Origin of the sequence: Psychrobacter fozii (assembly GCF_003217155.1) — a bacterium.
Classification (GTDB): domain Bacteria; phylum Pseudomonadota; class Gammaproteobacteria; order Pseudomonadales; family Moraxellaceae; genus Psychrobacter; species Psychrobacter fozii.
Genome location: NZ_QJSU01000005.1, coordinates 173,014 through 280,770 on the forward strand (window position 1 = coordinate 173,014; position 107,757 = coordinate 280,770).

At 42.3% G+C, this 107,757-nt stretch carries 98 protein-coding genes (1 of these 98 only partly in view); 35 read left to right on the top strand and 63 right to left on the bottom strand.

Going from position 1 to position 107,757, the window contains the following annotated elements; all coding sequences use genetic code 11:
- Window positions 1–220 carry the 5' portion of an XAC2610-related protein gene (locus DFP82_RS08195; protein ID WP_110923243.1) on the bottom strand. The gene continues 842 nt to the left of window position 1, outside the view, so the window shows 220 of its 1,062 coding nt (coding positions 1–220); the start codon lies at window positions 218–220; its stop codon lies off the left edge, out of view.
- Window positions 221–535: 315 nt separating this feature from the next.
- Here DFP82_RS08195 and DFP82_RS08200 point away from each other — a divergent pair, with 315 nt between their 5' ends.
- Window positions 536–748 carry a hypothetical protein gene (locus tag DFP82_RS08200; RefSeq protein ID WP_110923244.1) on the top strand — a complete coding sequence of 71 codons (213 nt, stop codon included), beginning with the start codon at window positions 536–538 and terminating at the stop codon, window positions 746–748.
- A gap of 45 nt (window positions 749–793) precedes the next feature.
- On the opposite strand, the gene DFP82_RS08205 is transcribed toward DFP82_RS08200, so the two are convergent.
- Entirely contained in the window at window positions 794–1,432 is a 639-nt protein-coding gene (locus tag DFP82_RS08205) for a GNAT family N-acetyltransferase (RefSeq protein WP_110923245.1), read from the bottom strand.
- Between the two features lie 261 nt (window positions 1,433–1,693).
- A complete protein-coding gene (locus DFP82_RS08210) occupies window positions 1,694–3,364 on the bottom strand; it encodes an FAD-dependent oxidoreductase (RefSeq protein WP_110923246.1) in 1,671 nt (556 codons plus the stop codon).
- A 514-nt stretch (window positions 3,365–3,878) separates the two neighbouring features.
- Between DFP82_RS08210 and truD the strand changes: the two genes are divergently transcribed.
- Complete coding sequence (gene truD, locus DFP82_RS08215; protein WP_425450601.1) at window positions 3,879–4,997, top strand: tRNA pseudouridine(13) synthase TruD; 1,119 nt, start codon at window positions 3,879–3,881, stop codon at window positions 4,995–4,997.
- Window positions 4,998–5,070: 73 nt separating this feature from the next.
- Here truD and DFP82_RS08220 read toward each other — a convergent pair whose 3' ends face one another.
- Together DFP82_RS08220 and DFP82_RS08225 are read right to left on the bottom strand one after the other, a co-directional pair.
- Complete coding sequence (locus tag DFP82_RS08220; RefSeq protein ID WP_110923248.1) at window positions 5,071–6,522, bottom strand: GGDEF domain-containing protein; 1,452 nt, start codon at window positions 6,520–6,522, stop codon at window positions 5,071–5,073.
- Window positions 6,523–6,797: 275 nt separating this feature from the next.
- The gene (locus DFP82_RS08225; RefSeq protein ID WP_110923249.1) at window positions 6,798–7,679 is read right to left on the bottom strand and encodes a PHP domain-containing protein; all 882 of its coding nucleotides are present in this window, start codon (window positions 7,677–7,679) and stop codon (window positions 6,798–6,800) included.
- A gap of 364 nt (window positions 7,680–8,043) precedes the next feature.
- On the opposite strand from DFP82_RS08225, the gene ispZ reads away from it, so the two are divergent.
- From ispZ to mnmC1, 4 genes are all read left to right on the top strand, one after another.
- A complete protein-coding gene (gene ispZ, locus DFP82_RS08230; RefSeq protein WP_110923250.1) occupies window positions 8,044–8,595 on the top strand; it encodes a septation protein IspZ in 552 nt (183 codons plus the stop codon).
- A 171-nt stretch (window positions 8,596–8,766) separates the two neighbouring features.
- Window positions 8,767–9,096, top strand: coding sequence for a YciI family protein (locus DFP82_RS08235; protein ID WP_110923251.1), 330 nt, complete (start codon window positions 8,767–8,769; stop codon window positions 9,094–9,096).
- Window positions 9,093–9,533, top strand: a complete 441-nt coding sequence (locus tag DFP82_RS08240; RefSeq protein WP_245905683.1) for an SH3 domain-containing protein — start codon at window positions 9,093–9,095, stop codon at window positions 9,531–9,533. Before DFP82_RS08235 ends, DFP82_RS08240 begins: the two co-directional genes overlap by 4 nt.
- 39 nt (window positions 9,534–9,572) lie before the next feature.
- The gene (gene mnmC1 / locus DFP82_RS08245) at window positions 9,573–11,657 is read left to right on the top strand and encodes an FAD-dependent 5-carboxymethylaminomethyl-2-thiouridine(34) oxidoreductase MnmC1 (protein ID WP_110923253.1); all 2,085 of its coding nucleotides are present in this window, start codon (window positions 9,573–9,575) and stop codon (window positions 11,655–11,657) included.
- A gap of 22 nt (window positions 11,658–11,679) precedes the next feature.
- Here the strand turns inward: mnmC1 and yiaA are convergent, their stop codons facing one another.
- Window positions 11,680–12,237 carry an inner membrane protein YiaA gene (yiaA, locus tag DFP82_RS08250; RefSeq protein WP_220034726.1) on the bottom strand — a complete coding sequence of 186 codons (558 nt, stop codon included), beginning with the start codon at window positions 12,235–12,237 and terminating at the stop codon, window positions 11,680–11,682.
- A 181-nt stretch (window positions 12,238–12,418) separates the two neighbouring features.
- Between yiaA and DFP82_RS08255 the strand changes: the two genes are divergently transcribed.
- Together DFP82_RS08255 and DFP82_RS08260 are read left to right on the top strand one after the other, a co-directional pair.
- Window positions 12,419–12,637 carry a YjbQ family protein gene (locus DFP82_RS08255; RefSeq protein ID WP_245905684.1) on the top strand — a complete coding sequence of 73 codons (219 nt, stop codon included), beginning with the start codon at window positions 12,419–12,421 and terminating at the stop codon, window positions 12,635–12,637.
- 63 nt (window positions 12,638–12,700) lie between these two features.
- Window positions 12,701–13,336 (top strand): hypothetical protein, encoded by a 636-nt coding sequence (locus DFP82_RS08260; RefSeq protein WP_110923255.1) that lies wholly within the window; start codon window positions 12,701–12,703, stop codon window positions 13,334–13,336.
- Between the two features lie 87 nt (window positions 13,337–13,423).
- Here DFP82_RS08260 and DFP82_RS08265 read toward each other — a convergent pair whose 3' ends face one another.
- From DFP82_RS08265 to ffh, 7 genes are all read right to left on the bottom strand, one after another.
- Window positions 13,424–14,092 (bottom strand): DUF4112 domain-containing protein, encoded by a 669-nt coding sequence (locus tag DFP82_RS08265; protein WP_110923256.1) that lies wholly within the window; start codon window positions 14,090–14,092, stop codon window positions 13,424–13,426.
- A complete protein-coding gene (gene ubiA, locus DFP82_RS08270; protein ID WP_110923257.1) occupies window positions 14,085–15,002 on the bottom strand; it encodes a 4-hydroxybenzoate octaprenyltransferase in 918 nt (305 codons plus the stop codon). The genes DFP82_RS08265 and ubiA overlap by 8 nt, the downstream gene beginning before the upstream one ends.
- Window positions 15,003–15,096: 94 nt before the next feature.
- Window positions 15,097–15,339, bottom strand: a complete 243-nt coding sequence (locus DFP82_RS08275; RefSeq protein WP_110923258.1) for a hypothetical protein — start codon at window positions 15,337–15,339, stop codon at window positions 15,097–15,099.
- Window positions 15,340–15,433: 94 nt separating this feature from the next.
- Window positions 15,434–16,333, bottom strand: coding sequence for a class I SAM-dependent methyltransferase (locus DFP82_RS08280; RefSeq protein WP_110923259.1), 900 nt, complete (start codon window positions 16,331–16,333; stop codon window positions 15,434–15,436).
- 49 nt (window positions 16,334–16,382) lie between these two features.
- Window positions 16,383–17,225 carry an undecaprenyl-diphosphate phosphatase gene (locus DFP82_RS08285; RefSeq protein WP_110923260.1) on the bottom strand — a complete coding sequence of 281 codons (843 nt, stop codon included), beginning with the start codon at window positions 17,223–17,225 and terminating at the stop codon, window positions 16,383–16,385.
- An 88-nt stretch (window positions 17,226–17,313) separates the two neighbouring features.
- Window positions 17,314–18,006 (bottom strand): tRNA (adenosine(37)-N6)-threonylcarbamoyltransferase complex dimerization subunit type 1 TsaB, encoded by a 693-nt coding sequence (gene tsaB / locus DFP82_RS08290; RefSeq protein WP_110923340.1) that lies wholly within the window; start codon window positions 18,004–18,006, stop codon window positions 17,314–17,316.
- A gap of 350 nt (window positions 18,007–18,356) precedes the next feature.
- Window positions 18,357–19,907: a signal recognition particle protein gene (gene ffh, locus DFP82_RS08295; RefSeq protein WP_110923261.1), complete on the bottom strand. Its 1,551-nt coding sequence runs from the start codon at window positions 19,905–19,907 to the stop codon at window positions 18,357–18,359.
- A 387-nt stretch (window positions 19,908–20,294) separates the two neighbouring features.
- On the opposite strand from ffh, the gene DFP82_RS08300 reads away from it, so the two are divergent.
- Window positions 20,295–21,086 carry a cytochrome C assembly family protein gene (locus DFP82_RS08300; RefSeq protein ID WP_413786940.1) on the top strand — a complete coding sequence of 264 codons (792 nt, stop codon included), beginning with the start codon at window positions 20,295–20,297 and terminating at the stop codon, window positions 21,084–21,086.
- A 91-nt stretch (window positions 21,087–21,177) separates the two neighbouring features.
- Here the strand turns inward: DFP82_RS08300 and purU are convergent, their stop codons facing one another.
- On the bottom strand, window positions 21,178–22,110 hold the full coding sequence (purU, locus tag DFP82_RS08305; RefSeq protein WP_245905685.1) for a formyltetrahydrofolate deformylase: 933 nt from the start codon (window positions 22,108–22,110) through the stop codon (window positions 21,178–21,180).
- Window positions 22,111–22,565: 455 nt separating this feature from the next.
- Here purU and rpmB point away from each other — a divergent pair, with 455 nt between their 5' ends.
- Together rpmB and rpmG are read left to right on the top strand one after the other, a co-directional pair.
- On the top strand, window positions 22,566–22,802 hold the full coding sequence (rpmB, locus tag DFP82_RS08310; RefSeq protein WP_010201401.1) for a 50S ribosomal protein L28: 237 nt from the start codon (window positions 22,566–22,568) through the stop codon (window positions 22,800–22,802).
- Window positions 22,803–22,935: 133 nt separating this feature from the next.
- Complete coding sequence (gene rpmG, locus DFP82_RS08315; protein WP_010201403.1) at window positions 22,936–23,091, top strand: 50S ribosomal protein L33; 156 nt, start codon at window positions 22,936–22,938, stop codon at window positions 23,089–23,091.
- Between the two features lie 110 nt (window positions 23,092–23,201).
- Here rpmG and DFP82_RS08320 read toward each other — a convergent pair whose 3' ends face one another.
- The 11 genes from DFP82_RS08320 to ispH form a co-directional block, all read right to left on the bottom strand.
- Window positions 23,202–23,513 carry a hypothetical protein gene (locus DFP82_RS08320; protein WP_110923263.1) on the bottom strand — a complete coding sequence of 104 codons (312 nt, stop codon included), beginning with the start codon at window positions 23,511–23,513 and terminating at the stop codon, window positions 23,202–23,204.
- Window positions 23,514–23,697: 184 nt separating this feature from the next.
- The gene (locus DFP82_RS08325) at window positions 23,698–24,009 is read right to left on the bottom strand and encodes a hypothetical protein (RefSeq protein ID WP_110923264.1); all 312 of its coding nucleotides are present in this window, start codon (window positions 24,007–24,009) and stop codon (window positions 23,698–23,700) included.
- Between the two features lie 120 nt (window positions 24,010–24,129).
- Entirely contained in the window at window positions 24,130–24,486 is a 357-nt protein-coding gene (locus DFP82_RS08330; protein ID WP_110923265.1) for a hypothetical protein, read from the bottom strand.
- A 150-nt stretch (window positions 24,487–24,636) separates the two neighbouring features.
- On the bottom strand, window positions 24,637–25,326 hold the full coding sequence (gene rpe, locus DFP82_RS08335; RefSeq protein WP_110923266.1) for a ribulose-phosphate 3-epimerase: 690 nt from the start codon (window positions 25,324–25,326) through the stop codon (window positions 24,637–24,639).
- A gap of 112 nt (window positions 25,327–25,438) precedes the next feature.
- Complete coding sequence (locus DFP82_RS14820; protein WP_227676205.1) at window positions 25,439–25,687, bottom strand: TIGR03643 family protein; 249 nt, start codon at window positions 25,685–25,687, stop codon at window positions 25,439–25,441.
- Window positions 25,688–25,984: 297 nt separating this feature from the next.
- Window positions 25,985–26,875 carry an S-formylglutathione hydrolase gene (gene fghA / locus DFP82_RS08345; protein WP_110923267.1) on the bottom strand — a complete coding sequence of 297 codons (891 nt, stop codon included), beginning with the start codon at window positions 26,873–26,875 and terminating at the stop codon, window positions 25,985–25,987.
- A gap of 39 nt (window positions 26,876–26,914) precedes the next feature.
- A complete protein-coding gene (locus DFP82_RS08350; protein WP_110923268.1) occupies window positions 26,915–28,393 on the bottom strand; it encodes a C13 family peptidase in 1,479 nt (492 codons plus the stop codon).
- A 421-nt stretch (window positions 28,394–28,814) separates the two neighbouring features.
- Window positions 28,815–30,776, bottom strand: a complete 1,962-nt coding sequence (gene htpG, locus DFP82_RS08355; protein ID WP_110923269.1) for a molecular chaperone HtpG — start codon at window positions 30,774–30,776, stop codon at window positions 28,815–28,817.
- A gap of 471 nt (window positions 30,777–31,247) precedes the next feature.
- Window positions 31,248–32,063: a thioesterase family protein gene (locus DFP82_RS08360; protein WP_110923270.1), complete on the bottom strand. Its 816-nt coding sequence runs from the start codon at window positions 32,061–32,063 to the stop codon at window positions 31,248–31,250.
- A gap of 27 nt (window positions 32,064–32,090) precedes the next feature.
- Window positions 32,091–32,336 carry a hypothetical protein gene (locus DFP82_RS08365; protein ID WP_110923271.1) on the bottom strand — a complete coding sequence of 82 codons (246 nt, stop codon included), beginning with the start codon at window positions 32,334–32,336 and terminating at the stop codon, window positions 32,091–32,093.
- Between the two features lie 59 nt (window positions 32,337–32,395).
- Window positions 32,396–33,352, bottom strand: coding sequence for a 4-hydroxy-3-methylbut-2-enyl diphosphate reductase (gene ispH, locus DFP82_RS08370; protein WP_110923272.1), 957 nt, complete (start codon window positions 33,350–33,352; stop codon window positions 32,396–32,398).
- Between the two features lie 323 nt (window positions 33,353–33,675).
- On the opposite strand from ispH, the gene gmk reads away from it, so the two are divergent.
- The 8 genes from gmk (at window position 33,676) to DFP82_RS08410 (ending at window position 44,586) form a co-directional block, all read left to right on the top strand.
- Window positions 33,676–34,302, top strand: a complete 627-nt coding sequence (gene gmk / locus DFP82_RS08375; RefSeq protein WP_110923273.1) for a guanylate kinase — start codon at window positions 33,676–33,678, stop codon at window positions 34,300–34,302.
- A gap of 187 nt (window positions 34,303–34,489) precedes the next feature.
- Window positions 34,490–34,750: a DNA-directed RNA polymerase subunit omega gene (gene rpoZ, locus DFP82_RS08380; RefSeq protein ID WP_110923274.1), complete on the top strand. Its 261-nt coding sequence runs from the start codon at window positions 34,490–34,492 to the stop codon at window positions 34,748–34,750.
- A gap of 333 nt (window positions 34,751–35,083) precedes the next feature.
- Window positions 35,084–37,282: a RelA/SpoT family protein gene (locus tag DFP82_RS08385; RefSeq protein ID WP_110923275.1), complete on the top strand. Its 2,199-nt coding sequence runs from the start codon at window positions 35,084–35,086 to the stop codon at window positions 37,280–37,282.
- A 363-nt stretch (window positions 37,283–37,645) separates the two neighbouring features.
- Window positions 37,646–38,026, top strand: coding sequence for a RidA family protein (locus DFP82_RS08390; protein ID WP_110923276.1), 381 nt, complete (start codon window positions 37,646–37,648; stop codon window positions 38,024–38,026).
- Between the two features lie 142 nt (window positions 38,027–38,168).
- Window positions 38,169–40,466: a primosomal protein N' gene (locus DFP82_RS08395; RefSeq protein WP_110923277.1), complete on the top strand. Its 2,298-nt coding sequence runs from the start codon at window positions 38,169–38,171 to the stop codon at window positions 40,464–40,466.
- 90 nt (window positions 40,467–40,556) lie between these two features.
- Window positions 40,557–41,708, top strand: coding sequence for a cation diffusion facilitator family transporter (locus DFP82_RS08400; RefSeq protein ID WP_110923278.1), 1,152 nt, complete (start codon window positions 40,557–40,559; stop codon window positions 41,706–41,708).
- A 209-nt stretch (window positions 41,709–41,917) separates the two neighbouring features.
- On the top strand, window positions 41,918–42,622 hold the full coding sequence (locus DFP82_RS08405) for a hypothetical protein (RefSeq protein ID WP_110923279.1): 705 nt from the start codon (window positions 41,918–41,920) through the stop codon (window positions 42,620–42,622).
- Between the two features lie 77 nt (window positions 42,623–42,699).
- Window positions 42,700–44,586 (top strand): monovalent cation:proton antiporter-2 (CPA2) family protein, encoded by a 1,887-nt coding sequence (locus DFP82_RS08410; protein WP_110923280.1) that lies wholly within the window; start codon window positions 42,700–42,702, stop codon window positions 44,584–44,586.
- A 12-nt stretch (window positions 44,587–44,598) separates the two neighbouring features.
- Here the strand turns inward: DFP82_RS08410 and DFP82_RS08415 are convergent, their stop codons facing one another.
- A complete protein-coding gene (locus DFP82_RS08415; protein WP_110923281.1) occupies window positions 44,599–45,528 on the bottom strand; it encodes a DUF2628 domain-containing protein in 930 nt (309 codons plus the stop codon).
- A gap of 329 nt (window positions 45,529–45,857) precedes the next feature.
- Between DFP82_RS08415 and trmB the strand changes: the two genes are divergently transcribed.
- The 3 genes from trmB to DFP82_RS08430 all read left to right on the top strand — a co-directional run bounded on the left by trmB (window position 45,858) and on the right by DFP82_RS08430 (window position 49,966).
- The gene (trmB, locus tag DFP82_RS08420) at window positions 45,858–46,679 is read left to right on the top strand and encodes a tRNA (guanosine(46)-N7)-methyltransferase TrmB (protein ID WP_425450602.1); all 822 of its coding nucleotides are present in this window, start codon (window positions 45,858–45,860) and stop codon (window positions 46,677–46,679) included.
- Window positions 46,680–47,715: 1,036 nt separating this feature from the next.
- Window positions 47,716–48,774: a recombinase RecA gene (gene recA, locus DFP82_RS08425; protein ID WP_110923283.1), complete on the top strand. Its 1,059-nt coding sequence runs from the start codon at window positions 47,716–47,718 to the stop codon at window positions 48,772–48,774.
- A gap of 40 nt (window positions 48,775–48,814) precedes the next feature.
- Window positions 48,815–49,966 (top strand): regulatory protein RecX, encoded by a 1,152-nt coding sequence (locus DFP82_RS08430; protein WP_110923284.1) that lies wholly within the window; start codon window positions 48,815–48,817, stop codon window positions 49,964–49,966.
- A gap of 501 nt (window positions 49,967–50,467) precedes the next feature.
- Here the strand turns inward: DFP82_RS08430 and DFP82_RS08435 are convergent.
- The 8 genes from DFP82_RS08435 to DFP82_RS08470 form a co-directional block, all read right to left on the bottom strand.
- A complete protein-coding gene (locus DFP82_RS08435; protein ID WP_110923285.1) occupies window positions 50,468–51,925 on the bottom strand; it encodes an anion permease in 1,458 nt (485 codons plus the stop codon).
- A gap of 338 nt (window positions 51,926–52,263) precedes the next feature.
- Complete coding sequence (locus tag DFP82_RS08440) at window positions 52,264–53,016, bottom strand: IS5 family transposase (RefSeq protein WP_110923286.1); 753 nt, start codon at window positions 53,014–53,016, stop codon at window positions 52,264–52,266.
- Between the two features lie 89 nt (window positions 53,017–53,105).
- Window positions 53,106–53,819, bottom strand: a complete 714-nt coding sequence (locus DFP82_RS08445; RefSeq protein WP_110923287.1) for a YidB family protein — start codon at window positions 53,817–53,819, stop codon at window positions 53,106–53,108.
- 259 nt (window positions 53,820–54,078) lie between these two features.
- Window positions 54,079–54,531 carry a hypothetical protein gene (locus DFP82_RS08450; RefSeq protein ID WP_227686680.1) on the bottom strand — a complete coding sequence of 151 codons (453 nt, stop codon included), beginning with the start codon at window positions 54,529–54,531 and terminating at the stop codon, window positions 54,079–54,081.
- A gap of 34 nt (window positions 54,532–54,565) precedes the next feature.
- A complete protein-coding gene (locus DFP82_RS08455; protein WP_110923289.1) occupies window positions 54,566–54,844 on the bottom strand; it encodes an FAD assembly factor SdhE in 279 nt (92 codons plus the stop codon).
- Window positions 54,845–54,977: 133 nt separating this feature from the next.
- The gene (folP, locus tag DFP82_RS08460; RefSeq protein ID WP_110923290.1) at window positions 54,978–55,874 is read right to left on the bottom strand and encodes a dihydropteroate synthase; all 897 of its coding nucleotides are present in this window, start codon (window positions 55,872–55,874) and stop codon (window positions 54,978–54,980) included.
- 156 nt (window positions 55,875–56,030) lie between these two features.
- Window positions 56,031–57,926, bottom strand: coding sequence for an ATP-dependent zinc metalloprotease FtsH (gene ftsH, locus DFP82_RS08465; protein WP_110923291.1), 1,896 nt, complete (start codon window positions 57,924–57,926; stop codon window positions 56,031–56,033).
- A gap of 386 nt (window positions 57,927–58,312) precedes the next feature.
- The gene (locus tag DFP82_RS08470) at window positions 58,313–58,945 is read right to left on the bottom strand and encodes an RlmE family RNA methyltransferase (protein ID WP_110923292.1); all 633 of its coding nucleotides are present in this window, start codon (window positions 58,943–58,945) and stop codon (window positions 58,313–58,315) included.
- Between the two features lie 323 nt (window positions 58,946–59,268).
- Between DFP82_RS08470 and DFP82_RS08475 the strand changes: the two genes are divergently transcribed.
- Both DFP82_RS08475 and DFP82_RS08480 read left to right on the top strand, forming a co-directional pair.
- Window positions 59,269–59,580, top strand: coding sequence for a YhbY family RNA-binding protein (locus DFP82_RS08475; RefSeq protein ID WP_110923293.1), 312 nt, complete (start codon window positions 59,269–59,271; stop codon window positions 59,578–59,580).
- 306 nt (window positions 59,581–59,886) lie between these two features.
- Window positions 59,887–60,618 carry a DOMON domain-containing protein gene (locus DFP82_RS08480; protein WP_245905686.1) on the top strand — a complete coding sequence of 244 codons (732 nt, stop codon included), beginning with the start codon at window positions 59,887–59,889 and terminating at the stop codon, window positions 60,616–60,618.
- Window positions 60,619–60,793: 175 nt separating this feature from the next.
- Here DFP82_RS08480 and DFP82_RS08485 read toward each other — a convergent pair whose 3' ends face one another.
- On the bottom strand, window positions 60,794–61,522 hold the full coding sequence (locus tag DFP82_RS08485) for a CHAP domain-containing protein (RefSeq protein WP_110923294.1): 729 nt from the start codon (window positions 61,520–61,522) through the stop codon (window positions 60,794–60,796).
- Window positions 61,523–61,771: 249 nt separating this feature from the next.
- Between DFP82_RS08485 and DFP82_RS08490 the strand changes: the two genes are divergently transcribed.
- A complete protein-coding gene (locus DFP82_RS08490) occupies window positions 61,772–62,287 on the top strand; it encodes a hypothetical protein (protein ID WP_110923295.1) in 516 nt (171 codons plus the stop codon).
- Between the two features lie 297 nt (window positions 62,288–62,584).
- Here the strand turns inward: DFP82_RS08490 and lpxC are convergent, their stop codons facing one another.
- The 12 genes from lpxC to DFP82_RS08550 all read right to left on the bottom strand — a co-directional run bounded on the left by lpxC (window position 62,585) and on the right by DFP82_RS08550 (window position 78,896).
- Window positions 62,585–63,502 carry a UDP-3-O-acyl-N-acetylglucosamine deacetylase gene (lpxC, locus tag DFP82_RS08495; protein ID WP_181416276.1) on the bottom strand — a complete coding sequence of 306 codons (918 nt, stop codon included), beginning with the start codon at window positions 63,500–63,502 and terminating at the stop codon, window positions 62,585–62,587.
- A gap of 476 nt (window positions 63,503–63,978) precedes the next feature.
- Window positions 63,979–65,184 carry a cell division protein FtsZ gene (gene ftsZ, locus DFP82_RS08500; RefSeq protein ID WP_110923297.1) on the bottom strand — a complete coding sequence of 402 codons (1,206 nt, stop codon included), beginning with the start codon at window positions 65,182–65,184 and terminating at the stop codon, window positions 63,979–63,981.
- A 249-nt stretch (window positions 65,185–65,433) separates the two neighbouring features.
- The gene (ftsA, locus tag DFP82_RS08505; RefSeq protein ID WP_220034727.1) at window positions 65,434–66,726 is read right to left on the bottom strand and encodes a cell division protein FtsA; all 1,293 of its coding nucleotides are present in this window, start codon (window positions 66,724–66,726) and stop codon (window positions 65,434–65,436) included.
- 178 nt (window positions 66,727–66,904) lie between these two features.
- A complete protein-coding gene (locus tag DFP82_RS08510; protein WP_110923299.1) occupies window positions 66,905–67,705 on the bottom strand; it encodes a cell division protein FtsQ/DivIB in 801 nt (266 codons plus the stop codon).
- Window positions 67,706–68,192: 487 nt separating this feature from the next.
- Window positions 68,193–69,161, bottom strand: a complete 969-nt coding sequence (locus DFP82_RS08515) for a D-alanine--D-alanine ligase (RefSeq protein ID WP_110923344.1) — start codon at window positions 69,159–69,161, stop codon at window positions 68,193–68,195.
- A 150-nt stretch (window positions 69,162–69,311) separates the two neighbouring features.
- The gene (gene murC / locus DFP82_RS08520) at window positions 69,312–70,751 is read right to left on the bottom strand and encodes a UDP-N-acetylmuramate--L-alanine ligase (RefSeq protein ID WP_110923300.1); all 1,440 of its coding nucleotides are present in this window, start codon (window positions 70,749–70,751) and stop codon (window positions 69,312–69,314) included.
- A gap of 84 nt (window positions 70,752–70,835) precedes the next feature.
- Entirely contained in the window at window positions 70,836–71,921 is a 1,086-nt protein-coding gene (gene murG, locus DFP82_RS08525; RefSeq protein WP_110923301.1) for an undecaprenyldiphospho-muramoylpentapeptide beta-N-acetylglucosaminyltransferase, read from the bottom strand.
- 417 nt (window positions 71,922–72,338) lie between these two features.
- The gene (gene gshB, locus DFP82_RS08530; RefSeq protein WP_110923302.1) at window positions 72,339–73,310 is read right to left on the bottom strand and encodes a glutathione synthase; all 972 of its coding nucleotides are present in this window, start codon (window positions 73,308–73,310) and stop codon (window positions 72,339–72,341) included.
- Between the two features lie 216 nt (window positions 73,311–73,526).
- On the bottom strand, window positions 73,527–74,249 hold the full coding sequence (gene pyrE / locus DFP82_RS08535; RefSeq protein ID WP_110923303.1) for an orotate phosphoribosyltransferase: 723 nt from the start codon (window positions 74,247–74,249) through the stop codon (window positions 73,527–73,529).
- Window positions 74,250–74,310: 61 nt separating this feature from the next.
- Window positions 74,311–75,351 carry a hypothetical protein gene (locus tag DFP82_RS08540; protein ID WP_110923304.1) on the bottom strand — a complete coding sequence of 347 codons (1,041 nt, stop codon included), beginning with the start codon at window positions 75,349–75,351 and terminating at the stop codon, window positions 74,311–74,313.
- 339 nt (window positions 75,352–75,690) lie between these two features.
- On the bottom strand, window positions 75,691–76,530 hold the full coding sequence (locus DFP82_RS08545) for an SDR family oxidoreductase (RefSeq protein WP_110923305.1): 840 nt from the start codon (window positions 76,528–76,530) through the stop codon (window positions 75,691–75,693).
- Between the two features lie 164 nt (window positions 76,531–76,694).
- Window positions 76,695–78,896, bottom strand: a complete 2,202-nt coding sequence (locus tag DFP82_RS08550) for an Lnb N-terminal periplasmic domain-containing protein (protein WP_110923306.1) — start codon at window positions 78,894–78,896, stop codon at window positions 76,695–76,697.
- A 164-nt stretch (window positions 78,897–79,060) separates the two neighbouring features.
- Here DFP82_RS08550 and ampD point away from each other — a divergent pair, with 164 nt between their 5' ends.
- The gene (gene ampD, locus DFP82_RS08555) at window positions 79,061–79,651 is read left to right on the top strand and encodes a 1,6-anhydro-N-acetylmuramyl-L-alanine amidase AmpD (protein ID WP_110923307.1); all 591 of its coding nucleotides are present in this window, start codon (window positions 79,061–79,063) and stop codon (window positions 79,649–79,651) included.
- Here ampD and DFP82_RS08560 read toward each other — a convergent pair.
- Window positions 79,641–80,300, bottom strand: a complete 660-nt coding sequence (locus DFP82_RS08560; protein WP_110923308.1) for a hypothetical protein — start codon at window positions 80,298–80,300, stop codon at window positions 79,641–79,643. The genes ampD and DFP82_RS08560 overlap by 11 nt on opposite strands.
- Before the next feature lie 199 nt (window positions 80,301–80,499).
- Here DFP82_RS08560 and murJ point away from each other — a divergent pair, with 199 nt between their 5' ends.
- Together murJ and DFP82_RS08570 are read left to right on the top strand one after the other, a co-directional pair.
- The gene (gene murJ / locus DFP82_RS08565; RefSeq protein WP_110923309.1) at window positions 80,500–82,050 is read left to right on the top strand and encodes a murein biosynthesis integral membrane protein MurJ; all 1,551 of its coding nucleotides are present in this window, start codon (window positions 80,500–80,502) and stop codon (window positions 82,048–82,050) included.
- Between the two features lie 120 nt (window positions 82,051–82,170).
- Window positions 82,171–82,710 carry a hypothetical protein gene (locus tag DFP82_RS08570; RefSeq protein ID WP_110923310.1) on the top strand — a complete coding sequence of 180 codons (540 nt, stop codon included), beginning with the start codon at window positions 82,171–82,173 and terminating at the stop codon, window positions 82,708–82,710.
- Between the two features lie 227 nt (window positions 82,711–82,937).
- Here the strand turns inward: DFP82_RS08570 and DFP82_RS08575 are convergent, their stop codons facing one another.
- Entirely contained in the window at window positions 82,938–83,537 is a 600-nt protein-coding gene (locus tag DFP82_RS08575) for a GNAT family N-acetyltransferase (protein WP_110923311.1), read from the bottom strand.
- A gap of 371 nt (window positions 83,538–83,908) precedes the next feature.
- On the opposite strand from DFP82_RS08575, the gene ribF reads away from it, so the two are divergent.
- Entirely contained in the window at window positions 83,909–84,943 is a 1,035-nt protein-coding gene (ribF, locus tag DFP82_RS08580) for a riboflavin biosynthesis protein RibF (RefSeq protein ID WP_110923312.1), read from the top strand.
- A gap of 96 nt (window positions 84,944–85,039) precedes the next feature.
- On the opposite strand, the gene DFP82_RS08585 is transcribed toward ribF, so the two are convergent.
- The 4 genes from DFP82_RS08585 to DFP82_RS08600 form a co-directional block, all read right to left on the bottom strand.
- A complete protein-coding gene (locus DFP82_RS08585; RefSeq protein ID WP_110923313.1) occupies window positions 85,040–85,279 on the bottom strand; it encodes a DUF2789 domain-containing protein in 240 nt (79 codons plus the stop codon).
- A gap of 336 nt (window positions 85,280–85,615) precedes the next feature.
- Complete coding sequence (locus DFP82_RS08590; RefSeq protein WP_181416277.1) at window positions 85,616–86,605, bottom strand: malate dehydrogenase; 990 nt, start codon at window positions 86,603–86,605, stop codon at window positions 85,616–85,618.
- A 400-nt stretch (window positions 86,606–87,005) separates the two neighbouring features.
- Window positions 87,006–87,638, bottom strand: coding sequence for a T2 family ribonuclease (locus tag DFP82_RS08595; protein ID WP_245905687.1), 633 nt, complete (start codon window positions 87,636–87,638; stop codon window positions 87,006–87,008).
- Between the two features lie 465 nt (window positions 87,639–88,103).
- Window positions 88,104–90,224: a lytic transglycosylase domain-containing protein gene (locus tag DFP82_RS08600; protein WP_110923314.1), complete on the bottom strand. Its 2,121-nt coding sequence runs from the start codon at window positions 90,222–90,224 to the stop codon at window positions 88,104–88,106.
- Window positions 90,225–90,571: 347 nt separating this feature from the next.
- Here DFP82_RS08600 and miaB point away from each other — a divergent pair, with 347 nt between their 5' ends.
- Window positions 90,572–92,065, top strand: a complete 1,494-nt coding sequence (gene miaB / locus DFP82_RS08605; protein WP_110923315.1) for a tRNA (N6-isopentenyl adenosine(37)-C2)-methylthiotransferase MiaB — start codon at window positions 90,572–90,574, stop codon at window positions 92,063–92,065.
- A gap of 101 nt (window positions 92,066–92,166) precedes the next feature.
- On the opposite strand, the gene DFP82_RS08610 is transcribed toward miaB, so the two are convergent.
- The 5 genes from DFP82_RS08610 to DFP82_RS08630 all read right to left on the bottom strand — a co-directional run bounded on the left by DFP82_RS08610 (window position 92,167) and on the right by DFP82_RS08630 (window position 97,604).
- Entirely contained in the window at window positions 92,167–92,403 is a 237-nt protein-coding gene (locus DFP82_RS08610; protein ID WP_227687376.1) for a hypothetical protein, read from the bottom strand.
- 137 nt (window positions 92,404–92,540) lie between these two features.
- Complete coding sequence (locus tag DFP82_RS08615) at window positions 92,541–93,755, bottom strand: RtcB family protein (protein ID WP_110923316.1); 1,215 nt, start codon at window positions 93,753–93,755, stop codon at window positions 92,541–92,543.
- An 802-nt stretch (window positions 93,756–94,557) separates the two neighbouring features.
- Window positions 94,558–95,364 carry a LysE family translocator gene (locus tag DFP82_RS08620; protein ID WP_110923317.1) on the bottom strand — a complete coding sequence of 269 codons (807 nt, stop codon included), beginning with the start codon at window positions 95,362–95,364 and terminating at the stop codon, window positions 94,558–94,560.
- Between the two features lie 305 nt (window positions 95,365–95,669).
- Window positions 95,670–96,917: an acetylornithine deacetylase gene (argE, locus tag DFP82_RS08625; RefSeq protein ID WP_110923318.1), complete on the bottom strand. Its 1,248-nt coding sequence runs from the start codon at window positions 96,915–96,917 to the stop codon at window positions 95,670–95,672.
- Window positions 96,918–96,950: 33 nt separating this feature from the next.
- Window positions 96,951–97,604 carry a UPF0149 family protein gene (locus DFP82_RS08630; protein WP_110923319.1) on the bottom strand — a complete coding sequence of 218 codons (654 nt, stop codon included), beginning with the start codon at window positions 97,602–97,604 and terminating at the stop codon, window positions 96,951–96,953.
- A gap of 480 nt (window positions 97,605–98,084) precedes the next feature.
- Between DFP82_RS08630 and DFP82_RS08635 the strand changes: the two genes are divergently transcribed.
- Window positions 98,085–98,525: a hypothetical protein gene (locus tag DFP82_RS08635; RefSeq protein ID WP_110923320.1), complete on the top strand. Its 441-nt coding sequence runs from the start codon at window positions 98,085–98,087 to the stop codon at window positions 98,523–98,525.
- 116 nt (window positions 98,526–98,641) lie between these two features.
- Window positions 98,642–99,088 carry a cell division protein ZapA gene (gene zapA / locus DFP82_RS08640; RefSeq protein WP_110923321.1) on the top strand — a complete coding sequence of 149 codons (447 nt, stop codon included), beginning with the start codon at window positions 98,642–98,644 and terminating at the stop codon, window positions 99,086–99,088.
- A 188-nt stretch (window positions 99,089–99,276) separates the two neighbouring features.
- Here the strand turns inward: zapA and DFP82_RS08645 are convergent, their stop codons facing one another.
- The 4 genes from DFP82_RS08645 to DFP82_RS08660 all read right to left on the bottom strand — a co-directional run bounded on the left by DFP82_RS08645 (window position 99,277) and on the right by DFP82_RS08660 (window position 103,535).
- A complete protein-coding gene (locus DFP82_RS08645) occupies window positions 99,277–99,582 on the bottom strand; it encodes a hypothetical protein (protein ID WP_245905688.1) in 306 nt (101 codons plus the stop codon).
- A 267-nt stretch (window positions 99,583–99,849) separates the two neighbouring features.
- Window positions 99,850–101,943: a glycine--tRNA ligase subunit beta gene (glyS, locus tag DFP82_RS08650; RefSeq protein ID WP_110923322.1), complete on the bottom strand. Its 2,094-nt coding sequence runs from the start codon at window positions 101,941–101,943 to the stop codon at window positions 99,850–99,852.
- 9 nt (window positions 101,944–101,952) lie between these two features.
- On the bottom strand, window positions 101,953–102,945 hold the full coding sequence (glyQ, locus tag DFP82_RS08655; protein WP_110923349.1) for a glycine--tRNA ligase subunit alpha: 993 nt from the start codon (window positions 102,943–102,945) through the stop codon (window positions 101,953–101,955).
- Between the two features lie 377 nt (window positions 102,946–103,322).
- The gene (locus DFP82_RS08660; RefSeq protein ID WP_110923323.1) at window positions 103,323–103,535 is read right to left on the bottom strand and encodes a PspC domain-containing protein; all 213 of its coding nucleotides are present in this window, start codon (window positions 103,533–103,535) and stop codon (window positions 103,323–103,325) included.
- A 545-nt stretch (window positions 103,536–104,080) separates the two neighbouring features.
- On the opposite strand from DFP82_RS08660, the gene nadR reads away from it, so the two are divergent.
- The 3 genes from nadR to DFP82_RS08675 all read left to right on the top strand — a co-directional run bounded on the left by nadR (window position 104,081) and on the right by DFP82_RS08675 (window position 106,735).
- Complete coding sequence (nadR, locus tag DFP82_RS08665; protein WP_110923324.1) at window positions 104,081–105,157, top strand: multifunctional transcriptional regulator/nicotinamide-nucleotide adenylyltransferase/ribosylnicotinamide kinase NadR; 1,077 nt, start codon at window positions 104,081–104,083, stop codon at window positions 105,155–105,157.
- A gap of 63 nt (window positions 105,158–105,220) precedes the next feature.
- Window positions 105,221–105,952 (top strand): nicotinamide riboside transporter PnuC, encoded by a 732-nt coding sequence (gene pnuC / locus DFP82_RS08670; RefSeq protein ID WP_110923325.1) that lies wholly within the window; start codon window positions 105,221–105,223, stop codon window positions 105,950–105,952.
- A gap of 336 nt (window positions 105,953–106,288) precedes the next feature.
- Entirely contained in the window at window positions 106,289–106,735 is a 447-nt protein-coding gene (locus tag DFP82_RS08675; RefSeq protein WP_110923326.1) for an Mpo1 family 2-hydroxy fatty acid dioxygenase, read from the top strand.
- 183 nt (window positions 106,736–106,918) lie between these two features.
- Here DFP82_RS08675 and DFP82_RS08680 read toward each other — a convergent pair whose 3' ends face one another.
- Complete coding sequence (locus tag DFP82_RS08680) at window positions 106,919–107,284, bottom strand: hypothetical protein (protein ID WP_110923327.1); 366 nt, start codon at window positions 107,282–107,284, stop codon at window positions 106,919–106,921.
- Window positions 107,285–107,757: the final 473 nt, after the last annotated feature.

Consider the following 107,757-nt stretch of genomic DNA (forward strand, 5'->3'; position numbering starts at 1 on the left):
TAAGGGTTTTATGTGTCTTCTCATCTATAATTTTGATGATACTGTTCGCCTCATAGCCATACTCGCCTAATTGGTCAATGACTGCATAATAATCGTCCGAGAAACCTTGGATTTGATAGGTTTGCGCCAAGGCCGAATAGGACAATAGTGGCGAAACTAGCAGCCCCGACAATAAAGCAATCGGTTTGAGTCTCATATTAAGTATAAAAGCTATATTCATATCTATCCTTAGTGCTTAAAACTTTCTGAACATTTAAAGATGTATTCGAATAGCCAGCAAATGATAGGATTAATACAACTATTTTACTTAGAGCATACTCTCAATCTACACAATACATATTCAATGAGCTATACAAAATTATAACTTTAAACCCAACTTAATTTCTCGATATTTGCCTATTTTTATTTAATATTGCTTTTTTATAATTGAATCACTTCTGTTTGAATAGCTCTAAAAAGTTTAAGTGAAGTCACGTTCATACAGACAGCGCAATCACGATGCTGCTATCATGCGCTTAATAATGGTTGCTGAGAGATGACTGTGTGGCAGGTGTATTTATTTATATTACCGATTGGTCTTGGGATCATGACGTTAGCAGCAAGCTTGCTTTGTTTATTTGCTTATCTTATGTCTGATGATAATGCCACGCGCTTGCCAGCATTTAATTGGTTTAAGCGATTAATCATCGTGGCATTTTTATTGTTGAGCGTGGGTCTGTTTATGACTTTTAGATATTTTTGGGGTTAAATAAAACATCCTAGTTCTGAGTGTCTTTTTACTAGACCTACATTATCAGCCAACCATTTTTTCTAGCTCTAATAGCTCTAAATCTTCACGCTTTGGCTCGCCATTATTGCCATCATTGGGAAACGGCATTTTATTACCATTTAACTGATACCCACGGCGCTCATAATAAGCCAATAGCTCAGGACGATGGCTAAGAATAGACATGGTCAAACAGCTCAGGTGATTCTGTGACTGTAAGTGTCTATCTGCAAAAGTCTCCGCCGCTTGTAGGATCACGTTACCAATGCCCTGCCCTTGTAGCACAGGATGTACCGCAAACATACCGATATAAGCTTTTTTATTCGAGTCAGCATCAGTTTTAATATCGACAGCGATACAGCCAAGTATCTCACCCGTTTCTTCTCCATCGCGTTCGCCGGTTATCGTTTTTGGATAAACAAAGTAATAGTGGTTCGGGTCATTAATAACAGCAGCAAGCTCAACTGAGGTGGTTCGAATACCACCAATCAAATCGGCCTCGTTGGTCCAACCTGATGTCTCGCGATAGCAGCAATTTAATAGCTGCTCAAGTGCACTAATATCATCTAATGTGGCTTCACGTAGAAACACAGACTCTTTACTCAAGTGGTTTTCATTTATAGTACTCTTATCTACAGTGCTCTTATTTATAGTATTTTCGCTCATATTATAATTTTCCTTTTTTATTCATGTATAAAAAAACTGGCTTAGACTCCTAAGCCAGTCTAGGGCATGTCATCAATTAGATTGTGAGGCTTAAAATGAGAAAAATTGTAGATAAATGAGGAAGAAATTGCCGTTAATATGAACATATTGACAAAACTTCTGACGATATTTATCAAAATTTAGCCATTTTAAGACCACTAAATGTATTAATGTGCTAATTGATGACATGCCCAAGATACTAATACTTATTGCTTGATAGTACTAGCGCGATAACACTTTTGCTTGATTAATAATATCGAATCCTGAGTTGATTTGAGCACGAGTTGGGGCTTGACCTATACGTAATAGCTCAGCAAAAGCAATTAGCTCTTGGTCACGCCCTAATGTACTGGCCGCAGTGGCTCGGCTATTCTCATTACTGTCATCATCAAAGTAGTATTCAATATAATTCAGCGTGTCTGGGGTGCCAAGTAATATGCTGTTGTCTGGTGTTTGGGCATGGCCACTATAGCGTAGGCTTTTGCCAAATTGCATAGTCCAAAAAAACGGCACACGGGCATCTAACGTTTCTACTGTCTCGTCTTTTAATATCGCAGCTGCCGCCACAAGCCCATGCTGTAATGCCACTCGCCAATGCTCAATACGCATACGCCCCATTTGCCCAGATGCTTTTGCGATATCACCCAGTGCATAAACTCCATCACGCAATTGCAGCTTGCTATCGACCTGTACCCCATCAGAGTCGTTGACCCCTTCTAACAGCTCGGTATTGGCAGATACCCCAGTACCTAAAATCACAATGTCGGCATCGATATGCTCGCCATTAGCAAGCGTCACACCACCTACTTGTGAAAAGGTTTGTCTTGCCTCACTGCTGTCAGACTTGTTTTCAACCTTGGTAATTTCATTCACGTTGGCACCTAACACAAAGTTAATGCCGTTTTCTTCGTGCAACTTGATAAGTGCTTTGCTAACAGTTTCTGAGATGATATTACCCATCACTCGGTCAGACTGCCCAACCACTGTGATTGAAGCTGTCGTGCCTGCCTGCGCTAAAGCCGAAGCGACCTCCATACCAATAAAACCAGTACCGATAATCACTACACGCTGATCATGACTGGCCGCTTTGATCAACTTGGCATCATCCATACTGCGTAAGGTATACACGCCATCTAAATCTGCTCCAGTAATAGGCGGTATGGTAGGCGACGATCCTGTGGCCACTACCAAATAATCGGCCGATATACTTTCATCACTACCATTGTCATCGTTGTTGCTGTTGCTGCTATCACTAACAACCATTAAAGTACGCTCATTGGGCAATACTTTGCTCACAGTTTGATTCAAGCGCAAATCAATATTATTGTTCGTGGCCCAGTCGCTACCGCCAAGCAGTAACTTCTCTTCTGGCATATTCCCTGCCAAAAAAGCTTTAGACAATAACGGACGATTATAAGGAGCTTTATTGTCAGCACTAATCAATGTGATATCACCGCCATACCCGGTATTTCTCAGGTAATGTGCCGTCATAAACCCAGCTGCACCGCCGCCCACAATCACAGTATGAGTGTCTTTCAATTTATCGTTTGATACGCTGATATTTTCTTTGGCTGACGTCGTCACAATCAACTCTTCGCCATTGTCAGTCAGTTGATATTGGGTCAAGCCTTCGGTGGCAATCGGCTCCAACAATGTGCCATCACGACTATCAAAAGTAGCATGATGCCATGGGCAAACCACACGGTTGCCACAGCGTAGCCCAGTACCTAAATCCGCTCCCGCATGTGGGCATTTACCATCAAACGCGTGAAACTCATCGTCGTCTCGAGTGATTAAAATGATACTATTATCATCTTGCTTGTATGATTTCATACCGCCACTTGGAATATCTGCCTTACTGATAGTAACTGTGTTAATCGTTGCATTGGTCATAAGTCTTCCTTAACGGTTATAATGGACTTCTAATAAGAATGGGGTGAAAACAACTCTACTTAATCAAGTAATTCAACAGATATAGTCAATCCTCTATAAAAGAGTGACAGCCTTAACTTCGCTTGAAGTATCAAACATACATCTGTACTCGGTTGCCTTGTATCTCTTTCAAACTGAATCAACTATAGTACTGATTTTCAGAATGCTTTTTTCATACCCTATTCATCGATAGTAACAAGACCATTTAGCACACGCTGTTTTTTTGTATGTTTACTGCGTTGCAAAACGTAAGTTTGCGAGTTTCGTTTAGACCCTCTATGACTATGACTTCCATTTTAAATTTACAATCAAAATAAAAGACTACTTTATGACTTATCCAGACAACCATATTGAAACGCCTACGATCTCTGACTCCGAATCACATTCGGAGAGCAAGCCAGTCACGAGCGCATCCGTTGATATAGCTGATATTGATATTACAGCTGCCGCAGATACTACGCAGTTGCCACAGCCGATGCAGCCACCGTTAAAACAGGCAACTTATAAAGCCAATACTACGGATTTCATCGTTAATGAGCTATTGCCATTAGACTTCACCAATGAAGGTGAGCATCTATGGTTGCATATAGAAAAATCAGGAATGAATACTGCTTATTTGGCCAAACTACTATCAGAGTGGGCAGAGATTCCATTGCGTGATGTTGGATATTCAGGATTAAAGGATCGTCATGCGTTGACGACACAGTGGTTTAGCCTACGAATACCAAAGAAGCAACTACCAGTAACTGAGTTTGCGCCAATAGATATCGGAGAGACAGAGTCAGTCACTATTCTCGCCCAGCATTGGCATAACAAAAAGCTCAATCGTGGTACGCATCGTGCCAATCAATTCGTGATTACCTTGCGTAATATTCAGTTTGAAAATATCGATACTGAGACACCAGAACCTGAGCAATTATTGTCTGCAAAAGAAGCAGTCGAGCAGTATTTATCGAATATTAGTCAGAGCGGCGTCCCCAATTATTTTGGTCCTCAGCGTTTCGGTCGTCAGGGCAATAACGTCAGAGAGGCACTATCCCTGTTTGCCCGTCCACCACGAGCGCCTCGCCCATCGTCTAAAAAAAGCAAAAGCAAGCGTGCCCCGCGAGAGCAAAACACGATGGAGCTGTCTGCAGCCCGTAGCTTGATATTTAATGAGATATTGGCAGCACGCGTACGAGATGGTAGCTGGAATACTGGTCTATCCGGTGAAGTGTTTAACTTGGATGGTTCAGGGTCTATATTTACCAGTGAAGAGATAGATGACACATTACGTGAACGAATGGCTAGTGGTGATATTCATCCAACGGCTGTGATGTGGGGAATAGACAATGACAAAGTCAGTAATGCGGCGGCAGACATTGAAAATGATACTGTACAACATAGCCTTTTATTGACGCAGTTAGCAGCAGGATTAGAGCAACGAGATATAAAGGCACAACGACGAGCGCTGCGTTTACCTATCGAAGCATTAACATGGGAATGGCGTGATTCAGAAGAAGACTCGCAGACACTCGTGTTGAATTTCACGCTAACGACTGGCAGTTTTGCAACCAGTGTATTGGCGAGTTTGGTACAGCAGTTGGTCTTTTAATTAAGTAGATACAGATTAGGACATTCATAGATGACATCTATCATCTATGAATGTCTAGCTGCTTTATCGATTTTTAATTACTATAAAGCGACTCTATCTTTGTATCGCCTGCTTTTAACATCTCGTTAGCACTCACAACTTTATCGCGCCCGAGGCCCTTAGCATTATACAAAGCCTTATCCGCCATACAGATCAAGCGCTGACAAATATCTTGGGGCAATTCTACTGTATCAACCTTTTTATCCGCTCGTTCACTATTCGACTTACTGACCTGTGGTTTTTTAAACTGATACCCTGATTCGGTTTGTGACAGTTTTTCGCATGTGTGCTTTATGCAATGACGCTCATCATGAGTCAGCGTGTATAGCCCGAGACTAGCGGTCACGTTAAAGGTAGTATTGTCATCGACCACGATGGTTTGATCAGCGATGCTTAGCCGTAGTTGTTCGGCAATAACCATCGCACTATCATGCTTCGTATCTGGTAGTACAATCAAAAACTCCTCACCACCATAGCGGCTAACAATGGCATCATCTGTCAAAGACTGTAGTAGTGCTTGTGCCACTGTCACTAACACTCGATCACCAATATCATGACCATAGCTATCATTGATGTCTTTAAACCAATCTAAATCTAATAGAATTACGCTAAAGTCTTGAGCACGTTCTATGCTCACTAATGCCTGTTTCATTTGCATCAGACCATAACGACGGTTTTTTAGTTGTGTCAGCTCGTCTTGATTGGCATGTTGTAAGGTTTCTTTTCTACTGTCATCTAATATCACTAACAAAGTACGAAACATATAAATGATAAAAATGGCTTTTGGTAACGACATATAAATATGGGTAGAACGCCACAACAGATTGGAAGATTGACGCAGATAATTGACACTATCCCAATTTAACCTTCCATTTGGCAGGACAGTGGCAGCGGTAGCGTCTTTCATCATAGCCATCTCATTATAAGTGACATAACTATGAATATTAGGAGGCAGCGTCGTAGCAATCATTTGACGCAAATTTGGTAACGTGATACCAAAATAAGGAAACAACGTTACTGCTAAGATTGCGATAATTTGCCCTACAAATGCTCGCCATACATACCGCCGGCTAATGAGCATCATTCCTAGCATAGCACCACCTACCAGTGAGACACCCGTTACCAGACTACTATGCCCTAATATGGTGATAACAAAGGTAATATAGGCACTATAAATGGTGATAAGTATCGCTTGCCACGTATACAAATTGCTCTTGGCGTTTCTAACTGGTGAAAAACGACTGGACATCCATAGTAAAAATACACCTACCATGGACACGAGAATCCATAGTGGATAGAGCAGAGTTATATCAACGTAATTACTATAAATGTCGCGGCGATACCAAACAAATAAGCACCACAGCCAATGTGAAAAAACCTCAATCACCATAAATGCTGCTAGTAGAGCAGTCCTATCAGCTGCTTCCCACTCAAAAACCGCCTTAGAAAGCTGCTTGTAGCCTAGATAAAACTTAGATACAGCCATAATGGGCTACCGCAAATAGAAAAATTGATAGAGCTAAAACGAGAATAACAACTGACAACTCATGATTACTACTGAAACCAAAACTACTTATTCAGTGTGGCCATTTATGCCTGAATTATCAATCCATTTGATAGTTCACGCGTCAATATCTGACGCTTTGTTTTAAACATTATTTCAATTGATATATTAATTCAGGCAACCTCCAAGATTAAACGATAATCAACCACTTTTCAGTGGATTTTATAGGTATTTTTTGAATACTTGTAAAACACGAATTAAGCAAACATCTTAAATGACTGCCAAACCCCTTGCTGTTCGGGGTTCAACGTCGGTACATCGCCCAAGCGTCGCCACGGCATATTACTACCATGAAAGTCACTACCAATTGAGGTGACAAGATTGTGCTCAGCGATACTACGATCGACCATTCTGCGGGTGCTAACTGGCTCACTATTGGCGGGCAGCTCACAAGCATCACCGCCTAACTGGGCAAATTCTTCAATCAGTTTGCGCACGCGAGTGGCTGAGAGTTGATAACGAGTCGGATGCGCCAGTACAGCCTTACCACCACAAGCATGGATTAGCTCGATACCATGCTGCATCGTTAGGGCCTCAATTGCCACATACGCAGGTTTATTATCTGCCAGATATTTATCAAAGGCCTTTTGTACGGTTTTTACTTCACCGCGTTCAAACAATACTTGACCAATATGAGCACGACCGACTGCTTGTGGATTACCACCTACTTTATCAAGTACAGCCTGCCATAGCTCATCATAATTAATATCCAGTAGCTCGCTAAGTTTTTCAGTGATTTTCTGACCACGAGTGGCACGGCTTTCTTGCAGTTGCTGTAGAGTGGCATCCATTTTTTCACGATCAGTAAAATCAAGACCTAGCACATGGACAATTTTGTTGGTTGATTTGTTTTTACCATAACCACCACTGAGCGTATGCTCACAGCTGATTTCAACACCATTAATGAGTTGCATATCACAGGCTGTAGCAGCGACTCTCGCCTCATCAATTCCCGCTAGCGTATCGTGATCGGTCAGAGCCAATACATTGACGCCAGCTGCATGGGCGCGTTGTATCACCTCCGTTGGTCCATAAGTACCATCAGAGTAGTGGGTGTGACAATGTAAATCTATTTTCATAAATAAGCCTTAACATTTTAAAATAATAAGTATTAAAGAGAGTAAGAAGCGATGCAATAGCCAGCCGTTGTATGGTCGATTCAATTCAAAAGTCATTCAAGCAAACCGAATGTAGATGTATATTAAATACTTCAAGTGGGGTTAACGCAGTAACACTTTTATGATGGAATGACTGTATTTAATATATAGAACTACTGACATTATCGAATCGTTATATTGGATAGCAGTGCTGCTCATGAGCCACAATCATAAAGTGTTACTAAGCAAGCCCGCTATATAGAATGATTATCGCGTTGATTGCTTTTTTTTGGTGCAGTAGACGTGTAAACTACCCCATACGTTTTTGGTGGACACCCTATTTGTTATGAAAGCCCTATTAGACTTTATTCCTTTAATTGCCTTTTTCATTGGTGCGCGTCACAGTGGTATCTTGGCAGGGGCCGGTGCTTTACTCATCGCCACTATTATCGTTTATGCGATTCATTTTATTCGCCAAAAAGGCAAGTTTGATAAGCAGCAATGGGTTGTTCTACTATTAACCATTCTGTTTTGTGGTGGTACCTTAATCTTACGTGATGACATCTATCTGCGTTGGAAATCACCAATTATTAACGGTATCTTTGCCTTGACGCTATTAGTAAGTGCCGCGATTAATAAGCCTCTGATGCAGCTAGCAATGAAAGATGTTTTTTCGCTCACAATGAGTGGCTGGAAAAAACTCACCATCGCTTGGGCATTGTTTTTTGCCATGATGGGCGTCTTACATTATATCACAGCGTTTACGATGTCAGATGAAGCATGGATCAACTTTAAAACGTACGGTTGGATTCCAATTATGTTGGTGTTCGTTATAGCTCAGTTTGCGGTATTAAAAAATTATTTAAATCCAGAACTGACAAACAAAACCACTAAGTAATACTTAGGCTATTATTTTATAATAAATACGATTTTTGAATATCCATAGTATTTCAACTATTTACAGTATTTTAAACATTTATAGTAACGGCATTAGTTGCTATGAATTAAGCTTTATTTATCTATTGATTAAACACACTTACATCAATCATCATTTTATTGAGGAAGTCTTATGTCCTTATTTGCCATTATTGGTCACGATGTTGCAGAGAGCAGCGCGCAACGTCAGATTACCCGTGTTGAACATCTTGACCGTCTTAAAGCACTGAACAATGAGCAGCGACTCATTATTGCAGGTCCAAATCCTATTGAGCATGGTCAAAGCGCTATGTCAGGCAGTCTAATCATTGCTGATTTTGACTCTCTGGAGGCCGCACAAGCATGGGCAAACGAAGAGCCTTACTTGCGCGACGGTGTGTACAGCCATGTAGATATCAAGCCGTTCATTCAAGCACTGCCAAAACCAGATGACAGCACATCAGAAAAAGTAGCAGCGTCGTGAGTCAGCGTGTCTCTTATTTGAATACACGTCATTACAAACTCAGCATAGCTACCCTAATGTTTATGGCTGCTGCATCGGTACAAGCTGCACCAACGGTGACGACTATGGATGTGAACAATCCATTGGCAACGATACCGGTGACAGAACCTGAAGCACTAAACGCTCCACCAACCAGCAACTCAACGTTGGATATCAATCGCACTTTAGCAGCGCAACTGCAGCCATCTAAACAGGCGTTGTCCGATGCCAATCAAGAGTTACTAAGCCGCAATGCACAGTTGCAACGTCAGGTAAACGACTTGCAGACCCAAGCAAACGTTTTGGTTTATGAAAGTAAAGGTCAGATTTTCTTGTACGGGGCATTTACAGTATTAATCAGTCTGTTGGTTGGTATCTTTATCTCGTGGCTAGTGTTTGTCCGCCGTGAGCGTTGGTAACGCACTCTCTATTTATTGCTCTGTCCTATGTGAGTGTCTATGTTCACGTCGAAGTCCACGTCTGCACCCAAAGAAACGCCTGCTACTCCTGCGCAATCTAAAAACGCTAACTCGCTAAATATCATCACTCCTGCCAAGATTGATTGGCAGGTAGACGATACGGGTAATCAAGTACCCGTATCAGGTGAGTTTGGCGATGTGTATTTTTCACATGCGGATGGTCTAGCAGAGTCACGATATGTGTTTTTAGCGCATAATCAACTACCAGAGCGACTGGCAAGCCTTGCCCCAAAGCAATGCTTTACGATCGCTGAATTGGGCTTTGGTACAGGGCTCAATCTATTAGCCACTTGGCTGCTATGGCGACAGTTACGCGAGACTCACCCACAATTAGCAACGGCTCGTCTACATTTTATTACCACTGAAAAATTTCCCATACCCCTTGCCGATTTAACGCACATTCTCACACTGTGGGCGCAGCGTGCGCCTGAGCTTGCAGAATTGATTGCGTCTTTTTTGGCCGCCTACCCACCCCTTATCGCTGGCTCGCATCGTTTAAACTTCTTTGATGATAATTTGACCGTTGATATGTGGTTTGGTGATGCTGCTGAGAGCTTGTCCAAGTTAGCATTAGATACTTCCATAGAACCTCCACCCTGCGTTAACGCATGGTTTTTAGATGGCTTTGCCCCTTCTTGTAATAGCACCTTATGGGCAGAAGATATCTTTACTCAGATAAAGCGCTTATCCTGCCAAGACACTACCTCTGCGACCTATAGCAGTGCAGGTATCGTTAAACGTGGGCTAAGAGAGCATGGCTTTGAGATTAACAAGGTCAAAGGCTTTGGGCGAAAGAACCAAATGCTAACAGCTGTTATGACTGATGCTGCCTGTCTATCTGAAAGTGATAGTCAGAGCAAGCCTGCTAATAGTGCATACAATGCTCCTGATCATAGTATCGTCATTGGTGCTGGTGTCTCAGGATTGCTAACGGCTTGGTCGTTGGCCAATCGTGGTATCCAAGTCACTTTATTAGACAAATCAGCGCCATTGGCAGGTGCGTCAGGCAATCCTCGGGCATTGCTTGCGCCCAAAATGACACCGATTCATCATGTCGATGAGCATTTACACACCATGGGTTATCTCTATAGTAGCAGACTATATCGTGTGCTGAATGAAACAGCTGCACAGCAAAATATAGCGCCCATATTGGAGCCAACAGGTGCTCTTGATTTACTAATCAAAGCCAATATCGGTACAGCGCAAATTGCAGATTATCCTAATGACATGGCAACCACGTTATCGCTTACGCAGGCGCAACATGCCAGCGGATTAAAGACGCAGGATGTATCGGAGAATCTATATTTACCGCAGTCAGGCTTGGTCAATCCACAAGCCTTAAAAAATACGATCCTGACCCATCCGCTCATTCATTTTCAGCAGTTAGCCGTCAATAATATTAGCGAGATGGAAAGTCATGTTTGTATTGAAGGGTATGATCAAAATCAAGAAATGATATCCATAACGGCTGATAATGTGGTGGTTTGTGCGGCGTTTGAGAGCCATCAATTGGATCAACGTATATTTGATTGTCGTAAAATTCGTGGTCAACTTTCTTGGTTTACGCCTACAGCCGAACAACTCGCAAACTTACCTAAAATACCACTCAAATATAGTGGTTACTGTACGCCATTCACTGCCCAAGCGGGTGATGAAAACTTAAATGACACAGCAAAAGGCCAACCTCAGTTTCTACTAGGGGCGAGTTTTATACGTAACGATACGAACACGGATATCCGTGAAGAAGAGCATCAGATTAGCCGTGACAAGCTGGTCACCGCCATTCCTGAAATGGCGTCGGTTGTGCCGACAGATATAAGTGGATGGCAAGGACGTGCTGGCGTTCGTACCCAAACACCTGACTACCACCCCATCGTTGGACAATTGATTGATAGCGAACGCGTTTGGGTAATGAGTGCGATGGGCGCTAAAGGCTATGCCATTGCACCACTATGCGCTGAAGCGTTAGTAGATAGGATGCTAGGCTCGTTTACACCTTTATCAACCGCGATGCTAGCACGCCTAGCACCAAATCGTACGCGTTTGCAGACACCGCTTACTTAATTATTTCTTTTAATGGAAAGCTTTAATCATTGCCTTCCATTCTAGATTTAACTGCACCAAAAAGTGACTTGCCAGAATCAGGCTGACTATTCACTTCTTTATCAATATTTATGCCGCTGTTGTTATTAAACCCTGTCATAGGCGTAATCAGCTTTCGAACTTGCTCCTCATCACGAGTATTCTTCTGAATGGTAACTGCTGCAAATAAACTAAGCGTAAATGCCATCATATAAAAGCCTCTCTCACTCAATATCAACCCATCTGCATTTACGAGTCCAATCACAATGAGGGCAATGGACAATCCTAGAGCAGCCCAACTTATCATGTAATACAAATTGGTTGTTGGAATACCTTCTGCACGGTCACGAATCGTCTTTTGCAAACTGATGGCGGCATATAAACCAAGTGCTAAAACAGCTAGATAATAGCCTTTTTCATTTAACAACATGCTTTGTGCATTCCATAATCCAATCAGGTATGCCAATACACCTATCAGCATTGCCCCCCAAGAGATACCTACATAAGTAGTCGTTGGTTTGTAAGCCGCTAGCTGACTTTCAGTAATTGTATCGTTATCCATTACCATTCCTAAGTGTATGTAGACTAACATTCATTAACGAAGCACGACATTTATCGACCTCCGTTTTTCCTTAACATAACACAATCGTATTATGTTGTAAGCTAAAATGTCTACTAATAGCTGAAATCCCAATTCATATATCAGACTAGATAACCGATCTATTACTATAAGAACACTTATAATGACAACCAATCAGATATATTATCACTATATAACAAAACGTTCGGATGACTTACCAGCCCATTTTAAAAGCATGGTGTTTGGCGTAATTTTGACCATTCCACTTATTAATGGAACGCTAGGATTGGGGTCGTGGCAAGGTATTTACTTGTGTGAACATAGAGACCATCTTGAAAAATATGGTGAGCAGCGAAATCTGGTTATTACGGTTAATATTTGACAGCACCACTGACTCTTGCATCTTACTGTGCTTAGAGCACACTTATTGGATAACTACCCTATTATGAACAACCTTACTTTAAACCTACTAAAATCCAAGTCTTACTATAAAGTAATCCCTGCTGTTTTCTTTAGTGCATTGCTACTGACTGCCTGCCAAAAAGATCCGGAACCTGAAGCGGCTAATGAAGTACAGACGGAAACAACTGTACAAACGACGCCAGTGACGACTAATATCAACGGTATTGATGCAGATGAAAGCTTAGACAGCAATACCGACAGTAATACAGCGCAACCAACCGATTCAGAGAGTGATATTAACTTGAGTGAATTAGAGGGTGATTTTAATACTACTAATACATCAGCAAACAGTGCTGCTGTAGCACCCAATCCTGAGCAAGCCATTAAAGGTGCACAAATAACGGATGTCCGTTATAAAAATGCAGCAGGTGAAACCCTATCCGTTGTCTTTCAAACCTCGGCAGCAGGCATGCTTAATGCTATCGTCACTTTGCCCAATAAACCAAAGCTGACGCTAAGTGCACCAGAAGGCCAAGGTAATAACCCTACCTATCGCTCAAAAGATGGCAGTATCGAGCTGGTCAGTCATGCTGGTGGTGGTACTATCGACCTTGTCCAAAATAACAAAATCACTAGCTTTGATGCGGTAAGTGCGGAAGCAGAAGTCATCACTGAGTAATATCTGAGCCTTAACATTTATAAAAATCTGCCATAAAAAAGGCGGCACACATTATTATTTTAACGTGTGCCGCCTTATTCTTTTATTTTAGCCAAACCCGGTGGTTTGCCCGAATAGGCTGACCAACCAACTTATCATTGCCCATAATCCCCAACCAATCACCACAATGACGATTAATCCTAAAATATCAGGGATATGCAGATATAGCCAAGCAACGATTGGATTGCGCCAAAAAAAACCAAAATGACTTTGCTGTTGCTTATCTTCTAGTGATTGATGTAAAAATGGTCGATCCATATGCATCGTTTCGGTGATGCCATATTCATTATGTAGATGCTCGTGCACGATACCCAATGTCTTACGACTCGGACGAATGAATATATCGAGCAGCGTCCCAATACCAGGCACGATACCTACTACCATATCAATGAGTGCTAGCCTAACTGCTGGCGTCATCTTATGTGCTGGCACACCCAATTGACGACCCAATATAAATGCATAGCTCGTCAGTGCCAGTCCTGCCAAATCGCCCGCCAATGGAATGGTTGAAAGCGCCGCATCCGCACCCATACCTTGTTTGGTGAACGGTATCCGTACTAACGAATCCATGGTATTGGCAAACTTTGCCAATTTACGCTCGGTCGCAATGACTTGCTCGCGTGTGAGACCATGCTCAGCCAGTCTTGCCTGATAATCAATAATAGGCGTATTAGCGGCAGAACTTCCTTTCGCTTGGAATTTCGACAATTTATCCATTGAACGTCGTCCATATACAAGCGATGGCAATGAGAGCAAAGACGTAACGTCCTACCCAAATATTAGCCAAAAATGCCTGAAAGCAAGCCAATGCATTGTAGCTAGCACAAGCACTGTTTTGCTTAGCAAACATCATGGCTACCAGTGCCAAACCAAATATTGGCGTAACACCCAATGTAGTCGGCGCAAAATAGTGCCACATGACCACGCCCATAATAAGCAAAAACAACGTTTGTAGTAGCGAGATGATAATCACATCATAGCGACCAAATAATATCGCCGTTGATTTTACCCCAATTTTTAAATCGTCCTCGCGGTCAGCCATCGCATACTGCGTATCGTACGCCACTGTCCAGCACATATAGGCTAAAAACAATAACCAACACCAGATATCAGGAGCACCTTGTACGGCCACATAAGCCATCGGTATTGCCCAGCCAAAAGCTGCTGCTAAAAATACTTGCGGCAAATGTGTATAACGTTTCATAAACGGATAAATGAACGCCAATATAACGGCACCAAACGACCAATAAAACACGGCAATAGGTAGAAAAAATAACAGACTGGCACTTAATAACACCAACACCAAAAACGCAGCGACGGCTTCTTTACCTGATAAACGCCCGTCAGCTAATGGGCGTCCTTTGGTACGGGTCACATGGCCATCTACTTTGCGATCGGCAAAATCATTAATCGCACAACCAGCCGCCCGCATAAAGATTGCGCCTAATGCAAATATTATAAATATTTTGAGACTTGGCAGCGCTGCCGTTGCTCCTTGCTGCTGAGCTTGACCCATCGCAGCCAGCAGCACGCCCCATAATGTTGGCCATAGCAGCAATTCAATGCCCACTGGCTTATCAAAACGGGTTAGTTGGATGTAGGCCTGTAATTTGTCTTTAAATGTCATGGCTTTCTATTATCATCAATATAATATGTTGTGTGCGTGTTTATAGACTTTGCTAAGAGCGCCTAGAATAACTGCTTAATGAACTGACTGCTGGCTACTGAACTTGTTTCCATAATCGATTGGCTTCGACCAGTGACAGCTCAGGATACTGTTTGCGTAACGCTTTAATCGCCGGAATCTTATTTTTCTTTGCTGCTTGCTGACGCAAAAATGCCAATTGCTCTTGTGGATTTCTCAGCTCTTTTAGACGCGCTTCAAGCCGAAGGATTCGGGTACGCAAAATGATATTGATCAATAATAGCACCGCACCCATAGCCCAAATAATTAGCGTTGACATTCCTTGCTCCTAAATCCATTAATTTCAAACTTAATGATTATAAACCTGCTAACTAAGGCGCGTCCTTATCACCAAATACCATAGTTAAAGCGTTCTAAACAAAATAACCGTCAAAACGAACTGCTTCATTGTGCCAGCTTTCATTGGGTTGTTGGCTTGCTAACAATGGCGCATGCTGAGGACGTTTTACGATAACGCGCCCAGATTGTTGAGCATACTTACTGACCACGGCTTTTGCCGATGCTAGCAGCTGGCATTCTTCGTCTGATGTTGGAGGGCTTGCCAACTGATGCAAGGCTTGCATGTGCTTACCAACTTTAGCACCCTTGCCTGTCTTGCTATCTTGGTAGCTATCCTCTGGAAACATAGGGTCCAGATAGACGACATCGATGACGTTACTCTCGCTAGCATCTGACTCAACGTCTAGTCCTTCAAAATAACTAAGCGCATCCGTATTCATAATCTGTAGACGCGACATCAGCTTTTGCCAATTCGGCAACGTACTCATTCGCTGCTGCTCTACAAGTAAGAGCAATGCCATCAATGGCTGCTGCTCAAGCATGATGACTTTGGCACCCGTACTGCCCAATATCAAGCTATCATGCCCAAAACCCGCCGTCGCATCAATGATGCAGCTATCCGATGTGAGCTTGGCAGCTTGTAATAGCAATTCAGACTTTCGTCCTGCACTCACCACACGACGTTGCAGTTTGTCCCACTCTGGTGCGACACTTAACCCATCACTAAGCCATGATAGTTTATTTTTATCATCCAATAACAAGATAGGTTGAATGGCTGTTTGGCTTAATTGCTGACGACGCTTTTGCGTTAACTTATCGACAGACAACTCAGCTTTTAATTCGATTGGTAATCGGTGCTGCTCTATCAATACTTGCAAGCTATCTACTTGGGCTTGCTGCGACTCACTCACATAGAGTAACTGGCATTGCATAAAGGCATTAGCCTGCTTAGAAGCGTGTTGCAAACTGCTCATAACTGCCCTCTTTTTTACTGCTTATAAGGCCATCAACCATCATAATGGCTTAACCTGCCATTTGATAACCAAAGCCCCAAGCAGCGACCAGCACGATAACACCCGTAATGATGCGTAACCAAGCAAAGATCGTAAAGTCACGGCGGCTCACCCATGCTACTAGCAAGCGAATACAGAGTAAAGCAACGATAAATGATACGACTGTGCCAACGCCTAATACTAGCCAATCTTCACTATTGGTCAATACGTCACCATGTTTGATTAGATCTAATAATGCCGCGCCTACGATAACTGGAATACCTAAAAAGAATGAAAACTCTGCTGACGCTTTGCGCGAGACACCAAGCCACAGTGCACCAATAATAGTCGCACCCGAGCGTGAGGTCCCTGGTATGAGAGCTAGACATTGAAGCAGACCAATCATCAATGCTGTTTTCATGCTGACGTCTTCAGCCTCTTCTGCAATGACCGTCTTAGGGCATTTTTCTACATAAAATATCAGCAGACCGCCGATGATAAGCATAATCGCGACAACGATCGGATTAAATAAATAAGCTTTAATCTCATCAGCGAAGGTAAAGCCAACAATCATCACAGGAATGGTGGCGACAATTAGGCTAAGTCCCAGCTGTCTTGGATTGGTCATGCCTTCTGCTTTACCCGTTAGCAAACCCATGAGCGCTTGCCATAGTCTGCCCCAATAGTCATAGATAACGGCTAAGATAGCACCCAATTGGACGACGACGACAAACAAGTCGACCTTTTCTTTGGTCCAAAATCCCATTACATCTGCTGATAAAATTAGGTAGCCAGTGCTAGAAATGGGTAAAAATTCAGTGATACCTTCAACGATACCCATGATGACAGCTTGAATTAATAAAATGATATCCACGGTGGCTTTCCTAGATACAGACCTATTGGTTAGTACAGTTTTTAGTGTGTTGTTATATTTTACATAGCGCTAAAATAATGGGGATTGACTACGCTTTACCTTGCTCTTTAAGGGTTTTCCAAGCTTGATTACGTAAGTATTTTGGTAAGGCTTGTGATGCTTCGGTCCCACCTACCGCCATAAACTGGGCGATACCGAGCTGACCGATAACTACTGCATCCGGCGATACGTCTTCATGAAAAACCTGATTATCATGCAAAGCTAATAGACCTGAGCCATTACCAACAATGGCTATATCGAGCGTAGTCTGACTGTCATAATCTAACAGCTGCTCAGTGCTATCACTATCAGCAATCAGCACTGGCTGCATAATGGCTGCTTCACTATCGATTACGGCATAATGTCCAAAATACACTTGCTGCATACGGGCATCAAGCGCGCTATATACTTGCGTCAGACCATACTGGTGATACGCACTCTGTGCAATGGCTTGCAAGCTCGAAATGCCTACACATGGGATGTCATGTGCCACAGATAGCGCTTGCACCACTGCTGTATTGATTCTAATACCACTAAATGCACCAGGGCCTCGATTGAATATTAATGCCTGTATATCAGCAAGCTTTAACTGCGCTTCGGATAAGGCCGCATCAATCATTGGCAAAATTTGCTGAGTCTGCTGACGTTTACCAGTCTCGGTATGACTCGATAGCGCCTGACCATTCGAATCCAAAATTGCGATTGAGCACTGATCAAACACGGTATCCATTGCTAAAAACATCATAACCTCGGCTTATAGTCTGGGCATTTCAAAGTAACTTGATAACTGAATATTATAAAAGCGTGCTAGCTTCATAAAATAGCGCCTATCATAGCATTTAGGGCAGACGAATTTTATTACTTTCTGCGTTTTCCATACTTTATCCATGAGCGCTGAATTGAATTAAAGGAAAAGAAAAAACCTCAAAACTATATCAGTTTTGAGGTTTCCATCAGAAAGTCATAGACAGTACAGTCAGCTATAGTTGATTCTGTTTAAAAGAGATACAAGGCAACCGAGTACAGATGTATATGTGATACTTCAAGCGAGGTTAACGCTGCAGCTCTTTTATAAAGGATTGACTATATTTTTTAAAAGCGGGTTTTAAACTTCTTTGGCGCTTGATTCTGCATGTCCTGCATCTGCTTTTGCATCTCTTCAGTGCTCGGCATGTTATTTGGATCAAGACCCATCTGTTTTGCCATTTGCTCTGGATTTACATCCTTTGCGCCGCCTTGTTGGCCACCGCCACCGAATAGTGGGCCACCGCCGCCGCCACCTGCTCCGCCGCCGCCCATCAGTCCTTGCATAGACTTCATCATTTTACTGATACCTTCAGGCTTGGAGATCATTTTCATCATTTTGGCCATTTGCTTGTGTTGCTTGAGCAAACGATTGACATCTTGAATCTCACGACCAGAGCCCGCAGCAATACGGCGCTTACGGCTTGGGTTAATCTTATCAGGATTTTTACGCTCAAATGGTGTCATAGAATTGATTAACGCTTCCATCTCACGCACTTTTTCTTCTGGCTTGGCATCTTCGACTGCTTTTTGCATATCAGAGCCGCCCATACCTGGCATCTTGTCTAAAAATCCTGCCATGCCGCCCATACTTTTCATTTGCTGGAACTGCGTCAAGAGATCCTCAAGGTCGAACTCGCCGCCCTTTTGCATCTTTTTCGCCATTTTTTCGGCTTTATCACGGTCGATTTTTTGCTCGACTTCTTCCACCAAACTCAGTACATCACCCATACCAAGAATACGTTGAGCAATACGCTCAGGATGGAACAGCTCTAACTCATCTAGTTTCTCACCGCGACCTAAAAACTTAATCGGCTTGCCTGTGATCGCACGTACAGAAAGTGCAGCGCCGCCGCGTGCATCACCATCTGTTTTGGTCAGAATAACACCTGTCAACGGCAGCGCATCATTAAAGGCCTTGGCGGTATTGGCAGCATCTTGACCTGTCATCGCATCAACGACAAACAGTGTCTCAGATGGATTAACCGCTGCAGTCAGCGCCTTAATCTCATCCATCATCGTGTCATCAATATGTAGACGACCAGCAGTATCGATGATCAAAATATCTTGATATTGGATTTTTGCTTCTTCGATAGCACGCAGCGCAATATCAATCGGATTTTCATCAGCGCTTGAATTCACAAATTTGGCGTTGACCTGACCTGCTACTTGCTCAAGCTGCTTAATGGCGGCTGGGCGATAGACGTCAGCTGAAACCAACATGACTTTTTTCTTATGGCGCTCTTGTAAAAACTTAGCCAACTTACCTGCAGTAGTGGTTTTACCCGCACCTTGCAGACCTGCAAGCAAATAAACAACAGGTGGCTTACCCGTCATCTCTAGCTGTTGATTGGCACTACCCATCATCTCAGTCAATTCGTCATGGACGATTTTGACAAAAGCTTGTCCTGGCGCTAGCTCTTTTAGGACTTCAGCACCAAGTGCTTGCTCTTTAACACGCTTAACAAAGTCGCGAGTGACAGGTAGCGCCACATCAGCTTCCAGTAGCGCCATGCGCACTTCACGCATAGTGTCTTTGATGTTGTCTTCGGTCAGCTGTCCAGTACCCACGATATTACGCAGGCTCGACGATAAGCGTTCTGTTAAGGTATCAAACATAAATAACTCTCAGTTAAAATAATTCTCGGTTAAACCATTTGAATGGCTTATAAATAATATTAGGGTGCATTATGAGGTATTAGCTATTGGCTCACACTCTCTAAAAATGCCCTATAAAAAATCGTATTATCAATACTATAGCATCAAGCAGGCGCAAAACTTATAGGGTTTTTGCAAAATCATTCGCTCCTATAAATATATCATTTAGGGCTATCCGTTCTATTTAACTTACTCTGGCTAAACATTTATAAGGAATACGCAAGATGGTACTCAATTGGCTGCCATTTTATGATAAATTGGATAATTATTCTAATCATTCCAATAATACCACTTTAGCATTCACCTGAGCGGCTATTTTCACTCAGTATGAGACGAGGCTTTATGTTTGTGCACCTTGCATTCTTACTTGCTAGCCTAGCTTATATCTTAGTCAGCATTTACATCGGTTGGGCGCTGATTCGAAGTACACCTATTCGGAAAGACATCAGCTTGGGTCTATTGACGGCTGGCATGGTCGCGCACGCAGTGCTGCTCTATCCCTACGTCGTAACCCTTTATGGTCTAAATTTTAATCTGTTTAATACCATTAGCCTGATTAGTTTGTTTTTCTTGTTTTTCTACATGCTATTTAGTCTCTATCGCCCCATCATTAGCCTTGGCATCTTAGCTGCACCAACGGCACTTATGGGCATGACCATTGGTTATGTTGGTCGTGCACCTTATCAGCCCATCACTGATATCAGCATCGGGCTTGAGGCTCATATACTGCTCTCTCTCGCCGCCTATTGTGTGCTGCTGATGGCAGCGGTGCAAGCGCTATTTTTACGCCTACAAATACGCGAGCTTAAGCATCATACGATTCATCGGTTTTGGGTCAATAAACTCCCCTCACTACAAAGTATGGAAAGCTTATTATTCGATATGCTTTTGGTGGGCTTTGTCTTGCTCAGTATTGCGCTCGGCATTGGATTTGTCTATGTGCAAGACCTGATGGCGCAACACATTGTCCATAAGACCGTCTTTAGCCTGCTCTCATGGTTATTATTTGGCACACTACTATTCGGTAGTTGGCGCGCAGGGTGGCGTGGCAAGCGTGCCGCCAACATTACTATTTATGCCTTTATTCTACTGGCCATTGGTTTTGTTGGTAGCAAGTTTGTTTTAGAGATGCTGCTATAAAAGATAACGTCAGCAAAGGCATCATGGTTGACAGCAATAGTTATTACTGCCGACTGCCATCGTATTAGATAAGTCTTCTATTCGCTTTGTCTTAGTTAAAAACCACGGTCTTGTTACCTGCCACAATCACACGGTTCTGCACATGCCAGTTCACAGCGCGCGCCAGTACATTACGCTCGATATCACGGCCAATAGCACGTAGCTCCGTCACACCTTGACGATGCGTCACACGATGCACGTCTTGCTCTATGATAGGCCCTTGATCCAGTTCAGCAGTGACATAATGCGCCGTTGCACCAATCAGCTTCACGCCTTTATCATAGGCTTGACGATAAGGGTCTGCCCCTACAAAGGCTGGTAAGAACGAATGGTGAATGTTGATAACTTGCATCGGCCAACGCTTCACAAAGTCAGACGATAATATCTGCATATAACGCGCCAATACGAGCAAATCATTGCCTGCCATCAATTTATGAATCTGCTCTTCTGCCTCAGCTTTATTATTCTTAGTCACTGGTACATGATGAAAAGTAATACCAAAGTTTTCTACCGATTGACGTAAGTCAGGATGGTTGCTAACGACAGAGGTAATCTCGCAATCAAGAAGACCGCGCTGATGACGCCATAACAAATCTAATAATGCATGATCAAACTTCGATACCAAAATACCGACCTTGGTTTTAATCGCATTATTGTGTAGTCGCCACTCCATATTGTGGCGCTTGGCGACCGTATGACCAAAACTGGCTTCGAAATTATCAATAATATCGCTCAGGCCTGCTAAGGCAAACTCTAAACGCATAAAATACTGACCGCCTTCATGGGCAGTTGAATACTGATCGAGAGTAATGATATTGGCGCCATATCGATGTATAAACTCAGATACAGCTTGTACGATGCCTGCTTGATCTTTGCATTTAATCAGCAATGTCGCGGTATCGATAGCAACTGGAGCGGCTGTATTTATAGAAGTGGTACTCGACTGTATATTCGATGATGAAACCGTTTTTGTAGTGTCTGACATAGTAAGCCCAATTAAAAATAAAACTCGCTACTAGGTTCAAATGCTAGTAGCACAGGAAACTGGCTATTTTAGTCTTTTTTGCGAGTCTTTGCTGACTGAGTTGATGATTTTTTATAATAACTGATACAAAATAACCTCAAGTGAAAATTAATCTTTACTATTAAATAATCAACAACATAGCCCATTCATTTCAGGGTATAATAACCACCCTTTAAACCAACAATAATCATAAAAATATTTGAGTATTCATCTCTTTTATGGTATAAATGTCGGCTTTAAAATTTTCTGAATTGGTATGCTTGTTATTTGCCTTTAGATAACAGTAATATCAACTCAACATTCATATAGTTTTGTTTGGTGCAAAGCTGCCGCTTGCTGTGTCCATGCCGCAAAAACGTGCAACTTGCCCAGACTGGTATGAGAAAAACTCATACCTCATAGATTAGGAGTTCGCCATGTCTCGAGTTTGCCAAGTGACTGGAAAGCGCCCTATGGTGGGTAATAATGTTTCGCACGCAAACAACAAAACCCGTCGTCGCTTTCTACCAAACCTTCATAACCATCGTTTTTGGGTAGAGTCTGAAAATCGTTTTGTACGTCTACGTGTGTCTACCAAAGGTATGCGCACTATTGACAAACTTGGTATCGATAAAGTGCTAGCAGATATGCGCGCACAAGGTCAAAAAGTTTAAGTTAAGACTTGCAGCTCGATATGTTGATAATTTTCAGCAATTGAGCTGCTTTTCTGCTACATCTTATGTAGCTACTTAATATTTTAGATCCGTACCTATCGTTTGAAGACCCCTCATTTACAGGAAAGCTATCATGAGAGATAAAATTAAGTTAGTATCAACAGCTGGTACTGGGTATTACTACACCACTACTAAAAACAAGCGCACTATGCCTGGCAAAATGGAAATCAAAAAGTTTGATCCAAAAGTACGCCAGCATGTGATCTTTAAAGAAGCTAAAATCAAATAATTACCATTTTTATCAATGGTTTTATCTGAAAAAAAAGGGTTTATCAATTGATAAACCCTTTTTTTCGTTTTGATTAATTATCTATTACTAGCGACTAATCAAATCACTTATCAGCTGTAGTGAGTTGGCTCTTTATCATAGACATGTGCATGCCATTGGCTCATCTGCTTTTGCATGATGACCTGAATCGCTGCATGAATCATGTGCTGACCAATCGCTTGAGTATCACTACCAAGAAGCTCTTTGAGTTTTTCAGAAAAATCAATGGTCATCAATGGTGCTTCATCTTGTTCGGCATCACGCAATAGTAACCTACCATCATCCGCTTCTACTAGCTCAAGTGTGGTCTCTTTGGCAAATCCTGCAAATTGATCGGTACTCTCGTTATCTACTTCTATATCGTTATCGATATCGTATGGCATGAATTTGCTCCTTATTATCCCGTCCAATACTGGCAAAAAATCGCATGTAGCCACATTATTGTTTTACAGTAATACGGGTAAAACTGTCTTACTCATACAATGGACGCTTTCACCTTAGAATTCAAGGGCTGTCACATAAGTCTTCTACATAGATGAACACTTAAATGAGATGTTTCTTATAAAATCAATGCCAGTAACGCAGCTTTCCTAGCGTAAATAAGAAGGCCACAAACATGCCAAGGTAATAAACTAGCTTTAGCTCAAGAGTACGATCGCGATATTTGAACGGTAGTGCAACGGTGGCAGTCGCGGTAGGCAGTATCAACAGCATAAGCAGCCAGTTTTCGATGACATTTAGCCAACCTTGTAAATCCGTACCATTACGCAACGAAGCCAAGCCCAATAGCAAACACGCTATAATTAAGCTCGTAAACAAACCATTTGGTAAATCTTTTGGGTAAATAATTCTGGCAATACTGGCTGGCATAATTCGCATGTAAAATCCCAGTCATACTTATATAGTATGACTTCATGATTAAAAAGTGTATAGAAAACAGCTTATAAAATATGACAACGTTACCTGTATTAAGTAGCGTCGTCTTTGCTGCTAAAGCCTTTAACTATAAGTACCCATCAACCATAGCATCGAGATACAAGACGTCAAATAGCCCAAACTGATAGCATTCCAGCTCTCGATATGCATACCTTTAACCTTGTTAAAAATACGTGATCCTACCCAAAACAACAGGGGAATACCCAGTACAAATGAAGGCACGATTACGGCTGCATGACGCAATACTTCTCCGACATCATCGCCGACCAATAAACGAAAGCCATAACCTGCTAGACTTAGAACGAGCGCAAACACCGCTAGGCCAATAGTGATACCTTTCGGAACTAAGCTACGTTGCTGCGCTGTGCTTGCTGCTGATTCCGGCGACACTGACGAGTTGATTGAATTTTTTATGTCCATATTTCACCTACCTTTACGTAACTTGCTGTTAGGCATCGTTATAAGTTATACAGCATATTTTAAGATTCTTTTGCTCCAATAGCATTGGGGCATTTTCGCTATCACACTATACGGCAGTGACTGGCAATTATTGACAGCTATTGGCAATTATTAACAGTTATTAGCCAATGCAAGCTCTACACGCATCGCGTCGATAGCAGCCTTATAGTCTTCTTGGTTAAATATCGCAGAGCCCGCAACGAACATATCAGCGCCTGCCTCAGCTATCGCACGAATATTACTGGCTTTGACACCACCATCAACTTCTAATCTAATGTCTCGGCCACTGGTAATAATGCGCTGACGAACTTGGCGCACTTTGTCCAGAGTGCCCTCAATAAATGACTGGCCACCGTAGCCAGGGTTGACACTCATCAATAGAATTTGATCTACTTTATCCATAACATAGTCTAAATAATGTAATGGCGTTGCTGGATTTAATACCAGACCACATTCAGCACCACCATCTTTAATGAGCTGTAACGAACGGTCAATGTGTCCACTGGCTTCTGGATGGAAAGTAATAATGCTTGCACCCGCTTCCAAGAACTGCTCAATCATACTATCGACAGGTGACACCATCAGATGTACATCGATAGGTGCATCAATGCCATAGTCGCGCAGCGCCTTACAAATCATGCTACCAAACGTCAAATTGGGTACGTAATGATTGTCCATCACATCAAAATGAATCACATCGGCACCCGACTCTAATACTTTTTCGACTTCTTCGCCTAAACGTGCAAAATCAGCTGAGAGTATCGATGGTGCAATAAGATATGGTTTAGAAGGACTAATCATAATTGAGCTACCTAATTGATGTATAAATAAAGTATTAATAAAATAGAAAGAAACTTGCAACTGGTGTGTCTATTATAGCGGGCATCAAGCGACTGATATTGAGCGCAGATGACTAGCGCTGCTTGTACTGAGTTTTACAATAAGCACGCCCAACACCAAAATCTCGTTTTGCTTGATGTTTGGTAGCGCGGTTGCTCACTCGCTGACGCCATAACCGAAAAGACGACGGCTTAAGCTCTTGGCGCATGAGTTTGATAACCCCTGCTTCATTGAGACCATAGCTGTGCTCGATAGCACCAAACGGTGTCCTGTCTTCCCATGCCATCTCTATCACTCGCGAGACTTGAGTCTCATCAAGCACTCTATCGCCCGCGTCATTGATATTTTTTGCGATAAACTCATCTGAGTTAGCCTTCGAGACTTGTTCACTATTGCTATGCTGCTTATTTTTTAGAGCAGCATCCATTTCGGCTTGCATGGTCTCAAGTGCTGACTGCGCACTTTTAGACTCTGAGTGGGTGTTACGTGTTGAATGGGCATCACGTATTGAATTCGCATCGGGATTAGATGCTGTTAAATCTTGATAACTTGCCATAATTTTACCTTTTAAACATTAGCGTGTGCTGAGCGGCTTAGTGAAAAGATTTCGCTTCAATGCCTAGCTAAGTTGTGCCATGCGCCAATGGTGTTCGATATGGTCGTTGATAACGCTCTGAATAAAATAATAACTGTGGTCGTGACCCGCCTGATAACGCAATGTTAAAGGCTGTTTGGCTTTTTCACAAGCCTGTTGTAGCTTAGACGTTTGCAGCTGACCTTCTGCTAAAAAATTATCCGCAGCGCCTTGATCAACCAAAATACTTGAGTACTGCTGACCGACTTTTTCGATCGTCTTTGAGGCATCTGCTTGCGACCATAGTGACTCATCCTTACCAAAATACTCAGTGTAAGCAGCCTCACCCCATGCTGATTCACTGGCAGCGCATACTGGCGACAGTGCAGAAACACTGACAAACTTACTTGGGAATTTAAATCCTAACAGTAACGCGCCGTGACCACCCATCGAGTGCCCTGTGATACCAATGCTGTGGATTGGGAACTCTGAGCGCAGCAAGTCATATAACTCATCGACGATGTAGCTTTGCATATTGAAGTTGTCTGCCCAAGGTGCTTGAGTAGCATCGACATAATAGCTAGCCCCTTGACCCACAAAGTAGCGCTCATCATTGGGCACATCATGGCCTTCACTACTGCGAGGAGAAGTATCGGGCGCAATCAATATCATGCCAAGCTCACTACATTTCTGCTGAAAATGCGCTTTGTGCGTGACATTGTCAGCATTACAAGTAAGGCCTGATAAGTAAAGAATCGCTGGGCAAAGTCGGCCAGCAAGTGCTTCGTCAGGCAGATAGATGCTGAACGTCATTGGCGTTTTGGTAGACGTTGATTGATGACTATAATAGTGTTGCTCGCCATCAAAACAGCGATTCACACTTTTCTTTGTCAGCGGTGAGTTGGCGGATAAACTGTGATTATAAGAATGATTCATGAGTGATGTTCCTTTTGTTCAAAGCAAAATACACAATGTTTAGTTTGTAGTAATGGCGGTCTCAACGACTGGCTGATTACCATCATTGTTATTAACGATATTAATAGCCGTATCAGACTCGTTAGTGATACTAGCGACGGATGGTCGCGTATTATCAAATAACACCTGTTCAAACGCAGGCAATGCTGTTTCCATGAGACTACCAATGACCATCTGCGGCTCTGATGGCTCAAAACCCATTAAGCTCTCGCGTTCACTAACACGCAATCTCGCGTCTTTAAATGCTGTCTCAAAACTGGTGTTACTTCGCAGACTCTCAGCAAAAAATGCTTGCCCAAAGTAAGTCATCTCTGCTGTATTGGTACAGCCAAATGAGGCTTTATCAGCAGCAGATGCGGTAATCACCACCGTGGTTGGAGATGCCAAGTCATCAATAAATGAGCCTGAATAACAAGCTGATACTACAATTACACGCCAGCGAATACCTGATGCATCTAGTGCCTCACGTAGCCAAGTGGCATCTAAATTATCCATCTCAATTGGTGGGTTCGCCAGTTGTACGATGTCCTCGTTGCCATGTGAAGATAACGTGAGAAATAAAACATCTTCGTCGGCATTCATCTGCTGACCGATTCTTTTTAGACCACGCAAGATACTCGTCTTGGTAGCGATTGGCTCATCCATCCAGCTATAGGTGTTGTTAATCAGTGATAGTGAGTGCCCACTAGTGCCAAAACGTACATCGAACAGCTCACGCACCTTATTAATCTCAGAACGGAAAACGTTTTGATCAGAGAAGCCTGCAACGCCCATAAAATACCAGTCAGTCTTACCTGACGTACTTGGATCAATGCTGTTTAATGCTTGCTGTAATAAACGGGGCTGCTCATATAATGCCGCTTCTTCTAAAACAGGCTCTACAGGAATCTGCTTAAATATCGGTTGGTCAGCGACATTACGCTGCCAAATCGTGAGAAGTGCCACAGCACCTACCAGTACGATCACCCGCTCCCACCACGGTATACGCAAGCGATGGAAGAAAATCCACATCAACGCTAACGTCTGCCATAAGAACAGCACTAAAAATAAGACGGGTAAAAATGAATAACTCCAATTGGGCAACCAACCATAGCTACTCAAGTATTGCACCAAGCTCTGTAATAGCGCTGACAATGTATCAGCAACCAACCACAACACCACGGGCACAAAAACCAGCGCTTGATTACCAGCACGCCGTGCCAGAATAATGCCGCTCAATAGGATAATCATCGGCCAAATTAGATAACTGACCAACCCTTGCTCATTAAAGATACTGCCACTTTCGGCAGCCAACCAAGAAAACAATACATTGCTACCGAGTGCTAATAGTGCAAACACAGCAAACTGTATAAAAGTGGGTTTGACCCAAGAAAACGCACGCGTCGACCCTACCAGCATCCATAAGGTTGCAATAATATTGGCAGCGAAGTTGAGCGAAAAGCGCTGAAGAGATACGGTTTTTAACGACGCAAGTGACAAAGACTTAGACCTCTAGCCAGCCGAGAAAATAAAGTGAGTCAATGATAAGTATAGTCGGGGTAATTTAGAGTTAATACAAGGCAACCGAGTGTAAATAGTACAGCTGTACCACACACAAGATTAGCACCGTATCAATCTACCAATACTTTGACTATATTTTGATATGTTAGCCATTTAATGCCTGTAATTTACATTTTTGCGTGGCATATAAATATCAATTTTATATTTAATTCACTATGAAATGATTATAAGCGGCATTAAATACTGCCTAATAGTGTAGCTCGCTAATCTATCGCGATTGTAACGGATTGTCGGTCAAGAGGATAAGGCTGATTTGTAAAATTTGCTCATATTTGAGCTGAAAAACCAACAAAAAAGAGGCCTTGCGTACAAGACCTCTTTTTTTACCAAATACCAGTCATTATCTCATCAATAACTCATTAACACGTTTTAGATAAGCGGCTGGATCGTCTAATTGACCGCCATCTGCTAGTAATGCTTGATCAAAAATCACTTGTGCCAAATCATCAAACTGTTCGCTGCTCTCAAGCTTCTTAATCAATGGATGATCAGGGTTTACTTCAAGCGTTGGCTTGCTCTCTGGTACGTCCTGTCCCATCTGTTTAAGCATCTGAATCATCTGCGGTGACAGCTCGCCTTCACCCACAACCAAACAAGCTGGGCTATCAACCAAACGAGTAGACACTTTAACGTCTTTAGCACGCTCGCTTAGAGCCGCTTTGAGCTTATCGACTACTGGCTTTAAAGTTTCTTGTGCTTTTGACGCTTCCGCTTTCTCTGCTTCATCTTGCAAGTCACCTAAATCTACTGCGCCTTTCGCGATGTTTTGCAGCGGTGTCTCATCGAATGAGGTTAAGAAGTTCATGGCCCACTCATCGACACGACTGGTCATCAAAATAACTTCGATGCCTTTCTTTTTAAACAACTCAAGTTGCGGACTATTTTTTGCAGCAGCCAAGTTATCAGCCGTTAGATAATAGATGGCTTTTTGACCCTCTTTCATACGGCCTTTATAATCTTCAAAACTGGTCTTTAAACCGTCTTGCGTGCTGGTGGCATAACGAAGCAATTTGGCAATACGTTCTTGATTGCCCATGTCTTCGCCAAGACCTTCTTTGATAACATCACCAAACTCTGCGTAGAACTGCGCAAACTTTTCTTGCTTATCGCTGTCTTCACTATTGCCCAAACTTGCCAATGTCGTCAAGATACGGCGCGCGTTACCATCGCGGATAGACTTCACATCACGTGACTCTTGTAACAGCTCACGGCTGACGTTTAGTGGCAAATCTGCTGAATCGATAACACCTTTAACAAAGCGCAAATACATCGGTAGCAGCTGCTCTGCTTCATCCATAATGAAAACACGTTTGACGTACAATTTGAGACCGTGTTGCTGCTCTCTAGTGTACAAATCTGCTGGTGCTTTCGCAGGAATATACAAAAGCTGCGTGTACTGAACACGGCCTTCTACACGGTTATGTGTCCACGTAAGCGGCGCATCCATGTCATATGAGATATTTTTATAAAAATCAACATACTCATCATCTTCAATTTCAGATGCTGAACGTGTCCATAAGGCACTGGCCTTATTAATGGTTTCCCATTCGTCAGTCAATACCATCTCGCCACCAGTAGGTGCGTCGTCGTTCTCATCTTCTTTTACGTCTTCTTGCCAGATCTCTTTACGCATCTGAATCGGCAAGCTGATATGGTCAGAGTACTTATTAACCAAACGCTTGATTTTGCCACGATCTAGATAGCTGTCTTCACCTTCAGAGTACTCTTCTTTTAAATGCAAAGTGATGGCAGTACCGCGTGCGGCTTTAGTGATAGGCTCAACTGTGAAGCTACCTGTACCATCTGATACCCAACGTACACCTGTATCCACAGGTTCGCCCGCTTTGCGCGATTCAACACTAATAGTATCAGCCACGATAAAGCCTGAGTAAAAACCAACACCGAACTGGCCGATTAGTTGACCTTCTTGCTTTTGCGACTCAGATAATTTGTCCAAAAATGCTTTGGTACCTGATTTGGCAATCGTACCCAAGTTTTCGATGGCATCCGCTTCATTCATACCAATACCATTATCGGTAAAAGTAATGGTTTTAGCATCTTCATCAACAGCGATGCGAATTTTTAACTCACCATCATCTTCATAAAGGCTGTCATCATTGGTACCTTCAAAACGCAATTTGTCACAAGCATCAGAGGCATTAGATACTAGCTCACGGACAAAGATGTCAGCGTTAGAATACAGTGAATGCGTCACTAAATGCAGCAACTGCGCCACTTCCGCTTCAAACGTATGTTTTTTTAATTCTGGATTCAGACCTTCAGCTTGAGTTGCTTCACTCATAAAAACTCCTTTAAATTCTATGAAAGACCTATTATAAGATAACGATAAATTTGCCCGAGCTGACCTACTAATACTAGAAAACCTGCCGTGTGCAAAACCGTTAAACTGTCTATACTAATAGGGGCATAGAAGAAAATTTCAAGCGCAAAAGGGTTATTCAATAAAAAACACCGCCTTAGTTTCCTAAAGCGGTGTTTTCAGATAGTACTTATTGTTGCTCAGTACTCATAAAAGCTTTCTTTCAATAGTAAACAACTCAAGTTGCACAGCTTATTCTGAATAAGCTTCTAGCAATATATCCAAAATAGTAGTCAATTTTTTTGAAAAACGGCTATTTGTTTTCATAGTAATCTTCGATCCCATTAATATCGTCTTGTTAAATGCTATTAAAACCGATTACTATAATTCTGTAAAATATATTAAATACATGTTTTTGTTTTGTTTTTTAAAACAATAAAAATCATTAAACGTCTAGCGCGGCATCGGGCGAATCGTTAAAATTTGCTCACTGCGACCAAACGGCCCTTGTACGTCATGCAACACAGCACTGGTCAGCCCTATTCCATCATCGCCATACTGTTGTACGGCTTCAATACCGAGCCAACGGCCTTGCGGTATACGATGCATATGAATTTGCAAATCAGTATTTGGGAACATCCATTCTAATTTTGACAACCCAAGACCAAGTCGTGGTACGACACCATTAGCGGTATCAACCATACCTAGCAAGTGCACCATGTCATCGGTAGGTTCGCCTTCGATCATTTCCATATCATTGGTAATCCAAACCATCCCTTTACCAGAGCGACGATCAGGTTCCGCAACTAGGCGTACGCTTTCGATAAAACCACCCGGCCAGCCTTTCATATCGTCCCAAACTGGCAAATTTTCAGGTTTATGTTTGGCTTTTTGGTCTTCAAGCCCTGCTATAGGACTGGTATCTTGCGTCATGAGTCGCCACGCTCGTGCAATAATAGCGTCGCGACCGCGACTGCTCATCACTGCCTCAACTAGCTCAATGGTCTTGCCCGGACGAATACAACGCGTGGTAATGGTAAAATCATCAAGCGGTATTAATCCCAAGATATCGAGACTGATACGGGCAATACGAGTACCTGCTTGCGGTGCATAGCCTTTTAGTTCAGCAGTAAGCAAGCCTGTCGCTGGTGCCATGTGTTGCTCATGCTCATTCCAAGCACCTTGTGCATGCTTGGTTGGCTGATAATATGCCACGCTAACGCCATCATCCTGCTGTTCTCGTTTGATAAACTTATAATAAGCGGTCATAACTGTCCTATATTTTTTGTTTTTGTTTTATTGAGTAAGCTCTTGCTTTCTTAGCATGAGGATATTACGAGCTTTTCTTATGAAAAATAATAAAAAAATCATCAGCACGACGAGTGCTGCATAAAAAAATGTTTTTTCTGACATAAATTTCATCATGTTCATAAACAACACAAATGCTACTACCACAGTCACCAGCATATTAATTTTTAATTGCTTATTAACTTCAGCGAGAGTGGCAGTTGCTAGTACAAATTTATTGTTTTGCTTGTTCATTCTACTGTGCTCATAGTAGGTTATTTTAATCGTGAACTTTCATAGTAGCTGATTTTACGCTACTTACCGACTTGGGTAATCGGAATACGTAGCGCTTTGGGCAAGCTAAATATCACGTTTTCTTCAATACCTGATAACTCGCTAGGCAGGTCGCCACCCCAGTCTTGGAGCTGTTGTAGTACTTCTTGAATCAATACTTCAGGCGCTGACGCACCAGCAGTCACACCTATACTCTGCACACCCTCTAACCAGCTTCTGTCCATTTCACTGGCATTATCTATCAAATAAGCGTGGCAGTTCATACGCTCTGCTAACTCACGCAGACGGTTAGAATTCGATGAGTTTGGTGAGCCAACGACCAAGACCACCTCACAGCGGCTGGCTAAGTCTTTTACCGCATCTTGGCGGTTTTGGGTGGCATAGCAGATATCGTCTTTACGTGGACCTTGAATACTAGGGAACTTCTCACGTAACGCATCGATAACGCGTGCCGTGTCATCCATAGATAGGGTGGTTTGAGTGACAAATGCTAGACGCTCAGGATCCTGTACAGTCAATGCCGCGACATCGCTTTCATCTTCAACCAAATGAATATGACCACCATGGCGACGGTTAAAGCGTCCCATCGTGCCTTCCACTTCAGGGTGCCCAGCGTGACCAATCAATACCGCATCCATCCCATCTTGTGCAAACTTAGCGACCTCAATGTGTACCTTGGTCACTAGCGGACACGTAGCATCAAATACCGTTAAATCACGACGTTCAGCCTCATCTTCCACCGCTTTTGACACGCCGTGAGCAGAGAAAATAACAATAGAGCCATCTGGAACTTCGTGAAGCTCTTCGACGAATACCGCACCACGATTGGCCAAGTCAGAAACCACAAATTTGTTGTGTACCACCTCGTGGCGAACATAAATGGGTGGCTCAAAACGTGTCAATGCTTCGTTCACAATCGCAATCGCGCGATCCACACCAGCACAAAATCCACGTGGATTGGCAAGATAAATTTGCATAAGAAGGCCTATCATTAGATAATTTATAGTTAAAGCTTATTTTAAAAGCTTCAATTCAAATATTGGGATGAATTCATTCTGCTACTTTAGCATAATTTGCTTTTATTGCTCTTGAAAATAGCATGTACTAATAGCAATGAGTGATACAACTCACTGATATAACAGTAGCGTCTGGACAAGAATGGCTTTAATTAAAATAAAAGCCATAAAAGCAGTTTATAATGACTTACTTCACATAGCTTCTATCGCCTTGTATGATGACGATTTTTATTTTTACCAGTCTTTAATTGTTTATCAGAACACACTCCATTAGGACAAATTGTATGACAGGTTCATTATTTATTATTACCGCCGCCTCTGGTACTGGCAAAACTTCACTGGTTAAGCAGTTACTTGCCACCACCAACGACTTAACGGTCAGTGTGTCACACACAACTCGCACACCGCGTCCTGGCGAGATTGATGGTCATCATTATCATTTTACCGACGTGGATAGTTTCTTGGCAGATATCAATGAAAATAAGTTTTTAGAACACGCAGAAGTATTTGGTAACTATTATGGGACGTCAGAACAAAGCGTGCGTACGCAGTTAGAGGCAGGCGTTGATGTCATCTTAGAGATTGATTGGCAAGGCGCATTGCAAGTGAAAAAAATCTTTACTGACGCGACGATGGTTTTTATCTTGCCGCCCAGTCTCGCCACCTTACGTCAGCGCTTGTCGACTCGTGCACAAGACAGCATAGAAGTTATCGAGCAACGTTTGGCAGGGTCAGTTAACGAGATGTCGCAGTATGTGAACGCCGACTTTGTTATCATTAATGACAACTTTGAAGTCGCCTTGACTGAGCTAAAGGCGATTATCGTGGCAGATAGACAGACTCTCGCTCGCCAGCAGCAGCGTTATCACCGCACGATTAGCAACTTGCTCAACAGCAACGTAGACGTATAAACCAAGCACCGATAACTGCCTAGTAGCGCATAAATTAAGTAGCGACAAACAGATACGCAAAAAGCAACTACGCGACTGGGCAAAAAATGCTATAATGTCTAGCTATTCCCCTTTTATATTTTTGATATTATTTTTATTGAGTAGCGGTAAAGTCCGAGACTAATAAAAACAACCGAGGTAGCTATTTATGGCACGAGTGACGATTGAAGATTGTTTGGATAATGTTGATAATCGCTTTGAACTAATTTTAGTAGCAAGTAAGCGCGCACGTCAATTGGCCAAAGGTCTCGCTGAGCCTATGGTTGATGTCGATAACGACAAGCCTACTGTATTGGCATTACGTGAAATTGCCGCTGGTAAAATCACTCGCGATATTCTGAATCAACCAGAGCATAATTTTGCGACCAGCTCGCTAGATTTAGCACTGTCAGGCGATCACAGTTTTTAGTAAACTGATTGCTAAAATAAGCATGTAGCTACTACATGCTTATAATAGAAACCACAGCTTATGCTGTGGTTTTTTGATTATAAATTATAACGATAGCCACTGGACTGTTTTAACCCCTATTTATCCGTCAACACCTACCATTGGGTTATAATTTTTAATTTTTTATAGCGCCGACTCGCTTAGCAGTTGACATTGAATGTGATTTGCGATTAATTAGAGGATGGGCTACCCATTTTTATCTTTTTCTCAAGATTTTTATAGTATTCACTCAGTCACCATTTACCTCGACAGACAATCAGGCAAATAGGTAATGGAAAATAGGATCGTTACTTTATGAGTCAAACCTTACCCAAACTCAGTCATCACCTAGTCGATGACGCTCAATATAATTTGCTGCGCTCAGTAGGTTATCTCACTGCCGCTGAACGCCGTGATATTGTTGATGCCTGTGAGTTCGGTGATATTGCGCACATTAAAGACAAGCGCAAATCAGGGGAACCTTATATCACCCACCCGATTGCAGTCGCTGAGATACTGGCAGGTTTTCGATTGGACCGAGATACCGTTATTGCCGCCATTTTGCATGATACGGTCGAAGATACTGATGTGAGCTATGAGCAAGTTGAGCAGCGCTATGGCATCGTGGTGGCAAGATTGGTTGATGGTGTGACCAAACTAAAATCCTCCTCGCATAATAAGCAACAAAATAAAGCTGCTACCTTTCATAAGATTTTGACCGCCACACTTGCTGATCCACGTGTGTTAATTATTAAGCTTGCCGACCGTTTACACAATATGTCTACGCTTGATGCGGTACGTCCTGAAAAGCAACGCACGACGGCACAAGAAACCCTAGATTTTTATGTGCCATTTGCACGGCTCATGGGTCTCAATGATATTGCTGATTATATCGAGGTACTTTGTTATCGCAATCTTGACTCTGACATGTATAACAAGATATCTGACAAGTTACTACAACATGGTCTTGGGCGTAACTTTCAAAGAGAAGCCATTCATCGCTATTTGAGTATCGTACTCAATAACTTGGATCTGAATGGACTGGTCACTGTCCTAGACAATCGAGTAGTGATATACCGACAATTTTTCCGAAACCGTGGCGAGATTAATGCGCTACTACGTCATTATGCGTTTGAGATTATTCTCGATAATATCGAAGCCTGTGACAAACTCGCTTATTACCTGATTAAAAAATACCAAATTGACGATACCCATATCGCAGATAATATTCGTAGACCACTACCGGGCGGCAATCAATCGCTCACACTTATCTATGAGCGCGATAACGATGTGGTCAAAGTCACTATTTTGACCAAGCAAATGCAAAGTGCCGCCAGACTCGGGGTCATCGGTGCAGAACATGCCTCCGATGTCAGTCAATCGGTCATTCAAGCATCACTGCGCAATATGAAAGACTTGGTCGATGAAGACAATTTAAATGCACACAGTCCTGATTTTGCAGCAGCCGTCGCTACGATTAATGAGCTGATGGATTATCTACACTCCAGTAAAATCATCTGCTATAGCCCGAAAGGTCGTGCTTATGAGCTCCCACAAGGGGCAACGGCGCTAGACTTTGCTTATGCTGTCGGACCCATGGTAGGTAATGTGGCCGTTGGTGCCAATATCGAGGGCAAAGCTGCCAAACTTGGCACCGTGGTAAAAAATGGACAGCTGGTTGAAATTGAAGTCAACAGTCACTCAGAGCCGAAAGCAGAGTGGCTTGGGTTTGTGGTCACCAACAAAGCCCGTGAAGAGATTTTGCGTTGGTTTAAAGACTTATCCGCCGCAGACAAGCAGCATCATGGTCAGCAAGCACTAGATAGAGCACTTAGAACCTACCAAAAAAGTCTGGATGACTTGACTGAAAGTGACTGGAAAAACCTCACTGAATGGCGTGGGCTGACAGAAAAAGACGCGCTGTTTGAACAGATAAGCTCTGGCACCCTACTACCGCAACTCGTAGTGACCCGCTTATTCAGCGATGAAGTTCATGATTTGCAAGCTCGAGAGCATAGCGATGACATGACTCAGCCACAACAGCTGATAGTAAATGCCTCTGGAGTTGAGCTCGATTTTGCCAACTGTTGTCATCCTATCTATGGCGATCCTATCGTTGGCCATTTATCGCGCCATGGTCTGGTAGTGCATCGACACAAATGCTTCTCTTTGGACGACATCCGTAAGGACAACCCTTATCAAGTAATTCAGCTACGTTGGCGCAATGATAAAGCGGTCAAACAAGGCGATCCAGATGAATACAATATTAAAAACACTGGCAAAATTCGCTTCCCTGCTTATTTGAAGCTCTCTGTTGCTCTCAGCGACGAACAAATCACTGAAGTCATTTATCATTTACGTCAATTAAACATGGGTATCGAAACTGTCGATGTCCGTAACAGTGATACCATCATCCATATTATTGTACGTAGTCGCAATCATTTAGCACAAGGTATTCGAGAGCTGCGCTCATTACTTGGCTTTCCTAATATCATACGCCTATATCAACTATAATATAGTCAATTGATATAAATCAGATACAGCATCAGGCTCGTTCAGCCTACTATTTATAGTACCTGCACTAGCCTTTGTTATTTATAAGACCTTTATTATTTATAAGCATAGCGTCTGAGTTGTTTTTACGTCGTATATAGGTCATCTTGAATAGGTTATCAGAGCGATGACTTATCGTTAAAACTTGATTAAGAAAGCGTTGAATACTTTCTTCAGCAATTTTAGAAAACTCTTAAATAATGATAAACTGTTTTACTTGATTTTTAGCACCTACAATTAAAGCCAATCGTCATTTATACTGAAATCTACGAAATGACTATACGCCATTATCAACCAAACCAAAAAGCATAAAAAGGACATAATATGACTCGTCAAACTATCCAAACTGATAAAGCCCCTGCCGCTGTTGGTACTTACTCACAAGCCGTAAAAGTCGGCAACACTGTCTATATTTCAGGTCAGTTAGGTTTCGATCCTGATACGATGGAGTTAAGAGAAGGTTTTAAAGCGCAAGCAGAGCAAGTATTCGAAAACATCAAAGCCATCTGTGAAGCTGCTGGCGGCAGTTTGAATGACGTGGTTAAATTCAACGTGTCGTTAACTGATTTGAGTGATTTTGCTGTTCTAAACGAAGTATTCGTTGCCAATTTAAGCGAACCATACCCTGCCCGTGCAGCAGTTCAAGTAGCAGCATTACCTAAAGGTGGCGTGGTTGAGATTGAGTCTATTCTATATATTGATTAATTTTGACAGTTACTAATTTTAATGGTGACTCTGCTTAAATAAAATATTGTATATTGAACCAATATAAGCTTAGCATCATGCTAAGCTTATTAGTCTCTGTCTCTTTTTTTCACATCAATCTCATCAAATTGCGAAGCCTTTTATGTTGGTACAAGTTGCTCTGCCCGTGCCCCTTTATCGGGTATTTGACTATAGCCTACCAGCAAATGCGCATGCTTTGCCAAATACAATTCCCCCATCTATACCGCCTATTGGTAGCCGCGCCGAAGTGTCTTTCGGTCGTCAGACTCTAATCGGTATCGTCGTGGCTCATATCTCCGAAGCCGATAGTAGCGTGCCACTCAATAAGCTCAAGCCTATCAATAAATGCTTGGATGCTGAGCCTATTTTAGATGACCGTATGCTGAAGCTCGCTTCTTGGCTATCGCGTTATTATCACTACCCCCTCGGCGACGTGTTAGCAGTCATCTTGCCAACCCTCGTTCGTCAGGGTAAGCCGTTAGATCTGCTGATTACCCATTGGCGAATTCTGCCCTATATCACTGACGATGACTTTCATACCAATGCAAAAAAGCAGAAGCAACAATTTGATATGCTCAAGCTACATGGCGAGCGCGGCGCAAGTGAAGATGTGCTGTTATTAGAAGGTATGCAAAGAGCGTTCTTAAAAACGCTGGAAGAAAAAGGACTTATCGAGCGCTATATTGAGCCCAAACAAGCACCTGTGCCTGTTAAGCTCGCAAAGATGCCACTTGATCTCAACGATGAGCAGAAGCTTGCTGTTGAAGCCATCGTCGCTGCACATGAATCTGGCTGCTATACAGGATTTTTGCTAAACGGTATCACCGGTAGCGGTAAGACCGAAGTCTATCTACAAGCGATGCAGGCAGTATTAGAAGCCGGCAAGCAAGTCTTGATTTTGGTGCCCGAGATTGGATTGACGCCGCAGACTCGTGCACGATTTGCTAGTCGATTTGCAGCACATATTGTCTTGCTACATTCAGGGATGAACAATACCCATCGTTTGCAGGGATGGCAAGACTGTCGCACCGGTCATGCACAAATCATCATTGGTACACGCTCATCAGTACTGTATCCCTTTGCAAATTTGGGATTAATTGTCGTCGATGAAGCACATGATGGTTCCTACAAGCAACAAGACACACTGCGTTATCATGCCGCTGACGTTGCATTATATCGCGGGCTACAAGCCAATATTCCAGTTGTGCTAGGTACTGCCACTCCTTCTCTTGAACATCTAAAATTGGTCGATGACGGCAAACTTGTAGAGTGTCAACTGCTCACTCGTCCTGGCAATGCCAAGCCTGCCACCATGCAACTCATCGATGCCCGCCTGCAAAGCACCCATCAGCAAGCACAAGACGATGGCGCTCGCTACGATACAGGTTTAACGGATGCATTAATTGGGGCAATACGAAAAACACTAGAAGCGGGCAATCAGGTATTGATATTCTTAAACCGTCGCGGCTATGCGCCTGTCTTATTATGCGAGGCTTGTGGTTGGCAGGCCGACTGTCCGCGCTGTGATGCTCATTTAACCGTTCATTATAATAGTCAGTCTCAACATAACACTTACGTCAGCAACTCTTATTTAAAATGTCACCATTGCGACTGGCAATCCTATATTCCTACTGTATGTCCTGATTGCGGTAGTCAAAATTTGGATGCGAAAGGCATGGGAACCACTAGGCTTAGCGAAAACCTACATGCTATTTTTGCCAATCCGCAAACCAGTAAAGAGCTATACCCCATTATTCAGATAGACCGTGATACCACAAGACGTAAAGACAGCTGGGAAAACATCTACCAACGTATCAACGAAGGCACTCCTGCCATATTAGTCGGCACACAAATGGTCGCAAAAGGTCATCACTTCCCTAATGTCACACTCGTCTGTTTGCCTAACGCTGATCGTGGCTTTTTATCAGCAGATTTTCGCTCACCTGAGCATACTGCACAGCTCATGATTCAAGTGGCTGGGCGCGCTGGACGCGGTGATAAATCTGGGCAAGTACTGATTCAAACACTGCAACCAGATAATGAGCTATTATTGAAGCTGGTGAAGGATGGATATTTATCATTTGCGCGCGAACTACTACAAGAGCGTAAAATGATGGGACTGCCGCCTCATACTCATGCTGCATTGATACGCTGTGAAGGTAAGACACTTGCCGCCACCACTCAAGCGCTAAAAGATGCAATTAGTATTCTACCGAACGCACATAACCTTGCTGTGCTTGGTCCTATCGATGCACCGATGAGTAAAAAGAACAGTCGTTACCATGCGCAACTCCTGCTCTTAGCCAAAGATAGACGCCAATTACACCATGTACTTAATCAATGGTGGGAGCCAGTACTGGCCTTGCCAAATGCAAAGTACCTTAAGCTTACCTTAGACATTGACCCAGTTGGTTGGTAACCTAAATACCCTAAATACCTATCGCTTCGCTACACTATGTAAAGCAAACATTGATGATCGAATTCAATGTCAGAGAACTTGAGGGTTGTTATGACTACAGAAGATTCAAAGGCTAATGCAACCAATGATACGCATCAGAGTGCTGCTGATACGCACGAACATCAGCATAATGAACAAAACTCTCATGATCATGATTTACACTTAGAGCATTCAACTTCACCGCAAGATACCAAAGGCTATCAACGTACGTTACTATTTAGCTTCGTTATCATCACTGGCTACATGTTCGTTGAGGCCATTGGTGGCTGGCTCACTGGTAGTTTAGCGCTATTGTCTGATGCAGGCCATATGCTCAGCGACGCAGTCGCACTTGGCGCCACCTTGATGGCATTCAAAATTGGCGAAAGAGCAGCCACTCATCAAAAGACTTTTGGCTATAAACGCTTTGAGATATTGGTCGCGACCGTCAATGGCGCTACGCTCGTGATTATTGCATTAATGATTTTTTATGAAGCGATTAAACGCTTTAACGCTCCTCCTGACATTGCTACTCAGGGTATGCTTATCATCGCGACTATCGGTATGCTTGTGAATATTTTGGTCGCATGGCTGATGCACCGAGGTAGCCATAATGGAGAGGCACATGGTCATAGTCATGAGGGACATGATACTAAAGCAATAAACAATATAGCTGATACGAAAGAACCCGTTAACCTCAATATGCAAAGTGCTTACCTACATGTATTAAGTGATTTAATGGGATCAGTTGCTGCGATTGTTGCAGCACTATTGATGATGAGTTTTGGTTGGGTATGGGCAGATGCGGCAGCGTCAATCATCGTTGCTATTCTGATTCTCTTTAGTGGTTACCGCGTTGTTCGTGACTCTGTACATATCTTGATGGAAGGTACGCCAACGGGGATATCATTGATAACCGTTGAGCAAACATTGATTGCCCATCCACAGGTACAAAAAGTCCATGACCTGCATGTTTGGAGTATTACCAGTGGTCTCAATGCCTTATCTTGTCATGTTGTCGTCGATGGTGAGATGAATATTCACGAATCAAGCCTATTGATTGCCAATTTAGAACAACGCTTGCTCACGCTTGGCATACATCACGCTACCATCCAAGTCGAAAGCTCATCGCACCCGCAGATTAAGTCACATAGCGATGCATTGGTCTGCGATATTTCCGAACAAGCAACTGATAGCAATAGTTACATCGGACATAACCATTGACTATGATCCATTTATAACAAGCAAATGAATATAAAATAAGTAAATATTAACAAATAAAAAGTCTCAAATTCATGTCACACTAGTTTCTATCAATGTAATGGCATGTCACAAATAATGAAAAATTGAATCTCGTTGCCATATTTTTAATAGAAATTCTGTATACTTAAGACTTAAAAAACTTATTCACGATCTATTGAAGATATACCATTATGTCTAGACGCTCAGCGCCCTTTGTCGCCCCTGACTATATCGACGATCCCACTTCAAAAGATGGCAAAAAACACGCCAAAGTTTTGCTATCAACGCTGCAAGAAGATATTGCGAGCTTTCGTGATGAGCAATTTCCACCTGATATTTTGCGTCAAATTCGTGACATGCCTATTTATGAAGGTAACTTGGCAGAAGTCCAAGCCTACCAACAGCGCTGGCAAACGATACTTGAGCGCGCGATGGCATTTTACCCTGCAGCCAATCTACCGCCCGACTATCTACCGCTACCAGCCAGCCTTGAGATTCCGCAGTTTATCTATCACGTTCAGCGTCTACATTTAACCAAGACTCGGGCCAAAGAATCTAAAAGCTTTGGTTCAGTGGGTGCGCTGACGGATAAATGCGGTGATTATAGTGCTGATGAAATTGCGCGTATGTCAGCAGTATTCGATAACGATGATGAGGCACGTTTGGTTGCGCACCGTGAGTTTATTGATCTGCGCGCTTATGTGTTTTGCCGTGATAATAAAGGTGAAATACTAGAGCCTGAACGGGTGCGCTTTTATCGTACTGGACTCATCGTCCATGCTTTACCTGACTTCAAAATAGTTGATAGCAGACAGACCCCACGTAAGCGCCGTAATGACGCTTATAACAATCCGCTTGCTGATAATGGCATTTGGAAGATTTACCGTAAAAAATAACCTACGTTGACGCTATATTATTTTCACCATAGCCACTTTATATTGTTTGTCTTATTACCACATCTTAAGGATATCAGATGCTTGCTGCCGCCGCCGGCTCACCAAATTTAATGTTACAAGCTACAATCTTCTTAGGAGCAGCACTGCTCTTTGTACCCCTTGGTAAACGATTTGGTATTGCGACGGTCTTAGGTTATCTCATCACAGGTCTGATATTAGGCCCCAGTGGCTTAGATGTAGCGGGCGACGCTGAGAGCTTATTACACTTTTCTGAGTTTGGCGTGGTGATGCTGCTATTCATCATTGGTCTTGAGCTTCAGCCTTCACGACTATGGGCATTACGGCGCTCCATATTTGTACTTGGTGGCTTGCAAGTCGGCCTGACTGGCACGCTACTGATGTTACTTTTACATCATTTCTTCTCCTTACAACTGGATACTGCTTTTATCGTAGGCTTTGGCCTTGCCCTCTCTTCTACTGCGTTTGTATTACAGATATTGACTGAAAAGCAGCAGCTTGCGAGTACCCATGGTCGAGAAGCTTTTACTATCTTGTTATTCCAAGATATTGCCGTTATACCTTTACTAGCCGTTATTCCGTTTTTGTCAGGGGTGCGCGAGCAAAGCTATGATTTGATTTATTTTGGCAAGGTTTTTGCCGTATTTGCCGGACTCATCTTTGCCAGCCGTTATGTTGTTCGACCATTTTTTAAATTTGTGGCATCAAGTGGCGCGTCAGAATTACTGACTGCTGTCGCACTATTTATCGTGATGGGCGTGTCTATTTTGATGGGGCAAATTGGTCTATCGATGGCATTAGGTGCATTCCTAACTGGTGTATTGCTAGCGGATTCAGAGTATCGCCATGAGTTAGAAGCCAGTATCGAGCCTTTCAAAGGGCTGCTGTTAGGCTTGTTCTTTATGTCTGTTGGGATGCTGACCGATGTCAAACTTATATTAGCCGAGCCTATCTTTATCATCGGTTGTGCGATGGGCTTGATGTTTATCAAATTTGGTGTCATCACAGCAATTGCAAAAGTACTAGGAAACCGCTGGCCGACCAGTCTCAGACTCGGTGTGACTCTCGCTCAGGGCGGTGAATTTGCCTTCGTACTATTTAGTGTCGCTACCGCACAGAACGTCCTGCGTCCTGAGCTTGCCAATACACTGAACCTTGTTGTAACTATCTCTATGGCACTCACGCCATTGGCATTTTTACTATTAGAAAAGATAGGTGAGCCCTTATTTGCTAAGAGCAAACCAAGCCGTGAATACGATTCCATTCCAGACCATGAGCATCAGGTAATCATTGCCGGATTTGGCCGTGTTGGTCAGATTATCGGTCGTGTGTTGCGCATGCACAATATTGAATTTACCGCCATTGAACGCTCCGCAAATCGCGTAGATTTTGTCCGAAAATTCGGTAACCAAGTCTACTATGGTGATCCCAAAAACCCCGAAATCTTACGCGCCGCCGGTATCAAAAAAGCACGCGTCTTTATTCTCGCTATTGATGACTTAGAGCGCTCCATCACGACCGCTCAATATTTGCGTAAAAACTATCCAGACGTGATTGTCCTAGCGCGAGCACGCGATCGTCAACATTACTACCGCCTACGTGAAGTGGGTGTCCGTCATATATGGCGTGAGACTTATTTATCGTCTTTGGATATGTCACGTGAGTCGCTACAGCTGCTCGGTATCTCACCAGAAAAAGCGCGTGAGACGGTACAAACTTTCCGTGACTATGATGATGATTTGATTGAACGTCAGCAAGCCATTTATGATGATGAAGCCAGTATGATCGAATCGGCACAATCAGCAATGGCAGAGCTTGAAAGCTTATTTGATGAAGACATTGGTAAAGCACGAAAAATGGATTTGACTGACTTTTATGAAGCGTTAAAGAGCCAAGCGACACCAGTCGATGAAAAAGACGATATCGTCACAGACACTAAAAAATAATAGCGTAACGCCCTATTCCGGCAAGCAACTTTGTGGCGCTTGCCGTTTATTTAGCGACGTCATACAGTTCCAACTATCGCTGTCTGGCACATGATAAAAAACCAGTGTCTGATCATTCAGATAGCGTATCGGAAACTTGATGTTCTGAATCGTTGCAATCACTGCACAGTCAGTCTCTGCTACCCCAGCAGCAGTGGTATCAATGTCGATATTTACTTGCTCTGTTGCCGTATTCAAGGACGAATTAGTTGGGCACTGTCCTGTTTGCTGATAAAGTAATGCCACACGATTTTGTGTCGTTTTGATCGTATCATAGGCATCAAACACTACTTCATTTGCTTTTGGCTTGGCAATAATCGGTAAAAACTGCACCTTAATCACCATTAGAGCAAATGCAAACAATCCAAACCCCAAGCCTAGTCCAAACAGACTTACTCCACCTTCCCTCTGCAAGTGAGCCTTCTGCGCGTTCTCATCGCGCTGATAGTCCTCCACAACATCGGCAATTTCACGGCGCGCCATACGGTAATAATACGCGTCTGTCCAACGTGCAACCATAGATGACCAAAACAGCCAGATTACTGCAGCAATACCTATACGCGTAGCCATCTGATAAGCATCAGGAATATAGGACATTGCTACAAATTCAAAGGCAACTAGCACCAATGCTACATTTAACTGAATGAACGACCATCCTGCCACACTGTATACAATGGCATCCATATAGCGCTTGCGATAAAGTAGCCAAGGGAAAGTCACAAAAAATGCAGCCCAATGCCATTTGGGTGACAAATAACCTTGCTCATCAAACTGCTTAAAGCGCTTGAGATAATAGTGCTGGCTACGATGACCGATAAACCACTTATCCAGCTGTTTACGCTTCGCAGCAGTCAGCTGATCCTGATAAAACGGAGGCGGCGAATCTGTCTCGATAAATAGCATAGTGAGATGCCCTATTTACTATAAAGAAAAGTTTAAATTCATTACGCATGTTATATGATAACGCCAAAACCGCTGTACAGAATAGTAAGTGACCGATAAATATAGTTGATTCAATGTAAAAGAAGTACAAGGCAGCCAAGTACGAATATATCTGCAAAACGTCAAACGAGATTAACGCTTTGATTCTTTCATGGTAGATTGAGCATAAGCGTATTAAAAAAGCATTGTCCGTTCACAGCTGTATAGATTTAACTTATAATAAGCGTACATCACCCATTTTATTAAGTCTTGTCAATCCTATGAGTCAACATCCCGATATTAACGATAACATCGATAGTACGAGTACTACTGATGAGCAAAAAACCCTTAGCACCAGTATTGAAAGCACTATTGATACTGACATTGATGACAGTGTCGGTAATGAGATAGCGCCTGAAGAAAGCAAACACATTCGTATCGTCAATACGTTTATGAAACGACGTACGCACATGAATAAAAATGCCGAACTGGCACTGACCGCTCCAGAATTTTCTGAGTATTTGGTCAATAACAGTTTTGGTGATGGTGATTTAGAGGGTATCGACAATCTGCGCACATTATTCGCTGATAGTCCTAACGATAGTGAAGCGCCACTTACGGTAGAGATTGGTTTTGGATTGGGTGTTTCATTTATTGAAATGGCAGCAGCAGAGCCTAGCCGCAACTTTGTTGGCGTCGAAGTGCATGAGCCTGGTATTGGTAAATGTGCTTATATGGCAGGCACAGAAGGCTTAAAAAACGTCAAAATCATCAACGGCGATGCGATTCAGTTGCTCAAGCAATTACCAGAAAATCATGTCGACCGTATCCAACTTTACTTCCCTGATCCATGGCAAAAGAAGCGTCACTACAAGCGTCGTTTCGTCAGTCCTGAACGTATGACCATCGTTACGCGCAGCTTAAAACAAGGCGGCTGGTTCCATACAGCAACCGACTGGGAACATTATGCGTTTTGGATGGTTGAAGTATTGGATGGTTTTGCTGGATTGACCAATCAAGCAGGCGCAGGTAACTTTACGGATCGTCCTGACTTTCGTCCAATGACTAAGTTTGAGCGTCGTGGCCTCGAACGTGGTCACGGTGTCTGGGATTTGATCTATATCAAAGATTAATACTGATAACATATTTGTGATAGATCTAAAAAAGCGGCTAATATATTTAGCCGCTTTTTTTACTTTACAACTGACCATTTACTGGTTTTCAGATTGATTCTTGATAAATCATCAGCTGTAAGCCTTATTTTAGAAGCTTTCACTACTTTTATAAAAAAAACTTATAAAATATTAATACGTGAAACATAGCCATTAGCATGTGATTTATGGCTAAATATATATTTTGTCAATTGTGACAATAGTATTAATTCTTCATTATTCTATATCAATAATCTACGCAAACATCGATGATATAAGGGTTTGGTGAGTTCTCCCCATAAGCTGTGGATAACCCTGTGTATAAGTCACCACTTGACAAGAATTTCCCTAGATAACTTAAAGGGTGAGGTAAAATCGTTCATTTTTTGTACAATTAAAAAACACTTAAAAATCATATATTTATACTAATATGACAACTACTTGAAATTATTTTTAATATTTTTAAAATAAAATTTTATCGTTAGCGATGTTTCACAATACGTGAATTTCTAGGCTTTATCTGCTGTGGACAACCTTTGAGCCTATTGACAAACAGTACCATTATATTGTCCAAAATAATAGTTCCTATTTTCATTATTTTCGGCAAACCATCAGCTGTATATCATGCGACAGTTAATGTCGTCTACCGTCACTCGACCCACTAAATAATCTTTGCAATTTGTTATAATCACTCTACACAATCAATAGTACTTAAGAGAAAAATTTCGCGATATTCAGGTACAGCATAGCTTCAGATCGATACCAACAGTTGCTAATTATGAACTTATTTTTGCTTATCTCACGATTTGATTTTACTGTATAGTAAGGTGACATATTAACTATTACTGTCTGTATCATCGATATGACAACCTATTTATCCTAGGTAGATGCTGAACGCTTCTTCCTATTTAAGTGGCAACCCGCCCTATTGAGCCACTACTTTCTATCGTACAAATATATTACGTATAACACCGAAATTGATAGTTTTACATTAATGATTGAAAATAAGGAATCTAGTATGGACGACAATAAAGCCAAAGCCCTCAAAGCGGCGTTAGGTCAAATTGAAAAGCAATTTGGTAAAAACACCATCATGCATTTAGGCGATGACGCAGCCATCATGGATGTCGATGTGGTCTCAACAGGCTCATTAGGCCTAGATATTGCCCTTGGGATTGGTGGCCTACCAAAAGGCCGTATCGTTGAGATTTACGGCCCAGAGAGCTCAGGTAAAACGACCATGACCCTGCAAGCCATCGCAGAGTGCCAAAAGCAAGGTGGTACCTGTGCCTTTATCGATGCTGAGCACGCGCTTGATCCTGTCTATGCTCGCAAACTGGGTGTAAACACTGATGAGCTATTGCTATCTCAGCCCGATAATGGCGAACAAGCACTTGAAATCACCGATATGTTGGTTCGTTCAGGGGCCATCGACATGATCGTTATTGACTCAGTTGCAGCCTTGACGCCGCGTGCTGAGATTGAAGGCGAGATGGGCGACTCACACATGGGCCTGCAAGCACGTCTGATGAGCCAAGCACTACGTAAGATTACAGGTAATGCCAAACGCTCTAACTGTATGGTGGTCTTTATCAACCAAATCCGTATGAAAATCGGCGTTATGTTTGGTAGCCCAGAAACCACTACTGGTGGTAACGCATTGAAGTTCTACGCCTCTGTACGTATGGACATTCGCCGTATTGGTGCGGTCAAAAATGGTGATGAAATCATCGGTAACCAGACCCGTGTGAAAGTCATCAAAAATAAAATGGCACCTCCATTCCGCCAAGCCGAATTTGAAATTACTTACGGCGAAGGTACCAATCACTTAGCCGAAGTCATTGATTTGGGCGTTGAGATTGGTGCGGTTGGCAAAGCAGGCTCTTGGTACAGCTATGGCGACGAAAAAATCGGTCAAGGCAAAGCCAATTCTGTACTGTTCTTAAAAGAGAATCCTGTGATTGCTCAAGAAATCGAAGATAAAATTCGCGACGAAAAACTTGGGTCAAAAAAGAGTGCCAAAGATAAAAAGACTGACGAAGCCAAAGAAAAACCAGGCGCTGAACCTGTACAATAACGGAACGATCAATAACTGTTATCAATTATCATGATTTATTATGAAAATTAAAACCTTAGCTGAAATACTCGCTGAATCGGACACCGATTCAGCGAGTTCTCCTAATACCAAACCAAAAAAGCCTGCTAAGCACTCATACAAAGATGAGCCGCACAAACCTCGTAAAAATGGCAAGCGACCTACCTATTCAAATAAAAATAACGCTATAGTTAATGACTTATCAACCAATGACTCGTTAATTAGTGGCTCGTTAATTAGTGATTCTACTGCTGATATAGACTCAAGCAATCCACTCTTCTCTTCCTCTATCAATCAAAAAACGTCCAAACCTAAAAAGCGTCAGAAACGTGAAAAACGCTTTCATCCAGCGGCTAATTTTAGCCCTGAGCCTAGTGATGTGCCTACTTATCTGCCACCTGAAGCGCAAAGTATTAAAGAGATGCTAGCAGAGGTCAAACACAGCATTCATGGAGATGAGACAGATAATAGCTTAGCAACAGATACTGGTCGTAGCACTGATCCGTCTTTGAGAAAATCAAAAAATGAAGCTGAGCTTTCGACTATTGATGATAACGACATAGACAATCAAAACGATAATATACCAGCTGCCCTCAAAGCGTATTTGCGTACACCTGAACAAAAGCAAGCAGAGATCGATGCGATTAAAGCCGAAAGCCGCTTACGTTGGTTGGCATTTTATTATTTGTCGCGCCGTGAATATGGTAAAGCTGAGCTGAAGCAGAAACTTATCGATAAGGAACAAGATCCAGAGAAAGTTGATGCGCTCCTTGATGAATTCGAGGAAAAAGGCTATCAAAGCGATTACCGCACTACCCTAATGCTAATACGTGAAAATATTCGTAAAGGCCGTGGACGCGGTCGTATTAAGCAAGAATTTTATCGTAAGAAGATTACTATGCCTGGTAATATCGATGAGCTGATTGATATGGCCAATACTGAGTCAGAGGAATTTAGCGAATTTGTAGATGACAATGATGACAACTTGGTCGATGGTGTAGATTGGCTGAAATTGGCTGTCACAGCACGTACCAAAAAATACGGCGATGACATACCTATTGAACAAAAATACAAAGCCAGGCAGCTGCGGTTTCTACAATATAGAGGATTCAATACTGATATATGTTTTGCCGCGCTTAACTATACACTGGACACGTTAGATGAGCGTTTTTAGCCAACACTCACCTATATATTGACTAGGGCGTGTCTTCAATTCACTCGATAGTCATCTAAATGGGCTAAAAATGGTTAAATCTTGCCAAACTACGTCAAATAGCTAGGGCGTGTCATCAATTAGATTGTGAGGCTTAAAATGAGAAAAATTGTAGATAAACAAGGAAAAAATTGCCATCAATATGAACATATTGGCAAAATTGCTGACGATGTTTAGCAAGATTTAGCCATTTTAAGGCCACTAAATTTATTAATGTGCTAATTGATGACACGCCCTAGTTAATATCCCGATATTATCTGCACTATTTTTCTTGTTTGACGGCAATTTATTTCACTTTTATCACCATTTTTAAAATGAAGACACGCCCTAGGTAAAACAATGTAGTCGATTCAATTTAAAAGTAGTACAAGGTAACCGAGTGTAGATGTATATTAAATACTTCAAGCAAAGTTAACGCGGTAATACTTTTATAGTGGAATGCCTATAGATTTAGATGGCTTATTAATAATAACCAAGCACTTTCCACCAAATTAAACCAGCACCTATCCAAATGACTAAGTTAACCACGCTCATAATCGCACCAATACTCCACCACTCTTTTAGCGTCACATAGCCAGAGTTAAAAATTACAGGGGCCGTACCAGTCGCATAATGGGTCAAGGTCATCATGATATTACCCGCTGCAGCTAAGATTAAAGCATATAACATTGGCGGCGCGCCTAGTGTCAGGCCAACCGCATAAAATGCTGCAAATAGTGCGGTAATATGGGCGGTAGTACTAGCGAAAAAATAGTGTATATATAAATAGACTAAGGTCAGAATTGTCACTGCGCCTATCCAACCTACCCCAGTCGTTCCAATAAGAGACTCAATATTGCCCGCGAACCAGCTAATCAAACCAAGCTTGTTCAGATAAGCGGCCATCATAATCAGTGCACCGAACCAAACAATGGTGTCCCATGCAGACTTCTCTTTTAGAATGTCATCCCACGTCAATACACCAGTCAATATCAATGTCGTCAAGCCAATAAAGGCGGTTGTGGTGGCATCAACGCTATACTGCTCACCCAAAATTAACGCAGGAATATTAGCCCACAATACCAACATAAGACCAAATACACCGAGCATTATCTTTTCGTGGGTGCTGATTTGGCCCATTTCTGTTAGATTATCTTTTGCGAATTTTTTGGCATCAGGTGTTGCTTTGACATCAGGAGGATAAATCAGGTAAATAACTAATGGCATGACGATCAGACACAGCATACCAGGGATAAACATCGCCACTGCCCATGTCGTCCACGACAGCTGAATATCGCCACCCGTCGCTTTATTCACCAGCTCTACAACTAAAGGGTTGGGAGCTGTTGCAGTAATAAACATACCAGAGGTAATAGGATTGGCGTGGTAATTCACCATCGCCAAATAGCGACCAATTTTATTTTGAGTGCCTTCTTCTGGCGTCGAATGAAAACTTTGTGCAATGGATTTCATGATAGGATGAATAATACCACCACCACGTGCCGTATTAGACGGTGTGATGGGTGCGACCATCAGCTCAGCAGCGGCCAAGGAATAAGCCACGCCAATGGTTTTTTTACCAAAGATAGAGATGAAATAGTAAGCAATACGGCGACCCAACCCTGTCTTTATCAACCCACGCGATATCATAACTGCAATACCAATGAGCCAAATCAAAGGGCTTGAGTAGCTTGATAACGCATCGCTGATGGCTTGCTTTGGACTATCACTTGTGACGCCTGTCAATGCCACTAAAGTCACGGCAATAATAGCAATAGCACCAATAGGTAATGCCTTTCCTATGATAGCAACAATGGTCGCGATGAATAGTGCTAGCATATGCCACGCTTCTGGTGTGACACCCGTCGGCACTGGGATGACAAACCAAATTATCAAACCAACTAAAATAGCGATAGCCGCTTGAACAGGCTTAAATGGCATAAATAATAATCCTTATAAAATTATTGAACGAACAAATGGATATACCTTTCATTCAATACTCTTAGTGTGACAGGTATTACCGTCATCACTTAAGTTGTCATCTTAACTATTTTATAAGATTTATAGAATTCTTACGTTATTGTTTACTGTTTTTAACATATCTATTTAGATTAAAAAACAAGTTAGTGACGACTGTTCTGCTAAATATGGTATTCATGTATAAGCTATAAAAAAACAGCCCGTCTAGTGACGGGCTGTTTTTCTATTATGCTTTCATTGATATGTCTAATTTTGCAAATAAAAATTTATTTTATAAAAGACTAGGCCGTGTTGAACATTCAAAGTTTCAACCAAAGATAAGCACAAGCGAGAGCCACCGTATTCTCATAACTTTGCTTGAGCTTATCAAATCTAGTTGCAACCGCCCTGTAGTTTTTTAACTTAGCAAAAGCATTTGCTACTAAGTGTCTAGCCTTGTACAAGTGCCAGTCCATATGGTTATTGGTGGACTTGTTATTCTGTTTTCGAGGAATATTATTAAAGCAACCTGCTTGTTCAATATGGTCTCGCAGCGGATCAGAATCATAGCCCTTATCGGCACATAGCATATCTGTACCACTTAAATTAATCTTATCAACTAAGTCTGGAGCCACCTTTACATCGTGAGTCGTACCATCTGATAAGATAAAAGTAATAGGGTTGCCGTGAGCATCAACCGCCAAATGAATCTTGGTGGCGCGTCCTGCCACACTTTTACTAATGGCTTGTTCCACCTCATTGCTACCATTACTGTGCTGATGTGCTTTGATGTGTGTGCCATCGATAAACACCCATTCACAGTCTGAGTCTTTCGTTAATAAAGCGAACAGCGCAATCAGTTTATTGCTACGAAACCAACGCTGATAAGCCTTGTAGACGGTATTAGGCTTACCAAAGTAAGGTGGCAGATCACGCCAAGGACAGCCAACACGCATACGATATAATACGCCTTCGACTGTTTGTCTAAGATTCCCTTTGTCATAGATATTAAGTTCTAGTAATATAGGTCTTAGTCTTGTCCAGTGTTGATCTTTGAGCATTGTACGAGGCATAGCAAACGATGTCTTTTTTGTGTGAGAACTTAAAGATTAACCGTTTGCTATTTTTTTGCCATCGTTTTATTACCAATGTTCAACACGCCCTATTTGAAATTACCAAGACGGTTAGATAATTGGCTAATGATTTGGTCAATCTCTTCATTGGCTTCATTTTCAGTATCTAAGTTACCATTTGGTGTTAACTGATTCATCACTTCAGGCAGTAGTTCAGCGAGACCCTGACGTACTTCTGCATCATTGGCACCGGTATGCGCAGCTACTTGTTGAATTTCATCTTCATCAAACAAGCGATTGATATCATTAGGGTCAAGGTTATCGTTAGTTTCTTGACTACTCATCCAAGATCGCGCTTTGCTTTCATGACCCATAGCAGTAATTTTCGATAATGCACCACTTAAGCCACCATTACGCTTGATCCAGCTGAGTACCATTGGCATCAATGCAGCTATTAGCATGCTTTTCCCACCAAAGCTGCCACTTTGTTTTTGACCGCCACCCAATACACTACCTAAGATATCTCCTAAGCCACCAGCCCCTGAGCTCATACCACCGCTTTGAGTGCTTCCCGTCAGACCACCCAGAATATCATCCAAACCAAAACCATTATCGGCCTGACGATTATTTTGTGAATTATTAGTACTGGTCTGATTGCTTCCACCTAATACACTGCCCAATATATCACCCAGACCACCAGTACCACGCGAGTTCGCGCTTTGGTCGGTAGGATTACGCTGTGTACTTTCTGGATTCATCGCACTACGGGCAACTTGGCTCACTAAATTCCCTAACAAGCTCATACTCTACTCCTTTTTTATCATATTATTTATTTTAAAAGAATCACTATATTGTTTTAATATACTAAAATTTAATCAGTATCTGAAGACTGTATAGATCTCTTAAATGACGTACTTTACGCTTACAAAATAACAAATTGCTTTCACTATTGAGAGAGCTGTTTTGTTATAACCTGTAGTCATTCATCAACCTTGTAAAAAATCTAAAATTGAAAGAGTTGAAATACCAAAACTGCCATTCAAGGACTGAAATAACAACCACCTACTTGCTTTTAGCAGAGCTCACATTGGCTAAAATATTCAATTCTCGCCACTGCTCAGCGCTCACTTGATCACAAAATACTGTCATTGATAAAGAACGTTGATAGGGTTCTACAATATTGAACTCAAAGCTCATAGCCCACCGATAATTATGAACCTTGACCATTTGTGCCTGCCACAGCTCATCACCGCGACTTGTCTTAATCATTAGCTGCCAACCTCTATCAACACGCTGACTCAGGGGCGGCTGGCTCATATGCAATAGTACAGGCCGTGATAATATCAAATACCCAGTAACCGCTGCTGCCACTATTGAGATAATGACATACTGCCATACGTTTAAAGGAGCAAGCCATGCGAGTATAACCATGGCACTCGTCAAACTCATATACAGCAACACGCGCAAATAGCTAGCAGGCTTAATAGCAGTATCAATACGTAGCGAAGTTGCCATAGTTATATTTTAGTGCCCCAGTAAATATAAAGCATTAAGCCAAATCTTTAGTATGACGCCATGTCTTAATTTTATTCACTAGCGCCCATATATCTTCGCTTTCTGGACGGTTTTGGTTGGTAAAATAATCTAATAAATCAGGATCTTCGTGAGTTAACATTTCTGCAAATGTATTTTGCTCTTCAGGTGATGCCGTCAGATATAACTCTTTGACATAAAGATCAATATAGAAATCCAATTCTTTGAGTCCACGGCGGGCTTGATAAATAATACGGCGTTGCTCGTTGGTTGGTTCTGGTTGTGTGGTGGTCATAAAGCTACCTTCGTTAATTTAAATAGTTTTTAATGGTGTATTTAGATGTTTCTAAAATCGTTTTTTATTTCTTTAAATAAAGCATAAAATACCTATAGCATTGGACAACAGCGTAAACGAGTATAAAAGCCTATTAGTGACGGTCATACTCAGACAACTGACTCCATAGCGCTACCGCTTGCTGCATCATCGTCACATTATGCGTGCGAATGATACTTGCCCCTTGTTGTAGCGCAAAAATACCTGCTGCCATTCCTGCTGAATCACGCTCTACCGCTTGCATCGTATTCACGGCTTGAACCCCACTTTTGGTCAATACTTCCGCTAAAAACCGCTTACGTGAAATGCCAAACATCATTGGCAAACCTAGTGACTGTAAGCTGCTCAACTGACTTAATAACGCACAGTGATGCTCATAGTTTTTCGCAAAACCAAAACCTGGGTCGATAATAATTTTTTCACGTTTGACGCCGATACTGATTACCTCGTCAATACGGGCTCCTAGCTCAGTACTCACATCATCTATTACATTATCATACTGTGCCAAGTCATTCATCGTCGTCGGCTCACCGCGCATATGCATTAGCATAACAGGTATATCAAGCTTAGCCGCTAGCTCTGCAGCACCAACACGCTTTAGAGCCCGTACGTCATTCCATATGTCAGCACCAGCTTCAAATGCGGCTTCCATAACTGCTGGATTACTGGTATCGATAGACAGCCAAATATCATTTCCAAAAGATTGTCTAATGGCTTGAACAACAGGTACGACGCGATGCATCTCATCACTCGTAACGACAGCATCCGCATTTGGGCGAGTAGACTCTCCGCCAATATCAATAATAGTCGCGCCTTCATTGATCATTTTCTGACAATGCTGAATAGCCTTATCCACTGCATTGAACTGCCCACCATCCGAGAATGAATCTGGCGTGACATTAAGTATACCCATAACATGAGGTATTGATAAATCTAAAGTTTTATCACGACTAGATATATTGTAGTCAGGTAAGGCTTGGAATAATGACATAACCCATTTATCTCTCATAAGAACAATTTTAATTATTACTGTCTATGCTCATGATACCAGTAAATCTTACTCGGCCCTAAATCCTTCATAAAACAATGACAATAAAAAAGCCCTTTATATAAAGGGCTTTCTTATAGAGAATTTATAAACCAAACGCTACATCGCTGGTAATGGTGGCGGTGTTGTGCCCGTTGTTTTGATGTCATTCTTTGACAGATTGACTTCGTTATGCTGATAGACTCTCGGTGGACGCGGTGCTTCACCTGCTAGGATATCTTGCAGTTGGTCACGATCGATGGTTTCCCAATTCATGAGAGCCTCAACCATGGCATGCATTTTGTCTTGATTGGCTTCAATCAATTCACGAGCGATATCGTACTGCTCTTCTAGCATACGGCGTACTTCTTCATCAACCTTTTGCTGAGTGGCTTCAGAGATCGTACGACCACCACCGCCGAAATAGCCTTGTGAGTTGTCATCATCTTCGTACACCATAATACCAAGGGCATCAGACATACCATACTTCGTCACCATCGCACGTGCCATTTTAGTGGCGCGTTCAAAGTCGTTCGAAGCACCCGTCGACATTTGATTGATAAACACTTCTTCGGCGATACGACCACCGAACAAAATAGCAATGTCACTCAACATCTTCGATTTATACATACTGGTCTGATCGTGCTCAGGCAACTGCCAGGTGACACCAAGGGCAAAACCACGAGGCATAATAGTAACTTTATGCACAGGATCTGTACCCGGTAATAGTTCAGCTACTAACGCATGACCTGCTTCATGATACGCAGTCGCACGGCGCTCTTCTTCGCGTATCACCATAGATTTACGCTCTGGACCCATATACAACTTGTCTTTAGCATCTTCAAAGTCATTCATATCGACGCTAGTCTTGTTACGACGGGCTGCAAATAATGCGGCTTCGTTTACAAGGTTAGCAAGCTGTGCACCACTGAATCCAGGTGTACCGCGAGCAAGAGAACTTGCATCCACACTAATCGTGTTTGGCAATTTCTTCAAATGAACTTTTAAGATTTGCTCACGGCCTTTGATATCTGGCAAGCCTACTTGTACCTGACGATCAAAACGGCCTGGGCGTAATAGAGCCTTATCAAGAACATCAGCACGGTTAGTCGCAGCAATAACGATAACGCCTTCATTACCTTCGAAGCCATCCATCTCAACCAATAGCTGATTCAGTGTCTGTTCGCGCTCATCATTACCGCCGCCCATACCGGAGCCGCGATGACGACCGACTGCATCAATTTCATCAATAAAGATAATGCATGGTGCACTTTTCTTTGCTTGTTCGAACATGTCACGTACACGTGATGCACCGACACCGACAAACATCTCAACGAAATCAGAACCTGAGATAGAGAAGAATGGTACTTTAGCTTCACCAGCAATGGCTCTTGCTAGTAGCGTCTTACCAGTACCCGGAGGGCCTACCATCAGAATACCACGTGGAATGGTTGCGCCTAACTTCGTGAATTTATCTGGAGCACGTAAAAACTCAACCACTTCCACGACTTCTTCTTTGGCTTCTTCACAACCAGCCACGTCTTCAAAGTTGACGTTGATTTGATCTTCGGTCAGCATCTTAGCTTTTGATTTACCAAAGCTCATAGGGCCGCCGCCTTTTCCGCCTGCGCCGCCTTGCATATTACGCATGAAGAATAAGAACAGACCAATAATCAATAGAATTGGGAAGCTGGCGATCAATAATTGCATCAATACGCTTTGGCGCTTTGGTGCAGTTCCTTGAACTTCGACTTGGTTTTCACGTAGCAGTGGCATCAGCTCGTCATCTGATATAGCAGGTCTAATGGTCTCAAAAGCTGAGCCATTTTTCTTCTCGCCGGTGATCTCTTCGCCGTCAATTTCAACACTGGCTACTTGGTTTTCTGACACAGCGGTCACAAACTCAGAGTAGTTAAGGCTATCCGGCTCAGATGATTGATCGAAGCCGCTAAACACCAGCACTAAAACGCCGATTACCACCAGCCACAATAAGGTATTTTTTACCATGTCGCTCACTAGTTATTCCCATCCCTTACTTATTGGTGTGTCTATTAAACACGTGACGTCTATAAACGTATCGCTCATTTTTCATAAACCTATCAATGTCAGAGTTTTCTGATTGGGGCTTATACATGTCAAATGTCTTATAAAACAGGTTTAACAAGTTATAAATATCAATGATATATGAAGCTATCGTAGATGAGCTTATCAAGCGCTTATTGTCAGACGACTTTGCCTAAGACAAAGTTAATATACCATGATATGTGGTACTAACCTGCATAATTCAAGCAGGTATCGCTATTATTCAATCAACGATTGTAACGTTTTTAATATTCTAATAGATATACTTAATGGTGACACAATATCCCGCTTACAATGGCAATAACCCATCAAAGTTAAAACTATTTAATCGCTATCCAAAACATCTCTTTTGAACGCGGCCTAGAAGCGCCTGGCTTGATACTACGGATTTTACTAAAATCCTGCTGCATCTGCTTGCGTAATTCTTGTGTTCCTTCACCTTGAAACACTTTCATAATGAGCGCGCCACCTTCTGGTAAGGTTGCCAAAGCAAAATCCACGGCCAATTCACATAAGTACATCATACGCGGCTGATCAATCGCGCTATTACCTGCCGTATTGGGCGCCATATCAGACAACACCACATCGACCTGCCTATCGCCAACTTCTGCCATGATACTATCAAACACTTCTGCTTCACGAAAGTCACCTTGGATAAAGGTAACATCAGGCAAAGTATCCATAGCCAAAATATCAGAGGCAATCAAGATGCCTTGCTCGCCTACCAATTGACCAGCGACTTGTGACCAACTACCAGGAGCACTACCCAAATCTACGACCGTCATGCCTTTTTTAATCAGGCTGGTTTTCTCATTGATTTCTAATAATTTATAGGCAGCACGGGCACGATAGCCATCTTTATGAGCCTTTTGCACATAATGATCGTCAATGTGCTCTTTCATCCAAGCGCTACTACTCTTTGACAATTTTTTATTTTCGATACGCGTGGCCAAAATACCTGCTCCTATTGCTTTGCAAAACACTAATACATACTGATGAAATAGCCACTACATTTATAAAATGCTGTAAAGATGGACTCAATGAGACCATTGATTTGTTCTCTTGTCTTAAACTGAACAAATTCTATTGGTTAAAACACTGTTTTATAAGACAGTAGCGTTTATAATGTGGCTAAACATTCAGTTTAACATTTTCATCACGTAAAATCGTGCAAAATCCTGCTGATCTCATGCAAGTTGACCACAGATTATTTATAATGGTCATCAACTGCTCTCAATAGCATTGTCATTTATTTTTATCAACACTTAGGAATTCTATGGAACTCGATAACGCTACAATCAAACGCCTAAGAGGCATTGGTCACGAACTGAAACCGATTGTCATGATTGGCAACAAAGGTATTACTCCAACCATCATTGAAGAAATTAATCGTGCTCTAACAGATCATGAACTTATTAAAGTAAAACTACCATCAGGCACTAAGCAAGAACGTGATGTCATTGGCGCTGAGCTTGCAACTGCTGCTAAAGCATCTTTGGTACATTCAATTGGTCGTATGGCACTGTTACTACGCAAAAACCCGAACGCCAACCCAAAACTGTCTAACTTAGCACGTCACGCACAGTAATGTGTGATGGCACATTTAGTTTAAGAAATATCATACCGTAAAATCTCATATCATAGCCGGACCCTTACGGTAAAATATAAAAGCCGCGATGCAACTTGCTCGCGGCTTTTATATTGTCTACTCTCATCGATTTTCCTGTTTTATAATGCTAAATCACACAATCAATATAGCTTTCTCATTATAGTCAATCCTCTATAAAAAAGTGACAGCGTTAACCTCGAGTGAAGTATCAAGTATACCTCTGTACTCAGTTACCGTAACTCTCTTTGAAATTGAATTAACTATATTATTTTTGAGTTTTATAAAATGATGAATCAAACCTTTGACCTTTGCATAGCAAACGAAACGATCGCAAGTGATGCACAACAACTTGGCGTAACTTTAGAGGATCTCAAGCGTATCTGTGTTCAGGTAAGTGCTAATATTGTTCAATACCCTGGAATATGTCTGCAGCTGACTTACCACATTACTTTGCCTAACCAAATGCTAGCAGATAAATTAAACTGGCCGATGTGGCAACCTGAACAGGTCGGATTTTCTGATTACTTATGGGAAGAGACCTGCCTTGAGTGCTTTATCACTGGTAGTGTTATCAACTCTCACGCTGTTACCGAGCATACAACATCTTATATTGAGATTAATGCCAATCCAGATGGTCGTTATGCACTCTATCAATTTGATAGTTACCGCAACCCTGCGACATTACCACCGGCACCTTTGTACCAAGACGATGGACACACGCGTGCTTCTATTGAATGGACTAACAAGCCAAAGCAGCAAAGCACGTCCGTAAACATGGATTTACTCAGACAATTAAACACGCTAATTAAACCGAATAGTTACGAGCGAAGCTTCAACGTGCCACTGACTCAACTGTCTGACTCGCATCTGAAATATGCTATCAATAACACTATCATTGAGCAAATACATCCATGCGTCATCTTGTGGTTGGACAAGACGCCTTTATACTTCGCAACCAGTCATGCCTCACCGCCTGATTTTCATAATCACCAGTACTGGTCTAGATTTGAACTTTAGCCATATCATATGGATGACATTGTTTAAACAGCCCTTCAAGTAGAAAAACCTATAAACATTACTCTCACTTAAACTTGATGTTTAAAATATAAAAAAACCCAGCAATGTCATAAAGAACATTACTGAGTTTAGAGAAAACAGTTTGCTTAGCAGATGATTGCGTGTACTTAACTGACTACTTATCAGCCATCGCAAGATAGATGCCACGGTCTGATGCATCATCAACATACTGCGAATCGCGCCATGTGGTATAGCTATAGTTACCACTATATGGGCTGATGCTGTTTTGACGGAAATCAGATACCCAGTCATTGCCATCAAAGATCTGAATGTGACCATGTGGACGACTTGAAGTACGGTTATAAACCACGACATCACCAACTTGTGGCTGCATATCATTACTGATTTTGGTAAAGCCTGCTTGAGCTAGTGTGCCACGAGAGGCATATTGATAAGCTGAAGGGTTCGGCGTAAATTCGTAACCAGCTGATTGTAGCGCTTTACGTACATAACGAGCACAGTAGCCAGAGCTTCTAGACAAAGCGACGCGTGATGCATTTGCTGCTGCAATAGCAGGGGCAGAAAAACGATCTGGAATTGATTTTGCTTGTTGCTGACGCTGCTCATAAGATAGGCGGCTGGTTAGCGAGGCAAGCTGATATTCTTTTTGCTTAGCATGTGCGCTTAGATTATCAATGGCTTGGCTGATCTCATCGTTACTATATACATGAGCACCACTGTTCGTGCTATAGATATTACGACTAGAACCATAGGTCGCAGAAGTAGAGATATTTGTGGTGGTATGACTCAAGGTATTATTTGGTTGAAAGGTTGTTTCGACAGCACCACTTGCCTGTGCTATACCCATTCCCAATACTGACAAAATTAATAAAGCTTGTTTCATAAATTTACTACCTATTGTTAATGCAAGACAGCTCGTCATCCTTGACGAAGCATCAATTAATTTAGTGGACATTATCATTAAACAAACATGATAAAATCCTTATGACAACAGCCTGCTCTTTCTTCTGTAGTGACTAATGCTGCTATCAGCATTCATTTAGTCAACTCTCATGTAAATCGTTTGCCATATATCGCTTTAGCATGTCTGTTATGAATATCGATTTTGTCACCTATTAGATGAGTCATTACGATGTCAAAAAAACAGCCCAACCGGCTTGCCCAACTTATTGATCATCAAGCTTTTGCTGGTAGCGCACTACCCCAAACACTTGCTGACAACATGAGACTATATATAGAAACGACCAATGAGGTAAAAGAGCTATTGGTAGACTGTCTACCTGAGGAAATCCTCAATACCTGTTGGGTCGTAGGCTTTACTTCTGAGCAACTAATTCTTAGCGTTGGCTCGATGACTGCTGCTAATCACATACGGTATTTGCAAAGTTCTTATTTGCAGGTACTGACAGAGCAGTCCATTACATTTAAACAACTCAAGCAAATCCGCGTCGTAGTAGCTAGCAAATCGGCTGATAATTATTCATCTAAACAATCGTCAACATCATCTGCAGTCTTGTCAAAGACTCAGAAAGCCAATGAAAATCAGGCCCTTAGCCAAAACATAAAGCGGACTATATCACAGGCTGCAGAGCATGTCACCACTGATGAAAAACTCAAAAAAGCACTTTTGCGCTTGATAAATTCTTAAAAAACTGACCCTAACATGTAAAGTTATGTAAACAAAAACGTAAAAACTGGCCAACAACGCTGAGATTTTGTAATGAAGCCAACAAAAAAAATCATCTACTAGCGCTATTCATAATATGAATATCACCGACAGATGATTGGAAAACTACCTACAGCTTTTGTATTCTCTACTCTAAAGAGAAATTATCAAAATAATCGCGACCCTATATTTAAATTATAGAATATTATAGGAATGTAATTATCGTAGAGCTATGTAATATTGCGTCAATGTTTCGATACTTCGTGTATATCCCTCTCTTCACCCTTCAACAGCCATCCCTTTCAGAGGAAGATACTCGATAGGACAGGTTACATTGTCATCAAAAGTTACAATTTCAAAGTTATCATGATCAGATAGTATTTCACGCACTAACAAGTTATTTAATGCATGACCAGACTTATAAGCGTTAAAACGACCTAAAATTGGATAACCAATCAGATATAGATCACCTAGCGCATCTAAAATTTTATGACGAACAAACTCATCATTGAAACGTAAGCCTTCTTCGTTAAGAATATTGGCTTCATCTATGACGATAGCATTGTCCATACTGCCACCTAACGCCAAATTATTCTGGCGTAATGCCTCAATATCACGTAAAAATCCAAAAGTACGTGCTGAGCTCAACTGTTCAATGAAATTTTGCGTTGAAAACTGCAGTTGTGCATGCTGAAAATTCTTATCAATAGCAGGGTGATCAAAATCAATTTCGAAATTTAATTCAAACCCTTCATACGGGCGCAGCTCTGCCCATTTATCGTCGACTTTTACACGTACTGGTCTTGTTATCTTAATAAACTTTTTCAAAGCGTCTTGTTCACAAAACCCTGCATCAAGTAGCAATGCAACAAAAGGTGCAGCACTACCGTCCATAATCGGAATCTCTGAAGCAGAGACACGGATTAAAAGGTTGTCTACACCAAGTCCAGCAATTGCACTCAATAGATGCTCAACTGTACCCACTCGTGTGCCACCGAATACTAGGTTTGATGACATCATGGTGTCTTGTACTAAAAAGGCACTGGCTGGAATTGGCTGACTGCCTTCGATATCAGAGCGCTCGAAAACAATACCTGTATTTACAGGTTGCGGATGAAATTCTAAGTCAACAGGCTGACCACTATGAAGACCAGTACCTGTAATAGCTATCGCAGTTTTTATGGTTCTTTGGTTCATGACTGTCTTCTCACATATTTTGTTACAATTGCCATAGTGTACCATTACAGGCCCCTAGTTCGCCACAGTTAAAACTCGCTATTTTCCTTATCTCCTTGATTGATAACACTTATCGCACCAAACCGAAACTATTTCTATGCTCTATTGACATAACTATCTCTGTATAAATAGCTATAGTCAATCCTCTATAAAAGAGTTACAGCGTTAACCTCGCTTGAAGTATCACATATACATCTGCACTCGGTTGCCTTGTATCTTTTTTAAACTGAATCAACTATATATTGAAGTCTATATTTATTATCAAAAAATGTCTCATACTACTATTTATTAATGATTAGCTATCCACAAAGCGCTATTCCTATCGATAGAAACTATAGAATAACCTCTTTGCAAACAGACATACTTTATCTACGGCCACAAAAAAGCCAGCGATTTAACGCTGGCTTTTTTACTCTATTTAAAAACATCTCAAAATATTATTTATTTTGTTGGCGTTTTAGATAGTCTTGAATACTGTTGGTTTTGGTCTTAGCTTGTTCTTGAGGCGCGTTAGAACGTACAGTAGCAGAGGTATCTTGATACATTTGAGCTTGTGACTGCTTTTGGCTGTTCAAAGCACTGGTATGTACATTAGGATCAACAGGCTGAGTGCTGTTCACAGAAGGTACTGGCTGCTCCACTACTTCAGGTTCTTGGCCAGCATTTTCATCTAAAGTCAGACCCGTTGCAATGACTGTCACATGCAAGTCATCACCCATTTTTTCATCGATAACTGAACCATAGAAAATATGAGCATCATCAATATCAGTGATTTCTTCAACGATGACACTGATCTTGCTCATCTCATCTAATGATAGTGATTCAGAAGAAATCACGTTGACCAGTAGACCTTTAGCATTCTCTAAGCGTAAATCATCAAGTAATGGAGATCTGATGGCTTTTTCAGTCGCTTGACGTGCACGATCATCACCACTTGCACGGCCAATACCCATCATCGCATGACCTTTAGCAGTCATAGCAGTACGGATATCGTTGAAATCGATATTGATCATACCTTCGCTAGCGATGGTTTCAGCAATACCTTGAACCGCATGCAATAATACATCATCTGCTTTTTTGAAAGCATCTTGCATAGAGATATTACCGTAGACACTCATCAACTTGTCGTTTGGAATAGTGATGATAGAGTCAACGAAATTGGTTAGCTGCTCAATACCGGCTTTAGCCGCTTTAATACGTTTACCACCTTCAAATTTGAATGGCGTGGTCACTACTGCAACTGTTAACACTTCCATTTCTTTAGCAATACGAGCAACCACCGGTGCTGCACCAGTACCTGTACCGCCACCCATACCAGCAGTAATAAATACCATATCTGCATGTTCAAGTAACGCACGGATAGCTTCTTCTTCGCTTTCTGCTGCTTCACGTCCAACTTCTGGATTGGCACCAGCACCTAGACCACGGTTCGTCTTTGCACCCAATTGTAGTTTATGCGGCGCTGTTAGACGATCAAGTGCTTGTTTATCCGTATTAGCACAAACAAATGTCACACCTCTAATCCCTTGCTGTACCATATGTTCAACTGCATTACCGCCGCCGCCGCCCACACCGAATACAGTGAAGCTCGCTTGGCCGTTGTTTTGAAGCTGGTTATCATCTGGCATGGTGTATTTTGACATAAAAAGGATTCTCCAGTTGCAGATAGCGTGATGATTGATACGTGGTAACGCACTCATATGGCGCACTATCGACATACTATATATAAATGTATTTAAATAAAATAGGGTTATGGCTTAAATCTTTCAGCATAGATAACAATAGGTCATCATCGCAAAGGGTATTACTTTTTATATTACTTCGTTTTCTGCTTGAATAATTTAGGTAAACTCTACAAGAATATTAGCATTCTCAATATTTTACCAAAAAATCTACAATATCTTTTTCAGTACACTAGCAAAACGTTGCCCTGCACTTTGAAAAACACCAGTGACTCGATTCTTTTGAATCGCTTCAGGCTCACTCTTTTCGCTACGACGGAACTGTTCGCTCTGACTGTAAAGTAGCGTACCAAATGCTGTCTGGTAAGCACGATCATTTACCTGAATATTCAGCTGCTTGAACGATTCATCATTATCAAAATGATTATAAGCACTGATAGCAGGATGTATATTGGTCAGCACCACCGGCATTTTTAGCAATTTTTTGGCAAAAGGTATCATACCTTTAACCGCGCTGCCACCACCAGTGAGAACGATGCCTTTGTCTATATAACCAATCAAATCTGCGTCATGTAATTGACGAGCCACTTCCGTAAATATCTGGACATAGCGAGCTTCGATAATACGGGCTAGATTATAAATGCCGATATTAATTTCATCGCCTGTCCCTTGCGGCTTAAAGATAAAGAAAGAGCTAGGATCAACACTATTAACATCAACAGTACCGTGAGTCTTTTTGAGCTTTTCAGCTTCAATCATTGATATGCCAAAGTCAGCTGAGATATCCATCGTGACTTCATGGCTTCCCGTTGCGATACAATGGGTAAATATCAATTTGTTTTCTTTATAAACACAAATACTGGTGGTACTCGCACCAATATCTACCAAGCACACCCCTTGTTGACGCTCATCACTCATCAAGCTATATTCAGCACTGGTCACCGCATCGAAGACAATATGGTCAATACCAACGTCACAGCTTTGCAGTAATTTTTGGATATTTTGGCGGCTAGACACTGGCATCATCATCATGTGATACATCACGGAGATATTATGCGCCATTGTTTCGATAGCATCATCAACCATAAAGTCTTGATCATTGACGTAAATACCTTGCTGACAGCAGTGCATCAAGTAATAGTCCGGTGGCAAATCGCGTGACTTGGCATTAGATAGTGCTTGTACCATATCTTTGGCACGTACAGCATCCTCTTCCACTTGCACATCACCTGTACTGTTTTTGCTAGACAGTTCAGGCGTTGCCAACGTCAACCACACACTATGCACACGGCAATTGGCAGTATCTTCTGCTTCTTGAATAGCTTGCTTGATAGCACCTTGCAGACGCTCACGATGCTTTATTTGACCTTGATAAAAATCGCTATTTTTAACTTGCCCAACGCCCAAGATGCGAATGTCTTTTGCAGAGACAACATTGCCAATGACGACATAAACTGCCGTGGCACTTAAATGGACAACAACCAGATTTTCAGTATTTTTCATGGTACCAGACAAATTATCGCTAAACAGGAGACCAAATGACGTCTCCATTAGATCATTAAAAAATCGCTATCAATACACTAAAAAATTGTGTACTCAATGCTAAATACTATTAAAACCGTTCGAACAAAACAGTTCATACTAAAAGCCAAAATATTAACCAGTTTTTGCTTCTGTCTATCTATGATGATGGTGCTTCATCATTCTTTGGCTGTACCATATCTCCAGAAATGGTAAAGCCATTTTTATAACGCAAATCTACCGATTGTATCTGGTCTCGACGATCACTTAGTTGATTACCAAGCAGTTGACTCAGATTCAGTAGCTTTTGCGCAGTATTTTCGTTATCAACGATGACGCGTAATCCATTATTAAAGCGAATCAACCATGTCATTCTTGGTGACAAAATAATATCTTCAACCTGTATACCTAATGGTGCGTACCAATCGTTGACTTGCTGCATCTGTTGCATGATAACGGGTGCTTGAGTTATCTCACCTTGCAAAGTAGCAAATTTTTCTTGCGTCAGATCTTTAGTATCAGCAGGAACAAAAACCGTACCTTTTGCATCAACCAAACGTTCTGTCCCAAAATTGGCAACGGCCTGTTTAGGTAGTGCAGTCACCACAATGCCACGCTGCCAATCACGAGAAACACTTACTTGATCCACCCAAGCCAGACCTATCGTAATATCTCTTAACGCTTGCAAATCAGAGGTAAAAAAACTGCTTACCTTCTGCTGATCCATGACTTGTTGCAATGACTGATATTGAACGCCTGTCAAACCTTGATGATTGACATGGATAGCAGCTGGCGGCGCATCACGCAGAGCCTTGCCACCCATAATCAATATCAGTACTAGCAACCCCAATACCATTGCCATAAACAAGTATTTGACTGAATTTGGTACTTGGAGCTTAGATTTTGGGCGACGGGCTGTATCACTCATCAAGTCAGTTACCTCGTTGACAGTTTGAGCCATAACGACCTGTGTCCCTATATTTGCATAAAACGGCTTATGCTATTCATTGATGTCAGTCCACATATATTATGCAGAGGTCTATTAAGTCGATATATTATCAAAGTCTTTGGCTAAAACAATTTATATGATGCTATTACGCTTATTCAAACGTAACATTTTTCTTAGTTCATAGATAACTTATGGTTTTTTCTTATAAAAACTTAAACATCATCAAGATATAACCACAATATGTAATATTAACGTATTTCATAGTTAAACAATAGCCTAACCCTTACTGGCAACAGCGAATTTACACAAGTTTACATGAAGTTGTGATATAGCATCTCTAGTGATACATTAATTCGATTTTTCAAGAGAACTTATTCATTTTGAGTAAGAAGCGACCAACGTTACTGATGACGTTTTCAATTCACTCACGCAGCTCACTTTCTGAATGAAGCTGCTTGAATGAAGCTACTTGAACTAATACAGCAGTACTTAAAACTAACTAAACTGTCTGCGCCAAAATATGCCAGCACAGCGTATCAAAATCCATGCCTCGAGCCTTGGCTGCCATCGGGACCAAGCTATGACTGGTCATACCCGGTACAGTATTGATTTCCAGCAACCAGAAATTGCCTGCTTCATCTTGCATGGCATCGATACGTCCCCAACCTTTTGCATCAACAGCACGGAATGCTGCAAGACTCAAATCCTGTAAGTGCTTTTCATCAGCATCACTCAAGCCACACGGAATATAGTAGCTAGTATCATTACGATTGTACTTGGCTTCAAAATCATAGAAGTTGGTGATATCTGCAGGCTCAAGACGAATGACCGGATAAGCCTCGTCATCGATAATAACAATCGTAAACTCGCGACCAGTAATCCAGCGCTCCGCCATCACCGCATCACCACACTGTACCGCTGTCGCATAGGCAGCTGGAAGCTCATCAAGATTGTTGACCTTCGTCATGCCAATACTTGAGCCTTCATGGACAGGTTTGATGATAAGTGGCAAACCTAACATGTTGACCACTTGCTGCCAGTCGGTATCTGCGGTCAATAGTGAAAACGGGGCTGTCGCCACACCGCAGCCTTGCCACAATTGCTTAGTGCGCACTTTGTCCATGCCCAGTGCCGATGCCAAAATGCCTGAGCCTGTCTGCGGAATATCAAACCACTGCAACACGCCTTGTAGCAAGCCATCTTCGCCGCCGCGACCATGCAGCACATTGAACACGCGATCATACGCGCGTAGCTCAGTGATGTCTTGATGCTTAGGATCGAAATGAGTGGCATCAACGCCTTGGTTTTGGAGTGCTTGCAATACAGCCGCGCCACTGTCTAAAGATACGCTACGCTCGTTACTACTGCCACCATAGACGACAGCAACTTTACCAAACTCACTGGCATCTTTTACTTTGCTAGGAGCCACATTTGATGATACTTCTTGGTCTGACTGGTTATTTTCCATACTGTTTTTCTCTGCTTGTGCAACTGCTGCTAGGGCTGGCTCTGGATTAATAATAGCTGTCTTATCCTCAGCGGCATCCATGGCTGTATTTTTTGCATGTTTTTGATCATTGTTCGTCGTCATGAGGATAACTCCTAGAGTTCTTTTAGCTTACTTGATGTAAAGGTTGTTTGCAGCCAAATCGACAGAAATTTGCCCTACGTTACCAGCGCCTTGAGTAATCAACATGTCATTGGCTTTCAATAGACGCTGCATCACGGGCGCTAGATTGTCCTTATCAACAATCGTAGGTTCAACTTCACCGCGCAAACGAATACTACGCGCCAATGACTTGGTATCAGCACCTGTAATTGGGGTTTCACCTGCTGAATATACGTCTAATAATAATAGCTCATCTACGCTTGATAGTACTTCGACAAAATCATCATAGCAGTCACGCGTACGGCTATAACGATGCGGCTGAAACAGCATGACTAAACGGCGATCAGGAAAACTTTGACGAGCAGCTTTAATAGTCGCATCGACTTCCTTTGGATGATGACCATAATCATCAATCAATAGGACGTTGCCATCATCGATATCTACAGAGGCATGCTGCTCAAAACGACGGCCAACACCTTCGAATTTTTGCAGGGCGCGCTTAATGGCTTCATCATCCACACCTTCATCGGTCGCCATCGTGATAGCAGCAAGCGCATTATAAACGTTGTGAGTACCAGGAATATTGAGCGTCAAACGTAAAGGTTCACGGTCACGGCGCAATACAGTAAAGTGGGTTTTAGTGCCTTCAGTCACCAAATCAACACCTTGCACATCATTAAAAGGCTCAAGACCAAAAGTCAGTACAGGGCGACCAATATCATCAATCATCGCATACAATTCTGGATCATCACCGCACACCACAGCCAAGCCATAAAACGGCATGTTTTGTAGGAACTGAATATAAGCTGCTTTTAATTTATCAAAGCTGTTCTCATAAGTTTCCATATGGTCTTGATCGATATTCGTCACAATCGCAGCCATCGGATGCAACGATAAAAATGATGCATCCGACTCATCAGCTTCAGCGACTAAAAAGCGACTACTACCAAGCGCGGCATTTTTCCCAGAGGCATTAAGCTTACCGCCAATCACGTACGTAGGATCGAGCTGGCCTTCTGCCATCATCGTGGTGAGTAAGCTGGTTGTGGTCGTCTTGCCATGAGCACCCGCAACAGCAATACTGTGACGATAACGCATCAACTCACCCAACATATCTGCACGGCGAACGACAGGTAAGCGCGCTTCGAGTGCTGCTTTAATCTCAGGATTGCTACGGTCAATCGCTGACGATACGACGATGACATCAGCATTGGCAATGTTTTTAGAGTCATGACCAATCGATATCTCAATACCAATCTGCTGTAAACGTCGAGTTACCAAGCTCTCAGCGATATCAGAACCACTTACCTCATAACCTTGATTGCTCATCACCTCGGCGATACCGCACATCCCTGAGCCGCCAATACCCACAAAATGCAAATGCTGAATACGGCGCATTTCTGGTATTTCAATCAAACGTTTAGGTAGCGCTTTCGCAGAGGTAGGCATAATAAATTCTCTTGGTTAAAGGCGAATAAAATGTAGTAAATCGGAATAATCAGTTATAAAAATAGCAGCTGATAGAAATATAAGCTACAGGGTTTGCCAAACAATATCAGCGACCTGCTGACTAGCACTACGGTTGGCAAGTGCATGGCCTTTCTTGGCCATGGTTAAGCAAGCACTTCGATCAAGCGCTGCCAGCTCATTGCTCAAACGCTGCGGCGTCAGCTCAGATTGAGGTAATAAAATTGCTGCATCATGTGAGGTTAACGTACGAGCATTGGCCGTTTGATGATCATCAACTGCATGCGGCAGAGGCACAAAAATAGCAGCAATACCGACGTTTTGAATTTCGGTAACGGTCAACGCACCTGCTCGGCAAACAATGATGTCTGCCCAATTATAAGCAGCGGCCATATCATCAATAAATGGCTGTACCTCAAATTTATGAATGCTCAAATCTTGCTCATCGTAAGCAGTTTGCGTGGCAGCCTCATTGTTTCGTCCACATTGATGACGCACTTCAAAGGGACGATCTATCAACGCCAGCGCTTTTGGCACGGTGTCATTTAATACTTGTGCACCAAGCGAGCCACCAACCACCAGTAACTTAAGTGGTGATTGATCATTCAAATCGTAACGTACAGTCGGCTCCACGACACCAGTGATGGCGTTACGTACCGGATTACCAACTGTCTCTAGTTTTGCATCTTGCTCACTATTTGCAAAAGTGTGCTCAAAGGCCTGTAATACCTTGGTAGCAATTTTAGACAGATAGCGATTACTCATACCAGCAATAGCATTTTGCTCATGAATAATGAGTGGCGTGCTGGTCATACGTGCTGCAATGCCGCCCGGTGCGGTCACATAACCACCGAAGCCTACGACAATATCAATCTGATTGTTGCGAATGACTTTTATAGCAGCCATCGTCGCTGATAGCAGGGTTACAGGTAGCTTTAACAAGCGCCCTACTCCCTTACCACGCAGCCCTTGCATATCAATGGCATGAAAGCTATAACCAGTTGGTTTAACTAGGCCATTTTCCATGCCATTTGGCGTTCCTAACCAATGAATAACCGCACCGCGCTGGGTCAATTCCTCAGCCACTGCCAATGCTGGGAACACATGCCCGCCAGTACCAGCAGCCATCATTAATATATGCGGTTTTTTCATGAACGCCTGCCTATCTTTTTATTTATATGAAGGACTTATCATCCTATCAGGATTTTAGTTATCGACAAATAACGACCCTATAAAATCTCGCATAGTATAGTGTAAATCGTTGACTTATATATAGCATTTTATGCGTCGTTAATAATAAAAATCCAAGCTGTGAACAACCTCGGCTTGGCTTTAATAAATACGCTGTAACATCGATAAAATCGACATTTTCAATCACGTTTCGGTAAGATATAGTCGATTCAATTTAAAAATAGTACAAGGCAACCGAGTGTAGATGTATAGGTGATACTTCAAGCGAGGTTAACGCTGTCATACTTTTATAGTGGAATGACTATAGCTTAGCACAACTATTTTTTTATCCTTGTGCACATACTTTAATGATAAATCACTCTATCATTACTACGATGCTCAAATCGTGAATTTATTTTCAATGGCGATAATAAAGTCTGTCGCAATGTCTGTACCACACTGATCATCAATCTCGCGTACACAAGTCGGACTGGTAACGTTAATCTCAGTAATACGACCACCGATGAGATCTAAGCCAACGAACATGAGACCTTTTTCTTTCACAATAGGTGCAACTACCTCTGCCACTTGACGTTCGATATCAGTCAGCGGCATAGCAACACCACTACCACCTGCAGCTAGATTACCACGAGTCTCGCCTTTTGTTGGAATACGAGCCAAGCTATAATCTACCACCACACCATCAACGATTAATACGCGTTTATCGCCTTCGACAATCTCTGGTAAATAACGCTGTGCCATAATTGGCAGCGTCTCTAACTCCGTCAATACTTCTAGTGTGACACCGATATTTGGGCTATCAGCAGTCAGACGGAAGATACCTGTACCACCCATACCATCTAGGGGTTTGACAATAACATCTTGCTGCTCAGCAATGAACTTGCGGATGTGCGCCTGTTTACTGGTCACAATCGTTGGGCTCATATAATCGCTAAACCAAGTGGCAAATAGTTTTTCATTACAATCACGGATGGCTTGTGGATCGTTGACCACGAGTACGCCTGCCGCTTTTGCATGATCGAGCATATAAGTCGTATAGATAAAACGCATATCAAACGGTGGATCTTTGCGCATCAAAATCACGTCATAATCACTAACCGGCGCAGTGCTTTTATCACCTAATGTATAGAAGTCTTTAGGATCACGCTTTACCGTTACTGGCTGCGTATCGACCATCAATTGCCCACGGTCCAACCAAAGATCATGAATCTGACAGTAGCCTAGGCTATGCCCGCGATCTTGTGCTGACCACATCATAGCTAAGGTAGTATCTTTTTTATAATTGACCTGCTCGATAGGATCCATGATAACGAGTATGTTTAACGATTTTTTTTGACTTTCTAGACTCATAACAAAACTCACTTACGTTGTATAGTCAATCAATCTTAAAAATGGTATAAGGCAGACGAGCGCAAGTACTACAGTAGTAGGCTAAGCGAGTCTAACGTCATAACACTTTAAGAGTGGTTCGACTATATTATTAATAGGCAGATATAAGCGGTTAAATAGGTAAACACCATCTATTCAACATAAAAGATGCTCGCTCATAAAACCATCTACGACAAATTATACGCCGTACTGCGTGCGATAATGCTGCATTTTTGCAAGCTGAGTCGCATCTTTGTATTGGCTATTGTCATCTGCTAGATAGCTGATTAAGTTATCAATATCGATGAGTGCACGCACGGGGACCTCTAAGGTCGAAGCCAGCTCTTGAATAGCAGAATGCTCAGCTTGACCTTTTTCTTTACGATCAAGAGCGATGATAATACCAGCAACGCTTGCGCCCGCTTGCTCTAAAATCTCGACCACTTCACGCATGGCTGTACCAGCTGTAATGACATCATCTAATACCCAAACCGCTTTGCCATTGACATCAGCACCCACCAAGTTACCACCTTCACCATGGGTTTTGGCTTCTTTGCGATTGTAACCCCATTTAGCATTGATACCATGATGGTTCCATAATGCTTGTGCGGTGGCAGCAACGAATGGAATGCCTTTATAAGCGGCACCAAAAATGACCAGCTCTTGCTCATCTGTACCGTTATTGGTCGCTGCCATCTGTTCAGCTAAGGCGTCAGCATAACCACGTGCTAACAACGATAACATCTCACCTGTTGCCAGCAAACCTGCATTAAAAAAGTATGGACTAATACGACCAGACTTGAGGACAAACTCACCGAACTTAAGGACTTGGTTATCTAAAGCCAATTGAATAAATTGATGCGATGAAAAAGTAGGTTGAGCATTAGTTACTGAATTATTAGGTACACGAGCATTGGACATTAAGGCATTCCTATTAACAAAAATGAGGGCAAAAAATTGGCATTATTGTACGCATTATTGATCAGCTTGACCAACCATTGATTTCGTAATCCTGCATATTAGGATAACGGGTCAATAGACCACTACGTGATGAGAGATTGAAATAGCACTGACCATCATGACTCACTTGTATCTCCCAGCCCAAGTGATAAGCGGCAACAATAATATGTCCCGTAAATAGACGCACCTGACGGTATGCATGACGCTGCGATGGCTCGCAAATGATCTGACTGAGCAAATAACTGCGTACATGCTGACAAATTTGTGCCGCGTTATAGCTATGATTGATACTTTTGCGCGTACTGCACTGCTGCAACGCATGAACGGCAACACTACACGCCATGATATCAGTGGCCAGACTACCCTCGCCCGTCTCAAACTGCTGCGGCTGCAAAATCACTTGCCAATCATCGGCATAGAGGCTGCTGAGTAACTCATCAGGATTATAACGTTTGGTCAATGCACGCAGAGAGGTTGAAGCATCTCTAACTTTACTGTTACTGGCATTACGATTACTGGCATTGCGGTTACCGACATCAGCACCATTCAGATCAGTGCTTAACGGACTACCAGCAAGTGTGAAACCATAACGCTGTAGTTTTGGATAAGCCTGAAGCGCTTGCTGAATATCTGACATATCTAACAACGTCATATTCGTCAATGCTGATAACAACGGTTGCTCGCTATTATTATGATAAAAACTGTCTGGAAATTCAGCAAGCTCCGCCGCAGTCAGTAATGACAGATGCTCACCCAAGACTTCTGAAGCAATTAATGCCCATTTCGATAGACTGTCTTTGTTAGGCTGATAGAAACGGGCAGCGTTACCATATAAACGACGCAGCTGAGTATTCAGACGACGCGCGGGCTCTGGGATATCAGTCAAAGGCCTTGCAGGGTCAAGTGGAGATTGCTTTGGGTCAAAGTTAGGATGCACGATGGCAGGTTGTGTACTATCAGAAAAAACAGGCGACTGCTCAGCACTGCCTTCTGTACGCTTGCCACCTGCTGCTGTTATGTCAGCACTGGATAAGCGGTTATCAGAAGTAGAAGGCTGGGTCATGAGAGCTCCATAGACTATAAAATATAAAACGAATAAGGTAAATCAGGTCGAACGGTCATCTTATACCCTTCACAAAAATTAGAGTAGCGAGGAACACGAACGCTAGTACTACGCATTGTAGACTAAACCAGTTTGGACGCGACGACACTTACTTTTTTGATGTAGGGTGTATCCTCGTTTTGAAAATGGTGATAAAAATGAGATAAATTGCAACCAAATAAGGAATGTAGTACAGATAATGTTGAGATATTAGCAAGCTACTTGACACAGTTTAGCAAATATTTAACCATTTTTAGCCTATTTAAAGCTTAATGCTCAGATTGAGGACATGCCCTAGTACTATGCTTGATGGCGCAAAATATCACGGTAACCTGCTTGCCAATCAGGATAATCTAGCCAAGCTAATGGAATGTTGCTATGCAAGCGTTTTCCCGTAACCGCTGTTTTTTCGTTATCCATGGCAGGAGGTGTCTCGCCAACTTGCTCACTGAGCCAAACACCCAACTCCAATGTTGTCACTGGCGCATAGTCAGTCGCCAGATATATTGGCTCTGGCGACTCCATGGTCAATACATTGGCAATAATATTGACCAAATCGCGATCCATAATTCGATTGCTCCAATGGCTCGCGGCCACTGGCTCTTTTCGCGGCTCGCGGGCTTTACGTAGTCGCATTAACCGCTCGCGCCCATAGATACCGCTGGGACGAATGACCACGGCTTTATCTCCAAAGCCCTGTTGCAACGCTTGTTCTGCTTGCAGTATGACCTTTGATGCTTCGCGCGCAGGCGTGATGGGTGCAGTATGCTCATCAATCCACTCACCACTGTCCTGACCATAGACACCCGTGGATGAGATAAAGACAATACGCTCAAGGTTGGTCAGATTTTCTGCAAGATTTGCCAAATGCTGACAGATCGCTAGATAACTGTTGTGATAGCCGCTGGTTGAATACTCATCAGGGGTCACGATAATGGTAATGTGAGTAAAACCTTGTAAGATTTGGGCAGTCAGCGTTAATGCATCGGCTTGTTTGAATACAGCTTTATCATCCAACGCATAATCATACCGCTTACCCCGAGCCAGACCCGTGACATTCAAGCCATCCTGCGCAAGCTTATTGGTCACTGGCAATCCAATATCACCTTGACCAATAATCAGTAAATTTTGCTTACTCATCACATATCCTTCATTTAGCACAATATTCCGAGACAACTTCGATGGTCATACTTAAAAACAATCTCTAAGAAAACTCTATCAAGACGCTAATATAAAAATACTAATATAAAAACACTATTATCAAACTGCCAACTTAGAAGGTGCTCAGTTTAAAAGGTATTAAATTAAAAATAGCGTCTATATGACAGCTGTACATCTTCATTGCTATCAACACGATCTTGCCAATCATAGTTAGCATTGATACGTAGTGCTTGTTTTTTATCAATATCGTATTGCAGACCTAGTGTCGATATCGGTTGCCAATAGTGACCACGGACGTTCGACTCATCGCTGCTGCCATGATACCAATATGGCAGTTGCAATTCAGCCTGCGCGCGTAACTGATTGTTAATCTGATAACGACAGCCCGCATTCACGCCTGCACCAACACGAAAGCCTTTATTGATACCGCGACCTGCTTGGGTCGTGCCGGACAACAAGGTGTAGCATAACTGCGGCGGCATCTCGCCAGTATCTGTATTAGGCGTTCCAAATGCCCAAGACCATCCTGTCTCGTAGCCCACGCTCCCCACTAAATGGTCTGTACCGTCTTTCTGCGAGCCGTCATTCACGCGCGTCGCTTCGATACTTGCGCCCCACGTTTTACCTTTTTTGGCAGAATTAACAGGATTAAAAGAGCGACCGCGAATTAACGTGGCATTTTGCAAGACCACATTTTTTGGCTGATTGGCTTTATCATTATCCGTGTCATATAGGCGTAAAGTCGCCGCAATGCCCTCTAAATTAAAAAACTGTGGATATCCTGAAGAGCGGTCAAGCGTATCATGAAAGCCTGCCCGCAAGCCCAGATCGATATAGTTATTGTCACCGCGCTGCCCTATCCCAATGCTCCCCAATGTCAGCGGATGTCTGTCAATAGGGTTATTGTCTGATACAACGATACTAGTCGGCAGTAATGTTTGTTTGTCAGCTGACATGCTCGAGACATCATTAAGCTGAGCAGATTTAATCTCGTCAATCGTCTGTGTGGCGCTGCTCTGGTAGCCAAGTTGCTCACGCTGCTGCTTCATTTTATTTAACTGAGATTGGCGTAAGGTGCTATCAGCTGGGGTGTAGATACTGCTGGCAAGCAAGCCTTCATTATTAAGCAACTGCACGACATCTGAGGGAATGACCGCATAAGGCAATCTGCTTAATAAATGCTGCTGCGGGCGCACTACGTCAATTAGACGCAACACCTCAGACGCGCAATTATCTGTGGTGAAGTAATACGGTAACTTTAAATCTTTGGTTTCCCAGACATGCAACATGATTTGCTGAACTTCGCTTGGCGTCAGATCCAATTGATAGGTCCACGTATCACGCTCATCTCCCTGTAGATAGTTAACCAGCTTTTGAGGATAAGGGTCAATCTCGATAAGGCTGTCATAAGCACCAATCATTGACTTGACGGAGTATATCGGAAAGCTATCCTCAGGATTGCCATCTACCGTATAATTCAGCGCATGAGCGTAATGAATTTGGCTAGGATCAGCGACGCTTTCTTTTGAGTCGATACGCAGCAGAGTATGAGCAAACGCTGAAAGAGGATTGTCCAAATACTCTTGTGCAAACATAAGAGACAGCTGCTCAGGTGCAATCGTTTGCATCCACTTATCTAGCTCTGGACAGTCAGCTTGTAGCACAGTGTCGTCAATATTCAACGTATCAGTCAGCCATTGTACTCGCGCTGGAAAACGGCATAGTACAGAGTTGCTATCAACAGAACTACTATCGACAGCACGATTACTGACAGAATTGCCGTCGGTTATTTGGGCAGAATTTTTATTAACGGTTTTATGATTGTTAGTGGCCTGCATTTCGTCGGCAAGGGCAATAAGCAGCGCATCAAGCTCTGCACCTGAATCACTCCGACCATTTTCACTTAAGAAGAAATCAGCGTCATCAACCATACTGGTGTTTTTTTTCTTACCAATTAAGTTCTTTTGATCATCAAAGAAATACAATAATCGTCGCCATGTTGTATGCTGTGCCAGATTTTCTGTTTTTGCTTGTGTGCGCCACGTGGCTAATAACGATTGAACACTGCTGTCTTGGGCGCCTTGCATCCTTTGCGTGCTATTGGTTTCTTCTGCAACGCCATCATGTGGCATATTATATGCCACTGTATGTGCCGCATTACTATCTATCGTCGCTTGTGGCTCACTCGCCAATTCACCTGTCGTTACTAGCGAGTCTGGCGTTGGCAAAAAAGCCTGTGCTTGGCCAGAGAATAGCAACCCAGCGATAGCAAGTGGCAAACAGGCTCGTTGGCAAGTTATTGTTAAGGTACAATCGACTGATAGAGACATAGGCTTTGTAGCCATGAGATAAAACCTCGCACGTTATTATTCATACGCTGATAGTGTAATTAGGGGCTGACTAATAATGTCTACTGTAGTGTTAAATAAAACAATCCAAAACCCGTTTTCGACCTAGATTTTTTAAATCTCTGGGCCGTGTTTGATAAATTTTAGTAAAAGAGAATATTATGTCAAAATCATCCTCAATGACTATTAAAGATGGCTTATTATCTACAGCCACATGGCTCGCATCGCCCAACAAAAATATGCGACCAGCAGATATGAATATCGACACTATCGTCATTCATAATATCAGCTTACCACCCAATGACTTCGGTGCTTGCGATACTGATGGCACTCATTACGTTAAGGCGCTGTTTACCAATCAATTAGATTGGAATGCCCATCCTTATTTCCAGACCATAGAAGGGGCAGAAGTTTCTGCGCATCTATTTATCGAACGTGATGGTTCAATCACTCAATTTGTGAACTTTAACGAGCGCGCTTGGCATGCCGGTCGATCAAGCTACTTGGGGCGACCTGAATGTAACAATTATAGCATTGGTATCGAACTTGAAGGGTCAGATTTTACGCCTTTCACTGACAGGCAATATGACAGGCTCGCACAGGTCGTCAGCGCCATATATGAGGCTTATCCTAAAACTCGTCGTCACTTGACAGGTCATAGCGATATCGCGCCAGGACGTAAGACCGATCCCGGTGATTATTTTGAATGGACAAAACTGCGTGAAGGTATTTCAAAAATAACTATGATTTAGAGTCAGTTAATAACGCTTGAGACTTTACAATTAAATTCACTATTTTCTGTGTTCTAGTGCTAATACCGTAATGAATTGACCAAGAATCATCAGCTCCAGCATAGGATCCATGGGATGAAGGATCTGGCAATAGTAGCCTCATTTGTATTAGCTCATAAATATAAACTGCTATGGTCTCTTTATCCCAACCTCTATTAGTAAAATCCTCGCAATCTACACTTGAAACTGTACAACGTGAATAAGGAATATTGTCACGTTCAATTCTCTTTCTCTTATGAGCCAACATATAGAAATTAATTAGATCGTCATCAAGGTTTTTCGAAGCCTTAATAAAATTTGACGTTTCTACGTCAGAAAAGTCTGCACCATTACAGAATAACAAAGCCATTGCCATCATTACTCTATCACTAGATACTTTTAATATTGAATCAGCATAGTCTGCAAGGAGACTTTCACCTTCTTTGCTTTCAATGAATTTATTGAGTTTTTGTTTATCTTCATCACTCATCACTTCATAACGAGTTTCGAAATATTGTACAAACCCTCCTAAACGCTTTTTTTGTCTGTTCATATGTGCAGTGTGCAGGTGATCAAAAGTTTTTAAAGCAACTTTAGACATTGAGTGTACTGCTTGAATAGATAATTCCATCAAATTAACCTTAGAATAATATGTCGGAAAATAATTAGTAGTAATTAATATTTGTACAGTAGAGACTGCTCATAATAACAGAAGGACTCATTTCCACATTCAATCCATTTATCTCGATTATGAAAGTGATATAATTCGTCAGTTTTTCAACACAGCAAATCAGCATACAACCCAATACAATTTAGCAAGATAGGTTCTCATGGCAAAAAGTCGGTTATTTCGTTCAACCATGGTGGTCAGCAGTATGACCATGCTGTCTCGTATTTTAGGCCTAGTACGCGATGTCGTATTGTTAGGTGTTTTTGGCGCTGGTGGTCTGATGGATGCCTTTTTGGTCGCCTTTAAGATACCCAACTTTTTGCGACGTTTATTTGCAGAAGGCGCTTTTAGCCAAGCTTTCGTACCTGTTCTATCTGAATACAAAGAAAAATATAGCCTACAGCAAGTACAGATTTTAGTCAGTCGCACTTCCGGTGCACTGTTGATGGTTTTATCCATGCTGACAGTCGTGGTTATTTTAATCGCGCCTTGGGTCGTGACGTTATTTGCACCCGGCTTTGCCGATCAACCCGATAAATTTGCCATCACTGCGGAATTACTACGTCTAACCTTTCCGTATTTGCTATTCATTTCCATGACAGCTTTTGCCAGTGGTATTTTACAAAGCTACGGACGATTTGCTGCACCGGCGTTTGCACCAGTGTTATTAAACTTATGCATGATTGGTGGCGCACTGATTTTCGCACCGATGTTCGACACCCCTATCATGGCACTCGGTTATGCCGTCGCTATCGCAGGTTTGCTACAGTTTTTGCTACAGCTGCCACAGCTATGGCAACAAAAACTGTTGGTCGCTCCAAAAATTGACTTTCAGCATGAAGGCGTTCGCCGTATTTTAAAACTCATGTTACCTGCTATTTTTGGTGTTTCTGTCACTCAGATTAATTTACTACTGAACACTATCTTTGCATCATTAATGATTGGTGGGTCGGTTTCTTGGTTATATGCTGCAGAGCGTATGAGCGAGCTCCCACTAGGTCTGATTGGCGTGGCGATTGGTACAGTTATTTTGCCAAGTTTGTCTAAAAGTGAAGCCAAGCAAGATGACGTTAGCTTTAAAAAGACGATTGACTGGGCGGCACGCTTAATTATATTGGTGGGTGTTCCGGCATCAGCGGCGTTGTTTATACTTGCAGATGTATTAATGCAAGCATTGTTTTTGCGTGGTGAATTTACTTTGCGTGATGCACAAATGAGCTCATTGGCATTGCGTAGTATGGCTGGTGGCATTTTAGGCTTTATGTTGATTAAGATATTTGCCCCTGCATTTTTTGCACGTCAAGACACTCGAACGCCTGTAAAAATCGGCATCATCTCCGTCATAGCTAATATGGTCTTTAGTGTTATTTTTATTGGTATTTTCTACTTCTTGGAGATTCCACTACACGGTGGTTTGGCGTTGGCAACTACAGGTGCGGCATTTGTAAACGCAGGGCTATTGTATTATTTCTTGCATAAGCGCGATATTTTCCGTTTTGGTAGCCACTGGAAAAAACTGTTTGCCCAGTTTGCCATTTCTACAACTGCGATGATTGCAGTGCTGTATTTCATGCTGCCTTATTTCCCTGCCGATGAGGCTCAGTGGCGACGTATTGCTGCTCTTATTATTATGTGTGCCGTAGGTGCTTTGGTTTATGGTGTGGTATTGCTCGCTACAGGCTTCCGCCCCCGCCAACTAAAGCATGGCTAAAAATACCAAACAAGGCCTTAACTTACGAAACCAAAACAAGCTTGGCATGAGAACTGACAATGTTCGGTACGAATATTTGTCATAATAGCTTATGCATTAATAAATAAATTTTGAGGTCTTATGATGACTAAACAGCTGATACTTCCACGCTTGCCAATCTTATTTGCGACTGGTCTACTGAGTACTGGATTGCTTCTGAGTGGTTGTAGCAATGATGTCGATACAGAAGAAACGGTACACAAAGTAGAAGTGGCCGATTCTCATAGCGCAACTGACGATGAAAAAGCAGCTGACAGCGAAGAAGTAGCTGATAGTAATAAAGAGGCTACTCAGCAAAAAAGTCTAGTCACCAATCCTACCGAAGCTGGCACACCAGAAGATACGGTCAAGAAAGCATTGGATAGCCTGTACTACGGTGATGTAAAGCAAGCCGCTGGATACTATGAAGTAGATATGGCAAACTTTGAAGAAGAGCTAGCGAAAACTCAGTCTGCCTTTCAGCAAACCGTGGAGGGTGTCACTATTACTGACACTCAATATAACGATGATAAAACTCGTGCCACCATCACTGGTGAGCTGATGTTAAAAGGACAGAGTGAGCCTGCACCTTTAACTTACGAACTACAAGAAATAGATGGTCAATGGAAAATCTTAGGCTAAAGCATCACACTATCAAGCATGATGCTATTTGATTCTCTTTTTTATCTAACAGGCTCTAGGGCGTGTCTTCATTTCAAAAATGGTGATAAAAATGAGATAAATTGCCGTCAAACAAGAAAAATAGCGCAGATAATATCGGGATATTAACTAGCTATTTGACGATGTTTGGCAAGATTTAGCCATTTTTAGCCCATTTAGATGACTATCGGGTGAATTGAAGAAACGCCCTAGTCTACTGTCACCGCTTTTCCAAGCATGACGACATCGGCCATAAAGCCTTCCATATCACAAACCTTTGGCATATAACCCCATTGCTCAAAATCAAGCTTACGGAACAACCCTAAGCTTGGTTGGTTATGTGCGAAGATAAGCGCGATGATGTTTTGAATCCCTAAGTTTGGTGCTTGAGTAAGCATCCAGCGTGTCAGTAAGCTACCTAGCCCTTTTCCTTGATGCCCTTCGTGCAAATAAATACTAATCTCGGTGCTGATATGGTACGCCATACGTGCATAAAGATCACTAAAACTGCCCCATGCCACTATCGGCGAAGACTCTGCTTGCTCACCACTTTCGATGGTTTCTGTCACTGAGCGAACGACATAAATAGGTCGCGTGGCGCTATTTAAATGCTCATCAAACCAATCTGCATGCTCTTCACAGGTCACTGGAACAAGGTTGGCTGTTGCTTGCTTACCTGCAATGCTTTGATTATAAATCGCTAATATCTCTGGCAGGTCTCTCTCACTTGCGCGCTGTACGATAAAATCGTCATTGAGATTGTATTGGGGTAAGATAGATGGCACAGCATTCAAGGCAACATCGGACATAGGAGCTCCATAGTTAGTTGGTTGTATGATTCGCAGGAATTTTAAAATATAGTCAATCTTTTATAAAAGAGCTACAGCGTTAACCTCACTTGAAGTATCACATATACCTCTGCACTCGGTTGCCTTGACTCTCTTTTAAACTGAATCCACTATATAGCTTATTGCTAACGATAGTCGTCAAAGGAAGATAAGCGAAGTGGTTCTGTTCTTTTAAAATAGCGGAACTGACAGCGCCCTACTTATATTATGAATAGACTATAGGATGTTAGTATAGCCATTTTACTTTATAATGGCTGATTTTAGACACATCGATTTTTGGTATGGTGTGTTTTTCTTTTTTATCTGGTCTTATCTATCATAGCTGAAAATTTATGAACACCTATTTTCTTGAGCAACTGATTGCGTCACCAAATGCATTGCCTGCCAATATTAGCCCTGTAGATTTAGCGCCTTGCGTGCTCACTATAGGCAATTTTGACGGCGTACATTTGGGGCATCAAGCGATGCTTACACAAGTCAGAGAAATTGCACAGGCGCAAAATCTTGGCTCTGCTGTCATGATATTTGAGCCACAGCCTCGTGAGTTCTTTGCGACAGCCACTGCGCCTGCTCGCTTAACCAATCTCGCTGAAAAACAAGCCTTGCTAGCAGAGTATGGTGTTGAAACTTTGATTGTGGCGGGATTTGATACAGATTTTCGGTCGCTATCAGCACAAGCATTTGCAGATATTTTGGCACTGCGCTTGAACGTGCAGGCTTTAGTACTAGGCGATGACTTTAAATTTGGTCATGACCGTACTGGTGACAGTCAGTTTTTGCGTGATTATGGTTTGGATGTGACCAACTTACATACCGTCACTGACAGTAGTGATAATGCGGCACGTATCAGCTCTACTCGTGTGCGTGATATGCTGTTGGCTGGTGATATTGATGCCGCCAATACCTTACTAGGTCGCGACTATGCCATTACAGGACTGGTCGTCCGTGGTGATCAAATTGGCCGCACGATAGACTTCCCTACTGCCAATATTGACCTAAAACGCTTAAAACCTGCGTTACATGGCATCTTCGGTGTCGATGTGGTCAGTCTCGATGATAATGGTCAAATAATTCCTAATGGCCTAACCGTAAATGCGGTCAACGGACAAACTGGTATAGCAGGATTACGTGCTGATAGCTTGTTTGGTACAGCCAATGTCGGTACTAGACCTTCAGTAGATAAAGCGCATAATTGGCGTTTAGAAGTTCATTTCCCAGAGCTGAAAGCTGATTTATATGGCCTAACTTTACAGGTTCGATTTTTGCATTATCTGCATGGTGAACGACGTTATGATGGCTTAGAGGCATTAAAAACTGGCATCCATAACGATGTAAAAGAGTTGATTGAGTGGCGAGCAAAACAATAACCTTGTTAGAACAGATATCTAGCTCATAAAAAAACCCACAATATAAATGTTTGTGGGTTTTTTATAAGCTTACTTTTTATAAGCTTGCTTTTATAGCTAGGCATCTGGGTGCATACGTACGTTTAAGTCGTCAATGACTTCTACCCATTCCGCATCTTTTTCCCATTCTTCTTGCAAAAACATACGCTGATTATCCGTCCAAACATTTGACTCTATCAACTTCTCTTCTTTTGCCAATTGGTTTTTTTCAATAAAGCTATCGATTGCTTCATCTGAGCTATCGAGTCCTAGCTGCGCAAATAATTCATTTATATTATATTCAGGTTCATTCATCATATTTTTTATCCCTAGATAATGCAGGTTTAACTGTGATTATTATTTATGCTTACCACTTTATTGTAGCAGGCTCTATTTTAATAGCTGTTAACCAACGTTTATCTAACGTTATCAATTGTATTAATGGCAATGGTCCAATTTTGTATAAATCAGATACGATGTCAGGTTGTTTGTTTTAGTATCTTACTTATTTTGCTTTGCTTGCCTTACTTACCTCTAAAGTGTCTCGACTAGCGACAACAACTGCTTATTTTTCTAAGACGTAAAAAAGCCCTCATATTTCAAAGGGCTTTTTATGTGCTGCTTTTAGTCTTATCACTTAAGCAAAATATCTACTTATGGTAGTAAGTGTGCTACTGCATCACGCTCTTCGCTAAGCTCTTGCTCAGTCGCAGCCATTTTCTCTTTTGAGAAATCAGATGATACATCAACGCCATCTACGATAGACCAGTCGCCGTTAGTACACGTGCATGGGAATGAGTAGATCAAACCTTCCGCGATACCATATTCGCCGTTTGAGTAAACGCCCATTGATACCCAATCATTCTCATCAGTACCAAGTGCCCAAGTGCGCATATGTGCAATGGCAGCATTGGCAGCAGAAGCGGCAGAAGATGCACCACGAGCTTTAATAATCGCTGCGCCGCGTTGTTGTACTTCTGGGATATAAGTGCCTTCGTACCAAGTACGATCAACTAGATCTAAAGCTGGCTTACCGTTTACAGTACAAGCCGTTAGATCTGGATACTGAGTTGATGAGTGGTTACCCCAGATGATCATTTTTTTCACGTCATTTACAGTGCTGTCAGTTTTACCAGCCAACTGAGCCATGGCACGGTTGTGATCCAAACGAGTCATTGCTGTAAAGTTACGTGGATCAAGATCTGGTGCATTGCGTTGAGCGATAAGCGCGTTGGTGTTCGCAGGGTTACCGACTACCAATACTTTTACGTCACGGCTTGCTACGTCATTCAATGCTTTACCTTGTGCTGAGAAAATCGCAGCATTGGCTTCTAGCAAATCTTTACGTTCCATACCTGGGCCACGAGGACGTGAACCGACTAGCAAAGCATAGTCAACATCTTTGAATGCAACGGTCGCATCATCAGTTTGAACGATACCGGCCAATAATGGGAATGCACAGTCTTCTAACTCCATGACCACACCCTTTAGGGCGTCAAGTGCTGGGGCGATTTCAAGCAATTGCAAAATAACTGGCTGATCTTTACCTAACATCTCGCCAGATGCAATACGAAATAGCATAGCATAGCTGATATTACCAGCGGCACCAGTGACGGCAACACGTAAAGGCTGTTTCATTGACATTGAATACTCCCTAATTAATTATTAGATAATTCATAATTCTAATTGATGACTCTAATGAATGATTATCATTTTAGATATCGACTTGTTTGCTGCATAGCAGCAGCCATAAACCGAGGGTTAGTGTAGCACTTCGTTCAGCGAATCGTCTAGAGACAATAAGAGGCCTACGACCTATTATATTGTTACATTTTATACGAGAGAGGCTTTAAGCAAGTAAAGCGCTTATGAATCAAGCGCTAAGACAGATTAAAAAGGAGTTGATGATAACGTGGATTAGCACTATATCGCTTGATATAACGCTTATAATAAAAGGATGAGGCTATAAGCTATGACTAAAAATTGTCAAAGAGGATATCAAAAAGGATGCTAAATGATAACTTTTAAATAGCATTGAGGAAAGCTACTCACCGCCTGAAATGATAAATCGACTGCCACAACTGTCCACCACATTAGGACAACTACCAAACTCAGAACCTTCATAACAAACATGAATATCCGTCAATATAGACTGCTTTCGGCTGCCCGCTTGGCAAATTAGGTCGACACTAGATGATGACATACCTTTATTAAGGCGAGTCATCTGACTGATGAATCGCGACTTGGAAACCGTATAGCTATTACCCGTATTCAGCTCTTTCGGCAACTTCAATGCGCCAGCGTAATTGGTAATCTGGCGAAAGTAACTACTGGCACTAAATGGACTACAGGCACCATAACGTTGCCATGTTTGGCTGCGTACTGTGGTATCAGGCATGATACGGTTGACGACTTTTAGCTGAAGCGGTGTCAATCGTGGCTCACTACCACGACCGCAGCGCTCACCATAGCCCATATCTAAACCCGATACGGTCAACGAATAGCCTTCTAGACATTGACGCATACGGGCACGCGTTGGCTGCATACTACATAAGGCAGGCGTCATTTCGATCATCAACACACGCTGCCCACTCCTCGCGGTACTGGCGGCATGTGCTGGCATTAGAACAATGCCTTGCAATATTAGTAATGCACCAATCCCCACTGTGGTATTCATTTTACTCATAAAACGCTTGCCGATTAGGCTTGCGTGACTTTTATTCAAAATTTTGATTGGTTTGATCGCTGAATGAACATTCGAATGACTCGGGGTCGCCGTCAGGTTAGATAGCGAGTGCACCTGCGTAGATGACTGACGTCTAACTTTCGATAACATACATAGAGTAAAGTATTTTTTGATCATAAGGGCTGGAGGCATCTAGCAGTGATAAAATATAGGCTATCGCTTAGATTATGGCGTTTGACATACAAACACTCATACCACTAAACATAGAGCTAAAAAATATGAACAGCGATTTATAAACATCAATTAAAGACAATGATTAATGCAATGGTAACAAATCGTTTTTTTTAATCTATAGCAGAAACGTAAACATGAGATTAGGACGACTAAAATCAATGTATAAAAATAAGCCACTAACGATTGCTCGTCAGTGGCTTATTTGAATCGTAAATTAGTGTTCTAAAAAGAAGAAGGAACGGTACCCATGCGCTGGCTAATGGGCTGACTACGACCCAATAAGCTGCTATAAATAGTGGCGTTCTCCATTACGTGCTTGACGTAATTGCGCGTTTCAGGAAAGGCAATAGACTCAACATATTGATCCGCTGCAAGTGACCCATACACTGGCTGCCAGCGTTTGGCATTGTTAGGTCCAGCGTTGTAACCTGCTGTAGCGACGACTGGCTGACGGTTCAACTTGCTCAAGATATCACCCATATACCACGTACCATAACGAATATTGGTATCACCACTATTAGCACGGCTAGCACTATAGGTCTCACCTAGATTACGAGCGATATATTTTGCCGTATCAGGCATGACCTGCATCAGTCCACTTGCTCCAACGTTTGAGCGGGCAGAAGTCACAAAGCGACTCTCTTGACGCATAATGCCATAAGCCCACTCTGGATCGATGCCAGCAGATTGGCTGTAGCGAACGACAGCATCTTGGTGCGGCATTGGATGAGACAGTGCCAAGCTATCAACTCTATCCGTATTATCAACCGCGTAAATCGCACGATCGAGCCAGCCCATGTCATGTGCTTGACGGGCAGCAGCAATGATTAAATTGTCATCACGCTTGTCGCGTGCCTGCTTCACCGCCCAGTTCCACTCTCGGTTGGCATAAGCACGACTAGCATCAGAGTTATATAAGGCAAAAGCACGAGCAAAGTTGCCATCTTGCATAACACGTGCGCGATCCGAGGTACTCACGTTGGGTAGATTACTACCACCGAACTGGCTAGCATCGAAGCGCTGACCAATTTTATCTTTTGCCATTAAGCCATAATACTCATTACTTTTTGCGATGTTCTTATACATCTTTTTGGCAGTGTTACGCTTGCTTGAATCGCTCGATTGCTCATATGCACGTGCTAACCAATACTGCCACTGGCTGCTCTTTTGAGTTTCGCTCTCCATTCTAGAAATGGCTTCGACCACATCATCCCATTGGCTAAAGCGAATGGCTGCCATGGCATAATCTTCGGCTTCTTCAAAATTAAAGTCGTTATCTAAGCTGTTACGAAACCATTCAACTGCCTCAGCATTAAAGCCATCATCAGTATTGTGGTTCATACGCTGTACGCCGAGGATACGATAGGCATAGCGACGGGTGTCATCATTCAACAACTTCACTGAACGCTGATTGTCTTGTTTGATATCAAAATCTAACTGTAGCGCAGCCTCGCGATAAGACTTATCAGCGACACGGCCTAACGCATACAGGTAGAGATATTGATTGGTCTGACTGGCAGACTGTCTACCAAAACTGGTAAAGAATGAAGATGGACTCAGCTGAATCCCACTCAATGCTGAATAAGCAATAGGCGTGCCTAGGCGTGATGACAACGCCATGATATCGCCTGTCTTACCTTTGCGGAGCATGCGCTTAAGACGAGCGGTACGATCTTGATCACTAATCAATGCGTTATTGTTCATCTCCATCGCTAGCTGATCACACAATGCTGGCTGCTTTTGGGTATTCAGCCAGACATCAGACTTGGCTGCCATAGCACGCATCGTGTCGCCACCATTATTAAAACCAAGTGCAACTGCGCAGCGCTCACTGGCATCGGCATTGGTAATTAAATTCGCGACTTGGCGTACTGATGCATAATCGTTTGATCCTGCTTTGGTCTCAGCAAAATCCGCAACCAATTTCTCAGCCATGACAGTATCTGGATACTGACGTACGAACTGTGACACCGCAGCCGCACTTTGCGAATTCAAATCCAGATTCATCCGCCAATACGTTGGATACATCGCAAACAAACCACCACTCATCGCTTGCTCATAACCATAAAGGGCGCTGACATCACCGCGATCTGCGGCGATAGCGGCTGCCATAAATGAGTCAATACTACTGTCTTGCTGATAGTTACTTTCTTGTTGGTAGCTTTCCTCATCGCCCCACGTCAACTCGGCACAAGCGACTTGTGACACACCAAGTGCACTTACCGCTGTTGCCACGCTCAACGCACTCATCCGTAGCGTACCTACTGTGATTCGCTTTGACGCGTGTTTTTGACTGATAGACTCTTCATCCTTGATGCTATGCGCAACACGCAACTTTGTCATACTGACTCTCTTTATGATATCTCTACAAATATGTGAATAACGGTTCGCTAAGTACCGCCAAGGGTATAGCAATCATCATACTATACTCGTTGCACTTTCAACCATAGCCTTTACCTTTTGTTAATAAATAGGACAGTACGGTGTAACATAGAAATGATGTCGAGTCGTAGTTTTTGTCAAAAGCACTACTAAACCTAGTAAACAATTGATACCGTTATGAATAATTTATAATAATGACTAACGATCACCCGCGCTAATTTTTCACATTGATAGAGGGTTGTGATAAAATACGCCACCTGTTAATCGTCTACCCTGCTATATTTTTAGTCAATCATGGACTTATCCTTATGAGTGTTACTGTATTCAATCCCCGCATCAAAGACGCTGCTGTTACTGAAGCAACTGCTGCCGCGCCTGCTGTCACTGCACTCAATGAAGCAAGTTCAGCCCAATCTCCTGTAAACAAAACAGCTACCAAAAAAGTCTTTGTCACCACTCAAGGCTGCCAGATGAATGTCTATGACTCTGGCAAAATGCTCGACGTGCTCGGTGATTCCCACGGTATGGAAGTCACGCATGATATCGACGAAGCCGATGTATTGTTAATGAATACCTGCTCTATCCGCGAAAAAGCGCAAGAGAAAGTCTTTTCAGAATTGGGTCGCTGGCGCAAACTAAAAGAAAAACGCCCTGACCTTGTGATTGGTGTCGGTGGTTGCGTGGCCTCACAAGAAGGCGATAACATTCAAAAACGTGCGCCTTATGTCGATATGGTATTTGGCCCGCAAACCTTGCATCGCCTGCCAGAGCTATATGATCAATCACATGAACAGCGTGAAATTGCACCAAAAAATCGCATCGGCACAGTTGACGTATCTTTCCCAAGTATTGAAAAGTTCGACTTTTTGCCTGAGCCAAGAGTAGAAGGCTTTAAAGCCTTTGTCTCTATCATGGAAGGCTGCTCAAAATATTGCTCATTTTGTGTGGTGCCTTATACGCGCGGTGAAGAATTGTCACGTCCACTCGATGACGTATTGGCTGAGATTGATAGCTTAGCAGCGCAAGGCGTGCGTGAAATCAATCTCTTGGGTCAAAACGTCAACGGCTACCGCGGTGAAAAAGATGATGGCAGTATTTGCCGTTTCGCTGAGCTGTTGCATTATGTCTCACATGTCGATGGTGTCGAGCGTATTCGTTATACGACCAGCCATCCGCTAGAGTTCACTGATGACATCATTGATGCCTATGCACAATTGCCAGAGCTGGTATCACACTTACATCTACCGGTTCAAAGTGGCTCAAATGCTATCTTGGCAGCGATGAAGCGCAACCATACGATTGATGTGTATATCAATCAGATTAATAAGCTAAAAGCCATTCGTCCTGATATTCACTTATCGAGTGACTTTATCATTGGCTTCCCTGGCGAGACGGATCAAGACTTCCAAGATACATTGAACTTGGCAAAAGAACTGAATTTCGATCATTCTTACAGCTTTATCTACTCTAAGCGCCCAGGCACGCCAGCCGCTGAGTTGCCAGATGATGTAAGCTTCAAAACTAAAAAAGAACGCTTAGCTGAATTCCAAAAAGTCATCATTGACTCAACGCTTGCCAAAACACATGAGATGGTCGGTACCACGACTCGTGTCTTGGTTGAACAAGTTGCCAATCGTCATCCTGACTGCTTAATCGGTACTGCAGATAACACCCGTACCGTCATGTTCCCTCATGATGTCGAAAAAATGGATGAAATGTTGGGTAAACTCGTGAGCGTACGCATTACTGATTTCGTCAGCCCGCACATGGTGAAAGGTGAGCTAATCGAAGTATTGGCATAGTGGTTAAGGTGACAGTGGTTAAGTTATAAGTTTGAGTAAGAATAAAAAAGCCGTTCACTATAATAGCGAACGGCTTTTTTGTGCGTGAATATTAACCATCATTATTCTGATAACCAATCTGTCTTCCGTAGCTGCTGCTTAGTCTCACGGCGACGTTTTTTTCGGACGATATCGATATCTTCTTTTTCGTGAATTCCGCCTTTTCTTAATAGTGGATCCAGTGCCAAATAATTACGTGGTTTGACAGTGCCTAGCGATTGCTGTGTACCTGTTTCAGCTTTTTGTTCTAGCTGCCGTTCAATCTGTTTGGCTTTCTTTAAGGTTTGTTTTAAGCTCATATTTTAATATATCCAAATCTATTTTATATATTCGAGTGACAGCATAGTGAGGCCACGACTAGGAAATCGAGCGCAAATAGTACACTTAGTACATTAAGCTCGATTGACACCGTCGTGACTCGCTATGGTTTTACTCATTAGCCTTTAATACACATGACCTGCTTTAGCGTATGCACCACTTCGACCAAGTCAGCTTGATTGGCCATCACTTCATCGATGTCTTTATAAGCGCCGGGTATCTCATCGATGACGCCTTTGTCTTTGCGACACTCGACGCCATCCGTCTGCGCCTTTAGCTCATCGATAGTGAACGCTCGCATGGCTTTGCCTCGACTCATCTGTCGCCCTGCCCCATGTGAACATGAGCAAAACGATTCCGCTGCGCCCAGACCGCGTACGATAAAGGATTTTGCGCCCATAGAGCCCGGGATAATGCCGAGCTCACCTGCATAAGCACTGATAGCGCCTTTACGCGTCACATAGACCTGCTCACCGAAATGCACCTCTTCATTGACATAGTTATGATGACAATTGATGGCTTCTTTGGTCAGCTGAAACCGTGGTAATCCCGCTTGTGGCGACTGTAATGACTTAATGACGAGACGCATCATCTCACGGCGGTTCTCAAGCGCGTAGTCCTGTGCCCAGCCTACTGCTTCGATATAGTCAGCAAAGCTATCAGACCCTTCGGCAAAGTAAGACAAATCACGATCAGGCACATGACCGAAGCGCGATTGACGTTCTTTTTTTGCTAAATTGATAAAGTACTGGCCGATACAGTTACCTATGCCGCGGCTGCCAGAATGCAGCATCACCCAGACATCATTGTTTTCATCCAAGCACAGCTCAATGAAATGATTACCACCGCCGAGTGTTCCCAACTGCTTTGCCCATGTACGCTCAAAACCTCTGAGCATTTTGAGTAAACCTGGGTGCTTATCAGTAATTGGTTTTAGGCGTTTGCCTAGTGGATCAAGCGTTGAATTCTTGGCTTGAATTTGCTTGTGCATGTTAAAGCCGACTGGTACTTGTTGCTCCACTACTGAGCGTAATGACCTCAAGCTATCAGGCAGATCACTCGCCGTCAGGGACAAACGTACGGCATTCATACCGCAGCCAATGTCCACACCGACTGTGGCAGGAATGATGGCGGACTTGGTCGGAATCACACTGCCGACTGTTGCGCCTTTGCCAACGTGCACATCGGGCATCACTGCAATATGCGAGTGTACAAACTCCAACTGGGCTAAATTACGTAGTTGCTGCATCGCACCTTGCTCAACATCTGAGGTGTAAATCTTGACGGGTACGCCGTGTTTGCGGTTTTCATTTAATATTAATTGAATGCTCATGATTTATTATTTCCGTTTTATTATTTTTATAACCATGCATATTTTTTAATTTACTAATTTTTAGATATTACTTACCCGTCTGCATTAAACGATACATTTAACAAGAATATAGATTAATAAATCATAAAGTAAAGACAATAAAATACCGTATCTTTATTAATTAAAAAATCAATAAAAATTCATGGTTAGTTTATTATGGACGTTTTAAAGAAAGGTTTTACCATACCAAAATTGAGAGCATAAATATTATACACGCAGAAAGGCATACGCTAAACAATAGCGTGAATCGCCTTATTGGCAATAACGATAAAGTAAAATGTTAGATAAACAGACAACAGAAAGCGCAATATGGCCTAGCACAATCGCAGAGAGATTTTGGCACAGTAGACTTAAACGAAGGATAGAGCGAGTAGATACAGAAGGCTATTCGTTGATATCAATAGATAAAATATCACTCAATAGCTTATATATAGATTCAGCCAAACCTGTTCGAAGTCGTCATTGCTGTCAGGTAGTTTACACATTCAATCTTTAAAAACGTCTTGATAGTTAAATAGGACACGATGATTCCTCCATAGGTTGTGGCTAATTATTGTAGACAATAGTAGCAAGTTTATTAGAATGATTTATCACTTACATAGAAGCTGATAAATCAATGTTATAATAATAACGATTTAAAAAATAAAGTCAATAATTAATTTTATTTAAATAGAAAATACTATAAAAATTATATTTCATCAAACCTGTTACTTTAAAAGTATTACTTTGAGAATATCACTTTAAACATATAACTCAAAAACTTTTAAACCATAAAGCTATTTAATACTTCAGCTAATAGAGCTGCAGCAATGATTATAAATATCACTCCGCAACCACGATTGAGCCAAGCTAGGCGATTGCCTACATCTAGCCAGCTTGCGAGCTTTTTACCACCTAAGGTATAAATAATCTGCCAAATTGTCTCACTCAAAAACAACCCTATGGTTAACAAGACATATTGCGGCCATAGTGGCGCACTAAAATTGATAAACTTCGGAAAAAAAGCAGCGAAAAATAAGATGGCTTTGGGATTAGATAAGGATACCCAGACACCTGTACGAAATAAGGTCATATTACTTGGAGATACTTTGACTGCCGCGCTAGAGAGCGAACGCGGCTGCGGTGTATTAGCCGTGCTTTCACTGTCACTGTCACTGTCACTGTCACTGTCACTGTCACTGTCACTGTCACTGTCACTGTCACTGTCACTGTCACTGTCAAACGCAGGATATTCAGCTGCGACGTCTTCACTCATTTCGCGAGCGTTTTTCATTAAACTACCATCACCCGCATCGCGCCATGAGCTGATACCTAGATAGATTAAATACACCGCGCCAACTGCTTTGATGATCGTCAGTAGCCAAGGTGACTGGCGACTGATCACATCGAGCCCAAGCAAGGTCGAGAGCAGTAATATAAATAGCCCAAGGCTTAACCCTGCTAGCGTCCACAGCGTTCGTTTTACGCCATAGTTCATGCCATACTGGAACGCTAGCAGCATGTTCGGACCAGGGGTCGCTGATATAAAAAACGTACTTGCAAAAAACACCGCAAACAGATGCCAAGACATCAACCCACCCCTACTATGTGTATATCAGTAGCTCTCACACGAGTCGCTACATTACCAAAAAATAATACCGCCATTTAGGCGGTATTATTTATACTTACTCACATTATATACTTATGTCTAGGGCGTGTCCTCATTTTAAAAATGGTGATAAAAATGAGATAAATTGTAGTCAAACAAGGAAAATAGCGCAGATAATATCGAGATATTAGTCAGCTATTTGACGCCGTTTGGCAAGATTTAGCCATTTTTAACCCATTTAGATGACTGTCGATTGAATTGAGGACATGCCCTAGTATTTTAATACATCATTTAATTGTGCAGCTGTCTAGCAATTTCTGCAAAAAGGTATCACAGCGTTCGATTTCGATAAGCTCAACATACTCGTCTACCTTGTGTGCCTGTTCGATACTACCAGGGCCGCAGATAATCGTTGGAATGCCAGCATTGGTAAACTGCCCACCTTCCGTCGCGTAAGCTACTTTATGACGTTGCTCATCATTCGTCAGCGTAGCGATTAATGATTGCAGCTCAGCACTATCACTGTCAGTCATTGCTGGTACGCCTACTGCTTGTATTAGCTCAATACCAGTCTCTGGTGCTCGTGCCTGCATTTGAGCACTTAGCTCTGCGACCTTTGCTTGAATGGGTATCAGGATATCATCCTGCGTCATGTGTGGTAGGTTACGATAATCAAAAGTAAACTCACACAAATTGGGAACGATATTGGTCGCCGTGCCGCCCTGTATCGTACCGACTGACAAGGTTGAATAAGGCACATCAAACATCGCGTCCCCATCGCTAAGAGTATCATCGCGATGACTTATCTCTTCCGCTAGCTCATCGACATAACCAATCAAACGACTGGCATAGCTAATGGCGTTGACGCCTTGCGCCGTCAATGACGAATGCGCGGACTTACCATGCACGCGGCAGCGATAAATAGAAATACCTTTGTGCGCGACAACCATCGCCATATTGGTCGGCTCACCAACGATACAATAATCAGGTGTGATACCGCGTGCCTTTATATCTGCCAATATAAGAGGTGCGCCCAAGCAGCCCACCTCTTCATCGAATGACACAGCCAAATGCAATGGGCGACGTAGCTGACCTGTGTTAGACAGTTTTACCGCTTGTGGCAATAACGTCAACACACAGCCGATAAAGCCTTTCATATCACAAGCACCACGTCCATAGAGCTTATCGCCACGTATCGTCGCAGTAAAGGGATCTGACGTCCACTCCTGACCATCGACTGGGACAACATCCGTATGACCAGAGAGCACGAGACCATGATTCAGTTGGTCAGCGTTCTCTCCTGCCGGTACTGTCACGAATAGGTTGGCTTTGTTTTTAGCATCATTAAAGGTCAAGTCGACTGTCAGACCTAATTGCTCACAATACGCTTGCACGTCTTCAATGAGTGCCAAATTTGAGTGACGACTGACAGTATCGAAAGCAATCAGACGCGTTAGCCAATCGAGACTTTGTGTAGGATAAGCGATATCAGAGTTAGCTTGACTGTCACTATCAGTACTATTATTTCTCATCATAAAATATCCTTATTGTGATACGCAATACTCGCCTTATGAAGGGTTGTTTTGGTTCATAATATCAATGACTGGTGGCATCGGCTTTGGTAATTTACCTTCTGCCTGTAGCTCTTTGGTCGTCTTGGCATCGATAGCGAGTCCAGAAATCAAGGCGATGTCTTTGACTGCTTTACGCTTACGGGTCGCAAAACTAACTGGCACCATACGGGCAAACTCATAGATATACAGATAAGACTCTTCGCCACCTTCGAATATTTCGTCTTCTTCTAAACGAATACCGCCAATCTTCGCCAAATCCGATAGCATCTCGTTTTCATCAGCACTAATACTACAATCAGTGATACCAAAGCCTGTCATAAAGCCATTGGCCCACTGTTTCAAAGCCATCACGCGCTCGTACAAGTCATGTTCATCATCAGGTATCAGCGGCATATAAGAGTAAGCATCATCTTTATCCTTCAGCTGAAACACGATATCTTCCGCTTCTTCGGCTAGTAACGTTAATGCAGACTCTGGTAATGCTCCAAAGCTTAGCTCTTCAAAGACTTGAGCCCATACAGCTTCATCAGGCGCATTACAAGCAGTCATGAGTCCAGTCATCAGGCCATGTACTTCGCTGATAGATACGTCAGTCCAGTCATCAAAAGCGGTCAGCCAAGTGTTCCAGCCAGAGATATTGTCATTCATAATAGAGGTCCTAGTGATTGATTATTACTTAAAATACAAAAACAGCCCCCACGCAACATCATTGATGCGACGGTGGACCATAAAAAATAAAAAGACTAAGCTCAGGGTCTGTTGAACATTCAAATGTGGTGCTGGCAGTCACTATTTTTTAGACAATATGCAGTGAAATTTTTGATGCCTAGTCATTCTAGGTTAAACAATTTCGCCATATATTGGCAAAAAAGAGCACTGCCCTAAAAGGCTAGTGCTAAAATCACCCCAAATGTTGTTGCAAGCCTAGCTAAGGTCTCGACATTATCGTCGACTTGCGCCTAATTTGGTGCAATTTTGGCAATTAGCAGCCCTAATATTTAAATGTTCAACAGACCCTAATACTTGTAATTACTTTGTTGATATAGATATTATGCGGTCACCTATGGCATTATTAAACGCAGAGAACAAAATTCATTTACGCTTACTTGTGAAGGATAAAAACTGACTATGTATGATCAACTTAGAATATTAGAAAAAATGGTACTCGACATAAAAAAACAGTATCAGCTTGTCAGTGCTGAACTTAGCAGCCTTAAACAACATCCTGTTGCTGATCCACAAGAGCTTACGGTACTGAGAACCAAGCTCAAAACTAGCTATACAGAACGTGACGGTACTAAAAAACAACTAGGCGATCTCGACAAACGCTACCAAAGCCTTGCAGAAGCGCATCATATGATTGGTGAAGAGCAAGACAAACTGCAAAAACAGATCGACCAATTACAACAACAAAACAGCGAGCTACAACAGCATAATAATGAATTAAAGCAGCAGTATAGCGACATTAAACAACAAAACAGTGAGCTGCAAAAAAAGAACCAACTGGCAGCCGAGCGCACTCAAGTAGTATTAAAACGCTTAACCCATATCGATCAAGCCGAAGGCTAGTTACTAAACGCAATTTTTTATAATAACAACTCATTGCTTCTTATGAATTAAGCCAAAATTATAACGGTAATATCTGATATTACTCACCTTACTGACCAAATACTGTAGGATTTATCATGACCGATGACCATAAAAAACCGATAGAAAAACAGCTGCCAAATAACCAAACGCAAAATACTGCACAACAACCAAAGAATGTCGCCACAGCGGCTTCAATTATACCGAATACCTCTGATCAGACTAATACCAAAGCACCTAAAGTCGCTGAACCACAAATCAAAAAGGTCGATATTGCCATTGCTGGCGTCAACTATCCTATCTACTGCCCTGTACATGAGCAAGAAGAGCTACATTCAGCCGTCTCTTATATTAACAACTATGCACTAGACCTCAAGAGAGACGCGCCGAGCCTCAGTCAAGAAAGCCTACTGGTACTATGTTGCCTGAGCTTGTATGAGAAAATTCATGCCAATCAGAGAACTAGCGAAGACCGCTTGCAACAAGACAAGCAATCTGAAGCTCTACTAAATAAGATCATGAAAGACGCGCAGTCTATTCTATAGTCAAGTCCATATAAATCCGCTACATCGTCATCCTCGCTAACCATACTAATGTATAGCTTGCACTCGGCTTCCTTGTATCGGAATTATTTGAATTCAACTATATAAGAAAATAGCACTCTATTAAAAAGATAAGCGCCTAGCCAACTCAAGCTAAGCGCTTTTTTATGCTTGAAACAAAATCTATCTATTTAGTCATCGGCACCATAAGTCTTACCGGCATGAAAGTCAGCTTGATGCTCATAATTGCAAAAAAATAAGTCTTGATTGGTTTTTATAACACTGTCGCTATTGTCAGCCAAACTCGGTGTAGTCTGAAGAGTCTCTAGTACACCACGATATTCAGCCAATCTATTGCCACAAAAATTGCACTGACGCGGTGTGGTAATATCACCTGCTTTTGGCATCATGCTTTTGGGCGCACGCGGGTACATGAACTTATAAAAAACCCACATCGATGCCCAGATAATGAGGATAACAATAATAACGGCAAACACGGCAGTGCTCCTTCGAATATAGGTTAACGCGAGGAATAAAAACAGCTAATAAGCTAATGATTATTCAATACGTTTTAATAATATAAATTTTACCGTCAATAATAGCGATAACACAATGCCTTTGCAGTTTAATTACTGATTACTCTGAATTGCTAGATAAATCTACTGAATGACGGTCCTAAATAATGACACTGTCCTATAACAGAAAAACCTGGCCACGATAGGCCAGGTTTTTGCATCAAAATTAACAACTATGTGTCAGTAGAGCTAAAGCTGTAACTCGCTGATATCCGCTACGGTTAAGAATAATGCGCGAACTTGCTTCAATAATGCTAAGCGATTGTTCTTTAGCGCAGCATCTTCACTATTGACCATCACATTGTCGAAGAACTGTGTCAATGGCTCGTCTAGACTGGCAAGCGTTTGCAATACTTGCGTATAGTCAGCCTGCTCGAGTAATGGTTGTACCGCCGTTTGTGCTTGCTGCACACTCGCATATAGACTCTGCTCAGCAGGCTCAGACAATAACGTCTCATCAACATTATCAGCCACGCTCACTTCTGACTTGGCCAAAATGTTAGCAACGCGTTTGTTCGAATCGGCTAGCATTGACGCTTGTGACAACTCGCTAAATGCTTGCACTGCACGAATACGCTGATCAAAATCTAGCGGCATGTGCGGGTTAATCGCTTGTACGGCTTGGATGGTGTCAACGCTCACACCTTGCTCGGTATACATGGCACGATAGCGCGAGTTCAAGAACGCCATAACTTGGGTAAAGGTATCGCCCATTTTGGCAATCTTGCTGCCTTCCTCTGTAGTGTAGTTCTTAATTGCCTGCTCAACGAGTGCTACCAAGTTAATCGGTAACTGTTTTTCGATGAGAATACGCAAAATACCAATGGCTGAGCGACGTAAGCTGAACGGATCTTTTGAGCCAGTTGGTGCTTGATCAATCGCAAAAATACCGACGAGCGTGTCCAAACGATCCGCTAATGCTAAGCAAATACCAATCGGCGTTTGTGGCAATACATCACCACTGAATTTAGGCAAATACTGCTCTTCTAAACTGGCGGCTACGGCTTCAGGCTCATTATTTAAGCGCGCATAATAAGTACCAGCGATACCTTGTAACTCTGGATACTCACCAACCAATGAACTTGCCAAATCTGCTTTGGACAAAATACCTGCCCGTACCGTTTCATCGATACTAATCTGCTGACCTTGCTGTTGCATCAAGGCCGCGATGAATGCAGCAAGCTTGGCTATACGCTCAGACTTCTCCCAAATCGTACCCAATTTATCTTGGAATACACGGTTTTTGAGACTTTCTGTCAACGCAAATAACGGCTGCTTTTGATCTTGTAAGAAGAAAAACTCTGCATCAGCCAAACGTGGACGCACAACCTTTTCATTACCTTCAATGATTTGGTTCGGGTCTTTTGACTCAATATTGGTAATAAAGATAAAGTAAGGCTGCAATTTGCCAGTTTTATCCGTCAGGCAAAAATACTTTTGATCAGCTTGCATGGTAGAGATAAGTGCTTCTTGTGGCACTTGCAAGAAGCGCGCTTCAAAGCTTGCTCTTAGCGCAATAGGGAAATCAACCAATGCAGTGACTTCATCTAACAATGCCTGCGGTACGATGGCATCTGAGTTGACTTCATCAGCCAATGCTTTGACTTGATTTTTGATCAGCATTTGACGCTTGTCAAAATCAGCAACTACTTTTAAACCACTTAGTAATTCTTCATAGTCATTGGCATGAGCAATATTATGGTAGTCAGGGCTGTGGAAGCGATGACCACGAGTTTGCGTACCCGTCTGATGACCTTGGATAGTGGCGTCGATGACAGCGCTGTCTTGCATCAATACTGCCCACTGTACCGGACGGACGAACTCATTACGGCTAGCGCCTGAGCGCATACGCTTGGCAATCGGTAGCTTATCAAGCGCCGTTTGAAAAATAGCTGGCAGCAGTTCAGTGGTCGCTTGACCCTGAATGGTTTGCTCATAACCGACATAATCACCTTTATCGGTGTTAATCGTTATCAGCTCACTGGCTTCAATACCCAAACCTTTGGCAAAACCCATCGCTGCACGTGTTGGATTGCCATCGGCATCAAAGGCAGCTTTAATCGCTGGACCGCGTTTTTGCTCACTGCGATCCGGCTGCTTATCACCAATACCCTGAATTTGAAGCGCTAAACGGCGCGGCGCGGCAAAGGCTTTAATACTATCGAAACTGATTTCTGCTTCGTTCAACTGCTCAATAACACTCGCTTGTAGCGCGTCACGTAGTGGCTTTAGGCTTTTTGGAGGTAGCTCTTCACACCCCAGTTCAAATAGAATAGTACTCATGGGATGCTCCTATTTATTGTTATTAGTAGTTTGGTTGTTATTAGCAGTTTGACTGTCATTTGTGTTTTCAGTTGCCACATCTTCTTTTGGCAAGTACTTATCAAGCGCTGCCTGACGGTGTTCTTCATCAGCCAATGGGAAGCCTAATTTCGCACGTGCTTCGACATAACCAATGGCAACCTTACGAGCAAGCGTACGCACACGTAAGATAAAGCGCTGACGTTCGGTCACTGAAATGGCACCACGAGCATCAAGTAAGTTAAAGGCATGCGAAGCTTTTAGCACCATCTCATAGGCTGGTAGCGGCAAACCTTCAGCAACCAACTTATCCGCTTGCTGCTCATAGAAATCGAACATCTGACCCATCATTGGCACATCAGCGTGCTCAAAGTTATAGGTAGATTGTTCTACTTCGTTTTGATGAAAGACATCGCCATAAGTCACACGACCAAATTCACCATCTGCCCACACCAAGTCGTATACGCTATCGACGCCTTGCACATACATCGCCAAGCGCTCAAGACCATAAGTGATTTCGCCAGTCACTGGGAAACACTCAATGCCGCCGACTTGCTGGAAGTAGGTAAACTGCGTCACTTCCATACCGTTGAGCCAAATCTCCCAACCAAGACCCCACGCACCTAGCGTTGGTGACTCCCAGTTGTCTTCGACGAAACGCACATCATGCACCAACGGATCGATACCAATGGCTCTTAGCGAGTCTAGATATAGCTCTTGGATATTAGGTGGATTCGGCTTTAACACGACTTGAAATTGATAATAATGCTGCAAGCGGTTTGGGTTGTCACCATAACGCCCATCAGTAGGACGACGAGACGGCTGTACATAGGCAGCATTCCAACGCTCAGGGCCTAACGAACGTAAAAAGGTCGCCGTGTGGAAAGTACCTGCGCCAACTTCCATATCATAAGGCTGCAAGATAACGCAGCCTTTGTCGGCCCAATAGTTTTGTAAGGTTAAAATCAAATCTTGAAAAGTCATCGGTTGAGAGTTTTTCGCTTGGGATGTCATAATAAAATCACTATGGAATTAGTATTAATAAATAAAACGTTGATAGCACTCGTACAGCCTATTCGGCAACGACTCTATTTGTCTGCTCACCTTACTAAAAATTGACTATTTTATCCATATTTACCTTAACTAAATTTATATCTCAGCGATAAAAATCCTATTATATGGCTCATTTATAATCAAACTGAAGCCATAAGCGTCATCAAAGCAATAGATAAAAAAATACCCAGATGCGCGAGCATCTGGGCAGGAGGAAAAGTATGTCTTTGGTATCCTGATTGATCAGGCTTTTTATTTTTTAGTTAAACTTTGATTTTCAAAGTATAGCTTTAAATCTTCAAGATAATTTACTGATACGATTCACTGGTTGCTTTGGGCATTATTATCCATAAAATAATATATATTAAGATGCCTGGTACTGCTGCACTCAACGATGAAATAATTACGAATAGCACTCTCACCCAAGTTGGTGACCAACCGACATATTCTGCAACGCCGCCCATCACTCCTGCTATCATACGGTTGTTCTGTGAGCGATGTAATTTCGCTAACTTAGCCAAATCAGATACCTCTCTATTATTTATGTTTTCTTATATTTCTTTATACTTATTTGCTATATTCAATCAAAGTGCTATTTAGCCCTCTTGACTTACGAATAAGTATATCAACTATTCAGTTCCCATCTGTTGAAGATGTAGCAGTACTTTGTGAGTTTATGCTACCTAAGCTTGCCCTAATCTGTCATAAGGGCATCTAAACCCCTGATTTTAAATAATTATTTCAAAATGTTTCAAAGCTAGGTTTATTGCTAAAACCTTACGCTAATAATTCATCTGCTCAGTATTTTTTAATGCTATCAGATAGATAAGCATTATTTATGTAGTAGTAGAACCATTAAAACCTAGCTAATTTAGCAAAAAACTGGTCACTAATTATCTTTTAGAAAGACGAATAATCTATATAAAATTCTGCATCAAACTTGTGTTTACAATAACCTACCTGCAAATCAACCAAAACCTTTATATAGTCAAACTTATATCAGTCGGTACAAGTCATAAAAACAAAATAAATATAAAGCCAAGATGAGGCACAGGTAAGGATAACTATGTACGACACTGGATTAATGATTGGACATTTTGAACCTCTCCATTTGGGGCAGATGCGTAGTATTTTGTATGCGGCAGGACAGGCAAAGACGTTGCATATCGTCATTATGGCACACCCATCACCGCATCCAAATTTCACGATTACCTTACAAGACAAAGCACGTTGGCTACAGATGGCATGTGCTGACTTACCATTTATTCATATCCATACGACTCACGAGATTGAGCTACCGTTGCATGAGCACCTCTACAATGCTAATGAAGATGTCAGCGCCAATGATGATGTCACTATCGATATCCTAGCTAGCAATGCCAAATTACAGCGTTTGGCTAATGTGCTCGACTTGCCAACAGATGCTGTATTGTTCATTGCAGAGAACCATCCACTCACGCAAGGCGATGTACAAGACCAGCTGCTTTTGCGAGTGGTCACTACGCCACTACAGCCTGAATTTGACTCTTATGCGATTGCTCGTGATCCGGTAGCGCATTGGTCAGCCATTCATCCACAAGCTCGTGGCGACTATACTAAGACCGTTGCTATTGTCGGTGGTGAAAGCTCAGGCAAAACAACCTTAATACATAAGCTTGCTAATTATTATGGTGCCAGTTTTGCATTAGAAATGGGGCGGCTGTATGTCGGCACGGATTTGGGAGGTAGCGAGGTTGGATTGCAATATAAGGATTACGGACCCATTGCCCTACACCATGCTCAAGCTATCCGAGAGGCGACAGCGAATGCCACCGCCCCTATCACCATCGTTGACACAGATTTTGTCACCACACAGGCGTTCTGTGAAGAATATGAAAATTGCACGCACCCGTTTGTGGCTGCTTGTATCGATGAGTTCCGCTTAGACCACACTATCATGCTAGATAATAATACACCGTGGGTTGATGATGGTATGCGCTCTTTGGGTACACCTGAAGCACGAGGGCGTTTTGAGCAACGACTGGTCGATATATTTGCGCGCCATCATATCAAGCCATATATGATTGATGAGCCAGACTACGATGCGCGCTATCAACAAGCGGTGCTATTTATTGATCAATACATCTACGGTAAAAATCCGTAAAATGAAAAGTAACAGTATCAATCACTATGCGGCGACCAACTCTCATTTTAGGAAAGAAGCCTTATGCGTATTCAGCTATTAGACAACATCACCGGAAAATGGGCAATGCAATGGATTGTTACTTGGTTCATTTGCGGAGTGGTTGCCCTATCCACTGGCTTTTGGCTCACCACAGACCATGCCTCTCTCGATATGTTTTATTTAGGCGTGTCTTTTGTTGGTTTGGTCTGTGTTGTCTCACTGTCATTCCGAAAAAACGTCATGGGTAATGGTCTAGGCATGGCAGCGACTGCGGGCGAAGTGGTAGTACAAGCAACGTCTGGCGCAGTTGGTCTAATGCTTGCGCCGCTCTTTAACTTTTTCACCCATGTCTACGGTATTTTTTATTGGTCAAAGCATACTGATCCTGATGGTGACATGATACCAAAGGCTGCTAACAAAGCCGTTTGGTTGATTACCGCTGCCTTCATCATCATTGGACTTGCACTGTTTCCCACGGTAAATAACTTATTAGCAAGCTATGGTTATGCAGTGGTAGAAGATGATAGCAGCCTGTTTCTAGGGTTTATTTCTTTCTTTTGGATTAATGTTATTGCCTTTGTACTTTCAATTACTGCACAAGCCGCGATGATTTTGCGGTATTCATTTAACTGGTGGCTATGGATTATCGTGAATTTCGTCTGGCTCATCGTCAACTTAATGTCTGGTAACTATATTTTTGCTATCCAAACTATGATCTATCAAATAAATGCCTTTATCGGTCTCTATGAATGGCATCGTAGCGAACAAGGTTAGTTTTTCAGCATTGAATTAACACTGAGACATTCAAAATGAAAAGCAAAAGAATATGGTCAGCTGTATTGATCACAATGTTGCTAGAGTCAGTTCAATATGATTTGGATACAAGGAAGGTAAATGAAAGTGCTACGAGTAGTAGACTAAGCAAGACTGACACCGTATCCAATTTATAGAGGATTTGACTATAGCATCATAATTTCTGACTGTGCCGTCTATTGGATAGCATGGTAGATTGGCATAATTAATGCTAAAACTGATACTACGAATGTTATTGGCACCTGAACTGGTAGCCAGTATCAATTCATCCTATTAATTACTAACAAGGAGGTTGGTATGGCTCGTGTTAAGCAGCAGAGAATGTCGAAACGCACACTTGAGCAGTGGCTCAGCGAGTACTCTATTAGTCATCAAAACCTAGTCAACAAAAAAATCCATTGGTTGTGTGTCCCTACTATATTTGTCAGTCTGCTAGGCGTCGGAATGTCGCTATCTGTATGGTTTACCTTGGTACTTAGTGCCTTGGTATTATTGTTCTACATACGTTTATCCACGCCATTGTTTTTAGCAATGGGCATATTTATCTTAATTTGCTTGTCTGTTATGGCGTTCTTACCGTGGGGGTTTAAAGTGTGGGCGGGTATCTTTATCGTCGCTTGGATTGGACAGTTTATCGGCCATAAAATCGAAGGAGAGAAACCATCATTCTTTAAAGACTTACAGTTTTTACTAATTGGGCCAGCATGGGTCGCCAATAGTTTGATGCAACGTAAGAATAGCTAGCTAGATCCATCGTTTTCAATCTCAATATCTAAAGCTATAAAAAAAGCGCCACCCAACTGATTGTTGAGTGGCGCTTTTTCTGTCTAAATGTTCGTAATACATATAGTCCTATTGCTAGCCTATTTAATAAGATCACAATAGATATCTACCAAATATGCATCGATTTAAATACTACCAATCAAATTATATTTCTAGCTTGCTTTCTATCCCTTGTACTTTACGACGTGCTAGTGCAAGGTTTGCTTTTGATTTATCAAGCACCAAGTAAATAAACAAATCTTCGTGGTTATGTGTAGGACGAATGATATGTATTTGAGACTCTAACGTGATTAACATATCGTCAATTTCACCTTTGATACCAAGTGATCTCATTGTAGCGACTTTCGCTTTTACTACTTGTGCATTGCCAGCTGCAGCAAGCTCTAAATCTATACTGCCACCATTACCAGTCATACCTAATACCATACCTGACATGTAATCAACAACACAGGCACCCATAGCACCATCAAGATTCATTAACTCTTGTAAAGACTCATTGATATTTGACATTTTTTTCCTATCTACTTGGTTGTGGTTCAATAAAGTAACGCTAAAATTGTGAGATGTTTTTGATCAAGAAACATCAATAACGAAGTATGTCTTTCAGCAAAGATAATGAATCTTATTCATTAAAAAAACTAACATAACTTAGTAGTTCGCATTATACTCCATGTATTATAAGGGAGATTATTTTGAACTAACCAGTCATGACAAAATAACTGCCGTCTGACATATAAAACAGAGAAATATCGTATATTCATTATTAGATATATCTCATCGCCGAAATTATTCCAAACAGGGCATAAATTAAAGTGAGGGTAATGTTCACTTATTAGCTAAATTTACAATGCTGCTTGAAAATATATTAATACCAACATCTAAATCACAAAAAAAAGCGCCACCCAACTAATTGTTGAGTGGCGCTTTCTATTTTGATCTTAGAATTCGATAAATACCAGAGTAGCTATACGACCGCATCTGTC

Bases quoted from the DNA above. Each gene is read 5' to 3' on its own strand.
- DFP82_RS08490 (WP_110923295.1), top strand. From the start codon at position 61,772: ATGTCAAAAAAACAGCCCAACCGGCTTGCCCAACTTATTGATCATCAA.
- truD (WP_425450601.1), top strand. From the start codon at position 3,879: ATGCAGCCACCGTTAAAACAGGCAACTTATAAAGCCAATACTACGGAT.
- DFP82_RS08630 (WP_110923319.1), bottom strand. From the start codon at position 97,604: ATGAATGACAATATCTCTGGCTGGAACACTTGGCTGACCGCTTTTGAT.
- DFP82_RS08210 (WP_110923246.1), bottom strand. From the start codon at position 3,364: ATGACCAATGCAACGATTAACACAGTTACTATCAGTAAGGCAGATATT.
- DFP82_RS08615 (WP_110923316.1), bottom strand. From the start codon at position 93,755: ATGAGCATTCAATTAATATTAAATGAAAACCGCAAACACGGCGTACCC.
- DFP82_RS08485 (WP_110923294.1), bottom strand. From the start codon at position 61,522: ATGAAACAAGCTTTATTAATTTTGTCAGTATTGGGAATGGGTATAGCA.
- gshB (WP_110923302.1), bottom strand. From the start codon at position 73,310: ATGAGTCTAGAAAGTCAAAAAAAATCGTTAAACATACTCGTTATCATG.
- DFP82_RS08675 (WP_110923326.1), top strand. From the start codon at position 106,289: ATGGCTCGTGTTAAGCAGCAGAGAATGTCGAAACGCACACTTGAGCAG.
- DFP82_RS08220 (WP_110923248.1), bottom strand. From the start codon at position 6,522: ATGGCTGTATCTAAGTTTTATCTAGGCTACAAGCAGCTTTCTAAGGCG.
- glyS (WP_110923322.1), bottom strand. From the start codon at position 101,943: ATGAGTACTATTCTATTTGAACTGGGGTGTGAAGAGCTACCTCCAAAA.
- ampD (WP_110923307.1), top strand. From the start codon at position 79,061: ATGTCAAAATCATCCTCAATGACTATTAAAGATGGCTTATTATCTACA.
- DFP82_RS08455 (WP_110923289.1), bottom strand. From the start codon at position 54,844: ATGACCACCACACAACCAGAACCAACCAACGAGCAACGCCGTATTATT.
- DFP82_RS08395 (WP_110923277.1), top strand. From the start codon at position 38,169: ATGTTGGTACAAGTTGCTCTGCCCGTGCCCCTTTATCGGGTATTTGAC.
- lpxC (WP_181416276.1), bottom strand. From the start codon at position 63,502: ATGAACCAAAGAACCATAAAAACTGCGATAGCTATTACAGGTACTGGT.
- mnmC1 (WP_110923253.1), top strand. From the start codon at position 9,573: ATGTTCACGTCGAAGTCCACGTCTGCACCCAAAGAAACGCCTGCTACT.
- DFP82_RS08205 (WP_110923245.1), bottom strand. From the start codon at position 1,432: ATGAGCGAAAATACTATAAATAAGAGCACTGTAGATAAGAGTACTATA.
- DFP82_RS08440 (WP_110923286.1), bottom strand. From the start codon at position 53,016: ATGCCTCGTACAATGCTCAAAGATCAACACTGGACAAGACTAAGACCT.
- DFP82_RS08280 (WP_110923259.1), bottom strand. From the start codon at position 16,333: ATGAGCAGTTTGCAACACGCTTCTAAGCAGGCTAATGCCTTTATGCAA.
- ftsZ (WP_110923297.1), bottom strand. From the start codon at position 65,184: ATGTCAAAATACACCATGCCAGATGATAACCAGCTTCAAAACAACGGC.
- DFP82_RS08545 (WP_110923305.1), bottom strand. From the start codon at position 76,530: ATGAGTAAGCAAAATTTACTGATTATTGGTCAAGGTGATATTGGATTG.
- murG (WP_110923301.1), bottom strand. From the start codon at position 71,921: ATGAAAAAACCGCATATATTAATGATGGCTGCTGGTACTGGCGGGCAT.
- argE (WP_110923318.1), bottom strand. From the start codon at position 96,917: ATGATGAGAAATAATAGTACTGATAGTGACAGTCAAGCTAACTCTGAT.
- DFP82_RS08200 (WP_110923244.1), top strand. From the start codon at position 536: ATGACTGTGTGGCAGGTGTATTTATTTATATTACCGATTGGTCTTGGG.
- rpmB (WP_010201401.1), top strand. From the start codon at position 22,566: ATGTCTCGAGTTTGCCAAGTGACTGGAAAGCGCCCTATGGTGGGTAAT.
- ispH (WP_110923272.1), bottom strand. From the start codon at position 33,352: ATGCAAATTTATCTTGCCAATCCACGTGGATTTTGTGCTGGTGTGGAT.
- ffh (WP_110923261.1), bottom strand. From the start codon at position 19,907: ATGTTTGATACCTTAACAGAACGCTTATCGTCGAGCCTGCGTAATATC.
- rpoZ (WP_110923274.1), top strand. From the start codon at position 34,490: ATGGCACGAGTGACGATTGAAGATTGTTTGGATAATGTTGATAATCGC.
- DFP82_RS08680 (WP_110923327.1), bottom strand. From the start codon at position 107,284: ATGTCAAATATCAATGAGTCTTTACAAGAGTTAATGAATCTTGATGGT.
- murJ (WP_110923309.1), top strand. From the start codon at position 80,500: ATGGCAAAAAGTCGGTTATTTCGTTCAACCATGGTGGTCAGCAGTATG.
- miaB (WP_110923315.1), top strand. From the start codon at position 90,572: ATGAGTGTTACTGTATTCAATCCCCGCATCAAAGACGCTGCTGTTACT.
- DFP82_RS08590 (WP_181416277.1), bottom strand. From the start codon at position 86,605: ATGTCAATGAAACAGCCTTTACGTGTTGCCGTCACTGGTGCCGCTGGT.
- DFP82_RS08515 (WP_110923344.1), bottom strand. From the start codon at position 69,161: ATGGAAAATAACCAGTCAGACCAAGAAGTATCATCAAATGTGGCTCCT.
- DFP82_RS08265 (WP_110923256.1), bottom strand. From the start codon at position 14,092: ATGGATAAATTGTCGAAATTCCAAGCGAAAGGAAGTTCTGCCGCTAAT.
- DFP82_RS08610 (WP_227687376.1), bottom strand. From the start codon at position 92,403: ATGAGCTTAAAACAAACCTTAAAGAAAGCCAAACAGATTGAACGGCAG.
- DFP82_RS08620 (WP_110923317.1), bottom strand. From the start codon at position 95,364: ATGTCTTGGCATCTGTTTGCGGTGTTTTTTGCAAGTACGTTTTTTATA.
- DFP82_RS08320 (WP_110923263.1), bottom strand. From the start codon at position 23,513: ATGCCATACGATATCGATAACGATATAGAAGTAGATAACGAGAGTACC.
- murC (WP_110923300.1), bottom strand. From the start codon at position 70,751: ATGCCTACCTCTGCGAAAGCGCTACCTAAACGTTTGATTGAAATACCA.
- DFP82_RS08475 (WP_110923293.1), top strand. From the start codon at position 59,269: ATGGAACTCGATAACGCTACAATCAAACGCCTAAGAGGCATTGGTCAC.
- recA (WP_110923283.1), top strand. From the start codon at position 47,716: ATGGACGACAATAAAGCCAAAGCCCTCAAAGCGGCGTTAGGTCAAATT.
- DFP82_RS08325 (WP_110923264.1), bottom strand. From the start codon at position 24,009: ATGCGAATTATGCCAGCCAGTATTGCCAGAATTATTTACCCAAAAGAT.
- gmk (WP_110923273.1), top strand. From the start codon at position 33,676: ATGACAGGTTCATTATTTATTATTACCGCCGCCTCTGGTACTGGCAAA.
- DFP82_RS08435 (WP_110923285.1), bottom strand. From the start codon at position 51,925: ATGCCATTTAAGCCTGTTCAAGCGGCTATCGCTATTTTAGTTGGTTTG.
- pyrE (WP_110923303.1), bottom strand. From the start codon at position 74,249: ATGTCCAATGCTCGTGTACCTAATAATTCAGTAACTAATGCTCAACCT.
- zapA (WP_110923321.1), top strand. From the start codon at position 98,642: ATGACCGATGACCATAAAAAACCGATAGAAAAACAGCTGCCAAATAAC.
- ispZ (WP_110923250.1), top strand. From the start codon at position 8,044: ATGAAAGCCCTATTAGACTTTATTCCTTTAATTGCCTTTTTCATTGGT.
- DFP82_RS08390 (WP_110923276.1), top strand. From the start codon at position 37,646: ATGACTCGTCAAACTATCCAAACTGATAAAGCCCCTGCCGCTGTTGGT.
- DFP82_RS08540 (WP_110923304.1), bottom strand. From the start codon at position 75,351: ATGACCCAGCCTTCTACTTCTGATAACCGCTTATCCAGTGCTGACATA.
- DFP82_RS08570 (WP_110923310.1), top strand. From the start codon at position 82,171: ATGATGACTAAACAGCTGATACTTCCACGCTTGCCAATCTTATTTGCG.
- DFP82_RS08405 (WP_110923279.1), top strand. From the start codon at position 41,918: ATGTCTAGACGCTCAGCGCCCTTTGTCGCCCCTGACTATATCGACGAT.
- DFP82_RS08260 (WP_110923255.1), top strand. From the start codon at position 12,701: ATGAACAACCTTACTTTAAACCTACTAAAATCCAAGTCTTACTATAAA.
- DFP82_RS08360 (WP_110923270.1), bottom strand. From the start codon at position 32,063: ATGACCGCTTATTATAAGTTTATCAAACGAGAACAGCAGGATGATGGC.
- DFP82_RS08550 (WP_110923306.1), bottom strand. From the start codon at position 78,896: ATGGCTACAAAGCCTATGTCTCTATCAGTCGATTGTACCTTAACAATA.
- DFP82_RS08330 (WP_110923265.1), bottom strand. From the start codon at position 24,486: ATGGACATAAAAAATTCAATCAACTCGTCAGTGTCGCCGGAATCAGCA.
- DFP82_RS08255 (WP_245905684.1), top strand. From the start codon at position 12,419: ATGACAACCAATCAGATATATTATCACTATATAACAAAACGTTCGGAT.
- DFP82_RS08235 (WP_110923251.1), top strand. From the start codon at position 8,767: ATGTCCTTATTTGCCATTATTGGTCACGATGTTGCAGAGAGCAGCGCG.
- DFP82_RS08510 (WP_110923299.1), bottom strand. From the start codon at position 67,705: ATGGCTCAAACTGTCAACGAGGTAACTGACTTGATGAGTGATACAGCC.
- DFP82_RS08385 (WP_110923275.1), top strand. From the start codon at position 35,084: ATGAGTCAAACCTTACCCAAACTCAGTCATCACCTAGTCGATGACGCT.
- yiaA (WP_220034726.1), bottom strand. From the start codon at position 12,237: ATGGATAACGATACAATTACTGAAAGTCAGCTAGCGGCTTACAAACCA.
- purU (WP_245905685.1), bottom strand. From the start codon at position 22,110: ATGTCAGACACTACAAAAACGGTTTCATCATCGAATATACAGTCGAGT.
- ribF (WP_110923312.1), top strand. From the start codon at position 83,909: ATGAACACCTATTTTCTTGAGCAACTGATTGCGTCACCAAATGCATTG.
- DFP82_RS08595 (WP_245905687.1), bottom strand. From the start codon at position 87,638: ATGAATACCACAGTGGGGATTGGTGCATTACTAATATTGCAAGGCATT.
- fghA (WP_110923267.1), bottom strand. From the start codon at position 26,875: ATGAATCATTCTTATAATCACAGTTTATCCGCCAACTCACCGCTGACA.
- folP (WP_110923290.1), bottom strand. From the start codon at position 55,874: ATGTCATTATTCCAAGCCTTACCTGACTACAATATATCTAGTCGTGAT.
- ftsA (WP_220034727.1), bottom strand. From the start codon at position 66,726: ATGAAAAATACTGAAAATCTGGTTGTTGTCCATTTAAGTGCCACGGCA.
- DFP82_RS08575 (WP_110923311.1), bottom strand. From the start codon at position 83,537: ATGTCCGATGTTGCCTTGAATGCTGTGCCATCTATCTTACCCCAATAC.
- DFP82_RS08275 (WP_110923258.1), bottom strand. From the start codon at position 15,339: ATGTCAACGCTAATTATTTGGGCTATGGGTGCGGTGCTATTATTGATC.
- DFP82_RS08400 (WP_110923278.1), top strand. From the start codon at position 40,557: ATGACTACAGAAGATTCAAAGGCTAATGCAACCAATGATACGCATCAG.
- DFP82_RS08450 (WP_227686680.1), bottom strand. From the start codon at position 54,531: ATGGCAACTTCGCTACGTATTGATACTGCTATTAAGCCTGCTAGCTAT.
- nadR (WP_110923324.1), top strand. From the start codon at position 104,081: ATGTACGACACTGGATTAATGATTGGACATTTTGAACCTCTCCATTTG.
- DFP82_RS08430 (WP_110923284.1), top strand. From the start codon at position 48,815: ATGAAAATTAAAACCTTAGCTGAAATACTCGCTGAATCGGACACCGAT.
- DFP82_RS08410 (WP_110923280.1), top strand. From the start codon at position 42,700: ATGCTTGCTGCCGCCGCCGGCTCACCAAATTTAATGTTACAAGCTACA.
- rpe (WP_110923266.1), bottom strand. From the start codon at position 25,326: ATGATTAGTCCTTCTAAACCATATCTTATTGCACCATCGATACTCTCA.
- DFP82_RS08480 (WP_245905686.1), top strand. From the start codon at position 59,887: ATGATGAATCAAACCTTTGACCTTTGCATAGCAAACGAAACGATCGCA.
- DFP82_RS08225 (WP_110923249.1), bottom strand. From the start codon at position 7,679: ATGAAAATAGATTTACATTGTCACACCCACTACTCTGATGGTACTTAT.
- tsaB (WP_110923340.1), bottom strand. From the start codon at position 18,006: ATGTTTTTAGCAATGGATACCGTGTTTGATCAGTGCTCAATCGCAATT.
- pnuC (WP_110923325.1), top strand. From the start codon at position 105,221: ATGCGTATTCAGCTATTAGACAACATCACCGGAAAATGGGCAATGCAA.
- DFP82_RS08445 (WP_110923287.1), bottom strand. From the start codon at position 53,819: ATGAGCTTGTTAGGGAATTTAGTGAGCCAAGTTGCCCGTAGTGCGATG.
- htpG (WP_110923269.1), bottom strand. From the start codon at position 30,776: ATGAGTGAAGCAACTCAAGCTGAAGGTCTGAATCCAGAATTAAAAAAA.
- ubiA (WP_110923257.1), bottom strand. From the start codon at position 15,002: ATGACATTTAAAGACAAATTACAGGCCTACATCCAACTAACCCGTTTT.
- DFP82_RS08365 (WP_110923271.1), bottom strand. From the start codon at position 32,336: ATGAACAAGCAAAACAATAAATTTGTACTAGCAACTGCCACTCTCGCT.
- rpmG (WP_010201403.1), top strand. From the start codon at position 22,936: ATGAGAGATAAAATTAAGTTAGTATCAACAGCTGGTACTGGGTATTAC.
- DFP82_RS08600 (WP_110923314.1), bottom strand. From the start codon at position 90,224: ATGACAAAGTTGCGTGTTGCGCATAGCATCAAGGATGAAGAGTCTATC.
- DFP82_RS08585 (WP_110923313.1), bottom strand. From the start codon at position 85,279: ATGATGAATGAACCTGAATATAATATAAATGAATTATTTGCGCAGCTA.
- DFP82_RS08415 (WP_110923281.1), bottom strand. From the start codon at position 45,528: ATGCTATTTATCGAGACAGATTCGCCGCCTCCGTTTTATCAGGATCAG.
- DFP82_RS08560 (WP_110923308.1), bottom strand. From the start codon at position 80,300: ATGGAATTATCTATTCAAGCAGTACACTCAATGTCTAAAGTTGCTTTA.
- glyQ (WP_110923349.1), bottom strand. From the start codon at position 102,945: ATGACTTTTCAAGATTTGATTTTAACCTTACAAAACTATTGGGCCGAC.
- DFP82_RS08635 (WP_110923320.1), top strand. From the start codon at position 98,085: ATGTATGATCAACTTAGAATATTAGAAAAAATGGTACTCGACATAAAA.